Source organism: Thermus sp. CCB_US3_UF1 (assembly GCF_000236585.1).
In the GTDB taxonomy this organism is placed as follows: Bacteria; Deinococcota; Deinococci; order Deinococcales; family Thermaceae; genus Thermus.
On record NC_017278.1, the window covers coordinates 1,234,853 to 1,341,936 of the forward strand.

Annotated in this window: 106 protein-coding genes, 1 pseudogene and 1 CRISPR repeat array (1 of these 108 cut by a window edge); of the genes and pseudogenes, 54 read left to right on the forward strand and 53 right to left on the reverse strand. The window is 68.8% G+C overall.

Features of this window, described 5'->3' with window-relative positions:
• The 8 genes from TCCBUS3UF1_RS06105 to hpaI form a co-directional block, all read right to left on the reverse strand.
• Nucleotides 1-877, reverse strand: the 5' portion of a protein-coding gene (locus TCCBUS3UF1_RS06105) for a branched-chain amino acid ABC transporter permease (RefSeq protein WP_014515639.1). It extends 101 nt beyond the left edge of the window; only the first 877 of its 978 coding nucleotides appear in the window; its start codon is at nt 875-877; its stop codon lies off the left edge, out of view.
• 3 nt (nt 878-880) lie between these two features.
• Nucleotides 881-2,053, reverse strand: coding sequence for an ABC transporter substrate-binding protein (locus TCCBUS3UF1_RS06110; RefSeq protein ID WP_014515640.1), 1,173 nt, complete (start codon nt 2,051-2,053; stop codon nt 881-883).
• 101 nt (nt 2,054-2,154) lie between these two features.
• The gene (gene hpaD / locus TCCBUS3UF1_RS06115; protein ID WP_014515641.1) at nt 2,155-3,114 is read right to left on the reverse strand and encodes a 3,4-dihydroxyphenylacetate 2,3-dioxygenase; all 960 of its coding nucleotides are present in this window, start codon (nt 3,112-3,114) and stop codon (nt 2,155-2,157) included.
• A complete protein-coding gene (hpaC, locus tag TCCBUS3UF1_RS06120) occupies nt 3,096-3,551 on the reverse strand; it encodes a 4-hydroxyphenylacetate 3-monooxygenase reductase subunit (RefSeq protein WP_155983320.1) in 456 nt (151 codons plus the stop codon). Before hpaC ends, hpaD begins: the two co-directional genes overlap by 19 nt.
• 45 nt (nt 3,552-3,596) lie before the next feature.
• Nucleotides 3,597-5,048 (reverse strand): 4-hydroxyphenylacetate 3-monooxygenase, oxygenase component, encoded by a 1,452-nt coding sequence (gene hpaB, locus TCCBUS3UF1_RS06125; protein ID WP_014515643.1) that lies wholly within the window; start codon nt 5,046-5,048, stop codon nt 3,597-3,599.
• Between the two features lies 1 nt (nt 5,049).
• A complete protein-coding gene (gene hpaE / locus TCCBUS3UF1_RS06130) occupies nt 5,050-6,600 on the reverse strand; it encodes a 5-carboxymethyl-2-hydroxymuconate semialdehyde dehydrogenase (protein WP_014515644.1) in 1,551 nt (516 codons plus the stop codon).
• The gene (locus tag TCCBUS3UF1_RS06135; RefSeq protein WP_014515645.1) at nt 6,597-7,337 is read right to left on the reverse strand and encodes a fumarylacetoacetate hydrolase family protein; all 741 of its coding nucleotides are present in this window, start codon (nt 7,335-7,337) and stop codon (nt 6,597-6,599) included. The genes hpaE and TCCBUS3UF1_RS06135 overlap by 4 nt, the downstream gene beginning before the upstream one ends.
• Complete coding sequence (gene hpaI, locus TCCBUS3UF1_RS06140; RefSeq protein ID WP_041433985.1) at nt 7,334-8,224, reverse strand: 2,4-dihydroxyhept-2-ene-1,7-dioic acid aldolase; 891 nt, start codon at nt 8,222-8,224, stop codon at nt 7,334-7,336. The genes TCCBUS3UF1_RS06135 and hpaI overlap by 4 nt, the downstream gene beginning before the upstream one ends.
• A gap of 145 nt (nt 8,225-8,369) precedes the next feature.
• Here hpaI and TCCBUS3UF1_RS06145 point away from each other — a divergent pair, with 145 nt between their 5' ends.
• Nucleotides 8,370-9,740, forward strand: a complete 1,371-nt coding sequence (locus TCCBUS3UF1_RS06145) for a CdaR family transcriptional regulator (protein WP_014515647.1) — start codon at nt 8,370-8,372, stop codon at nt 9,738-9,740.
• Nucleotides 9,741-9,750: 10 nt separating this feature from the next.
• A complete protein-coding gene (locus tag TCCBUS3UF1_RS06150; protein ID WP_014515648.1) occupies nt 9,751-10,179 on the forward strand; it encodes a hypothetical protein in 429 nt (142 codons plus the stop codon).
• A gap of 27 nt (nt 10,180-10,206) precedes the next feature.
• Here the strand turns inward: TCCBUS3UF1_RS06150 and TCCBUS3UF1_RS06155 are convergent, their stop codons facing one another.
• From TCCBUS3UF1_RS06155 to serA, 7 genes are all read right to left on the reverse strand, one after another.
• A complete protein-coding gene (locus tag TCCBUS3UF1_RS06155) occupies nt 10,207-10,968 on the reverse strand; it encodes a hypothetical protein (RefSeq protein WP_014515649.1) in 762 nt (253 codons plus the stop codon).
• Nucleotides 10,969-10,971: 3 nt separating this feature from the next.
• Nucleotides 10,972-11,655, reverse strand: coding sequence for an ABC transporter ATP-binding protein (locus TCCBUS3UF1_RS06160; RefSeq protein WP_014515650.1), 684 nt, complete (start codon nt 11,653-11,655; stop codon nt 10,972-10,974).
• A gap of 9 nt (nt 11,656-11,664) precedes the next feature.
• On the reverse strand, nt 11,665-12,861 hold the full coding sequence (locus TCCBUS3UF1_RS06165; protein ID WP_014515651.1) for an FtsX-like permease family protein: 1,197 nt from the start codon (nt 12,859-12,861) through the stop codon (nt 11,665-11,667).
• 2 nt (nt 12,862-12,863) lie between these two features.
• A complete protein-coding gene (locus TCCBUS3UF1_RS06170; RefSeq protein WP_041433794.1) occupies nt 12,864-13,559 on the reverse strand; it encodes an outer membrane lipoprotein-sorting protein in 696 nt (231 codons plus the stop codon).
• 3 nt (nt 13,560-13,562) lie between these two features.
• Nucleotides 13,563-14,741 (reverse strand): ABC transporter permease, encoded by a 1,179-nt coding sequence (locus TCCBUS3UF1_RS06175; RefSeq protein WP_041433795.1) that lies wholly within the window; start codon nt 14,739-14,741, stop codon nt 13,563-13,565.
• Nucleotides 14,713-15,180 carry a MarR family transcriptional regulator gene (locus tag TCCBUS3UF1_RS06180; RefSeq protein ID WP_014515654.1) on the reverse strand — a complete coding sequence of 156 codons (468 nt, stop codon included), beginning with the start codon at nt 15,178-15,180 and terminating at the stop codon, nt 14,713-14,715. The genes TCCBUS3UF1_RS06175 and TCCBUS3UF1_RS06180 overlap by 29 nt, the downstream gene beginning before the upstream one ends.
• Before the next feature lie 123 nt (nt 15,181-15,303).
• Complete coding sequence (gene serA, locus TCCBUS3UF1_RS06185; RefSeq protein WP_014515655.1) at nt 15,304-16,869, reverse strand: phosphoglycerate dehydrogenase; 1,566 nt, start codon at nt 16,867-16,869, stop codon at nt 15,304-15,306.
• Between the two features lie 100 nt (nt 16,870-16,969).
• On the opposite strand from serA, the gene TCCBUS3UF1_RS06190 reads away from it, so the two are divergent.
• From TCCBUS3UF1_RS06190 to TCCBUS3UF1_RS06205, 4 genes are all read left to right on the forward strand, one after another.
• A complete protein-coding gene (locus TCCBUS3UF1_RS06190; protein ID WP_014515656.1) occupies nt 16,970-17,812 on the forward strand; it encodes a DegV family protein in 843 nt (280 codons plus the stop codon).
• Nucleotides 17,796-18,638, forward strand: coding sequence for a DegV family protein (locus TCCBUS3UF1_RS06195; protein WP_041433796.1), 843 nt, complete (start codon nt 17,796-17,798; stop codon nt 18,636-18,638). The genes TCCBUS3UF1_RS06190 and TCCBUS3UF1_RS06195 overlap by 17 nt, the downstream gene beginning before the upstream one ends.
• Before the next feature lie 3 nt (nt 18,639-18,641).
• Nucleotides 18,642-19,100, forward strand: a complete 459-nt coding sequence (gene dtd / locus TCCBUS3UF1_RS06200; protein ID WP_014515658.1) for a D-aminoacyl-tRNA deacylase — start codon at nt 18,642-18,644, stop codon at nt 19,098-19,100.
• A gap of 107 nt (nt 19,101-19,207) precedes the next feature.
• On the forward strand, nt 19,208-20,236 hold the full coding sequence (locus TCCBUS3UF1_RS06205) for a fatty acid desaturase (RefSeq protein ID WP_014515659.1): 1,029 nt from the start codon (nt 19,208-19,210) through the stop codon (nt 20,234-20,236).
• Here the strand turns inward: TCCBUS3UF1_RS06205 and purH are convergent.
• Nucleotides 20,226-21,716 (reverse strand): bifunctional phosphoribosylaminoimidazolecarboxamide formyltransferase/IMP cyclohydrolase, encoded by a 1,491-nt coding sequence (gene purH / locus TCCBUS3UF1_RS06210; RefSeq protein WP_014515660.1) that lies wholly within the window; start codon nt 21,714-21,716, stop codon nt 20,226-20,228. The genes TCCBUS3UF1_RS06205 and purH overlap by 11 nt on opposite strands.
• A gap of 31 nt (nt 21,717-21,747) precedes the next feature.
• Here purH and TCCBUS3UF1_RS06215 point away from each other — a divergent pair, with 31 nt between their 5' ends.
• The 3 genes from TCCBUS3UF1_RS06215 to TCCBUS3UF1_RS06225 all read left to right on the forward strand — a co-directional run bounded on the left by TCCBUS3UF1_RS06215 (nt 21,748) and on the right by TCCBUS3UF1_RS06225 (nt 24,050).
• On the forward strand, nt 21,748-22,134 hold the full coding sequence (locus TCCBUS3UF1_RS06215; RefSeq protein ID WP_041433797.1) for a GatB/YqeY domain-containing protein: 387 nt from the start codon (nt 21,748-21,750) through the stop codon (nt 22,132-22,134).
• Nucleotides 22,131-22,679 carry an NUDIX domain-containing protein gene (locus TCCBUS3UF1_RS06220; protein WP_014515662.1) on the forward strand — a complete coding sequence of 183 codons (549 nt, stop codon included), beginning with the start codon at nt 22,131-22,133 and terminating at the stop codon, nt 22,677-22,679. The genes TCCBUS3UF1_RS06215 and TCCBUS3UF1_RS06220 overlap by 4 nt, the downstream gene beginning before the upstream one ends.
• 72 nt (nt 22,680-22,751) lie before the next feature.
• Complete coding sequence (locus tag TCCBUS3UF1_RS06225) at nt 22,752-24,050, forward strand: acetyl ornithine aminotransferase family protein (protein ID WP_014515663.1); 1,299 nt, start codon at nt 22,752-22,754, stop codon at nt 24,048-24,050.
• 42 nt (nt 24,051-24,092) lie between these two features.
• Here TCCBUS3UF1_RS06225 and TCCBUS3UF1_RS06230 read toward each other — a convergent pair whose 3' ends face one another.
• From TCCBUS3UF1_RS06230 to TCCBUS3UF1_RS06245, 4 genes are read right to left on the reverse strand one after another with little or no spacing between them, the layout of a single operon-like run.
• A complete protein-coding gene (locus TCCBUS3UF1_RS06230) occupies nt 24,093-25,232 on the reverse strand; it encodes a BMP family ABC transporter substrate-binding protein (protein ID WP_014515664.1) in 1,140 nt (379 codons plus the stop codon).
• Between the two features lie 3 nt (nt 25,233-25,235).
• Entirely contained in the window at nt 25,236-26,069 is an 834-nt protein-coding gene (locus tag TCCBUS3UF1_RS06235; RefSeq protein WP_014515665.1) for an ABC transporter permease, read from the reverse strand.
• Entirely contained in the window at nt 26,069-27,118 is a 1,050-nt protein-coding gene (locus tag TCCBUS3UF1_RS06240) for an ABC transporter permease (RefSeq protein WP_014515666.1), read from the reverse strand. Before TCCBUS3UF1_RS06240 ends, TCCBUS3UF1_RS06235 begins: the two co-directional genes overlap by 1 nt.
• The gene (locus tag TCCBUS3UF1_RS06245) at nt 27,115-28,584 is read right to left on the reverse strand and encodes an ABC transporter ATP-binding protein (protein ID WP_014515667.1); all 1,470 of its coding nucleotides are present in this window, start codon (nt 28,582-28,584) and stop codon (nt 27,115-27,117) included. The genes TCCBUS3UF1_RS06240 and TCCBUS3UF1_RS06245 overlap by 4 nt, the downstream gene beginning before the upstream one ends.
• A gap of 69 nt (nt 28,585-28,653) precedes the next feature.
• On the opposite strand from TCCBUS3UF1_RS06245, the gene TCCBUS3UF1_RS06250 reads away from it, so the two are divergent.
• Both TCCBUS3UF1_RS06250 and TCCBUS3UF1_RS06255 read left to right on the forward strand, forming a co-directional pair.
• On the forward strand, nt 28,654-29,349 hold the full coding sequence (locus TCCBUS3UF1_RS06250; protein ID WP_014515668.1) for a gamma-glutamyl-gamma-aminobutyrate hydrolase family protein: 696 nt from the start codon (nt 28,654-28,656) through the stop codon (nt 29,347-29,349).
• 39 nt (nt 29,350-29,388) lie between these two features.
• Complete coding sequence (locus TCCBUS3UF1_RS06255) at nt 29,389-29,859, forward strand: hypothetical protein (RefSeq protein WP_014515669.1); 471 nt, start codon at nt 29,389-29,391, stop codon at nt 29,857-29,859.
• On the opposite strand, the gene lysA is transcribed toward TCCBUS3UF1_RS06255, so the two are convergent.
• Entirely contained in the window at nt 29,856-30,992 is a 1,137-nt protein-coding gene (gene lysA, locus TCCBUS3UF1_RS06260; RefSeq protein WP_014515670.1) for a diaminopimelate decarboxylase, read from the reverse strand. The two genes, TCCBUS3UF1_RS06255 and lysA, sit on opposite strands and share 4 nt — an antisense overlap.
• Nucleotides 30,993-31,046: 54 nt before the next feature.
• On the opposite strand from lysA, the gene nagA reads away from it, so the two are divergent.
• Nucleotides 31,047-32,123: an N-acetylglucosamine-6-phosphate deacetylase gene (gene nagA / locus TCCBUS3UF1_RS06265; protein WP_014515671.1), complete on the forward strand. Its 1,077-nt coding sequence runs from the start codon at nt 31,047-31,049 to the stop codon at nt 32,121-32,123.
• Here nagA and nikC read toward each other — a convergent pair.
• The 4 genes from nikC to TCCBUS3UF1_RS06285 all read right to left on the reverse strand — a co-directional run bounded on the left by nikC (nt 32,120) and on the right by TCCBUS3UF1_RS06285 (nt 36,414).
• Nucleotides 32,120-32,944, reverse strand: a complete 825-nt coding sequence (gene nikC / locus TCCBUS3UF1_RS06270) for a nickel transporter permease (protein WP_014515672.1) — start codon at nt 32,942-32,944, stop codon at nt 32,120-32,122. The genes nagA and nikC overlap by 4 nt on opposite strands.
• Nucleotides 32,937-33,944, reverse strand: coding sequence for an ABC transporter permease (locus tag TCCBUS3UF1_RS06275; protein ID WP_041433800.1), 1,008 nt, complete (start codon nt 33,942-33,944; stop codon nt 32,937-32,939). Before TCCBUS3UF1_RS06275 ends, nikC begins: the two co-directional genes overlap by 8 nt.
• A 46-nt stretch (nt 33,945-33,990) precedes the next feature.
• Nucleotides 33,991-35,553: an ABC transporter substrate-binding protein gene (locus tag TCCBUS3UF1_RS06280; RefSeq protein WP_014515674.1), complete on the reverse strand. Its 1,563-nt coding sequence runs from the start codon at nt 35,551-35,553 to the stop codon at nt 33,991-33,993.
• A gap of 69 nt (nt 35,554-35,622) precedes the next feature.
• The gene (locus TCCBUS3UF1_RS06285) at nt 35,623-36,414 is read right to left on the reverse strand and encodes an SDR family NAD(P)-dependent oxidoreductase (protein ID WP_014515675.1); all 792 of its coding nucleotides are present in this window, start codon (nt 36,412-36,414) and stop codon (nt 35,623-35,625) included.
• A gap of 74 nt (nt 36,415-36,488) precedes the next feature.
• Here TCCBUS3UF1_RS06285 and TCCBUS3UF1_RS06290 point away from each other — a divergent pair, with 74 nt between their 5' ends.
• The 11 genes and pseudogenes from TCCBUS3UF1_RS06290 to TCCBUS3UF1_RS06340 all read left to right on the forward strand — a co-directional run bounded on the left by TCCBUS3UF1_RS06290 (nt 36,489) and on the right by TCCBUS3UF1_RS06340 (nt 47,400).
• Complete coding sequence (locus TCCBUS3UF1_RS06290; protein ID WP_041433987.1) at nt 36,489-37,913, forward strand: CoA-acylating methylmalonate-semialdehyde dehydrogenase; 1,425 nt, start codon at nt 36,489-36,491, stop codon at nt 37,911-37,913.
• Nucleotides 37,910-39,066 (forward strand): annotated as a pseudogene (locus tag TCCBUS3UF1_RS06295) (M20 family metallopeptidase). The gene TCCBUS3UF1_RS06290 and the pseudogene TCCBUS3UF1_RS06295 overlap by 4 nt, the downstream one beginning before the upstream one ends.
• A gap of 38 nt (nt 39,067-39,104) precedes the next feature.
• On the forward strand, nt 39,105-40,589 hold the full coding sequence (locus TCCBUS3UF1_RS06300; protein ID WP_014515678.1) for an ABC transporter substrate-binding protein: 1,485 nt from the start codon (nt 39,105-39,107) through the stop codon (nt 40,587-40,589).
• The gene (locus tag TCCBUS3UF1_RS06305; RefSeq protein WP_014515679.1) at nt 40,590-41,525 is read left to right on the forward strand and encodes an ABC transporter permease; all 936 of its coding nucleotides are present in this window, start codon (nt 40,590-40,592) and stop codon (nt 41,523-41,525) included. It abuts the gene before it with no gap.
• On the forward strand, nt 41,518-42,315 hold the full coding sequence (locus TCCBUS3UF1_RS06310) for an ABC transporter permease (protein WP_014515680.1): 798 nt from the start codon (nt 41,518-41,520) through the stop codon (nt 42,313-42,315). Before TCCBUS3UF1_RS06305 ends, TCCBUS3UF1_RS06310 begins: the two co-directional genes overlap by 8 nt.
• Nucleotides 42,316-42,374: 59 nt before the next feature.
• Complete coding sequence (locus tag TCCBUS3UF1_RS06315) at nt 42,375-43,184, forward strand: cyclase family protein (protein WP_014515681.1); 810 nt, start codon at nt 42,375-42,377, stop codon at nt 43,182-43,184.
• On the forward strand, nt 43,178-43,726 hold the full coding sequence (locus TCCBUS3UF1_RS06320) for a peroxidase-related enzyme (RefSeq protein WP_041433801.1): 549 nt from the start codon (nt 43,178-43,180) through the stop codon (nt 43,724-43,726). The genes TCCBUS3UF1_RS06315 and TCCBUS3UF1_RS06320 overlap by 7 nt, the downstream gene beginning before the upstream one ends.
• Before the next feature lie 80 nt (nt 43,727-43,806).
• A complete protein-coding gene (locus TCCBUS3UF1_RS06325; RefSeq protein WP_014515683.1) occupies nt 43,807-44,763 on the forward strand; it encodes a TRAP transporter substrate-binding protein in 957 nt (318 codons plus the stop codon).
• Nucleotides 44,760-45,245, forward strand: coding sequence for a TRAP transporter small permease (locus TCCBUS3UF1_RS06330; RefSeq protein WP_014515684.1), 486 nt, complete (start codon nt 44,760-44,762; stop codon nt 45,243-45,245). The genes TCCBUS3UF1_RS06325 and TCCBUS3UF1_RS06330 overlap by 4 nt, the downstream gene beginning before the upstream one ends.
• A complete protein-coding gene (locus TCCBUS3UF1_RS06335) occupies nt 45,242-46,543 on the forward strand; it encodes a TRAP transporter large permease (RefSeq protein WP_014515685.1) in 1,302 nt (433 codons plus the stop codon). Before TCCBUS3UF1_RS06330 ends, TCCBUS3UF1_RS06335 begins: the two co-directional genes overlap by 4 nt.
• Nucleotides 46,544-46,647: 104 nt before the next feature.
• Nucleotides 46,648-47,400: a LamB/YcsF family protein gene (locus TCCBUS3UF1_RS06340; RefSeq protein ID WP_041433988.1), complete on the forward strand. Its 753-nt coding sequence runs from the start codon at nt 46,648-46,650 to the stop codon at nt 47,398-47,400.
• On the opposite strand, the gene TCCBUS3UF1_RS06345 is transcribed toward TCCBUS3UF1_RS06340, so the two are convergent.
• Genes TCCBUS3UF1_RS06345 through TCCBUS3UF1_RS06380 form a run of 8 tightly spaced genes read right to left on the reverse strand, consistent with a single transcriptional unit; the run spans nt 47,397 to nt 54,329 of the window.
• The gene (locus TCCBUS3UF1_RS06345) at nt 47,397-48,542 is read right to left on the reverse strand and encodes an MFS transporter (protein ID WP_014515687.1); all 1,146 of its coding nucleotides are present in this window, start codon (nt 48,540-48,542) and stop codon (nt 47,397-47,399) included. The genes TCCBUS3UF1_RS06340 and TCCBUS3UF1_RS06345 overlap by 4 nt on opposite strands.
• 43 nt (nt 48,543-48,585) lie before the next feature.
• Complete coding sequence (locus TCCBUS3UF1_RS06350; RefSeq protein WP_014515688.1) at nt 48,586-49,587, reverse strand: Xaa-Pro peptidase family protein; 1,002 nt, start codon at nt 49,585-49,587, stop codon at nt 48,586-48,588.
• A 22-nt stretch (nt 49,588-49,609) separates the two neighbouring features.
• Nucleotides 49,610-50,398, reverse strand: coding sequence for a DUF1932 domain-containing protein (locus tag TCCBUS3UF1_RS06355; protein WP_014515689.1), 789 nt, complete (start codon nt 50,396-50,398; stop codon nt 49,610-49,612).
• Nucleotides 50,391-51,059 carry a 4-carboxy-4-hydroxy-2-oxoadipate aldolase/oxaloacetate decarboxylase gene (locus TCCBUS3UF1_RS06360; protein ID WP_014515690.1) on the reverse strand — a complete coding sequence of 223 codons (669 nt, stop codon included), beginning with the start codon at nt 51,057-51,059 and terminating at the stop codon, nt 50,391-50,393. Before TCCBUS3UF1_RS06360 ends, TCCBUS3UF1_RS06355 begins: the two co-directional genes overlap by 8 nt.
• Nucleotides 51,060-51,068: 9 nt before the next feature.
• The gene (locus tag TCCBUS3UF1_RS06365) at nt 51,069-51,779 is read right to left on the reverse strand and encodes a PIG-L deacetylase family protein (RefSeq protein ID WP_014515691.1); all 711 of its coding nucleotides are present in this window, start codon (nt 51,777-51,779) and stop codon (nt 51,069-51,071) included.
• Entirely contained in the window at nt 51,776-52,687 is a 912-nt protein-coding gene (locus TCCBUS3UF1_RS06370; protein WP_014515692.1) for a DUF6282 family protein, read from the reverse strand. The genes TCCBUS3UF1_RS06365 and TCCBUS3UF1_RS06370 overlap by 4 nt, the downstream gene beginning before the upstream one ends.
• Nucleotides 52,684-53,340 carry a GntR family transcriptional regulator gene (locus TCCBUS3UF1_RS06375; protein ID WP_014515693.1) on the reverse strand — a complete coding sequence of 219 codons (657 nt, stop codon included), beginning with the start codon at nt 53,338-53,340 and terminating at the stop codon, nt 52,684-52,686. Before TCCBUS3UF1_RS06375 ends, TCCBUS3UF1_RS06370 begins: the two co-directional genes overlap by 4 nt.
• The gene (locus TCCBUS3UF1_RS06380; protein ID WP_014515694.1) at nt 53,340-54,329 is read right to left on the reverse strand and encodes a catechol 2,3-dioxygenase; all 990 of its coding nucleotides are present in this window, start codon (nt 54,327-54,329) and stop codon (nt 53,340-53,342) included. The genes TCCBUS3UF1_RS06375 and TCCBUS3UF1_RS06380 overlap by 1 nt, the downstream gene beginning before the upstream one ends.
• A gap of 146 nt (nt 54,330-54,475) precedes the next feature.
• On the opposite strand from TCCBUS3UF1_RS06380, the gene TCCBUS3UF1_RS06385 reads away from it, so the two are divergent.
• From TCCBUS3UF1_RS06385 to TCCBUS3UF1_RS06405, 5 genes are read left to right on the forward strand one after another with little or no spacing between them, the layout of a single operon-like run.
• A complete protein-coding gene (locus TCCBUS3UF1_RS06385; RefSeq protein ID WP_014515695.1) occupies nt 54,476-55,939 on the forward strand; it encodes an aldehyde dehydrogenase in 1,464 nt (487 codons plus the stop codon).
• Between the two features lie 12 nt (nt 55,940-55,951).
• Nucleotides 55,952-57,151 carry an amino acid ABC transporter substrate-binding protein gene (locus TCCBUS3UF1_RS06390; protein ID WP_014515696.1) on the forward strand — a complete coding sequence of 400 codons (1,200 nt, stop codon included), beginning with the start codon at nt 55,952-55,954 and terminating at the stop codon, nt 57,149-57,151.
• 4 nt (nt 57,152-57,155) lie between these two features.
• Complete coding sequence (locus TCCBUS3UF1_RS06395; protein WP_014515697.1) at nt 57,156-58,031, forward strand: branched-chain amino acid ABC transporter permease; 876 nt, start codon at nt 57,156-57,158, stop codon at nt 58,029-58,031.
• Nucleotides 58,028-59,680 carry an ATP-binding cassette domain-containing protein gene (locus tag TCCBUS3UF1_RS12345; protein WP_014515698.1) on the forward strand — a complete coding sequence of 551 codons (1,653 nt, stop codon included), beginning with the start codon at nt 58,028-58,030 and terminating at the stop codon, nt 59,678-59,680. Before TCCBUS3UF1_RS06395 ends, TCCBUS3UF1_RS12345 begins: the two co-directional genes overlap by 4 nt.
• On the forward strand, nt 59,673-60,371 hold the full coding sequence (locus TCCBUS3UF1_RS06405; protein WP_014515699.1) for an ABC transporter ATP-binding protein: 699 nt from the start codon (nt 59,673-59,675) through the stop codon (nt 60,369-60,371). The genes TCCBUS3UF1_RS12345 and TCCBUS3UF1_RS06405 overlap by 8 nt, the downstream gene beginning before the upstream one ends.
• Here the strand turns inward: TCCBUS3UF1_RS06405 and TCCBUS3UF1_RS11800 are convergent.
• From TCCBUS3UF1_RS11800 to TCCBUS3UF1_RS12350, 8 genes are read right to left on the reverse strand one after another with little or no spacing between them, the layout of a single operon-like run.
• Nucleotides 60,356-60,532 carry a hypothetical protein gene (locus TCCBUS3UF1_RS11800; RefSeq protein WP_014515700.1) on the reverse strand — a complete coding sequence of 59 codons (177 nt, stop codon included), beginning with the start codon at nt 60,530-60,532 and terminating at the stop codon, nt 60,356-60,358. The two genes, TCCBUS3UF1_RS06405 and TCCBUS3UF1_RS11800, sit on opposite strands and share 16 nt — an antisense overlap.
• 10 nt (nt 60,533-60,542) lie before the next feature.
• Nucleotides 60,543-61,319: a 2-keto-4-pentenoate hydratase gene (locus TCCBUS3UF1_RS06410; RefSeq protein WP_014515701.1), complete on the reverse strand. Its 777-nt coding sequence runs from the start codon at nt 61,317-61,319 to the stop codon at nt 60,543-60,545.
• 6 nt (nt 61,320-61,325) lie between these two features.
• Entirely contained in the window at nt 61,326-62,834 is a 1,509-nt protein-coding gene (locus tag TCCBUS3UF1_RS06415; RefSeq protein ID WP_014515702.1) for an aldehyde dehydrogenase, read from the reverse strand.
• A gap of 11 nt (nt 62,835-62,845) precedes the next feature.
• Nucleotides 62,846-63,556 carry a 2-keto-4-pentenoate hydratase gene (locus tag TCCBUS3UF1_RS06420; RefSeq protein WP_014515703.1) on the reverse strand — a complete coding sequence of 237 codons (711 nt, stop codon included), beginning with the start codon at nt 63,554-63,556 and terminating at the stop codon, nt 62,846-62,848.
• Nucleotides 63,553-63,747, reverse strand: a complete 195-nt coding sequence (locus TCCBUS3UF1_RS06425) for a 2-hydroxymuconate tautomerase family protein (protein ID WP_014515704.1) — start codon at nt 63,745-63,747, stop codon at nt 63,553-63,555. Before TCCBUS3UF1_RS06425 ends, TCCBUS3UF1_RS06420 begins: the two co-directional genes overlap by 4 nt.
• Before the next feature lie 8 nt (nt 63,748-63,755).
• The gene (dmpG, locus tag TCCBUS3UF1_RS06430) at nt 63,756-64,799 is read right to left on the reverse strand and encodes a 4-hydroxy-2-oxovalerate aldolase (RefSeq protein ID WP_014515705.1); all 1,044 of its coding nucleotides are present in this window, start codon (nt 64,797-64,799) and stop codon (nt 63,756-63,758) included.
• Nucleotides 64,796-65,716, reverse strand: coding sequence for an acetaldehyde dehydrogenase (acetylating) (locus TCCBUS3UF1_RS06435; RefSeq protein ID WP_041433802.1), 921 nt, complete (start codon nt 65,714-65,716; stop codon nt 64,796-64,798). The genes dmpG and TCCBUS3UF1_RS06435 overlap by 4 nt, the downstream gene beginning before the upstream one ends.
• Nucleotides 65,689-66,471: an IclR family transcriptional regulator gene (locus TCCBUS3UF1_RS12350; protein WP_014515707.1), complete on the reverse strand. Its 783-nt coding sequence runs from the start codon at nt 66,469-66,471 to the stop codon at nt 65,689-65,691. The genes TCCBUS3UF1_RS06435 and TCCBUS3UF1_RS12350 overlap by 28 nt, the downstream gene beginning before the upstream one ends.
• 175 nt (nt 66,472-66,646) lie before the next feature.
• On the opposite strand from TCCBUS3UF1_RS12350, the gene TCCBUS3UF1_RS06445 reads away from it, so the two are divergent.
• The 16 genes from TCCBUS3UF1_RS06445 to TCCBUS3UF1_RS06520 all read left to right on the forward strand — a co-directional run bounded on the left by TCCBUS3UF1_RS06445 (nt 66,647) and on the right by TCCBUS3UF1_RS06520 (nt 82,248).
• On the forward strand, nt 66,647-67,054 hold the full coding sequence (locus tag TCCBUS3UF1_RS06445) for a carboxymuconolactone decarboxylase family protein (protein WP_014515708.1): 408 nt from the start codon (nt 66,647-66,649) through the stop codon (nt 67,052-67,054).
• Complete coding sequence (locus TCCBUS3UF1_RS06450; RefSeq protein WP_014515709.1) at nt 67,055-68,026, forward strand: catechol 2,3-dioxygenase; 972 nt, start codon at nt 67,055-67,057, stop codon at nt 68,024-68,026.
• 105 nt (nt 68,027-68,131) lie between these two features.
• On the forward strand, nt 68,132-69,322 hold the full coding sequence (locus TCCBUS3UF1_RS06455; RefSeq protein WP_014515710.1) for an ABC transporter substrate-binding protein: 1,191 nt from the start codon (nt 68,132-68,134) through the stop codon (nt 69,320-69,322).
• A 4-nt stretch (nt 69,323-69,326) separates the two neighbouring features.
• Nucleotides 69,327-70,190 carry a branched-chain amino acid ABC transporter permease gene (locus TCCBUS3UF1_RS06460; RefSeq protein WP_014515711.1) on the forward strand — a complete coding sequence of 288 codons (864 nt, stop codon included), beginning with the start codon at nt 69,327-69,329 and terminating at the stop codon, nt 70,188-70,190.
• Nucleotides 70,187-71,140: a branched-chain amino acid ABC transporter permease gene (locus tag TCCBUS3UF1_RS06465; protein WP_014515712.1), complete on the forward strand. Its 954-nt coding sequence runs from the start codon at nt 70,187-70,189 to the stop codon at nt 71,138-71,140. The genes TCCBUS3UF1_RS06460 and TCCBUS3UF1_RS06465 overlap by 4 nt, the downstream gene beginning before the upstream one ends.
• On the forward strand, nt 71,127-72,581 hold the full coding sequence (locus TCCBUS3UF1_RS06470) for an ATP-binding cassette domain-containing protein (RefSeq protein WP_014515713.1): 1,455 nt from the start codon (nt 71,127-71,129) through the stop codon (nt 72,579-72,581). Before TCCBUS3UF1_RS06465 ends, TCCBUS3UF1_RS06470 begins: the two co-directional genes overlap by 14 nt.
• A gap of 11 nt (nt 72,582-72,592) precedes the next feature.
• Nucleotides 72,593-73,930, forward strand: coding sequence for an aromatic ring-hydroxylating dioxygenase subunit alpha (locus TCCBUS3UF1_RS06475; protein WP_014515714.1), 1,338 nt, complete (start codon nt 72,593-72,595; stop codon nt 73,928-73,930).
• A 9-nt stretch (nt 73,931-73,939) separates the two neighbouring features.
• Entirely contained in the window at nt 73,940-74,452 is a 513-nt protein-coding gene (locus TCCBUS3UF1_RS06480) for an aromatic-ring-hydroxylating dioxygenase subunit beta (protein ID WP_014515715.1), read from the forward strand.
• Nucleotides 74,453-74,460: 8 nt separating this feature from the next.
• Nucleotides 74,461-74,715: a hypothetical protein gene (locus tag TCCBUS3UF1_RS06485; protein ID WP_014515716.1), complete on the forward strand. Its 255-nt coding sequence runs from the start codon at nt 74,461-74,463 to the stop codon at nt 74,713-74,715.
• The gene (locus tag TCCBUS3UF1_RS06490) at nt 74,708-75,892 is read left to right on the forward strand and encodes a 4-hydroxybenzoate 3-monooxygenase (RefSeq protein WP_014515717.1); all 1,185 of its coding nucleotides are present in this window, start codon (nt 74,708-74,710) and stop codon (nt 75,890-75,892) included. The genes TCCBUS3UF1_RS06485 and TCCBUS3UF1_RS06490 overlap by 8 nt, the downstream gene beginning before the upstream one ends.
• 113 nt (nt 75,893-76,005) lie before the next feature.
• The gene (locus tag TCCBUS3UF1_RS06495) at nt 76,006-76,980 is read left to right on the forward strand and encodes a tripartite tricarboxylate transporter substrate binding protein (RefSeq protein WP_014515718.1); all 975 of its coding nucleotides are present in this window, start codon (nt 76,006-76,008) and stop codon (nt 76,978-76,980) included.
• Nucleotides 76,981-76,988: 8 nt separating this feature from the next.
• Nucleotides 76,989-77,393 carry a tripartite tricarboxylate transporter TctB family protein gene (locus TCCBUS3UF1_RS06500; protein ID WP_014515719.1) on the forward strand — a complete coding sequence of 135 codons (405 nt, stop codon included), beginning with the start codon at nt 76,989-76,991 and terminating at the stop codon, nt 77,391-77,393.
• On the forward strand, nt 77,390-78,880 hold the full coding sequence (locus TCCBUS3UF1_RS06505; protein ID WP_014515720.1) for a tripartite tricarboxylate transporter permease: 1,491 nt from the start codon (nt 77,390-77,392) through the stop codon (nt 78,878-78,880). The genes TCCBUS3UF1_RS06500 and TCCBUS3UF1_RS06505 overlap by 4 nt, the downstream gene beginning before the upstream one ends.
• Complete coding sequence (locus TCCBUS3UF1_RS06510) at nt 78,877-79,848, forward strand: zinc-binding dehydrogenase (RefSeq protein WP_014515721.1); 972 nt, start codon at nt 78,877-78,879, stop codon at nt 79,846-79,848. Before TCCBUS3UF1_RS06505 ends, TCCBUS3UF1_RS06510 begins: the two co-directional genes overlap by 4 nt.
• A gap of 3 nt (nt 79,849-79,851) precedes the next feature.
• Nucleotides 79,852-81,672, forward strand: coding sequence for a sugar phosphate isomerase/epimerase and 4-hydroxyphenylpyruvate domain-containing protein (locus TCCBUS3UF1_RS06515; protein WP_014515722.1), 1,821 nt, complete (start codon nt 79,852-79,854; stop codon nt 81,670-81,672).
• Nucleotides 81,673-81,732: 60 nt separating this feature from the next.
• Nucleotides 81,733-82,248, forward strand: a complete 516-nt coding sequence (locus tag TCCBUS3UF1_RS06520; RefSeq protein WP_041433803.1) for a DUF421 domain-containing protein — start codon at nt 81,733-81,735, stop codon at nt 82,246-82,248.
• Here TCCBUS3UF1_RS06520 and TCCBUS3UF1_RS06525 read toward each other — a convergent pair.
• On the reverse strand, nt 82,245-83,198 hold the full coding sequence (locus TCCBUS3UF1_RS06525; protein ID WP_041433804.1) for a PIG-L deacetylase family protein: 954 nt from the start codon (nt 83,196-83,198) through the stop codon (nt 82,245-82,247). The genes TCCBUS3UF1_RS06520 and TCCBUS3UF1_RS06525 overlap by 4 nt on opposite strands.
• A gap of 78 nt (nt 83,199-83,276) precedes the next feature.
• Here TCCBUS3UF1_RS06525 and TCCBUS3UF1_RS06530 point away from each other — a divergent pair, with 78 nt between their 5' ends.
• The 3 genes from TCCBUS3UF1_RS06530 to TCCBUS3UF1_RS06540 all read left to right on the forward strand — a co-directional run bounded on the left by TCCBUS3UF1_RS06530 (nt 83,277) and on the right by TCCBUS3UF1_RS06540 (nt 88,130).
• A complete protein-coding gene (locus TCCBUS3UF1_RS06530; protein ID WP_041433805.1) occupies nt 83,277-84,944 on the forward strand; it encodes an ABC transporter permease subunit in 1,668 nt (555 codons plus the stop codon).
• 9 nt (nt 84,945-84,953) lie between these two features.
• Entirely contained in the window at nt 84,954-86,210 is a 1,257-nt protein-coding gene (locus tag TCCBUS3UF1_RS06535) for a nitrate/sulfonate/bicarbonate ABC transporter ATP-binding protein (RefSeq protein WP_041433806.1), read from the forward strand.
• Nucleotides 86,211-86,273: 63 nt separating this feature from the next.
• Complete coding sequence (locus TCCBUS3UF1_RS06540; protein ID WP_014515727.1) at nt 86,274-88,130, forward strand: amino acid transporter; 1,857 nt, start codon at nt 86,274-86,276, stop codon at nt 88,128-88,130.
• Nucleotides 88,131-88,141: 11 nt separating this feature from the next.
• On the opposite strand, the gene cas6 is transcribed toward TCCBUS3UF1_RS06540, so the two are convergent.
• Nucleotides 88,142-88,855: a CRISPR-associated endoribonuclease Cas6 gene (gene cas6, locus TCCBUS3UF1_RS06545; RefSeq protein ID WP_041433807.1), complete on the reverse strand. Its 714-nt coding sequence runs from the start codon at nt 88,853-88,855 to the stop codon at nt 88,142-88,144.
• 78 nt (nt 88,856-88,933) lie between these two features.
• On the opposite strand from cas6, the gene cas10 reads away from it, so the two are divergent.
• From cas10 to csx2, 6 genes are read left to right on the forward strand one after another with little or no spacing between them, the layout of a single operon-like run.
• Nucleotides 88,934-91,363: a type III-A CRISPR-associated protein Cas10/Csm1 gene (gene cas10 / locus TCCBUS3UF1_RS06550; RefSeq protein ID WP_014515729.1), complete on the forward strand. Its 2,430-nt coding sequence runs from the start codon at nt 88,934-88,936 to the stop codon at nt 91,361-91,363.
• Nucleotides 91,364-91,768: a type III-A CRISPR-associated protein Csm2 gene (gene csm2 / locus TCCBUS3UF1_RS06555; protein WP_014515730.1), complete on the forward strand. Its 405-nt coding sequence runs from the start codon at nt 91,364-91,366 to the stop codon at nt 91,766-91,768.
• Between the two features lie 11 nt (nt 91,769-91,779).
• Complete coding sequence (gene csm3 / locus TCCBUS3UF1_RS06560) at nt 91,780-92,520, forward strand: type III-A CRISPR-associated RAMP protein Csm3 (protein ID WP_041433808.1); 741 nt, start codon at nt 91,780-91,782, stop codon at nt 92,518-92,520.
• On the forward strand, nt 92,510-93,376 hold the full coding sequence (locus TCCBUS3UF1_RS06565) for a hypothetical protein (protein WP_014515732.1): 867 nt from the start codon (nt 92,510-92,512) through the stop codon (nt 93,374-93,376). The genes csm3 and TCCBUS3UF1_RS06565 overlap by 11 nt, the downstream gene beginning before the upstream one ends.
• Nucleotides 93,373-94,500: a type III-A CRISPR-associated RAMP protein Csm5 gene (csm5, locus tag TCCBUS3UF1_RS06570; protein ID WP_014515733.1), complete on the forward strand. Its 1,128-nt coding sequence runs from the start codon at nt 93,373-93,375 to the stop codon at nt 94,498-94,500. Before TCCBUS3UF1_RS06565 ends, csm5 begins: the two co-directional genes overlap by 4 nt.
• A gap of 2 nt (nt 94,501-94,502) precedes the next feature.
• On the forward strand, nt 94,503-95,651 hold the full coding sequence (gene csx2 / locus TCCBUS3UF1_RS06575; RefSeq protein ID WP_014515734.1) for a TIGR02221 family CRISPR-associated protein: 1,149 nt from the start codon (nt 94,503-94,505) through the stop codon (nt 95,649-95,651).
• Here csx2 and cas2 read toward each other — a convergent pair.
• The 3 genes from cas2 to TCCBUS3UF1_RS06595 all read right to left on the reverse strand — a co-directional run bounded on the left by cas2 (nt 95,648) and on the right by TCCBUS3UF1_RS06595 (nt 99,775).
• The gene (cas2, locus tag TCCBUS3UF1_RS06580; protein ID WP_014515735.1) at nt 95,648-95,917 is read right to left on the reverse strand and encodes a CRISPR-associated endonuclease Cas2; all 270 of its coding nucleotides are present in this window, start codon (nt 95,915-95,917) and stop codon (nt 95,648-95,650) included. The genes csx2 and cas2 overlap by 4 nt on opposite strands.
• 557 nt (nt 95,918-96,474) lie before the next feature.
• Nucleotides 96,475-97,264: a CRISPR direct-repeat array (repeat unit 33 nt; unit sequence GCAATCCCCTTACGGGGAAGCCACTTTTGCAAC).
• Nucleotides 97,265-97,622: 358 nt separating this feature from the next.
• Nucleotides 97,623-98,570 carry a CRISPR-associated endonuclease Cas1 gene (gene cas1 / locus TCCBUS3UF1_RS06590; RefSeq protein ID WP_014515737.1) on the reverse strand — a complete coding sequence of 316 codons (948 nt, stop codon included), beginning with the start codon at nt 98,568-98,570 and terminating at the stop codon, nt 97,623-97,625.
• Nucleotides 98,570-99,775: a TIGR02710 family CRISPR-associated CARF protein gene (locus tag TCCBUS3UF1_RS06595; protein ID WP_014515738.1), complete on the reverse strand. Its 1,206-nt coding sequence runs from the start codon at nt 99,773-99,775 to the stop codon at nt 98,570-98,572. The genes cas1 and TCCBUS3UF1_RS06595 overlap by 1 nt, the downstream gene beginning before the upstream one ends.
• 61 nt (nt 99,776-99,836) lie before the next feature.
• Between TCCBUS3UF1_RS06595 and TCCBUS3UF1_RS06600 the strand changes: the two genes are divergently transcribed.
• The gene (locus tag TCCBUS3UF1_RS06600; RefSeq protein ID WP_155983273.1) at nt 99,837-100,844 is read left to right on the forward strand and encodes a histidinol-phosphate transaminase; all 1,008 of its coding nucleotides are present in this window, start codon (nt 99,837-99,839) and stop codon (nt 100,842-100,844) included.
• 34 nt (nt 100,845-100,878) lie between these two features.
• Here TCCBUS3UF1_RS06600 and TCCBUS3UF1_RS06605 read toward each other — a convergent pair whose 3' ends face one another.
• The 7 genes from TCCBUS3UF1_RS06605 to thiE are packed head-to-tail and all read right to left on the reverse strand — an operon-like array spanning nt 100,879 to nt 107,036.
• Entirely contained in the window at nt 100,879-102,384 is a 1,506-nt protein-coding gene (locus TCCBUS3UF1_RS06605; RefSeq protein ID WP_041433991.1) for an alkaline phosphatase, read from the reverse strand.
• Between the two features lie 47 nt (nt 102,385-102,431).
• On the reverse strand, nt 102,432-103,214 hold the full coding sequence (thiD, locus tag TCCBUS3UF1_RS06610; protein ID WP_014515741.1) for a bifunctional hydroxymethylpyrimidine kinase/phosphomethylpyrimidine kinase: 783 nt from the start codon (nt 103,212-103,214) through the stop codon (nt 102,432-102,434).
• A 10-nt stretch (nt 103,215-103,224) separates the two neighbouring features.
• Complete coding sequence (gene thiC, locus TCCBUS3UF1_RS06615) at nt 103,225-104,529, reverse strand: phosphomethylpyrimidine synthase ThiC (protein ID WP_014515742.1); 1,305 nt, start codon at nt 104,527-104,529, stop codon at nt 103,225-103,227.
• Nucleotides 104,526-105,455: an FAD-binding oxidoreductase gene (locus TCCBUS3UF1_RS06620; protein WP_014515743.1), complete on the reverse strand. Its 930-nt coding sequence runs from the start codon at nt 105,453-105,455 to the stop codon at nt 104,526-104,528. Before TCCBUS3UF1_RS06620 ends, thiC begins: the two co-directional genes overlap by 4 nt.
• Entirely contained in the window at nt 105,452-106,234 is a 783-nt protein-coding gene (locus tag TCCBUS3UF1_RS06625; RefSeq protein ID WP_014515744.1) for a thiazole synthase, read from the reverse strand. Before TCCBUS3UF1_RS06625 ends, TCCBUS3UF1_RS06620 begins: the two co-directional genes overlap by 4 nt.
• Complete coding sequence (thiS, locus tag TCCBUS3UF1_RS06630) at nt 106,235-106,429, reverse strand: sulfur carrier protein ThiS (protein ID WP_014515745.1); 195 nt, start codon at nt 106,427-106,429, stop codon at nt 106,235-106,237.
• On the reverse strand, nt 106,416-107,036 hold the full coding sequence (gene thiE / locus TCCBUS3UF1_RS06635) for a thiamine phosphate synthase (RefSeq protein ID WP_014515746.1): 621 nt from the start codon (nt 107,034-107,036) through the stop codon (nt 106,416-106,418). The genes thiS and thiE overlap by 14 nt, the downstream gene beginning before the upstream one ends.
• Nucleotides 107,037-107,084: the final 48 nt, after the last annotated feature.

The following is a 107,084-nucleotide window of genomic DNA, read 5'->3' on the forward strand; positions in this document are numbered from 1 at the left end:
TAAAGCTCTCAAAGAAGCCCACCAAAAGGGCCCCCAGGAAGGCCACGGGGTAGCTCATGAGCCCCCCCAGGATGGCGGCCACAAACCCCTTGAGGCCCAGCATGAAGCCCATGAAGTAGGCGGCGTTGATGAGGGGGGCCAGGAGAAGGCCGGAAAGGGCGGAAAGCAGGCTGGCGATGGCAAAGGCCACCATCCCCGCCTCCTGGGGGGAGATCCCGGAAAGCCTGGCCCCAAGCCGGTTCTCCGCCGCGGCCAGGAGGGCCTTGCCGAAAAGGCTTTGCCGGAAGAAGAGGTAGAGTCCCACCACGGCCAGGAGGGCAAAGAGGAGGACCAACCCGCCTTGGCGGGAGAGGCCCACCAGGATCTCCCCCTCCAGGAGGGGCCGGGGGCGGAACTGCTCCGGACCGAAGAAGACCAGGCCCAGGCCCATGTAGGCCACGTGGAGCCCCACGGCCATGATGAGGAGGGAGAGGACGGTGGCCTCCCGCATGGGCTGGAAGAAGACCCGGTAGGTGGCGGCCCCCAGGTAGACCACCAGGGCCACGGCGGCGGGGTAGGCCAGGGCCGGGACCCGGAGGGCCAGGAGGAGCAGGAGGGCTACCCCCAGGCCGCCCCCCACGGGGAGGAGGGCCTCCCGCCCCCGGGCGAGGAAGGCCCAGGCCCCGCCCAGGGCCAGGGCCAGCCACAGGGTCCCGGGGAGCTTCCCCTCCAGGAGCCAGACCAAGGAAAGGGGGGCAAACATGAGGAGCTCCCCGATGGGCACCAGGATCACCCGGGTCACGGCGAAGACCAGGACCAGGGAAAGGGCCAGGAGGCCGTAGACCACCCCGTTCTGCAGCCCGTCCAAGAGGAGGAAGCCGAGGATGGTGGCGTCCATGGCCTAACGGAAGGTGCGCTCCAGCTTCCAGCGGCCGCCTTCCACCCGTACCATCACCGCGCTGTCCTCAAAGCGCAGGCCCAGGTGGTCCTCCCGGGAGAAGGTGAAGACCCCATGGGTGGCCACCAGGCCCCGGGTGGCCTCGATCTCGTCCCGCAAGGCCGCGCGGAAGCCGGCCAGGTCCTTGGCCGGGTCGGCCCGCTTCAGGGCCCGCTCCAGGGCCGGCTTCAGGATCAGCCAGGCATCCCAGGCGTGGGCCCCGAAGGTGGAGTAGCTGCCGATGCCGTAGCGGGCCTCGTAGCGCTGGATGTAATCCAGGGAAGGCCGCTTGGTGGGGTAGCCCGAAGGGAGCTGCTCCGCCACCAGGATGGGGCCCGCGGGCAGGAGGGTACCCTCCACGTCCGCCCCGCCCACCCGGAGGAAGTCGGGGTTGGCCACCCCGTGGGTCTGGTAGATGAGGCCGGCGTAGCCCCGCTCCTTCAGGGTGCGCTGGGGCAGGACCGCCGGGGTGCCGCTGGCCCCGATGAGGACCGCGTCGGGCCGCCGGGCCAGGATGCGGAGCACCTGCCCGGTCACCGAGGTGTCCGTGCGGGCGTAGCGCTCGCTCGCCACCACCTGGAGGCCCTTGGCCCGGGCCTCGGCCTCAAAGAAGCGGGCCCAGCCCTCCCCGTAGGCGTCGTTGAAGCCGATGTAGCCCACGGTCTTCACCCCCCGGGCCACCATGTCCGCCACGATGGCCCGGGCCATGAGCTCCTCCGTCTGGGGGGTCTTGAAGACCCACAGGCGCTGGGCGTCCACGGGGTGGATGATGTCCTTGCTGGCCGCCAGGGAGATGGTGGGCACCCGGGCCTCGGCCACCACGGGGATCATGCCCAAGGAGGCCGGGGTGGTGGTGGTGCCCACGATGGCCACTACGCCCTCCTCCACCAGCCGCCTGGTGTTGCGCACCGCCTGGGTGGTGTCCGAGGCGTCGTCCAGGATGACGAACTGCACCTTCCGTCCCGCCACGCCCCCCGTGCGCTCCAGGAGGTCCTGGAGCATGAGGAAGGTGTTGCGCTCGGGGATGCCCAGGGAGGCGGCGGGGCCCGTGGCGGAGACCACCACCCCCACCTTCAGGGCCTCCTGGGCCAGGGCCGGAAGGGCCAGGACCAACGCGAGGGCCAACCAACGCTTCATGCTCTTCCTCCTTTTTCCCACCGGGTAGGACCCGGATAGGGTCTAACTAACGACCGTTCGGCTTACCTCCTAGTCTACGAAGGGACATCTGTCCCGTCAAGCTAGGTCACGTGCTCGGGGATGCCGGCCAGGGGGGAAGGACGGGTGGGGAGGGGCTTGTCCTCGAGGTCCAAGAGGAGGCTTCCCTCCAGGAACCAGCTCCTTGGGGTCCTGTGCCCCCAGAGGGTCTGGCGCCTGGGGTCATCCAGGCTCCAGCGCACCGGGGGCAGGTCGGGGTCCACGGTGAGGTAATCCGAGGTGTAAAGCTCCAGGCGGTGGCCGTCGGGGTCGCGCAGGTAGAGGAACATGGCGTTGGAGATCCCGTGCCGCCCAGGGCCCCGCTCGATCTGCTCCGTCCGCCTGGCCCCGGCCAGGATGTCCGCCGCCTTGAGGATGGCCAGGGGGTCGGGAAGCCAGTAGGCGAAGTGGTGGAGCCTGGGGCCCTCCCCGTTGGTGAAGGCCACGTCGTGCACGTTCCCCTTGCGGTGGAGCCAGCTGGCCCAAAGCCGCCCCGCCTCGTCCTCGGTGTACTCCGTGAGGCGGAAGCCCAGGGCTTCCTGGTAGTAGCGGGTGGCCCGGTCCACCTCCGGGGAGAAGAGGTTCAGGTGGTCGATGCGCAAGACCCCAGGGCCCCGGTGGAGGTGGTACTCCTGCAGCATGCGGGGCAGCTTCTCCGACCGGAAGTAGAAGGCCAGGGGATAGCCGAAGGGGTCCTGCACCCTTAGGATGCGCGGCTTCCCCCAGTCGGCCTCCTCCCGGTGGGGAAGGCCCTGGTCCCGGGCCCAGGCCAGGAGGCCTTCCAGGGCCTCCTCCCCGTCCACCTTGAAGCCCAAGGCCCGCACCGCGGGGAATGGAGCCTGGGTGAGCTTCAGGCTCCACTCCCGCTCCTCGTAGCCCCGGAGGTAGGCGGTTTCCCCTTCCCGCCTCTCCAACCGGAAGCCCAAAAGCCCCTCGTAAAACTCCAGGCTCCGCTCCAGATCCCTCACCCAAAGCTCCAAAAACCCTACCCTGACGATGGCCATACCAGCCTCCTGTAGCCCCTGGCGTAGTAGACCAAGGGGGGACCCATCTCCCCCAGCTCCACGGCCTCCACCCGGCCCACCACCAGCCGGTGGTCCCCCCCGGGGTAGAGGGCCTCCAGCCGGCAATGGAGGACGGCCAAGGCCCCCGCCACCCGGCCCTCCGCCAGGCCCACCCCCTCCTTGGGCTTGCCGGCGAAGTGCTCGGAAACCCCTTCCTGCCCCTCGCGGAGGAGGCTCACCCAAAAGGCCCCGCTTGCCTCTAGGAGGGGAAGGACCTTGGCCCCATGCCAGATCCCCAGGGCCACCAGGGGGGGCTCCAGGCTCAAGGACATGAAGGCCGTGGCCGTCATGCCCCGCTCCTCCTCCCCCAGCCGGGCGGAAACCACGGTAACCCCGGCGGCGAAGCGGCTTAGGGCCTCCTTGAAGCGGGCTTGCAGTTCCTGGGTGGCGCTTTCCATACCCTCACCTCCGCCCGGAGGGTATCACGCCCCCACCTCGGCGAAGACCGCCAGGCTCCCCTTCAAGAAGGTGCGGATCCGCTCCTTGTAGGGCTCCTTGTCGTAGACCCCGTAAAGGGTCTGGTGCATGCGCACCGGGTCGCCGAAGAAGAAGCGCTCGTAAAGCTCCTGCCGGGCCCCGAAGCCGGAGAGGGTCATGTCCCAGGCCAGGCGGAAGAGGGCCACCCGCTCCCGCGCCTCCAGGGTTGCCCCCTGGAGGTACTTCTCCAAAAGGGGGGCCAGGGGTCCCCGGAAGTCCCGCTCCGAGGGCAGGGTGATGAGGCCCGAGGCCCCGATCTGCTCCAGGATCTCCCGCATCCTGGGGTAGAGCCTGGGGTAGAGGTTGCGGGCCCCGTCCAAGGCCCCCCGGTCCGGGACCAGGAGGCCGAAGGCGTTCTCCTTGGCCTCCTCCTCCGCCCGGGTCCAGAAGGCCCGCATGGCCTCGAGGTAGACGATGATCTCGGCGATCTTCTCCTGCACGTGGCCGTAGGCGTCGGCCCCGATCCCCTCGGCCATGAGGGCCGCCACCCCCAGGAGGGCCTCGGTCTTGGCCGTCTTCAGCACCACCACCTGGTGGGCCATGTGGTGGAGGGCCCCGGTGGCCGCGTAGGCCTGGTTGCACCGCTCCACATCCCCCAGGATGAAGACCCGCTCCCAGGGGACCAGGACGTCGTCAAAGACCACCAGGCAGTCCATCTCCTCCAGGCGGCTGGAAAGGGGGTGGTCAAAGGGGCTATCCCCCCCCACCAGGCCCTCACGGCAGACGAAGTGGAGCCCGGGGGTGGCGGTAGGCAGGGCGAAGGCGATGGCGTACTTCTCGCTTCCCGGCCCCTCCTTGAGGAGGGTGGAGGGGAAGATGAGGACCTCGTCCGCCAGGGGGAAGGTGGCCGTCATCCGCGCCCCCCGCACCACGATCCCCCGCTCCGTCTGTTTCACCACCCCCACGGGGATATAGGGGTCGGGCTGGGCCGAAGGGGGCTTGGCCCGGTTCACCTGGGGGTTGGTGAGGGCGTGGGTGGTGGCCAGGTCCTTGTCCCTAAGGAGGCGGTAGTAGGCGCGGACGTTCTCGGCAAACTCCCCAAAGTAGGGGGCGCTGGCGGCGTAGGCCATGACCACGGCGTTCAGGTAGTCGGGGCTTCGGCCCATCATCCCCAGGTTCTGGTCGGCCCAAAGCTTGTAGGCCCGCCCCCTGCGCTTCAGGTCCTCCTTGCTCTTGGGGATGAGGAAGCTCATCCCGTGCCGCTTCCCCTCCTCCTCGTAGGTGAGGGCCTCCCGGTACCGGGGGTCGTGCTGCAGGTCGTAAAGGGCGGCCATGGTGCGGGCGATCCCCCGGAAGACGGGGTGGGTGGTGGGGTCCTCCACCTTCTCCCCCTTGTACCAGAGGTTGGGGGGACGCTCCCGTAGGGCCTCGAGGTACTCCGCTCCGGTCCTTGCCATACTACCTCCTGCCGAACTTGGGCACATGGGGGGGCTTCAGGGGAAGCCCCACGCTCTTGAGGTCGGTGTAAAACTCCAGGGCGTAAACGCCCCCTTCCCGCCGGTCCCCGCTCCCCTTGACCCCGCCGAAGGGGGTGGGGAGGTGGCGGACGTTGTGGCTGTTGAGGTAGACCATCCCCGCCTCCAGCTCCAGGGCCAGGCGGTGGGCCCGCTCCAGGTCCCGGGTGAAGACGTAGGCCGCCAGGCCATAAGGGGTGTCGTTGGCCTTCCTCAGGGCCTCCTCCTCATCCCGGAAGGGGATGGCCACCAGCACGGGGCCGAAGATCTCCTCCTGGGCGATTTTCATGTGGTTTTCCCCCACGAAGAGGGTGGGCTCCAGGTAGTTCCCCCGGGACAGGTCCTCCCCGCGGAAGGAGGTGGAGGCCCTTTTCCCGCCCACCAGGAGCCTTGCCCCCTCCTCCAACCCGGCCTGGACGTAGCCCAGGACCCGCTCCAGGTGCTCGGGGTGGATGAGGGGCCCCACCTCCGTCTCCGGGTCCAGGGGGTGGCCCACGCGGATGGCCCGGGTGCGCTCCGCCACCTGGGCCACGAAGTCCTCAAAGATGGAGGCCTCTAGGAGGAGCCTGGAGCTTGCCGTGCACCTCTCCCCGTTGAAGGAGTAGATCTGGAAGACCACGGCGTCCAGGGCCCGCTCCAGGTCGGCGTCGGCGAAGACCAGGGCCGGGCTCTTGCCCCCAAGCTCCAAGGAGAGCCGCTTGAGGTGGCGGGCGGCGTTGGCCATCACGATCCGCCCCGTCTCCGTCTCCCCCGTAAGGGTGAGGAGGGGCACCAGGGGATGGGCCACCAAGGCCGCCCCCGCCTCCTCCCCAAAGCCCTGGACCAGGTTGAAGACCCCGGGGGGCAGGTCCGCCTCCTGCAGGATCTCCGCCAGGAGGCTGGCGGTGAAGGGGCTCCACTCCGCCGGCTTCAGCACCACGGTGTCCCCGAAGGCCAGGGCGGGGGCGATGCGCCAGGTGGAGAGCATCAGGGGGGCGTTCCAGGGGGTGATGATGCCCACCGGCCCCGCGGGGACCCTAAGGGCGTAGTAGAGCCACTCCCCGTCCACGGGGTAGGTGCGGTCCTCCATGGCGTGCTCGGCGTACTCCGCGTAGAAGGCGAAGTTCTCCGCCGCCCGGGCCACCTGGGCCCGGACGATCCTCAGGACCTGCCCCGCGTCCAGGCACTCCGTAACCGCCAGCTCGTCGGCCCGTTTCTCTATGAGCTCGGCGATCCGCAGGAGGTAGCGCTTCCGTTCCCGGGCCGGGGTGCGCCGCCAGCGGGAAAAGGCCTCATGGGCCGCCCGGGCCGCCCGGTCCACCTCCTTCTCCCCTCCCCTGGCCGCCTCCCCCAGGACCTCCCCCGTGGCCGGGTCCAGGGAGGGGAAGGTGGCCCCGTCCTCCGAGGGTAAAAACCTCCCCCCGATGAAGTGCAGGGCAGGCTTTTCCTTGAGGCGCCTCCGCACCCCCTCAATGGTCTCCCAGGGGATGCCCGCCACCTGGTCCGCGTACCTCATGCTTCCTCCTCTATGGGGTTTTCCAGGGCCCCCAGGCCCTCCACCTCCAGGCGCATCACGTCCCCGGGGAAGACCTGGCTGATCCCCTTGGGCGTGCCGGTGAGGAGGACGTCGTAGGGCTCCAGGGTCATGAACTCCGAGACGAACTCCAGGAGCTCGGCCACGGAGTAGAGCATCCTCGAGGTGTGCCCCTCCTGCCGCAAGGCCCCGTTCACGTAGGCCCTTAGGGCCAGGTTCTGCGGGTCCGCCACCTCCCCCACCACCAAAAAGGGCCCCAAGGGGAGGAAGGTGTCCCGCCCCTTGGCCCGGATGGGGGGGCGGAAGGTGTCCCGCACGTAGTCCCGGGCCACCAGGTCGTTGGCGATGGTGTAGCCCAGGACGTAGTCCAGGGCCTCCCGCGCCCTCACCCGCTTCATGGGCCGGCCCACCACCACGGCCAGTTCCACCTCGTAGTGGACGAACCGGGCCCCCTTGGGGTAGCGCACCACCCCCAGGTGGGGGAGGAGGGTGTTGGGGGGTTTCCAGAAGAGAGCGGGCTCCTCGGGGCGGGCCAGGCCCAGCTCCTCCGCGTGGTCGGCGTAGTTCAGGGCCACCCCGATCACCTTCCCTGGGGTAAAGGGGAGGAGCCAGGTGACGGCCTTGGGGTCGTGCCCCTCCCCGGCCTCGTCCAGGAGGAGGCCGTCCTTGTATACCCCCTGGTGGACCCTCCCCTTGGCGAGGAAGCGGGCCAGCTTCATGCCCCCTCCGGGATAAGGCCGTAGCGCCGGGCCATGCGGCGAAGCCTCTCCTCCACCTCCGGGGTGGTGGGCCCCAGGGGGAGCCGCCATTCCTTTTCCAAAAGGCCCATCCAGGCCAGGACCGTCTTCAGGGGGATGGGGTTGGTGTCCCAGAAGATGGCCTCGTTGGCCTCCAGGAGGTGGTCGTGGAGCTCCCGGGCCCCGGCGTAGTCCCCGGCCAGGGCCCGCTCGCAGAGGAGGGCCACCTCTTTGGGCAGCCAGTTGGCGGTGGCGGCGATGGTGCCCACCGCCCCCAGGCTCATCATGGGCAGGGTGAGGCTTTCCAGGCCGCAGAAGACCAGGAAGTCCCGCCCCGCCTCCAAAAAGAGGTGGGAGAGGTACTCCAGGTCCTTGGAGGAGTGCTTGAGGCCCACGATGTTGGGGAAGTCCCGCCGCAGCCGGGCCACGGTCTTGGGGGCGATCTCCACCCCGGCCCGGCCAGGGATGTTGTAGAGGAGGAGGGGGAAGTCGGGCACCGCCCTGGCCACCTCAGCGAAGTAGCGGTAAAGGCCTTCCTGGTTGGGCTTCACGTAGTAAGGGACGATGACCAACGCCCCCTGGGCTCCCGCCTCCTGGGCGAAGCGGGTGAGCTCCAGGGTTTCCTCCAGGCGCAAGGCCCCGGTCCCGGGGATGACGGGCACCCGGCCCGCCGCCTGCTCCAGGACCACTTCTATGGCGCGCTTGCGCTCCTCTAGGGTCTGGGTGCCGGGTTCACCGGTGGTGCCCCCCACGCTCAGGCCGTGGGAGCCGCCCCGGATGGCCCGTTCCACCAGGTTCCTCAGGGCTTCCTCGTCCAGGCGGCCCTGGCGGAAAGGGGTGGGTAGGGGAGGTATGGACCCGCGGAACATCTGGCTCCTTTCCCCCTCACCATCCCGGGGAAGGGGCAGGAAGGGCAATGGTTTAGGGGGACAAAAAATGACATATTTTTGTGATTTTTGCCAAGGACTTCCCTCTCACCTGGGCCCGCATGGGGGTGTATTGTGAAAAGCAACAATGAAAGAGCAAACGTTTGGTCATGGCGCCATCGGCTTCCGTCACCTGGCCCAGGAGCTGGGCCTGGGCCTGCAGGTGGCCTCGGAGCGGCCCGTCCTCTACCTGCTTCCCGAGCCTCGGCCCCTCCTTTCCCCTGAAGGGGCCCTCCTCCTCTTCCGCCCGGAGCACCTTTGGCGCTACCGGGGGGCAAGCGGCCTCCTCCTGCCCGCCCCGGACCCCGAGGTGGAGGCCTTCGCCCGGAAGGAGGGCCTGGGCCTGGCCCTTTACCCTCCCTGGCTGGCCCGGGAGGAGCTGGAACGGGCCATCGCCCTCCGCCTCTTCCAGCGGGCCCCAGGCATGGCCCTGGCAAGCCTCTTGGACCTCCTCCTCAAGCTGCCGGACCGCCCCTTTTTGGAGGTGCTGCACCAGGCCACGGGCCTAGCCCTGGCCCGGGTGGCCCCCTGGGGGGAGGTGCTGGGCTTTGCCGGGAGCGTGCCCCCGGAGCACCCCAAGGAGCCCGGGGAGGGTCGGGGATGGCTGGCCCTCGAGGCCGGCGAGGGCCTTCTCGTGGCCTACGGGGAGGAGGAGGCCCTGGGGCGGGCCCGGGGGGTTTTGGAGGTGGCGGCCCGCCTCCTCAAGGTGCGGGCCCTGGAGCGGAGCCTGGAACGCATGCGGGAGGAGTCCTTGGGCGGGGCCCTCCTGGAGGGGCTCATCCTGGGGGAGGCCGATCCCAGCCGGCTTTTCGCCTTCGGCTTCGCCGAGGGGGTGGAGTGGGTCCTGGCCCTGGTGGAGCCCCCCGGGGTGCCAGGCCGCCACCGCCTGGCCGAGGAGCGACGGCGCGAGGCTACCCTGGAGCTCCGCCGCCGGGCCGGGGACTTCCTGGACCGGCTCGGGGTCCCCTACCTCCTGGCGGTGCGGGGGAACCGGGTGGTGGCCATGTGGCAGGTCCATAGCCCCAAAAAGGAGGCCGAGGCCCTCCTGAAGGCCCTGCCCTTAGGGAGCCGCCTGGGGTACTCCGCGGTCCACGGGGACCAGGGGGTGCAGGAAGCCTACCGCGAGGCCCTCATCGCCCTCAAGGCCGCCCGCCCCGGGGAAGCCCTCTCCTTTAGCGGCCTGGACCCCGTGGCCTTTGTCCTCCTGCAGCAGTCCCCGGAGGACCTGAAGGCCCTGGTGGAGCGCTACCTTCCCCTCTCCCCCAAGCTTCTCAAGACCCTCGAGGCCTACATGGCCTCGGGCAGCGCCGAGGAGGCTGCCGCCGCCCTCCACGTCCACCCCAACACCCTCCGCTACCGCCTGAAGCGCATCGAGGCCCTCTTGGGGCCCCTCTCCCACCCCGAGGTCCTGGCCCAGGTCCACCTGGCCCTGCGGGCCCGCAGCCTGCTTTTGGGCTAAGATGGGGTCCATGGAAAAGTGGAAGGCCATGCTCGTTGCCCTCCTTTTGGGCGGCCTGGGACTGGGGCAAACCCTGGTGGAGGTCACGGCGGTAGCCGCCTTGGCCTCTAGCCTGGACCCGGCGGTGCGCCTCCCCTCGGGCACCTACAAGGCCAGGAGCCCAGAGCCCCTCTTGCAGCGCTTTCCCGAGGCCCGGGGCTACACCCTGGAGGCCTTTGCCGCCAAGGGCATCGCCAGCCGGCTGCATGCGGCTTTTGTGCAGCAGGTGCTTACGGGCTTCGCCGCCGCTGGGTACTTTCTGGAGAGCCAGGAGGAGAAGGTGGTGGCCGGGGAGGTGCGCACCAAATACGTGCTGAAGGATAGCCTGGGCCGTCCGGCCTTGCTCTTAGTGGTGCGGAAGGGGGAGGAGTTGGTGTACGGGTTTGGCAAGGCTAAGTGAGTTTCTTCACGATAAAACCCGCTCGTGCTAAAAATCTCCCCTAAAAGACACCCGCCACCCCAAGCCGGGCCAGGCCACCCCGAAGCCCCAACCCTCCCACTCCCCCTCCAAAGCGGCAAACCAGCCGCCCCGGTACCCAGCCAGGAGGCCTAGCCTCCAGCCCTCCAGGCTGCCCCACCATGCCCCAGCCCAGGCCCAAGGGTAGGTGGCCTCGAGGGTCAAAACCCCCTCCTCCAAGGGCAGGCTCACCCCCAAAAGCCCCACCCCTTGCCCCGCCTCCCAGCGGGCCTCCCCGTAGGCTACCCCGGGGCCTGCCCTCAGGCTCCAGCCCAGGCCCCCACCCCCAGGGAAGGCATAAGCCCGAAGCTCGGGAAGGGCCACCTCCAGAAAAGGTCCCCGTTCCATGACCCAGCCCAGGCGGAGGCGGGCCTCCCCGTACCCCGTGAGGTAGCCCCCCCAAACCCCTTCCTCCCCGCCCGCGGGGCTTGGGCGGTTCCAGGTGTAGGGGAAAAGCCGCCCCTCCCCTAGGGTGAGGGGAAGCCGGCCCAGGGCCAGGGCCCACTCCCCCTCCTCCCCCACCAGGACCAGGCGCTCCAGGGCCAGCCCCACCTCCCCCGGCGCGCGCCCGTAGGGGGCCAGGGCGAAGCCCAGCCGCCCCCCAGGGAGGGCCAGCTCCCCCTGAAGGCGGAGGTAGGCACCCCCTAGGCCGCCCAGACCCCAAAGCCCTACCTCGTACCCCTGGGCCAGGGCGGGAAGGAAAAGGGCCAGGAGGGCCAAGCCGCGAACCATGGCCTAGGCGTGCTCCTCCCCCACCACCCGCCCGTCCTCCAGGCGGACGATGCGCTTCACGTGCTCCAGAAGCCTGGGGTCGTGGGTGGAGAAGAGGAAGGTCACGCCCCGGGCCTCGTTCAGGGCCTTCATCCGCTCGATCAGGGCCAGGCCGTTGCGGGAGTCCAGGTTGGCGGTGGGCTCGTCGGCCAGGACGATCAGGGGTTCCGCCGCCAGGGCCCGGGCCACCGCCACCCGCTGCTGCTCTCCCCCGGAAAGCTGGCGGGGAAACCGCCCCGCCTTGTCGGCCAGGCCCAAGGCCGCCAGGGCCTCCCAGGCCCGCCGTTCCCGCTCGGCCCGGGGAAGACCCCGGAGCTCCAGGACAAAGGCGGCGTTCTCCAAGGCGGTGAGCACGGGAAGGAGGTTGTAGGCCTGGAAGACCAACCCCACCTTCTCCAAGCGGAAGCGGGCCCTTTGGGAGCGGCTGAGGCGGTCCAGCCGCACCCCTCCCACCCAAACCTCCCCCTCCGTGGGCAGGTCCAGGCCCGCCAGAAGGTGGAGCAGGGTGCTCTTGCCGCTCCCCGAGGGGCCCACCAGGGCGGTGAACTCCCCGGCCTCCACCGCCAGGCTCACCCCCCGCAGGGCCTCCGTCTCCACCCCGTCCCCCCGGTAAACCTTGCGCACGTTCCTGGCTTCCAAAATGGGCATACCTTCCCCCTAAGGCGTGTAGCGCATGGCCTCCACCGGCTCCAGCCTCGAGGCCAGATACCCTGGCCAAAGGGCGGCCAACACCGCGACCCCCACGGAGTACCCCAAGGTGAGGAGGACCTCCCCTACCCCTAGCCTCCCATAGAGCACCTCCGGCAGGCCAAACTCCCGGTACTGCTCCAGGATCCACCGGGGTAGGGGGAGGCGGAAACCATCGGCCAGCTCCAGGTGCACAAGAAGCCCCACCCCCACCCCCACCAGGGCCGCCACCCCCACCAGGAGGAGGCTTTCCCAGAAGACCAAGGCCAAAAGCCTCCGCCCCGTAAGGCCCAGGGCGGCCAATAGGCCAAACTCCCGCACCCGCTCCACCAGGGAAAGGTAGAGGGCGTTGAGGAGGATCAGCCCTCCCAAGAGGAAAAAGATACCCACGTAAAGGGCCATCACCGTGTCGTAGAAGGGAAGGATGGCCGCATAAAGGGGGTTGGCCTCCAGCCAGGTTTCCGCCACCAGCCCCTTAAGATGGGGTTGCAGGGCGGCCTTCAGCGCCTCTAGGGGCTTGAGGTCATACAGGCCTATCCCCGCAAGGCGGATCTCCAGCCGGGTGACGCGCCCCGGGGCCAGCAGGGCCTGGGCGTCCGCCAGGGGCACCAGGGCGGTGCGGGCTTCCAGGTGCGTTTCCGGCAGGTCTAAAAGCCCCACCACCCGGAAGGCGTAAACCCCAAGGCCCATCCCCCCGGGGGCGTAGGCCGCCACCTCGTCCCCGAGCCGCACCTTCAGGGCCTGAGCCAGGGCCTCGCCCAGAAGGGCCTCCCCGGGGCCCTGGGGCAGGCGCCCCGCCACGAGCAGGTTTGCCTGACGGGCGAACCCCTGGGCCTCGAGGCCGGTGAAGGCCACCGCCCGGCTCCGCTCCCCGGCGATGAGGAGGCCACCCCCCTCCAAAACCCCCTCCACCTCCGCCCCCTCCGGCAGGGGCAGGCGGGGCGGAAAGAAGGCCAGGCGCTCCAGGTCCTCCCCTTCCCGGTACCCCTCGGCCCGCACCACCAGGTGGCCGGTCCGCTCCAGCACCAGGCGGAAAAAGGCGTCAAAGGCCCCAGCGTAGACGGAGAGAAACACCAGGGAGAGGAAGACCACCAAGGCCACCACCCCCCCGGTGGTGAGGCTCCGGCCTGGGGTGCGGAGGAGGTTGCGCCAGGCCAGCCGCAGCACCCCTAACACCCCCTTTCCAGGTACAGGGGGTTGAAGCAGCGCTCCGGCACCGGGCCCACCCGCACCTCACCGATCTCCACCCGGGTACGGTACCCGGAACGCAGAAGGTCCCTAAGCTCCATCTCCCGGGGAAGGTAGGCCTCCTGGAAACGTTGGTAGCCTGCAAGGAGGAGTTCCCGCACCCCCTGGCCCCGCTGGTCGTAGTAGAGCACCCGCTCCACGAGCCCCCCCTTGAGGTAGACCTCTACCCGGCCGTAGGGGGTGGCGGCCCCAGGCCTGGGGGTCAGGACCAGGACCCCCTTTTCCTCCGCCACGGAAAAAAGCGCCTCCAGGTCCCGGCCCATCAGGTCCTGGTAGGTGAGGTCCGAGCCCAGGAAGCGCTCGCTCCGCCCCGTGGGGGGAAGGCGGAGGGTGCGGCCCAGCCGGGGATCGTAGAGGTATAGGTCCTGGCCCAAGGAGAGAAAGGCCTGCCCCGCCTCGCTCCTTGGTTCCAGAACCCGGATATGGGCCCGCTCCCCGTCGGTGTAGACCTGAAGCCGGTAGGTGCGCATCGAGCCTGGCCGCTCCACCAGGAGGGTGTAGACCGCCTGGTGGGCGGGTCCCCGCAGGCGGTCCAGGGCCGCGCGCAGCTTTTCCTCAGGGCTTTGGCCCAGGGCCATCAGGCCGAGCCACAGGAACAAGAAGGCCCAGCGTCGCATCCTTCACTCCCCTTTCAGGTACTGCGGCACCCCCATCCGGAGGAGCAAACGGCCCGGGAAGAGAAGGGCCAAGAGGGCGGAAAGGGCCACTACGCCCCCAGCGTACAGGGCGTACTGGGGCCTAAGGGCGGTGTAAAGGTGCTCGGAAAGGCCGGATTCGGGCAGGAGCTCCACGCTCAGGCGCATAAGGGGACCGAAGACATCGTGGGTGGCGGTGTAGTAGAGGAGGGCGTAGCCCAGGAGGAGGCCCAGGACCAGGCCCAGGCCGCTGGCCAGGGCGGCCTCGAGGGCCACCTGCCCCGCCAGGCGGAAGGGGGCAAGCCCCAGGCTCTCCGCCACGGCGAACTCCCGGAGGCGCTCCCGCACGCTCACGTAGACGGTGCTGGTCACGGCGATGGCCGCCAGGAGCATGAAAAGGCCAAGGAGGGGGATGTATAGGAGGCGGCTCCCCTCGTAGTCGGCCCGGATGGGCCCCATAAGGTCCCACACCCCCTTGGCCACCAGGCCCTGGGGCAGGGTATGGTTCAGGGTACGGGCCAGGGCCTCCTCCCGGCCCCGGGGGGCCGCCACCGCCAGGTGGGTGGCCAAGACCCCCCTCCCCACCAGGCGCCGGGCATCCTCCAGGTGGAGGTAGACCCCGGCGAAGTCCACGTTGCCCACCCCGGCGCGCACCAGGCCCACCACCTGCAGGCCCAGGGCCTCCCGGCCGGTTTCCAGTACCAGCCGCTCCCCTAGCCGCACGTCCAGCCGCTCGGCCAGGCGGTGGCCGAGCACCACCTCCCCTGGCCCCTGGAGCCAGCGCCCGGTGGCCACCTTGAAGGGCACCCGGGAAAGGACCTTTTCCCCTTCCGGATCCACCCCCAGGGCCACCCCTCCCTCCGTACGGTAGGGGGAACGGAAGAGGGCGTAGAGGGCCAGGCGGGGGGTATGGGGTTCGCGGATGGGGGGAAGGGCCCTAAGGCCGTGTTCCGGATCGGGGTCCTGCCACCACTCGCCCTTGGCCACCGCCACCGGGGCTTCCACGTAGCGGGCGTAGGCCTCCACCAGGCTTTCCCCATATCCGTCCAGGAAGCCGAGGAGAAAGAGAACGGCCACGGTGACGTAGATCACCACCAGGGAAAGCAGGGCTGTGCGCCTTCGTTGCCGCAGCACGTTACGCCAAGCCAGCCTCAAAAGGCTCATGCCTCCTCCTGAAAGCGCGCCAGGAGCCTGGGGGGCTCCTCCTCCAAAAGGCGTATAGGTCCCGCATCTCCCCAAGCCGCTCCCCGCCTTGCCCCTCCAGGAGGGCCAGCCCCTTCTCCGCTTGCGCGCGGTAGAGGGAAGGGGTGCAGGCCTTTTGCAGAAGGAGGCGCCGCCAGGCCCCTGGGCGGATGGCGTAGCGGTCGGCCCGCTCCTGTGGACGGCGCAGGCGCTCCACCAGCCGGAGGCGGGCAAGCAGGCGGAGGGCCGGGCCCAGGGCCCCCTTGCTGGCCCCTAGGGCCTGGGCCATCTCCTTGGCCGTCTGCTCAGGCGGTTCGGCCACCAGGAGCCAGGCCAGCACCCGGCCCGCCACTCGGGGGAGCCCTACCCCCTCAAAGGGGAGGACGGTCTCCTCCACCCAGGCCTTGAGGAGGGAGTCCACGGGTTGAGTCTAAATCAATGCCCTGTCGGGGGTGAGCTTTGCTAAACCAGCAAGGCTGGGGGCCATTAAGTGCTACTTTTCACGATTTTGCCAGTTCGTGAACTTCTTCTCCTCAAAAGGAGGCTAAAGCTCCGCCAGGTCCACCCGCTCCAGCACGGGCAAGGCCCGCAGGGCCTCCAAAACCTCCGGAGCGGGCTTCTGGTCCACGGCCAAGACGAAAAGGGCCCGCCCTCCGGGCACATCCCGCCCAAGCTGCATCCCGGCGATGTTCACCCCGGCCTCGCCGAGGAGGGTACCCACCTGCCCCACTACCCCCGGGCGGTCGTAGTTGACGCAGACCAGCATGTACCCCTCGGGGACCACCTCCAGGGCGTAGTCGTCCACGCCCACCAGGCGGGGCCTTCCCCCCATCACCACCCCCCGGGCGCGGCGCTCCTCCTGGTCGGTGACCAGGCGCACCTCCACCAGACGGGTATACCCCTGGGCCTCCTCCGCCCGCCGGGTGACCAGGCGGATGCCCCGATCCTTGAGGAGGGGCCGGGCGGAAACCAGGTTCACCGCCTCGCTTCCCAGGACACGGGAGAGGAAGCCCTTGGCCACGGCGCTGGCCACAGGCTCGGGATCCTTTTCAAACTGCCCCAGGAAGCTCACCTCCAAGACCTCGGGCCGGCCCCGGGTGATCTGGGCCAGGAGCTTGCCCAAGGCCTCCCCCAGGGGCAGGAAGCCCTTCAGGGCCTCCAGGGCCTCGGGGTCAAACCCGGTGTTGAGGGCGTAGGAGAGGTCCCCCTCCAGGGTCCGCACCACCCGCTCCAAAACCGCCTCCCCCACCCGCTCCTGGGCCTCGAGGGTGTTGGCCCCCAGGTGGGCGGTGAGGACCACCCGGGGATGGGAAAGGAGGGGGTGCTCCTTGGGCGGGGGCTCCTGCACGAAGACATCCAGGCCAGCGGCGAAGAGGTGCCCTTCCTCCAACACCTCCAAAAGGGCCTTCTCGTCAATGATCCCCCCGCGGGCGGCGTTGACCACCACCGCCCCCCGGGGCAGGAGGTAAAGCTCCCGCCGGCCGATCATGCCCCGGGTCTCCTCGGTGAGGGGGGTGTGCACGGTGAGGAAGTGGCTTTGGCGGAGGAGGTCGGCCAGGTCCTCCAAAAGCTCCACCCCCAGGCTCTCCGCCCGGGTGCGGGGGATGTAGGGGTCGTAGGCCAGGACCCGCATCTCAAAGCCCTTGGCGAAGCGGGCCACCTGGCCCCCGATGCGGCCCAGGCCCACGATGCCCAGGGTCTTCCCCTTGAGCTCCAGGCCCAAAAACTTCCGGTCCCATTCTCCCTGGCGGATCTTGCGGTCGGAAAGGGCGATGCCCCGGGCGGCGGCCAGGAGGAGGCCAAAGGCCAGCTCGGCTGCCGAACGGGTGTTGGCCTCGGGGACGTTGACCACCAGGATGCCCAGGCGGCTGGCGGCCTCGAGGTCCACGTTGTCCACCCCCACCCCCCCCCGGCCCACCACCTTGAGCCGCCTTCCCCGGGCCAGGAGCTCGGCGTCCACCTGGGTTCGGCTCCGGGTGATGAGGGCATCGTAGGCGGGGATGACCTCCAGCAACTCCTCCCGGCCAATCCCGGGGCGGTAGTCCAGGATCACCCCCGGGTACTTCACGTCCCCCAAACGCATGTCGTCCGACACCAGAACCCGCCACATATACCCTTGACCCTAGCAGAAGCGGCCCCGAGGAGCAACGGGACGGCTACACTACACCGCCCCCCTGTGGTATCCTGTCCGGGACCACAAGGAGGCCTGTATGAAGGTAGCCTTGGTAACCGACTCCACCGCCGACCTACCCAAACCCCTGCGGGAACGCCTAGGGGTAAGGGTGGTACCCCTGTACGTGAACCTGGGGGGCCGGGTCTACCGGGACTGGGAGGAGATCACCCCGGAGGAGATCTTCCAAAAGGTACGGGAGGGAACGGCCTTCCCCACCACCAGCCAGCCTTCCCCCGAGGACTTCCTAAGGGCCTACCAAAGCGCCCTGGAGGAAGCGGACCACGTGCTCTCGGTCCACATCTCCAGCAAGCTCTCCGGCACGGTGCAGTCGGCGGAGCTGGCGGCGCAGAACTTCCCAGGCCGGGTCAGCGTCTTTGACACCCAGGCCGCCTCCTTGGGGATCGGCATGATGGTCCTGCGGGCCCACGAGCTCCTGGCGGAGGGCAAGTCCCTGGAGGAGGTCCTGGGGGAACTGAAGCGCCTGCGGCAGGACCACTTCGTCCGCTTCAGCGTGGCCACCCTGGAGTTCCTCAAGCGGGGCGGGCGCATCGGCGGGGCCCAGGCCCTTTTGGGCACCCTTCTCGGCATCAAGCCCATCCTGACCCTGAAGGAAGGCCGGGTGGAGGCGGCGGGCCGGGCCCGGGGGGAAAGGAAGGCCCGGGAGGAAATCGTGCGGGACTTCCGCGCCTGGGCGGAGGGGCGGGCCCGGATCCGCGCCTTCTTCCTCTACAGCGCCGAAGAGGGGGCGGTGAAGGAGCTCAAGGAAATGGTCCTGGCCTCGGGGCTTCCGGTGGAGGAGGCCCTGGTGAGCGAGCTGGGGGCGGTGATCGCCAGCCACACCGGCCCCGGCACCTACGGGTTCTATGCCTACAGCCTCTAGCGTGGCCTTCGTGGCCGACTCCACCCTGGGCCTAAGCCCCGCCGAGGCCCTGGCCCAGGGCATCCACCTGGTACCCCAGCAGGTGATCTGGGGGGAGAAGACCTTCCGAGACCTGGTGGAGATCCACCCCGAGGAGGTCCTGGCCCTTCTCGCCCGGGGGGAAAGGCTCTCCACCAGCCAGGTGGCCCCCGAGGACCTGCGGCAAACCTACGAAACCCTCCTGGCGCGGTACGACCGGGTGCTCTCCGTCCACGTTTCCGGGCAGCTTTCCGGCACCGTGGCCACCGCGGAAGGGGTAGCCCGGGCCTACGGGGGCCGGGTCAAGGTCCTGGACTCCTGGTCCCTCAACGGCGGGCTCTGGCTGGTTCTGGAAGAAGCCCGCCGCCTCCTCCGGGCCGGGGTGGCCTGGGAGAGGCTGGAGGCGGCGGTGGCCCCGTACCGGGAGCGGGTCCGGGGGTACGTCCTGCCCAGCGCCCTCACCTACCTTCACCGCTCCGGGCGCATCTCGGGCCTGCAGAGCCTGGTGGGGGGGCTTCTGCGCATCCTCCCCGTCTTGGAGGTCAAGGGAGGCCGGGTCCTGCCCGGCCCCCGGGTGCGGGGCTTCGCCGAGGGGTTGCGCCGGATGGCCGAGCTTTTCCGCCGGGACTTCCCCCATGGAGCCCTGGTCCACCTGGCCCACGCGGGGAACCCCGAAGGGGCCAAGGCCCTGGGGGAGGCCGTGCGGGCGGAGGGGGTGGAGATCCTAAGCACCCTGCAGGCCGGGGCGGCGGTAAGCGTCCACACCGGCCCCGGCACCGTGGCCCTCTTCGCTGGGCCCAGGGGGTAGGGCGTGCGGGCGGTGGTGCAGCGGGTAGCCCAAGCCTCCGTGGAGGTGGAGGGGGAGGTGGTGGGCCGCATCGGCCTGGGCCTCCTCGTCCTCCTGGGGGTGGGGCAGCGGGATGCCCTCGAGGACGCCCTCTACCTGGCGCGGAAGATCACCGCCTTGCGCATCTTCCCCGACGAGGAGGGGAAGATGAACCTCTCCCTGAAGGAGGTGGGCGGGGAGGTTCTCCTGGTGAGCCAGTTCACCCTCTACGCCGACACCCGCAAGGGCAACCGCCCCTCCTTCGTTAAGGCCGCACCCCCGGACCTGGGCAGGCGGCTTTACGAGGCCGCGGTGGAGGCCTTTTTGGCCGAGGGGGTGCACGTGGAAACCGGGGTTTACGGGGCCCACATGCGGGTGCACCTGGTGAACGATGGCCCGGTAACCCTTTTCCTGGACTCGGAGGAGAGGTTCAAGCCCCGCTGAGAAAGGCCTGGGGCCCTGGGCCACGTGAAAGGCCATGGCCGGCCCTCTCTCACGGGCCTCATCCTCTCCAGGCGTACCCTGAGGCACGCCCCGAAAGAGGAGCGCCTATGCAGAAAGTAGAACCCAAGGACTGGATCCCCCTCATCAAGCCCTACACCAAGCCCCACGTGCTCCGCAGCCTCCGCCAGGTGGCCGATACCCTCCTGCCCCTCCTCCTCCTCTTTTACCTGGCCCATAAGGCCCTTTCCGTTTCCCTCCTCCTCACCCTGCTCCTGGACTTTCTGGCCGCCCTCTTCCTGGTGCGGCTTTTCATCCTGCAGCACGATGCCGGACACGGCTCCTTCTTCCCGCAAAAGTGGGCCAACGACCTCCTAGGCTTTTTCACCGGGGTCCTGACCCTGGTGCCCTACCACCACTGGCAGCTTTCCCACGCCCGCCACCACGCCACCAGCGGCAACCTGGACAAGCGGGGGGTGGGGGACATCTACACCATGACCCTGGCGGAGTACCTGGCCGCCACCCCCTGGCAGCGGCTGCAGTACCGCCTGTACCGCAACCCCTGGGTCATGTTCCTCCTGGGGCCCATTTACGTCTTCATGCTCTCCTACCGCCTGCCCTTGGGCTACGGCTCGGATAGGCCTTCCGTGCGCAACTCCGTGGCCCTGACCAACCTGTTTCTCGCCCTGCTCCTGGCGGGCCTCGTGGCCTTCCTGGGGCCCAAGACCCTCCTCCTCGTCTACCTGCCCATCCAGTACCTGGCGGGCATGCTGGGCATCTTCCTCTTCTACGTGCAGCACCAGTTTGAGGACGCCTACTGGGAGCACGACCCCCGCTGGGAGCACCTGAAGGCGGCCATGGAGGGGAGCACCTACCTGAAGCTCCCCCCGGTGCTCCAGTGGCTCACGGGGAACATCGGCTTCCACCACATCCACCACCTGGCCCCCAAGATCCCCAACTACCTCCTGCCCAAGGTGCAGGAGGAGGTGGACCTGGTCAAGGTGGCCCCCACGGTGACCCTGAAGGATGCCTTCAAGATAGCCTTCGCCGACATGCACCTGCACGACGAGGAAAGCCGGAAGCTGGTGGGCTTCAAGGAAGCCCACCGCCGGCTTAGGGCCGCCCGGGCTAGTGCTTGAAGTGCCGCACCCCGGTAAAGACCATGGCCAGGCCCAGGGCATCGGCGGCCCGGATGGACTCCTCGTCCCGCACGCTCCCCCCGGGCTGGATGAGGGCGGCGACACCGAAGTCGGCCGCCAAGCGGACCACGTCGTCAAAGGGGAAGAAGGCATCCGAGGCCAGGACCGCCCCCTGGGCCTTCTCCCCGGCGCTCTTTAGGGCGTGCTTGGCCGCGGCGTAGCGGTTGGTCTGGCCCACGCCGATGCCCAGGGTCTGGCCCCCCTTGGCCACCACGATGGCGTTGGAGCGCACGTGCTTGACCACCCGCCAGGCGAAGCGGAGGTCGGCCCACTCGGCCTCGGTGGGGGCTTTCTGCGTCACCACCTTGAGGTCCACGGGGTCTTCCGTGTCCGCCTCCTGCAACAAGACCCCGCCCCGGAGGCGGCGCAGGTCCAGGTAGGGGCCCGCGGCGGGGAAAGGTACCCGGATGAGGCGCAGGTTCTTCTTCCGCCCCAAAAGGGCCAGGGCCTCCTGGGTGAAGTCCGGGGCCAGGATCACCTCCAGGAAGACCTCCCCCATGGCCTCGGCCGTGGGGCCATCCAGAGGACGGTTGAGGGCCACGATGCCGCCGAAGATGGAAACGGGATCGGCCTCATGGGCCTTCCGGTAGGCCTCCAAGGGGGTTTCCCCCAGGGCCACCCCACAGGGGTTCTGGTGCTTTACGGCCACGCAGGCGGGCTCGGCGAACTCCGAAACCAGGTTCCAGGCGGCCTCGGCGTCCAGGTAGTTGTTGAAGCTCATGGCCTTGCCCTGGAGGATCTCCGCCTCCAAGAGGGGCCCCTTCTCCCCCGCCACCCGGTAAAGGGCGGCTTTCTGGTGGGGGTTCTCCCCGTAGCGCAAGGGGGCTTCCCGCTTCAGGACCAAGAACTTCTCCGGCGGGAACTCCTCTTGGGAAAGCCACTCGGCGATGGCGGCGTCGTAGGCGGCGGTGTGGGCGAAGGCCTTGCGGGCCAGCTCCCGGCGGAACTCTGGGGTGGGGCCGGCCTTTAGGGCCTCGAGGACCCGGGGATAGTCCTCGGGGTCGCAGACGGGGAGGACGGCCAGGTGGTTCTTGGCCGCTGCCCGGAGCATGGCCGGGCCCCCGATATCGATCTGCTCCAGGGCCTCGGCGAAGGAGGCCCCCTGGGCCACGGTCTTTTGGAAGGGGTAGAGGTTGACCGCGAGCACGGCGATCCGCTCCAGGCCTAGGGCCTTCAGCTCCCCCTCCTGGTCCGGCCGGGCCAGGAGGCCGGCGTGCACCTTGGGATGGAGGGTCTTGACCCGGCCCTCCAGGATCTCTGGGAAGCCGGTGAAGTCGGAGATGTAGGTGACGGGAAGGCCGGCTTCCGCCAGGGCCCTATGGGTGCCCCCGGTGGCCAGAAGGCGGAAGCCCAGGTCCAGAAGACCTTGGGCGAAGGGCAGAAGCCCCCGCTTGTCCCAAACGGAAAGAAGGGCCCACATGAAGGGCATTTTACCCGCTAGACTAAGGGGGATGAGCATCTACGAGGCCCTGAAGGAGACCATCAAGGAGGCCATGAAAGCCCGGGACCAGAAGACCCTGGACTTCGCCCGGGTGGTGAAGGCGGAGCTGGACCGCAAGGGGGACGGCAAGCCCCTACCCGACCTCGAGGCGGTGAAGGTGCTCAAGGCCCTCCGGGAGATCGCCCTGGAGCAGGGCAACGCCTTTGAGGTGGAGTTTTTGGATCGTTTCCTGCCCAAGGAGATGAGCGAGGAGGAGATCGAGGCCTGGATCAAGGAGAACCTTGACCTTTCCCAGTTCAAAACCCCCCTGGCGGCCATCGGGGTGGTAACCAAGGCCCTAGGGCCCAGGGCCCCCGGGGAAAAGGTACGCCGGGTGATCGAGCGCCTCGCCCCATGAGCCCTTGGGAACGCCTCTTCATTGAGGAAGTCCTCTCCGAGCCCGTGCGGGTGGTGCGGGAACGGGTGCGCACCCACACGGGCAAGGAGATCACCTACATCTACCGCCCCGGGCCCGTGGCGGCCAGCTTCGTCCTCCCCATCACCCCCAGGGCCACCGCCCTCCTGGTCCGCCAGTACCGCCACCCCACGGGCAAGTTCCTCTTGGAGATCCCCGCGGGCAAGGTGGACCCCGGGGAAACCCCGGAGGAGGCCGCCCGGCGGGAACTCCTGGAGGAGGTGGGGGCCAGGGCCGCCGAGGTCCTCCCCTTACCCCCCTTCCACCCCCAGCCCTCCTTCACCGCCGTGGTCTTCCACCCCTTTTTGGCCCTGGGGGCCGAGGTGGTGGCCAAGCCCGCCCTGGAGGACGGGGAGCTTTTGGAAACCCTGGAGCTCCCCCTCGTGGAGCTCTACGCTCTCTTGGAAAGGGGCCAGGTGGAGGACGCCTCCACCGCCCTAACCCTCTTCTACGCCCGGCCCCACCTGCGGGAGCGGGGCCTCCTCTAACGCAACTCCCTGCAGGAAAGCGCATAAAGTAGGCCTGGGAAAGGCTTTCCCGGACTGGTAGACTGGCCGCGTATGAAACCCATGGTGCGAACCCCCCTTCCCGGGCCCAAGGCCCGGGAGCTTTTGGAGAGGGGCCAGGCGGTCCTCTCCCCTTCCTACGTACGGCCTTACCCCTTCGTCCCCGCCCGGGGCCAGGGGGCGTACCTGGAGGACGTGGACGGCAACGTCTTCCTGGACTTCATGGCGGGGATCGCGGTGAACACCACCGGGTACGCCCACCCCCGGGTGCTGGAGGCGGTGCGGGCCCAGGCGGAACGCTTCGCCCACGTCTGCTTCTCCGACTTCACCCACGAACCCACCCTTTCCCTGGCTGAGCGCCTGGTGGCCAGGCTGGGCGGGGGGTACCGGGTCTTCTTCGGCAACTCCGGCACCGAGGGGATCGAGGCCGCCATCAAGCTGGTGCGCCACCACACGGGCAGGCCGTACCTCCTGGCCTTCACCGGGGCCTTCCACGGGAGGAGCCTGGGGGCGCTTTCCCTCACGGCCAGCAAAAGCGCCTACCGCAAGGGCTTCTCCCCCCTGCTGCCCGGGGTGGTCCACATCCCCTTCCCCAACCCCTTCCGCCCGCCCCTGGGGGCTAGGCCGGAGGGGGTAGGGGAAGCGGTCTTGGAATACCTGGAGCACCTTTTCCGCACCGTCTTGCCCCCCGAGGAGGTGGCCGCCTTCTTCTTGGAGCCCATCCAAGGTGAAGGCGGGTACCTGGTGCCCCCTCCGGGCTTCATCCCCCGGCTCAAGGCCCTGCTGGAACGCCACGGCATCCTCCTGGTGGCGGACGAGGTGCAAAGCGGGGCCGGGCGCACGGGGCGCTTCCTGGCCCTGGAGCACGAGGGGGTGCAGGCGGACGTCTACGTGCTGGCCAAGGGGCTGGCCTCGGGCTACCCCCTAAGCGCCGTCCTCTTCCGGGAGGAGCTGGCCAGCTGGCGCCCGGGGGCCCACGGCACCACCTTTGGCGGCCAGGCGGTGGCGGCGGCGGCGGCCCACGCCACCTTGGACCTCCTGGAGGAGGGGCTCATGGAAAACGCCCAGCGGGTGGGGGCCTACCTCCTGGAGGAGCTGAGGGGCCTCAAGCGGCGCTTCCCCTTCCTGGGGGACGTGCGGGGCCGGGGGCTCATGATCGGCCTGGACTTCGGCAGCCCCGAGGAGGAGCGGCCCGACCTACGGGACAAGGTGGTGGAACTGGCCTTCCAAAAGGGCCTCCTCCTCCTGCAGGCGGGGCCCTCCGCCGTCCGCATCGCCCCGCCCCTGGTCCTCTCCCAGGAGGAGGCCGCCCAGGGGCTTGCCATCCTCGAGGCGGTCTTCCAAAGCCTCTAAGGAGGAGGCCGGGTGTTTCCGGCCTCCTCCTTGGCCCTAAGCCTACTTGGGCTCCCCCGGCCAGTCCCCCACCACCCCGGGGGCGGCCCACTCCAGGGTGAGGAGCTCCTGCAGGGTGGCCTTCCGCCCGGCCGGCACCCGCACCACCCCGTTCCGGTCGCGAATGGGGCCGGTGAAGGGGTCAAAGGTGGGCTTGGGGCTTTGCATGTCCTTGAGGAGGGCCAGGATGCGGTCGTAGACGGAAACCTTCTTCCCGTCCACGGTCATCTGGGCCTTCTGCAAGAGGGAAACATGCTTGGGGTTGATGGGCACGCCGTAGTCCGCTCCCATCTCCACCGCCTTCTGCTGCAGGAGCCAGAAGTAGTCCACGTTCTGCAGGTTCTTGGCGGTGTAGACCCCTTCCTTCACCTTTTTGAGGAAGTCAATGTAGATGACATCCCAGTGGACGATCTGCCCCGAGACCACGTGGTCGGGGGCGAACTTGAGCATGGGGGTGTAGTGGCCGAAGGAATAAGCCCCCTTCTTGGCAGCGGCCTGGATGACCGTGGGGGTATCCTCGGTGAAGGCGAAGACATCGGCCCCCTGGGCCAGAAGGGCCTCCGTGGCCTCCCGGGCCTTGGCCGGGTCGTACCAGGCGTTGATCCAGCGCACCAGGACCTGGGCCTTGGGGTTCACCGCCCGCACCCCCAGGGCGAAGGCGTTGATGTGCCGCTTCACCTCGGGGATGGGGAAGGCGGCCACGTAGCCCACCTTGCCGCTTTTGCTGAGGGCGCCGGCGGCCAGGCCGTTCAGGTAGTAGACCTGATAGAAGTCGGCCATGTAGGTGGCCACGTTGGGGGCCCGCTTGATGCCGGTGGCGTGGGCGAAGAGGACGTTGGGGTACTTCTTGGCCCCCTCGAGGACCGCCTCCATGTAGCCGAAGCTGGTGGCGAAGATCACCTGGCACCCTTCCCGCACAAAGCGGTCAATGGTGGGCAAGGCCTGGGCCTCGGGCACGCTTTCCACGTAGCGGGTTTCCAGCCAGGGAAGGGCGGCCTCCGCCTTCTTCCGCCCCAGGTCGTGGGCGTAGGTCCAGCCGGCATCCCCGATGGGCCCCACGTAGATGAAGCAGGCCTTCAGCTTCTCCCCTTGCCCCAGGGCCAACCCCAGGACCAGTACCAGTAGCCCCAAGAGTCTTTTCATGCGCTACCTCCCCCGCTCAAAGGGCACGCCCAGGGCCCGAGGGGCCCGGGCGCGGCCCGAGAGGGCCAGGACCAGGATAACCAAGAGGTAAGGCATGGCGGCAAAGGCCTCGGACGGTATAGGTACACTGCCCTGGAGGCGGAACTGGAGGAAGAAGAGCAGGCCGAAGAGGTAGGCCCCAAAGGGGGCCCGCAAGGGCTGCCAAGCGGCCAGGATCACCAGGGCCACGGCCACCCAGCCGAGGCCCGCGGTCATGCCGTCCGTCCAGGAGGGGCGGTAGGCCAGGGAAAGGTAAGCCCCGGCCAGGCCGATCAGCCCACCCCCCAGGGCCAGGGCCCCGTAGCGCACCCCCTCCACACTTACGCCGAAGAGGTCCGCCGCCTTGGGGTTTTCCCCCACGCTCCGCAGGTAGAGGCCAAAGCGGCTGCCATAGAGGAGGAAGTGGAGGAGGAGGGCCAGGAAAAAGGCCGCCAGGGCCATCCCCCCCTCGGGGAGGGGGGCCTCGAGGGGCAGGCCTTCATAGCGCTTGCCCAAAAGCCCCGAGGCCCCAAGGCCCAAGGCGGAAAGGGCGAGCCCCGCCACAAACTGGTTGGCCCGGAGGGATACGGCGAACACCCCCAGGACCAGGCTCAGGAGAACCCCGGTTCCCACCCCGGCCAAGACCCCAGGCCCTGGGCCTGCCTTTAGGGCCGTGGCGAAGGCGGCCAGGGCGCTTAGGGCCATGATCCCCTCCACCCCCAGGTTCACCACCCCGCTCCGCTCGGCCAGAAGGGCCCCCAAAGCGGCCAGGAGGATGGGGGTGCCGAAAAGGACCGCGCGCAACAACGCCTCTTCCATCAGCGCCTCCAGATCAGCCTATGCCGGCTCCAAGCCTCGGCCCCGATGAGGGCCAAAAGGAGAAGGCCCGCCACCACGTCCACCACCCGGAAGGGCATGGAAAGGGCCATCTTCAAGGCATCCCCCCCCGCCAGGATGAGGCCCAAGAGGGGAGCAGTAACCAGGACCAGGAGGGGCCTACCCCGGGCCAGCCAGGCCACCAGGATGGCGGTGAAGCCGTAGCCCAGGGAGATCTGGGCAGGCTCCAAAAGCCTCAGGTGGATCCCCGCCACCTCCCCCACCCCGGCGAGCCCCGAGAGGAAGCCCGAGAGGAGGGCGGCCAGGGCCAGAAGGGGCCCCCCCCGCAGGCCCAGGTAACGGGCCGCCTGGGGGTTTTCCCCCAGGACCCGCCAGGCGAAGCCCAAAGGGGTACGGAAGAGGAGCAGCTGGAGGGCCAAGGCGGCCAGCACCCCCAGGAGGAGGGTGGGCCAGTGGACCAGGGTATCCCCAAGCCTGGGGAGCTGGGCCTCCTGGGGGAAGCGGTCGGTGTAGAGGAAGCCGAAGACGAACTGCCCCTTCCAAGGCCCCGCCACCAGGTAGACCACCAGGTAGTAGGCCAGGTAGTTCTGCATCAGGGTGGTGAGGATCTCGCTGGCGCCAAAGCGCACCCGCAGCCAGGCCGCCAGGCCCACCCAAAGGGCCCCCAGGCCCCCGCCCAGGAGGAACATGAGGGGAAGGGTCCAGGGCCCAGGGGGGAGGAAGAGGGCCACGTAGGCCGCCCCCACCGCCCCCAGAAGGAGCTGCCCCTCCGCCCCGATGTTGAAGAAGCCCACCCGGAAGGCCAGGGCCAGCCCCGCCCCGATGAGAAGCAGGGGGATGGCCCGCCGCCCCACCTCGGCCAGGCCCAAGGGGTCGGTCAAGGGGGAAAGGAGGAGGCCATAGGCCCGCCAGGGGGACACGCCGTAGGCCAGGAAGACCAGGCCCAAGGCGGCCAGGGCCAGGAGGAGGAAGGCGGCGTAGGCCAAGGCCACCTTGCGGGGGGTGGGGCTGGGGTCCAGTTCCCACCTCATGCCCGCCCCTCCGTCATCATCCGCCCCAGGCGCTCCCGGTCCGCCTCCTCCCGGGGGATGGGCCCCACCAGGCGGCCATGGTACAGGGCGGCCACGCGGTGGGAAAGGGAAAGGATTTCGTCCAGGTCCTCGCTCACCAGGAGAACCGCTGCGCCTTGGCGCACTAGGTCCAGGATGCGCCCGTGCACCTCCTCCGCCGCCCCCACGTCCACCCCGTAGGTGGGGTGCATGGCCAAGAGGAGCTTGGGCTTATGGCGCAACTCCCGAGCCAGGATCACCTTCTGCACGTTCCCCCCGGAGAGGAAGCGCACCGGGGTCTTAGGGGAAGGGGTCTTGATCCCGTACTGGGCGATGAGGCGTTCGGCGTCCTGTTCCATGGCCCGGTAGTCCAGAAGCCCCCGGCGGGCGTAGGCCGGGTAGGTGCGGAGGGCCAGGTTTTCCGCCACGCTCATCCCCCCCACCACGCCCGCGGCCCGCTCCTCGGGGATGTGGGCCACGCCCAAGGGGTAAAGCCGGGCGGGATCCCTGGGAAGGGGCTCGCCCAGGTAGCGGACCTCCCCCCGGTAGGGCCTCTGCCCCGCCAGGGCCTCCAGGAGCTCCGTCTGCCCGCTTCCCGCCACCCCGGCGATGCCCAAAACCTCCCCGGCCCGCAGGGTGAAGCTCACCCCCTGCACGGGGAAGCCGTGCCGGGGGACCAGGAGGTTTTGCACCTCCAGGACCACCTCCTCCCGGGGCGGGGGTACCCGGGCGGGAGGGGCCACGCTCCGGCCCACCATGAGCCGGACCAGGAGGTCCCTGTCCGCCTCCTCCCGGGGCACCTCCCCCACCTTCTCCCCCGCCCGGAGGACGGCGATGCGGTCGGCGATGGACAAGACCTCCTCCAGCTTGTGGCTGATGAAGATGACCGCGAGGCCCAAGGCCTTCAGGCGGCGCACCTCCTGGAAGAGGTCCTCGGCCTCCTTGGGGGTGAGGACGCTGGTGGGCTCGTCCAGGATGAGGACCTTGGGACGGGAGAGGAGGGCCCGCAGGAGCTCCACCCGTTGCTTCTCCCCGGCGGAAAGCCGGGCTATGGGGGCCTCGAGGTCCACCTTCAGGGGATGGTCCTGAAGGAGCCCCTTGAGGCGCTCCAAGAGGCGGGGGCGGGAGAAAAAGGGGGGAAGGTCCAGGCCCAGGGCCAGGTTCTCCGCCACGGTGTGGGCCTGGATGAGCTCGGGGTGCTGGGGCACCAAGGCGATGCCCAGGCGCTGCGCCTCCCGCGGGGAAGGGATGCGCACCTCCTGGCCCTCCAGGAGGATCCGCCCCTCGTCGGGGGCATAAAGGCCGTACAGGAGGCTCACCAGGGTGGTCTTCCCCGCCCCGTTCTCCCCCAACAGGGCCAGGACCTCCCCCCGGCCCACCTCCAAGGTGATCCCGCGGTTGGCCACCACGGGCCCAAAGCGCTTGGTGATCCCTTCCAGTCGCAGCATGGGACGGGCCCAGGGCCCGGCCTAGAGGATACCACGGGGGAAAAGCCCCCAAGGGATTAGGATGGCCCCATGCGCCTCATCGGGATCGCCACCCAGTACCGCGCCGGGGAAGGGCCCATGGCCAGGAGGTTCTTGGGCCTTCTGGAGCCCTACCTGGAGGCCCTGCGCAGCCAAGGCCTGGCCTATGTCCTGCTGCCGCCCCAGCCCCAGGAGGCCCTGGAGCGCATCCTCCCCCATCTGGACGGCCTTCTCCTCCCAGGGGGTGGGGACGTAGACCCCGCCCTCTACGGGGAAGAGCCCCATCCCCGCCTGGGGGAGGTGAGCCCGGAGCGGGACGCCCACGAGGTCTTCCTGGCCCGCCACGCCGCGGAAAGGGGCCTTCCCACCCTGGGGGTCTGCCGCGGGGTGCAGGTGATGAACGTGGCCCTGGGGGGGACGCTTTACCAGGACCTCGAGGCCCAAGGCCTGGGAAGGGTGCAGCACCACCAGAAAAGCCCCCCTCCAGCCCTGGGCCACGGGGTACGCTTGGTGGGGGAAAGTCCCCTAAGGGGCCTTTTTCCCGAGCGGTTTCGCGTGAACTCCTACCATCACCAGGGCCTCAAGGCCTTGGGCCGGGGCCTGCGCCCCGCGGCCCTGGCCCCCGACGGGCTGGTGGAGGCGGTGGTCCTGGAAGGCCACCCCCTCTTCCTGGGGGTGCAGTGGCACCCGGAACTCCTACCGGAGCAATGGCCCCTTTTCGGCCTCCTCCAGGCCCCCCACGGCTAACCCGATCCCGGTAGGCTGGAAGGGCCAAGGGAGGTCAAGATGCGGGAGATGCTGCAAAAACGGTTCCCCGACCTGGTGGTGCTCTTCGTGGTCCTGGGGTGCTTCGCCACCCTGGCCGAGCTCCTCCTCATGGGGCACACGGAGGGCATCCAGCTCCTCGCCCCGGTGGCCGCCAGTCTAGGGGCCATGGCCGCAGGTCTTGGGCTCCTCCTTCCCCTGAGCGAGCCCCTGGCCGTGGGCGTGCTCCTCCTGGTCAGCTTGGCGGGCCTAGTGGGCACGGCGGAGCATTGGGCCGAAAGCCTCGCGTCCCGCCCGGCCATGGTCCAGCTGGTGGACCAGGAGGGGGAAGCCTACCCCGCCCTGCCCCAAGGGGAAGGGGCCACCCAGGAAGGAGGTAAAGGAAGCGGCCAGGAAGGGGGCGAGGCCACGCCTCCCCCCTTGGCCCCCCTAAGCCTCTCGGGCCTGGGGTTCCTGGGGGCCCTGGCCCTTCTGGCCTGCAGACCCTCCTAGCCCTCCTCGAGGTCCCAAAGCCGCTCCAAGGGCTCCCGCGCCCGCAACACCTCCCAGCCTTCCCCGGTCCAGAGGAGTTCCAGGGGCCTCGGCGTGTCCAGGTAGTTCAAGGCCATGCTCCCCCCATAAGCCCCCGCGTGCAGGATGGCCAGGGCCTCCCCTTCCCGGGGCAAGGGCAGCCGCACCCCCCGGGCCAGGACGTCCCCCGCCTCGCAGGCCGGCCCCGCCAGGTCCACCTCCACCTCCTCCCCTCCCTCGTAGAGGGGGAGGACCGGGTGCCGAGCCCCGTAGAGGGCAGGCCGCAGGAGGCTGGTCATGCCGGCATCCAGGAGGAGGTAGGGCCGGCGGGTCCGCTTCCACCCCACCACCCGGGCCACCAGCACCCCGGCTTCGGCCACCAGGTACCGGCCCGGCTCCAACCAGACCTGGGCCCCGTACCGCCCTGCCAGGGCTTGCATGGGCTCCGCCAGGGCCTCCAGGTCCAGGTCCAGGCCAAACCCGCCCCCCAGGTCCAAAACCGCCACCGGGCCCACCGCGGGGAAGAGGTCGTGCAAAACCCGGTAGCCCTGAAGGAAGTCCTCGGGGGCCTCGAGGGCCGAGCCTAGGTGGAGGTGGAGGCCCAGGAAGGACAAACCTGCCCCAAGAACCTCCCGCACCAGCCGGGGCACGTCCTCCGGCAAAACGCCGAACTGGCTCTCCCCCCGTCCGGTGGCCAGGTGGCCATGGGTGCGCACGGGAAGGTCGGGGTTGACCCGGAGAAGGACCCGGGCCCCAGGCAGGGCCTTGGCCACCCGTCCCAGCTCTCCCTCGGAGTCCAAGACCACCACGGGAGGGGCTCCCTCGAGGGCGTGAAGCGCCTCCCAGGTCTTCACGGGGCCGTTCCAAACCACCCTTTCCGGGGGAAAACCCGCCCGGTAAGCCCGGAGCACCTCCCCCAAGGACACCGCCTCCGCCCCAAAGCCCAAGGCCACAAGGCGCCGCAAAAGCCCCAGCCGGGGGTTGGCCTTGAGGGCGTAAAAGAGGCGGGCAAAGGGAAAGGCCCTTTGGAGGCGCTGGGCCTGGCGCTGGATCCGGCTCCAGTCGTAGGCGTAAAAGGGGGTGGGGTAGCGGGCCAAGGCCTCCCGCAAGGCCATCAAGAAGGGTGTATCCACCCTTCTAGATTAAGGGCCTAAGCTAAACCTGGAGCCATGGACCAGGTCCTGACAGGACGCATCCTCGGCCCAGGGGGCTGGGTGCAGGGCCGGGTGTGGTTCACCCACCGTATCGAGGCCCTGGAGGAAGCCCCCGTGGAAGGCCCCTACATCCTCCCGGGCTTTTTGGACCTCCACGTCCACGGCGGGGGAGGGTTTGAGGTCATGGCCGGCCCCGAGGGGGTGGAGGGCACCCTGCGCTTCCACCTCCGCCACGGCACCACCGGCCTCCTGGCCACCACCCTCACCGCACCCCTCCCCGAGCTGGAACGGGCCCTGAAGGGCATCGCCCAGGCCATGGCCGGCCCCTGGGGGGAGGCCCTCCTCGGGGTCCACCTGGAAGGCCCCTTCCTCTCCCCAGAGCGCCTCGGGGCCCAGCCCCCCTTCCCCCTCCCCCCGGACCCCGGGGTGGCCCAGGCCCTCCTGGCCTTGGCCCCGGTGCGGGTCCTCACCCTGGCCCCCGAGCTTCCCGGGGCCCTGGGGCTGGTGCGCCTCCTGGCCCAAAGGGGGGTGCGGGTCCAGCTGGGCCACACGGGGGCGGGCTACGTTGAGGCCCTGGCCGCCCTGGAGGCCGGGGCCTCGGGCTTCACCCACCTCTACAACGCCATGACCCCCCTGCACCACCGGGAGCCCGGGACCGTGGGCCTGGCCCTGGAGCGGGGGAGGTGGGCCGAGCTGATCCCCGACGGGCTCCATGTGCACCCTGCGGCCCTGCGCCTGGCCCTCAAGGCCATCCCCGGCCTTTACTTCGTCAGCGACGCCGTGGCCGCGGCGGGGATGCCCGACGGGCCCTACCCCCTGGGGGCCCACCGGGTGGAGAAGCGGGGGGAGGGGGTGTGGCTGGGGGAGGGCCTGGCGGGGAGCACCCTCACCCTGGACCGGGCCCTGAGGAACCTGGTGGCCTGGGGGGTACCCCTGGAGGAGGCGGCCAGGCGGCTTTCGGCCCTCCCTGCCCGGTACCTGGGCCTTGCGGACCGGGGGGAGATCGCTCCCGGCAAGCGGGCCGACCTGGTGGTGCTGGACGAGGGGCTCAGGGTCCAGGCCGTCTACCTAGGGGGGAGGCGGGTGGCCTAGCGCCCCCTAGGGTCCAACACGTCCCTGAGGCCATCCCCCAAGAGGTTGAAGGCCAAGACGGTAAGGAGGATGCCCAAGGCGGGGGCTGTGGCCGCCCAGGGCGCCTCGGCCATGTAGTTTCGGGTCTCCGCCACCATGGCCCCCCACTCTGGGGTAGGCGGCTGGGCCCCGAAGCCGATGAAGGAAAGCCCCGCCGCGGTGAGAATGGCCGCCCCTACCTCGTAGCTGGCCTGGACCAGTACAGGGGCAAGGGCATTGGGCAGGAGGTGGCGGAAGAGGATCCGCCCCTGGCTCGCCCCTAGGGCCCTAGCCGCCTCCACAAACTCCCGCTCCCGCAGGGCCAGCACCTGGGCCCGCACCAGGCGGGCGTAAATGGGCCAGGTGACCAGGGCTACAGCCAGGACGGTATTCACCAGGTTGGGACCCAGGGCGGCGGCGATGGCCATGGCCAGGATGAGGGAGGGGAAGGCGAAAAAGATATCGGTAAGGCGCATGAGGAGGCTATCCCAGCGCCCCCCAAGCCCCCCCGCCAGGAGGCCCACCGCTGTGCCCAAGAGGGAGGCCAAGAGGACCACGCCAAAGCCCACCCCTAGGCTGATGCGGGCCCCGTGGACCACGCGCGCCCAGACATCCCGGCCTAGCTGATCGGTGCCCAAGGGATACTCAGGGGAAGGAGGCCTGAGGCGCTGGAGGAGATTCTGCTCCAAGGGATCCCTGGCAAAAAGGGGCCCAAGAAGGGCCAAGAGGACCAGGCCAAGGAGGAGGAAAAGTCCCAAAAGGGCTCCTGGATTGCGAAGGAAACGCCGTAAGAGCTTAGGCATACCGGATCCTCGGGTCCAAGAGGGCATACAAGAGGTCCACCACCAGGTTCAGGAGGGAATAGACCAGTCCCACCAGCAGGGTTACCCCCATGACCGCGGGGAAATCCAGGCTGGTGGCGGACTGGGTGACATAGCGGCCCAGCCCAGGCCAGGAGAAGATGGTTTCCGTCAGGACGGCTCCCGAAAGTAACCCTCCCATGAGCCCGCCTAAAAGGGTGAGGATGGGCAAGGCCGCGTTCTTCAGGGCATGGCCCAGCACCACGCGGCGTTCCGAAAGCCCCTTGGCCCAGGCGGTGCGCACGTAGTCCTGGCTCAAAACCTCCAACATGGCCGCCCGGGTCATGCGGGCCAGGAGGGCGGCAGAGGCTGAACCCAGAACAAAAGCAGGCAGGAGGAGGTGGAGGAGGGCGTCGCGAAAGGCCACCCAGTCCCGGACCAGAAAAGCGTCCAAGGTGACCATACCCGTGATCCGGGGAGGGGGGATGAGGTAGGGATCCAACCGGCCCGGTCCAGGGAGAAGCCCCATTTGCCGGTGGAGGAGGTCCAGGAGGAAGATGGCCAGGAAGAAGACCGGGGTGGAACCCAGGAGCAGGGCGAAAAGGCGCACCAAAAGATCGGGAGGGCGGTTTTGGCGCAAGGCCGCCCAGATCCCCGCAGGAAGCCCCAGAAGCACCGCCACCAAAAAGGCAGCCAGGGATAGCTCCAAGGTGGCGGGGAAAAACTCCTTTAGATCCTCGGCTACGGGTCTACCCGTGCGCAGGGAGCGGCCCAGGTCAAGGCTCAGGAGCCTTTGCAGGTAGATGCCGTACTGTACCAGGAGGGGCTTATCCAGGCCGTAACGCTGGCGGAACTCCTGGATCTGCTCCTCTCGGGCATTTTCCCCCAAAGCGGCCACCGCAGGATCAATGGGGATCACCTGGGCGATGAAAAAGGTGACAAAGGTAACACCCAGCCCCACGAAAAGAACCATGAAAAGCCTTCTTAAAAGATAGGCACCCATGGAAAAAACCCGCGACCCCAGGTCGCGGGCCTCACTATACCAAGATCTAGGGTTGCTTGCCCACCTGCCAAAGGGGCACGGACATCATGGGGTTCTTCAAGAAGCCCTCTACCTTGGCCGAGAGGCCTATGGGCAAAAGGGGCTGGTACAGGACGACGTAGGGACCTTCCCGGAGAACCTTTTCCGTGAGAAGCCTGTACAGGGCCTTGCGCTTCTCAGCCTCCACCTCGAGGGCCGCCTGGCGGGCCAGCTTGGCGGCCACCTCGTCCTCGTAGCTGTTGCGCCAGGCCAGGGAGCGCGCCGCGTAGTCCGACCAAGGCGTGGCGTTGCCATCGGGGTCAGGGAAATCGGGGCTCCAGGCCACCAGGACCATCTGGTGGTTCTGGGCCCGATAGGTGGCGAGGAGCTCCGCGTTGGGGATGGTGCGGATGCGAGCCCGAAGGCCAGCCTTGGCCATATCGGCCTGCAACTTGGCGGCCACATCGGGGCAGGGCACGCCTCCGCCGCAGATGCCCGTATTGGCCAAGAGCTCAAACTCCAAACCCTGGGGATAACCCGCTTCAGCCAGGAGGCGCTTGGCCCGCTCGGGATCGTACTTGTAGGGAGCAGTGGGGTTATGGCCCAGAAGACCTTTGGGGATAAGGGTTTGCACCTTCAGGGCGTTCCCCTGGAGAAGCCCCTGGATGAGTTCATCCTGGTTTACCGCCCAGCGCACCGCCTCCCGGACCTTGGGGTTGGCGAAGGGGCTTCCCGCCTTCATGTTCATGGCCAAGTACTGGAGGCGCAGGGTTTCGGCCCGCACCACCTTGAAGCGGGGGTTAGCGGCCAGAGCCCTCACGGCCTCGGGGGTGAGCCCCTCGGCGATGTCGATCTCCCCAGACTCCAGGGCGGTGCGGAGCACAGCCGGTTCCTGAATGTAGCGCAGCACCACCCGTGGCACCTTGGGCTTGATGCGGGCGTGGGGATTGGCCTCGAGGATCACCTGGTTCCCCCGCTCCCAGCGCACCAGACGGTAGGGGCCGGAGCCGGCGGAGTTATTGGTGAGGAAGTCCTTGCCGAAGTCACCTCCCTTGGCGTTCCTTTGTGCCTCCTCCGAGTCCACGATGCCCCCGATGGTGAAGGTGAGGATGGCGAGGAAGGACTGAGGGGAAGCGGCTTTGGGAATGCGCACCTCCACGGTGTAGGGATCCAGGGCCTTGGTGGCCCCCGGTTTGAGCTGGGCGATGTTGGTGAAGAGGAAGGAACCCGGTCCCTTGAGGGCCAGGGCCCGCTCAAAGCTAAAGACCACGTCCTTGGCCGTCACCTCCCGGCCGGTGGAAAACTTGCTCCCCCGGCGGAGCTTGAAGGTAAGGATCCAGTCCGTGGTACCCCGCTCCACCTTCCAGCTCTCCGCCAGGCCAGGCCGCAGGGTGGAGAGGTCATTCCCTTCAAAACGCACCAGGGTTTCGTAGAGGTTATCGGCGATCATCACCCCGCTGAACTCGTAGACCACCTGGGGATCCAGGGTGATGAGGTCCGTCCAGTCCCCGCCATAAACCAGGATCTGGGTCCGATCCTGGGCCCAGGCCAAACCCAAGGCCACCACCAACCACCATAGCCAGCGCCTCATACACCCTCCTCCGGGCTTTAGACCCTTATGAGCCATCCTAGCCAGGCCCTTTCCCTGGGTCAAGGCCCTTCACAGAGGAGGCGTAAACCGCCCGTCCACCGCCGTCCAGCCCCCATCCACCAGGAAGAGGGTGCCCGTCACGTAGCTGGCCGCCGGGGAGGCCAGGTAGACCACGGCCATGGCCACCTCCTCGGGCCTGCCCCAGCGCAAAAGGGCCGTCTTCTCCGCGTAGGCCCGGTACCATTCCGGCCGCGCCCGGATGGGGGCGGTGAGGGGGGTCTCGATGGGGCCAGGGGCGATGGCGTTGGCCCGCACGCCGTAGGGCCCAAGCTCCGCGGCCAGGGTGCGGACAAGCTGCAGGATCCCCGCCTTGGTGGCGGCGTAGACCCCTTGCCCCGGCTCCACCACCAAGGCCCGGATGGAGGCGAAGGCGATGAGGCTCCCCGAACCCCTTTCCCGCATGGCCCGCCCCCCAGCCCGCAGGAGGCGGAGGGTGGCCTTGAGGTTCAGGTCCACCACCCGATCGATCTCCTCGTCGGTGTAGTCCAGAAGGGGCTTGCGCACGTTGATGGCCGGGGTGGAGACCAGGGTGTCCAGGCGGCCCAACCGCTCCAGAACCCTCGCCACCAGCCCCTCCCCTGCCCCGGGCTCCCCCAGGTCCAGGGGGTAGGCCAAAGCCTCCCCACCCCCCTGGCGGATGGCCTCCTGGGCAGCCTCGAGGCCCTCCCGGTCCTTGTCGGCCAGGACCACCCGGGCCCCGAAGGCCGCCAGGGCCTCCGCCGAAGCCCGCCCGATCCCCGAAGCCGCCCCCACCACCAGGGCCACCTGCCCCGTCAGGTCCAGAAGCTTGCGGTAGTCCATAGGCTTTGGCCCCATCCTACCACCCTTGCGAAGCCTCCTCCCGGGGAAGAAGAATGGAGCCCAAGGAGGAAAGGATGCTCAAGAACCTGATTGGCGGCCGTTGGCGGGAGGTGGACCGCCCCACCCTCCCCGTCCTCAACCCGGCCACGGAGGAGGTCCTGGAGGAGGTCCCCCTCTCGGGCCCCGAGGAGGTGGACCAGGCGGTGCAAGCCGCGGAAAAGGCTTTCGCCACCTGGAGCCAGACCCCGCTTCTGGAACGCCTCCGCCTCCTTTTCCGCTTCAAAGGGCTTTTGGAGGAGCACGCCGAGGACCTGGCCCGCCTCGTGACCCTCCACCACGGCAAGACCCTGGAGGAGGCCCGGGGGGAGGTGCGCCGGGGGATCGAGGTGGTGGACTTCGCCCTCTCCGCCGCCACCCTCCTCCAGGGAAGGACCCTGCGGGAGGTCACCCCCGGGGTGGACCAGAACCTCTTCCACTACCCCCTGGGCGTGGTGGCGGGCATCCCCCCCTTCAACTTCCCCGTCATGATCCCCTTGTGGATGCTCCCCATCGCCGTGGTGGCGGGGAACACCTTCGTCCTCAAGCCCTCCGAACGCACCCCCTTGGGGGCGGTGCGCCTGGCCGAGCTCTTCCTGGAGGCCGGCTTCCCCGAAGGGGTCCTCAACCTGGTCCACGGGGGCCGGGAGGCCGCCGAGGCCCTGGCGGCCCATCCCGGGGTGCGGGCGGTCCAGTTCGTGGGCTCCGAGGCGGTGGCCCGCCGGGTCTACGCCCTGGCCGCCGCCCACGGCAAGCGGGTCTCCGCCGCCGGGGGGGCCAAGAACCACCTGGTGGTCCTGCCCGACGCGGATCTGGACCTGGCCGTCCCCGCCATCCTCAACTCCGCCTTCGGCAACGCCGGGGAGCGGTGCCTGGCGGGGAGCGTGGCCGTGGGGGTGGGCGGGGTCGGGCCGGAGCTTTTGGAGCGGGTGGTGGAGGCCGCCCAGAGGCTCAAGGTGGGCCCAGGCTGGGAGGAAGGGGTGCAGGTGGGCCCCCTGATCCGGGAGGAGCACCGCCAGCGGGTGGTGGGCTACATCCAAAGGGGCCTGGAGGAAGGGGCCAGCCTGGCCCTGGACGGCCGGGGGGTGGAGGGGCGGGGCTTCTTCCTCGGGCCCACCGTCCTCGCCGGGGTCTCCCCCCGGATGGCCGTGGGGCGGGAGGAGATCTTCGGCCCCGTCCTCTCCGTGGCCTTCGCGGCCAGCCTGGAGGAGGCCATCGCCCAGGCCAACGCCGTAGCCTACGGCAACATGGCCTGCGTCTTCACCCAAAGCGGCCGGGCGGCCCGGGCGTTCCGGGAAAGGGTCCAGGCGGGCATGGTGGGGGTGAACGTGGGCGTGGCCCAGCCCTTCGCCTTCTACCCCTTCTCCGGCTGGAAGGCCTCCTTCTTCGGCGACCTCCACCCCCACGGGCCCGACGCCTTCCTCTTCTACACCCAAAGAAAGGTGGTGGTGGAACGGTGGTGAGGAAGGCCCTCCTGGCGGCGGAAGCGGTGGAGGAAGGGGAGGTGGTGGAGCTCCTCAAGGCCCTGGTGCGCCTGCCCAGCCACTACCCGGGCCCGGGGGAGGAAGGGGTGGTGGCCTTCCTCGAGGCCTACCTCCAGGAACGGGGGCTAAAGCCCTTCCGCCAAGAGGCGGCCCCGGGAAGGCCCAACCTGGTGGCGGACCTGGGGGAGGGGGAGGGGGGCCTCATCCTGGAGGGGCACACCGACGTGGTGACCCCAGGGGAGGAGGCCCTTTGGACCTACCCCCCCTACGGGGCCGTGGTGGAGGGGGGCGGCTTTATGGCCGGGGGGCCTGCGACATGAAGGGGGGGCTGGCCGCCCTGGTGGGGGCCCTCTTGGCAGTGAAGCGGGTCCTGGGGAAGCCCAAGCGCCCCCTGCGCCTGGCGGCCCTGGCGGACGAGGAGGGGATGATGCGGGGGGTGAAGGCCTTCCTCGAGGCCGGCCTGGCCCGAGGCTTCCGGGGGGCCTTGGTGGCCGAGCCCGAGGCCATGGAGGTCTGCCTCTGGCAGAAGGGGGCCCTGCGCCTCCGCCTCCTCTTCCCAGGGCGGATGGCCCACGGGGCCATGCCCTACGCGGGGGATAACCCCATCCCCAAGGCGGCCCGCTTCGTCGTATCCCTAAAGGAGCTGGAGGGGAAACTCCAGGCCGCCTTCCCCCACCCCCACCTGGGACCGCCCTACCTCACCCCCACCCGGTTCCTGGCCAGCGCCGGGGAGGGGCAGCTGAACGTCATTCCCCCTATGGCCGAGGTGGCCCTGGACGTGCGCACCGTACCCGGGATGGACCACGGGGAGCTTTTGGCCCGGATCGGGGAGCTGGCGGGGGTAGGGGTGGAGGTCCTCGAGGACCGCCCCCCCGTGGAAACCCCCAGGGAGGACCCCCTGGTCCAGGCCGCCGAGGAGGCCCTCAGGCTCCTTGGCCTCCCCGTCCGCCTGGGCGGGGTGCCCGGGGCCACGGACGGCACCTTCCTGAGGGCCTGGGCCGGGCTTCCCGTGGTGGTCATGGGCCCCGGGGAGAAGACCCTCCCCCACCAGGTGGACGAGTGGGTGGACCTGGAGGAGGTGGTCCTGGCGGCCCGGGTCTACGCCGCCTTGGCGGTGCTCTACCTGGACTGACCCCTGCCCGTGGTAAGGTAAGGGCCAAGGAGGTTCCCATGCGCACGCGGCTCCTTTGGCCCTTGCTGGTGCTATTTGGCCTGGCCCTGGCCCAGACCCGAGGGGGCGAGCTCCGGGTGGCCATCCTGGCCGAGCCCCCGGTCCTGGACCCCACGGCCTCCACCAGCCAGGAAATCCCCCGGATGCTTTACGATAACGTCCTCCAGGGCCTGGTGAAGTTCAACGAGAAGGGGGAGATCGTCCCTGCCCTGGCGGAGCGCTGGCAGGGAAGCCCCTCCAGCCTCACCTGGACCTTCTACCTGAGGCGGGGGGTGCGCTTCCACAACGGCAGCCCCTTCACCGCCGAGGACGTGGTCTTCAAGTTCAACCGGGCCCGGGACCCCCGGTCCGGCCACACCCACCCCGAGTACTACCGGGACATCCAGGCGGTGGAGGCCAAGGACCCCTACACGGTGGTCTTCCGCCTGCGCCAGCCCAACCAGGACTTCCTCTTCAACCTGGCCCGGCCCGACTCGGTCATCGGCCCCAAGGGGCGGGTGGAGGAGCAGAGGACCCAGCCCATCGGCACCGGGCCCTTCCGCTTCGTGGCCTGGGAGCGGGGGGTAGGGGTGCGGCTGGAGCGGTTTGAGGGCTACTACGAGCCGGGCCTCCCCTACCTGGACCGGGTCTTCTTCCGCTTCCTCCCCGATCCCAACGCCCAGATCGCCGCCCTCAGGGCCGGGGACATCCAGGTGATCGGCCTGGGGGTGAGCCCGGAAAACGCCCTGGTGTTGGGCCGGGACCCCAACTTCAAGGTGGTCACGGGCTTCACCACCACGGAGATCACCGTGGGCATGAACAACGCCCGTCCCCCCTTCAACGACCCCAGGGTGCGCCGGGCCATCCAGCACGCCGTGGACAAGAAGGCCCTGGTGGAGGGGGTGATGCTGGGCTACGGCACCCCCATCGGCAGCCACCGCTCCCCCGGGGAGAGCTGCTACGAGGACCTCTCGGGCCTCTACCCCCACGACCCCGCCCGGGCCCGGGCCCTCCTGCAGGAGGCAGGGTACGGGCCCGCCAACCCCTTGCGCTTCACCTTCACCCTGGCCGCCCCCTATCCCTACGAGCGGCGCCTGGGGGAGGCCATCGCCGCCCAGCTTTCCCAGATCGGGGTCCAGGCGCGGCTGGAGGTGGTGGAGTGGGCCACCTGGCTCTCCCGGATCTTCCGCGGGGCGGACTACCAGATGACCATCATTGGCCACTCCGAGCCCCACGACATCGGGGTCTACGCCAACCCCAACTACTACTTCCGCTACGACTCCCCCCGCTTCCGGGAGCTCTACGCCCAGTACCTGAGGACCCCCGACCCCAAGCGGGCCTGCGAGCTCATGAAGGAGATGCAGCGCCTCCTGGCCCAGGACGCGGTGAACCTTTGGGTGATGAATAGCCCCTACCTGGCGGCCATGCGCAAGGAGGTCATGGGCTGGTGGGGCAACCAGCCCACCCCGAGCCTCAACGTGACCCGGGTGTACCTGAGCCGGTAGATGCGGGGCTTCCTCCTCCGGCGGGTCCTCCTGGCCCTCCTCACCCTCTGGCTTGCCGCCAGCCTGGTCTTCGCCTTCCTCCTCCTCCTCCCCGGGGACCCGGTGCAGGCCATCCTGGGCCTCGAGGCCTCGGAGGAGGCCCGGCTGGCCCTGGAACGGGCCCTAGGCCTGGACAAGCCCCCTTTGGAGCGCTACCTGGGCTGGCTCCTGGGCCTTGGGCGGCTGGACCTGGGGGAGTCCATCCGCTACGCCAAGCCCGTGGCCGAGCTCCTTGGGGAGAGGCTTCCCCTCACCCTGGCCCTGGTCCTCCTGGGCCTAGGGGGGGCCCTCCTCCTGGCCCTACCCCTGGCCCTGCTGGCGGTGCGCCTTCCCCCCTTGGACCTCACCCTAAGCGGCCTTATGGGCCTCTTGCAGTCCGTGCCCACCTTTTTCCTGGGGGTGGTCCTCCTTTACGCCCTGGCGGTCCACCTCCCCCTCCTTCCCGCCAGCGGCTTCCCCGGCTGGGAACGCCCTGGGGAAGCCCTCCGCCACCTCCTCCTCCCCGCCCTGACCCTGGCCCTTTCCCGGGCGGCCATCCTCTTCCGCATGGCCCGGGCCAGCCTCCTGGAGGTCCTGGGCCAGGACTACGTCCGCACCGCCCGGGCCAAGGGGGTGCCCGAGGCCCGGGTCCTCCTGAAGCACGCCCTCAGGCCCGCAAGCCTCCCCCTGGTCACCCTATTGGGCCTGGAAGGGGGCTTCCTCCTCACGGGGGCGGTGGTGGTGGAGGCGGTCTTCGCCCTGCCCGGGATGGGGAGCCTGGCCCTCACGGCCCTCGAGGCCCGCGACTACCCCCTCCTCCAGGGCCTGGTCCTGGCCATGGCCGCCCTCATCGTCCTCCTCAACCTAGTGGTGGACCTCCTCTACGGCCTCCTGGACCCGCGGGTGGAGTATGCGTAGCCCAAGCCTCCTCCTGGGAAGCCTCCTGGTGGGGTTCTTCCTCCTCCTGGCCCTGGCCTCCTCCCTCTACCCCGTGGACCCCAACGCCCCGGACTTCCTCCGCCGCCTCGCCCCCCCTTCCCCCGAACACCCCCTGGGGACGGACCACCTGGGCCGCGACCTCCTGGCCCGGGTCCTCCACGGGGCCAAAAACGCCCTCTGGGTGGGCGGGGTGGCCGTGGCCCTGGGCTTTGGCCTGGGGGTGGCCCTGGGGCTTCTGGCGGGCTACCTGGGCCGGGGATGGGACGGGGTCCTAAGCCTCCTCATGGAGGCCCTCTACGCCCTGCCGGGCCTCCTTCTCGCCCTCCTCCTGGCCGCCCTCCTAGGCCCAGGGGGCCTGAGCAGCACCCTGGCCATAGGGGTTTCCATGGTGCCCGCCTTCTTCCGCGTGGCCCGGGCCGGGGCCTTGGGCCTAAAGGGCGCCCCCTTCGTGGAAGCCGCCTTAGCCCTGGGGGCGGGGCCGGGACGGATCCTCCTCCGCCACCTCCTGCCCAACCTGCTGGGGCCCCTCCTGGTCCAGGCCAGCCTGGCCTTCGCCGCCGCCCTCTTGGCCGAGGCGGCGCTCTCCTACCTGGGCCTTGGGGTCCAACCCCCAGCCCCCAGCCTGGGCCGGATGCTCCGGGAGGCGCAAGGCTTCCTCCCCCTTTCCCCCTACCCTGCCCTGGTGCCGGGGCTGGCCCTCTCCCTGGGGGTGCTGGGCTTTAACCTCCTGGGAGATGGCCTTAGGGACCGGCTGGACCCCAGGCGCTAGGGACTTGCATACCTTTGCGGGGTCGTAGTAGTTTTTCCCCATAAGGAAAGGAGGCCAGCATGTGCGCCCCTTTGGTGATGGAACAGGTGGCCCGTAGCCTTTCCCGTAGGGCCTTCCTGGGGGCTGGGCTTGGGCTTTTGGCCGGGCAGGCCCTGGCCCAAGCCCCCGTGCCGGGCAAGGCCTTCCGCCAGGCGGTGGACCTGACCCACGAGCTTTCCCCCGAGATCCCCCTCTTCCCCGGGGCGGAACCCATGCGCATCACCACCCTGGTCACCGTGCGCAAGGACGGCTACTACGGCAACCGCCTGGACCTCTGGGAGCACTCGGGCACCCACATGGACGCCCCCGCCCACTTCGTGGAGGGTGGGCTGACCGCGGAGAAACTCCCCCTAGGAAGCCTCATCGCCCCCCTAGCGGTGGTGGACATCCGGGAAAAGGCGGCCCGCAACCCCGACGCCCAGGTCACCGTGGACGACCTCCTGGCCTACGAAAGGCGCCATGGCCGCTTGCCCCGGGGGGCCTTCGTGGCCATGCACTCGGGCTGGGAGGCGCGCTGGCGCGACCCCAAGGCCTTCTTGAACCAAGACGCGGGGGGCACCCTGCACTTCCCTGGCTTCTCCCCCGAGGCGGCGGAGTTCCTGGTGCGGGAGCGGGAGATCGTGGGGGTGGGGGTGGACACCCTCTCCCTGGACTTCGGCCCCTCCAAGGACTTCAAGGCCCACCTCGTCTTCCTGGGGGCGGGGAAGTACGGCCTGGAGAACCTGGCGGGCCTGGCCCAGGTACCGCCCTCGGGGGCCCTCCTCTTCGTGGGCGCCCCCAAGCACCGGGGGGCCTCGGGTGGGCCGGTGCGGGCGGTGGCGGTATGGTGATCTCCTGGCTGCGGGTGCCCGAGGAGGCCGAGCTTTCCGAGGAGGTGCGGGAGCTTTTTGCCCGCCTTCGCGAGAAGACGGGGTTTGTGCCCAACGTGGCCCGGGCCTTCGCCTTGAGCCCCCGCTTTCTCCTCTGGTTCCGGTACTACGACCACCTCATGCGAGGGGAGGGCCTCCTGACCCGGGAGGAAAAGGAGGCCATGGCCATCGCCATAAGCGGGGAGAACCGCTGCGAGTACTGCGTGGCCAGCCACAAGCGCTACCTCAAAGACCTCACCGGAGACCCCATCCTCCCCGAGGTCCTGGCCGCCAACCCCCGCCGGGCGGACCTTCCCCCTAGAACCCGGGCCCTGGTGGACTTTGCCCTAAAGGTAACCCACCGCCACCACGAGATGACCGAGGGGGACCTAAGGCCCCTGAGGGAGGTGGGGCTTTCCGATGAGGCCATTCTCGAGGCCGCCGAGGTAGCGGCCATGTTCAACTTCACCAACCGCCTCCTCAACGCCTTGGGCTTCAAGCCCAATCCTGAGTACTACGCTTAGTCCACCTCCTCTTCTTTACAAAGAAAGGGTTGCCAGCCATGCCCAAGAACGGCTAAAGTATTAGTCGGAGGTGCATGATTATGCAAAAAGCCTTAGTGGCCCTAGCCCTCCTTTTGGCCACCGTCCAGGCCCAGACCTGGAACATGGCCACCCCCTACCCCCCGGCCAACTTCCACACCCAGAACATCCTGCAGTTCGCCAAGGAGGTGGAGGAGGCCACGGGGGGCCGGGTGAGGATCACCGTCCACCCGGGGGGCTCCCTCTTCCCCCACCCCCAGATCCTACCGGCGGTGCGCAATGGCCAGGTGCAGCTGGGGGAGGTCCTCATGTCCCTCCTGGCCAACGAGAACCCCCTCTTCAACCTGGACTCCATCCCCTTCGTGGCCACCAGCTACGAGGAGGCGAGAAGGCTCTACCAGGCCCAGCGGCCTGAGGTGGAGAGGTGGCTTGCCCAGCGGGGGGTGGTCTTCCTCTATGCCGTACCCTGGCCGCCCCAGGGGCTTTACACCAAGCGCCCGGTGGCCTCGGCCCAGGACCTCAAGGGGATCCGCTTCCGCGCCTACAACCCCGCCACCGCCCGCCTGGCCGAGCTCCTGGGCATGAGCCCCGTCCAGGTGGAAGCCGCCGACATCCCCCAGGCCTTCGCCACCGGGATCGTGGAGGCCATGATCACCTCCCCCGTGACCGGGGTGGACAGCCAGGCCTGGGACTTCTCCCGCTACTTCTACGACCTCAAGGCCTGGATCCCCAAGAACATGGTGGTCATGGGCCGCCGGGCCTTTGAGGGCCTCTCCCCCCAGGACCGGGAGGCCCTCCTGCAGGCGGCCCGCCGGGCCGAGGAACGGGGCTGGCGCCTAAGCCAGGAGCAGGAAGAGCGGGCCCTCCAGACCCTGGCCAGCCGGGGCATGCAGGTGGTAAAGCCCTCCCCCGCCCTCATGGCGGATCTGAAGAAAGCCGGCCAGACCATGATCCTGGACTGGCAGAGGCAGGTGGGGGCCACGGGGGTCCAGATCTACCGGCGCTACCTGGGCCGATGAGCCTCTGGGAAAGGACCCTGGCAGGCCTCTTCCGCCTGGCGGAGGCCTTGGCCCTCCTCATGGGCCTCTTCATCCTCCTGGTCATCCTGGCCCAGGTCCTGGGACGGTACCTGGGCTTCGTGGTGCCCTCAGCCTTGGAGGTGGCGGGCTTCGCTACCGCCGGGCTCATCTTCCTGGGCCTTGCCCCCACCCTGCGGGCAGGGGGGCACATCCGGGTGGGCCTCCTCCTGGGGCGCCTCCCTCCGGGGGCTAGGCGGGTGGCCGAGGCGGTGGCCCTGGGGCTTGGCCTCCTCGGAAGCCTTTACGCCACCTGGCAGAGCTGGCTTAGGGTGGTGGAGAGCTACCACTTTGGCGACCTGGCCCCGGGGCTTCTGCCCCTGCCCCTATGGCTTCCCCAAAGCTTCCTGGCCCTGGGGCTTTCCTTTTTCACCCTGGCCCTCCTCGAGGCCGGGTGGAAAGCCCTGAAGGGAGGCAAGGGATGAACCCTTTGGAAGCCGGGGCCATCCTGGTCCTCCTCCTTTTCCTCCTTCTGGGCCTTGGGGTCCACGTGGGGCTTTCCCTCCTCTGGGTGGGGCTTGCGGGCCTGGCCCTTTTCACCTCTGCTCCCCCAGGGCCCAACCTGGCCACGGCCCTCTGGACGGCCACCTCGGGCTGGAGCCTGGCCGCCCTCCCCCTCTTCGTCTGGATGGGGGAGGTCCTCTACCGCTCCCGCCTGGCCCAGGGGCTTTTCCAGGGCCTAAGCCCCCTCCTCGCCCGCCTCCCCGGGGGGCTCCTCCACGTGAACGTGGTGGCCAGCGCCCTTTTTGCCGCCGTCATCGGCTCCTCCGCCGCCACCACCGCCACCGTGGGCCGCTTCACCCTGCCCGAACTCCTCAGGCGGGGCTACCCCAGGCCCCTGGCCCTGGGCTCCCTGGCGGGGGCGGGAACCTTGGGCTTCCTCATCCCCCCCAGCGTGATCATGATCGTCTACGGGGTGATGGCCGAGGTCTCCGTGGCCCGGCTCTTCATGGCGGGGGTGGTGCCGGGGGTGGTCCTGACCCTCCTCTTCATGCTCCTCCTGGTCCTCCTGGCCTTCCGCCACCGCCGGGCCCTGCCCCAGGAGCCCCCCACCGGCCTGGGACAGGCCCTACGGAGCCTGCTGGGGGTCTTCCCCATCCTCTTCCTCATCCTCCTGGTCCTGGGCTCCATCTACCTGGGGGTGGCGACCCCCACGGAGGCCGCGGCCATCGGGGTGGCAGGGGCGCTCCTGCTTGCCGCCCTGAACGGGGAGCTTTCCGGGAGGTTGTTCTGGGAAAGCCTCCAGGGGGCGGTGCGCACCACCAGCATGATTGGCCTCATCCTGGCGGGGGCTGGGGTCCTCACCCTGGCCATGGGCTTCACCGGCATCCCCCGGGCCCTGGCCGCCTGGGCGGTGGAGGCGGGCATCACCCCTACCCTCCTCATCCTCTTCCTCAGCCTGGTCTACATCGTGCTGGGCTGGTTTCTGGACGGGATTTCCATCGTGGTCCTCACCATCAGCGTCATCCTGCCGGTGGTAAAGGCCATCGGCGTGGACCCCTTGTGGTTTGGCATTTACCTGGTCATTATGGTGGAGTTGGCCCAGATCACGCCCCCCGTGGGCTTCAACCTCTTCGTCATCCAGTCCCTCACGGGGGAAGACCTTTTCCGCATCGCCCGCTACGCCCTGCCCTTCATGGGGGTGCTCCTTTTCATGGTGGTCCTCCTGGTCCTTTTCCCCGGCATGGCCACCTGGCTCCCCCGAACCATGACGGGGGGATGAGACGAGGCTCATCCCTAGAAGGCTTTTATACCTGACGGCAAGGCGGAACTGGGCATCCTTTTAGGCGAAGGGGAAACTTGGCTTACCCTATGAGGGAGGAGATGATACGCATAGACCTCAACGCCGACGCGGGGGAGTCCTACGGGGCCTTTGCCTATGGCCACGACCGGGAGCTTTTTCCCCTGGTGACCTCGGTCAACCTGGCCTGCGGCTTCCACGGGGGAAGCCCCGGGCGCATGCGGGAAGCGGTGGCCCTGGCCAAGGCCCACGGGGTGGCCGTGGGGGCCCATCCTGGTTTCCCCGACCTGGTGGGGTTTGGCCGGCGGGAGATGGCCCTAAGCCCCGAGGAGGTCTACGCCGATGTCCTCTACCAGATAGGGGCCCTCTACGCCTTCTTGAGGGCTGAAGGCCTAGGCCTCCACCACGTGAAGCCCCACGGGGCCCTTTACCTCAAGGCCTGCCGGGACCGGGAGACCGCCCGGGCCATCGCGGAGGCGGTGCGGGCCTTCGATCCGGAACTCCCCCTGGTGGTCCTCCCCGGAACCGTCTACGAGGAGGAGGCCAGGAAGGCGGGGCTTAGGGTGATGCGGGAGGCCTTTCCCGAACGGGCCTACCTGCGAAACGGCCAGCTTGCCCCCCGCTCCCTGCCCGGAAGCTGGATCACCGACCCCGAGGAGGCCGCCCGGCGGGCGCTAAGGATGGTCCTCGAGGGCAAGGTGGAAGCCCTGGACGGGGGCGAGGTGGCGGTGCAGGCGGAAACCCTCTGCATCCACGGGGATAACCCCAAGGCCCCTGAGGTGGCCCAGGCGGTACGCCAGGCCCTGGAAGGGGCGGGCGTGGCGGTGAAGGCCTTCTAAGCCCCCTCCCCCCTGCCCTGCACCAGCCAGGCCGAGGAGGCCATGAGCAGGGAGAAGAGGAGCACCGTGAGGGCGAAGGCGGGGGCGTGGCCATAGGGGCGGTCTAGGAACGCGTAGACCAGACCCCCCAAGGCGCTTCCCAGGGCCTGCCCCAGGGTCCGGGCCACGGAAAGGGCCCCTGAGGCCAGGCCCTCCAAGCCCTTGGGGGCCAGGGAGAGCACCTGGGCGTTGTTGGCCGCCTGGAAGAGGGCCCGCCCCGTGCCCAGGAGCACAAGCCCCAGGCCTGCTCCCCACAAGGGGTGGAGGAGGGGCAAAAGGGCAAAGGCCACCCCCGCCCCCACCAAGAGGTAGGCCCCCCGCAAGGCCACCGGGGCGTAGCCCCGCCGGTCAGCGGCCCGCCCCGCCCAGGGCCCTAGGAGGAGAAGCTGCAAGGGACCAAGGAGGAGCAAGCCCCCTATGGCCGCCGGGGAAACCCCCTCCTCGGAGAGGAAAAAGGCCAGGACCACGGTGGTCCCTAGGGTGTGGAGGAAGTAGAGAGCCGTGGCCAAAAGGGCCGCCATAAAGCCTGGGGCCCGCAAAAGCGCCCTAAGATCCGCCCGCTGGGGGGGCAGGCCGGGCAGGTGGCGGGCCAGGGCCAAGGCCAGAAGGGCAAAGGGCAGGGGGAGAAGGAAGACGTAGCGGGCCTCGAGGGAAGCCGCCATGCCCCCCAAGGCCGGCCCCAGCAGCGTGCCCGCGGCCACGGTGCCCGCCACCATGCCCATGGCGTAGCCCCGGGCCTGGGGGAAGCTGCTGGTGGCCAGTCCCGGCACCAAGCCCACCACCATGGCCGTGGCCACCCCCTGGAGGAAGCGCAGAGCATAGACCTGGCCCAAAGAAGAGGCCGAAAAGAGGAGAAGGGCAAGGAGGGAGTGAAGGAGGAGGCCCAGGCGGAAGAGCCGCGCCGCCCCCACCCTTCCCCCAAACCAGGCCAAGGGCAAGTAGGCCAAGGCCGCCCCCAAAAGCCCCGCCGAGGCCACCCCCTGGGCCGCCTCAGGCCCCACCCCGAACGCCCGGGCCAGGAAGGGGAGCACCGGGGCCAGGCTGCTTTCGCTGACCGTTCCCAAGAGGACGCCGGAAAGAAGGGCCAGCAGCCTAGCCTTCACACCCGGCACCTTACCCCTCGGCCCCAAGGCGCAGGTTCCCCCCTCACCCCCCTGCCCGCCAAAGGTCCGGACGCCTGCGCCCCCCCACCTCCACCCCCGGCCAGAGGGGATCCTCGGTGAGGTTCTCCAATCCCCCCTCGGTCAGGAGGAAGGTGTCCTCCACCTTGGCCCCCGGGAGGCTCGGGTTCCAGGCCAAGGCCATCCCGGGTTGCAGGCGCAAGGGGTGCCCGGGCGTGGCCACGGCCTCGCGGGGACGGTACCCCCCCACCCCCCCTTGGTGGTGCTCCTCCCAGGCCCCCGGAAAACCCACCGCCCCGTAGGCCGCCTGAAGGCTCGCCAAGACCGCCCCCAAGGAGGTTCCCGGGCGGGAATGGTCCAAGGCCACCCCCTCCACCCGCAAGACCTTGCGGTAACGGGCCTCCACCTCCCTATCCCCAAGGTGGGCCATCCGCGTCAGGTTGGCCACCAAACCCCGCCGCTCGGCGCAGACCACGGCCATGAAGGCCCGCCCCAAGGGGTAGTCCTTGGGCAGGGGGTGGCGGTGGCGGAAGACCCGCTCCTCCCCGGCCACCAGAAGGAGCAGGGGACGTATCCCCAAGGCCCATAGGGCCTCGGATAGGGCCCCGGCCAACTCCCTCTCCCGCCAGCCGGGCCTTGCCGCCCGCACCACCTCCCCCACCGCATGAGCGGCCTCCCTCCCCAGACGGCGGAAGGTGGCTTGGGCTTCCTGGGAGAGGCGCAGGCGCAAGGGGGTGAGGTCGTGTTCCAGGTCGTTGGGGCTTCCCGGTGGAGGGAAGGCGTACCACGGATGGACCCGCACGGGCAGGCCCGGCACCTCCTCCTCCAGCATGCGGGGGTGCTCGATGCGGGTGGTGTGGAGGACGATCTCCTCCCCCACCTCCAGGTAGGCCACGCCCTCCCCCAAGCCCAGGGTGTTGCTCCCCCCCGTGAGCCAGGCGAAGTTTTCCGGTTGGGAGACGAAAAAGCGGGAAAAACCCCGCTCCCTCATGAAGGCTTGCAGCCGTCCCCAGTGCTCCTGGTCCATGGCGCGCTTCCCCTCCCCCAGGCTATTCCGCCAGGGGCAGGGCCGCCAACTCCCGAAGCTGCGCCGCCGCGGCCTGGGCCACCCTGGGCTCCACCCCCAGTTCCCGGAGGAGTTCGGCCGCCGCCAGCATCTCCTCGTGCCGCCTTAGGGCGTGGCGCAGGCTCCCCTCCACCAGGCGGTCCACCAGCCCCTCGTCCGCTTCCTTGAAGCTTTGGGCGATGTTGGCCCGGATCTCCCCCTCCAGTCCCAGCCGCCTGGCCGCCTCCAGGGCCTCCACCACCGCCGCGGCCATGCCCTTGAAGAAGACGCTCCTCAGGAGCTTCCGGGTGGCGGCCTCTCCCGGGCCTTCCCCCACCACCTCCACCCGGGCCCCTAAGGGGACCAGGGCCCGGGCGTAGGCCTCAGCACCGGGGCCGGAAACCAGGGAAGGGGTCTTGAGCCCCCGGCCCGGTACGGGGCTCATCAGGGCCACGTCGGCGAAAAGGGCCCCCGTGGAGGCCACCGCCGCGGCCAGGGTCCGCTTGAGCCCGGGGGAGGCGGTGTTCAGGTCGGCGAAAACCTGGCCCGGCCGCAGCACCGGGGCCACCCGCTGGACCACCTCCAGGGCCACCCGGGCCCAGTTCACGGAAAGGACCAGGTCCACGCCCTCCGCGGCCTCCGCCTCGCTGCCCGTCCGCCAGATCCCCAGGACGCCCTTCTCGGGCAAGGGGTCGTAGCCCACCACCTCCGCCCCAGCCTGGAGAAGGTCCTTAGCGATCTCCGACCCCGCCTCCCCCAGGCCCAGCACCCCTACCCGCAACCTCCTAGCCATCCCCCGCCTCCCGAGCCCGCTCCACCTGGGCCAGGGCCTCCTTTAGCCCCTCCCGCAGGCCGTAAAGGTCCAGGGAGAGCTCCCCCCGGGCAAACCGCTCCCGCAAGGCAGCCTCGCGGCCAGCCCGTTCCCTAGCCCTCTGCAAAACCTCCCGGGCCCGCTCCCGCCGCACCACCACCACCCCGTCCCCGTCCAGGACCAGGTAGTCCCCCAGCCGCACCTCCACCCCCCCTACCCGCACGGGCACCCCCAGGCCCAAAACCCTCTCCCGCCTGGCCCCCCGGGGGCTCACCCAGCGGGCCCAAACAGGGAGGCCCAGGGAAACGAGCTCGTCCCGGTCCCGCACCGCCCCATCCACCAGGAGGGCCGCCGCCCCCTGGGCCTTGGCCTGGGTGGCCAGCAGCTCCCCCACCAGGGCCACCGGTTCCGGCTCGGGCATGCCTAGGACCAGGACCTCCCCCGGCCTCAAGGCTGCCATGGCCGCATGGGCCCCCAGGTTGTCTCCTTGGGCGCAGAGGACCGGCAGGGCCGGCCCCGCCGCCTTGGCCCCCTCGGGAATCCGCAGGAAACCCGCCTGTACCAGGCCCTCCCTTCCCGAGGCCTCGTACAGGGTGGCGCTCCCCAAGGCCGCCAGCTCCCGCACCTCCTCCGGGCTCAGCATCCTCCCCTCCTAAAGGCTGCGGACCACCTGGGGCAAGACCCTCTGGAAGGCCTCGGCCCGCGCAATCTCCTTCTGGCCGGAGATCCGCCGGGCGTGGTTGGCCCGGTGCTCGGCCCGTTCGGCGTAGTAGCGCTGCAGGTACCGCTGCGAAGCGAAGGCCTCCATGGCGGCTACCTTCTTCTCCCACACCGGGGTGATGTCCAGGAAAAGGTTGGGCACAAACCCGCAAAGCTCCGGCTGGTGGGGCTCAAAGAGGAGAAACTCGGGAGGGTTTATGGTCCTGAAGGCGCTGGCCACCCCCGCGCCCGAGGCCAGCTGCCGGGCCAGCTCCGTGGCCTCGTAGGCCACGGGGTGGTCGGGGTTGAAGGGATCCTGGGGGGTGTGGGTGATGAGAACCTGGGGGGCGAAGTCCACCAGGATGCCCACCAGCCGCTCCAAGGCCTCCTCCCCCACCCGCAAGGGGTAGTCCCCCAGGTCCAAGGGGAGGAAGTCCGCCCCCAGGATGGCCGCCGCCTGGCTAGCCTCCTGGTGGCGGATGGCCTTCACCCTTTCCAAGGTCTGTCCGGGCTCCTTCCAGAGCTCCCCCGACTCCCCCCGCTCCCCGTAGCTCAGGGCCACCACCAGGGCCTTTCCCCCCTGGGCCACGGTCAGGGCGATGGCTCCCCCCGCCCGCCAGACAAAGTCCGCGGCATGGGCGCTAACCACCAGGAGCCGCTTCATCCCCCACCTCCTCGCGCCAAAAGGCTGGGCACCTCCACGGCCATATGCCGCACCTCTGCCTCGGAAAAACCCGCCCCCAGGAGCCGGTCGGCGAAGAGGGCCAAGCCCTCTTCCACCGGGGGGTTTTTGGGCTGGCCCAGGTCCGTGGAGAGGAAGCTCCGCTCCACCCCTGCCCCCCGTATGGCGGCAAACAGCCTTTCCCAAGGGACTTTCCCCGTCCATGAGGGAGCCAGGCAGCGCTCCAAGTAGGCCCCTTGCCCCGCCAGGTACCTCTGCTCCTCTATGGAAAGGTTCTGGGTGGGATAGTCGGGATGGGTGACCACCACCTGCCGGACGCCTTCCTCGAGGGCAGCCTCCACCACCTTTAAAACCTCCTCCCGGGAAAGGTGGCCCGTGGCCAGGACCAGGCCGTGGCGGGCCACCACCCGGAGCACGGCCCGCGCCTCGGGCCGTACCCGGCCCGTCCCGTCCAGGACGGCGATGGGCGGCGGGAGGAGCCCCTGCCCGGCAAACTCCCCCTGCAGCCTGGCCCATTGGGGCCGCTTCTCCGCAGGAAGCCCCTCCACCTCCCCGGCCTCGTTGGCCGCGTCCACGGTGGGCATCCAGACAAAGCGAGCCCCAGCCCGGGCCGCCACCTCCACGGCCAAAGGGTTCAGGCCCCCCACGGCGTGGTTCAGCACCACCGCCCCCAGAACCTCCACCCCGGGTACCGCCTTGCGCACCACCTGGGCCCGCTCCGCCGTGGGGGCGTAGTGGGATTTGAGGAGGAAACCCCTAAGCCCCAGTTCCCGAAAGCGCCAGGCCAGGGTGAGGTCATCGGTCTTGCGGGGAAGGATGTCGGGCTCCACGTGGACGTGGAGATCGTAAGCCCCCTGCACCAGGGCCAGGGCCCGCTCGCTTGGCCTCACGCCCCACCCCCCTTGGCCTGGCGCAAGGCGGCGATGACCCCCTGGAGGTGGGCCTTCATGGCCCTTTCCGCCGCCTCCTCATCGTGGGCGGCCACCGCCTCCAGGATAAGGCGGTGCTCCTCCAAGGAGCGCTGCGAGCGCCCCGGCACCAAAACCGTGCGGAACTGGTGCCGCACCCCTTGGGCCCGCAGGGCCTCGATGAGCCTCCTGGCCGCTCCATGGCCGGAGATCTCCACCAGGGTGCGGTGGAAAAGGCTATTGAGCTCGGACATGCCCAAAAGGTCCCCCTCCCGGAAACGGGCCTCCATCTGGGCGTGGATCTGGCGCAACCGGGCGATCGCCTCCGGCGTGGCCTTGCGGGCCGCGTGGCGCACCGCCAGGCATTCCAGGGCCATGCGGGCCTCGAGGATCTCCACCGCCTCCTCCTCGGTAATGACCCGCACCCAGGCCCCCCGGTAGGGCTCGCTCTCCACCAGACCGTCCTGTTCCAGCTTGGCCAAGGCGGTGCGGATGGCCGCCCGCCCCAGGCCGAAACGCTCGGAAAGCTCCTTCTCCACCAGGCGCTGCCCGGGAAGGAGCTCCCCCTGCAGGATGGCCTCCCGCAACCGTTGGTAGGCCTGCTGCACCTCGGTGGCCTTCTCTAGAGCCGGCATCACGCCTCCTCCACCGGGGGAACCCCGTAGGTGTGGAAGCTCTCCACGGTTTTAAGCCCCCAAGCCTGGCCCTTCTTCCGCTCCTCCTCGTCCCAAACGATGGGCTTCCAGTCGGGGGCCAAAAGAAGCCGGGCTCCCGGGCAAGCCACCTCAAAACGGCACCCCCCCGGCTCGTAGACGTAGAGGAAAAAGGTCTGCTGGATGGCGTGCTTGTGGGGGCCGGTCTCGATGAAGACCCCGTGCTCCAAGCAGACGTCCGCCGCCCGCAAAACCTCCTCTCGGCTGTCCACGGCGTAGGTGAAATGGTGCAGCCGCCCCTTGGCCCCTAGGTGGTCCTTGGTGATGGCCACGTCGTAGGTTTTGTTGGTGCAGGTGAGCCAGGCCCCTTGCTCGCTGCCGTCGCGGAAGAGGATCTGCTCCGTCACCTTCATGCCCAGGAAATGTTCCATGAAAGCCCGCACCGCCCCCACATCGGAGGCCAAGAGGTTCACGTGGTCCAGCCGCCTCAGGTTGGCCCCCCTTCCGGGAAAGCGGGAGGCCTGGTTCTTCAAGGCGGGCCGGGTGGCCTCCGTGGGGGTGTACCAGCGGGTTTCGTAGTAGAGCTCCATCGGGTGCCCATCCGGGGTGCGGAAGCGGTAGGCGGGGCCGTGCCCCAGGTCGCCTTCCGTCCACCCTTCCCCCAGACCCAAGGCCTCCAGGGCCCGGACCCGCCGCAGAAGCCCCTCGGGGCTCTTGGCGCGGAAGGCCAGGTGGCCGAGGCCGGGCCTTTTGTCCGCGGTGAGCTTCAGGGTGTGGAACTCGTAATCGTCCCAGCCCCGCAGGTAGTAGGAGTCCCCTTCGTGCCCGCTCACCTCCATCCCCATGACCTGGGTAAAAAAGCGCAGGCTTTCCTCCAGCTTCGGGGTGAGGAGTTCCAGGTGGGCCAGGTGGGCCAGGTCCCCGTAGGGCCAACGCCCCCAGGCATCTTGGGTAAAAGCGTGCGCTTCCATAGCCTTCCCCCTCACCCTACGCCAACGTCAACGAAATTGTCAACAATCTTGTTCGCCCATGGACCGCGGCGGGTTCGGCATAACGGAACCACCCGGTAGCCCAAGGCCGTGGGCCTAGCCTACCTTGAACCTCGGAGGCCACAACCATGACCCAAACGGCAAAGCACGTGGGCTTGTACATCGCCGGCGCATGGCGCCCGGCCCAGGAAGGCCGACGCTTCCAGCGGCGAAGCCCCCTGGACGGGCAGGCGGTAAGCGAAGCGGAAGCGGCAGGCCTCGAGGACGCCCACCAAGCGGTGGAAGCGGCCTTGGAAGCCTTCCCCGCATGGTCGGAAACCCCGCCCAGCCAGCGGCGAGACCTCCTCTGGAAGGCGGCGGAGGCCCTCGAGGCCCGGCTGGAAGCCTTTGTAGAAGCCATGGTGGAGGAAACGGGGGCTACCCCCGGCTGGGCCCACCTCAACGTGCACCTGGCGGCGGGCATGCTGAAGGAAGCCGCCGCCCTCACCACCCAGATCACCGGGGAGGTCATCCCCTCAGACCGGCCGGGCACCCTGGCCTTTGCCGTCCGCCAGCCCGTGGGCGTGATCCTCAGCCTGGCCCCCTGGAACGCCCCCGTGATCCTGGGGGTGCGGGCCCTGGCCACCCCCTTGGCTTGCGGCAACACCGTGGTCTTCAAGGGCTCCGAGCTCTCCCCTCGCACCCACGCCCTCATCGTGGAGGCCTTGGCCGAGGCAGGCCTACCCCCGGGGGTGGTCAACTTCCTCACCACCGCCCCCGAGGACGCCCCCCGGGTGGTGGAGGCCCTCATCGCCCATCCCGGGGTACGCCGGGTCAACTTCACCGGCTCCACCCGCACCGGCCGCATCATCGCTGAGCTGGCTGGACGGCACCTGAAGCCCGTGTTGTTGGAACTAGGGGGAAAGGCCCCGGCCATCGTCCTCAAGGACGCCGACCTGGAAGCGGCCGCCCGGGCCATCGCCTTCGGCGCCTTCGCCAACCAAGGGCAGATCTGCATGTCCACGGAAAGGGTGGTGGTGGAGGAGGCCGTGGCCGACGCCCTGGTGGAGCGATTGGCCCAAAGGGCCGCTAGCCTCCCTGTGGGCGACCCGCGCACGGGGCAGGCGGCCTTGGGCTGCCTGGTGGAGCCCAAGGCCGCCGAACGGGTGGCCTCCTTGGTGGAAGAGGCCCTGGCCCAGGGAGCCAGGCTGGTGGCGGGTGGGCGGAAGCAGGGCCCCTTCTTCTGGCCCACGGTGCTGGACCGGGTAACCCCTAAAATGCGCATCTACCACGAGGAGTCCTTCGGCCCTGTGGCGGTGGTGGTCCGGGTGGCCGACGAAGAGGAGGCGGTGCGGGTAGCCAACGACACCGAGTACGGGCTCTCCGCCGCCATCTTCACCCGGGACATCGCCAAGGGGCTCAAGCTGGCCAAGCGGGTGCAGTCGGGGATCTGCCACATCAACGGCCCCACGGTCCACGACGAGCCCCAGATGCCCTTTGGGGGCGTCAAGGCCTCCGGGTACGGCCGCTTTGGCGGCAGGGCCGGCATCCACGAGTTCACCGAGCTCCGCTGGATCACGGTGCAAACGGAACCCCTGCAGTTCCCCTTCTAAGGGAGGAAAGCCATGAAAGAGAGCCGGAGGAGGTTTCTCGCCCAAGGACTGGCCGCCGCTGCCCTGCTGGCCGGGGCCAAGGCCCAGGGCCGTACGGTGCGCATCGGCTACTCCATCTCCAAGACCGGCCCCTACGCTACGGGCGCCGGGATCACCACCCTGCCCAACTACCGCCTCTGGGTGGAGGAGGTGAACGCCGCCGGCGGGCTTAAGCTGGCCTCCGGGCCGGCCCGCATCGCCGTGGTGGAGTACGACGACCGCTCCAGCCCCGAGGAGGCCATCCGCAACATCGAGCGCCTCATCACCCAGGACAAGGTGGACTTCGTCCTGCCCCCCTGGGGCACGGCCATGAACCTGGCGGTGGCCCCGGTCTTCGCCCGCCATGGCTACCCCCAGGTGGCGGTGACCAACCTGAGCGAGAAGACCCCGGAGTTGGTCCGCCGCTGGCCCAGCTACTTCTCCTTCCTCGGCCTTCCCTCCCAGTACGCCGAGGCCCTGGCCCTCCTCCTGCGCAACCTGGCCGCCGCGGGGAAAGGAGGGCGCCGGGTAGCCGTGGTGCACACGGACGACGAGTTCGGCTTGGAGCTCTCGGGCGCCTTCCGCCGGGCGGCGCAAAAGGAAGGGTTGGAACTGGTCTATTTCCAGAGCTACCCCCAGGGCTTTAGCGACTTCCAGTCCCTCTTAAACGCGGTTAAGGGCCGCAACCCCGATGCCTTCGTGGCCTTCAGCTACCCGGCGGAAACCCTAGCCCTGCCGGAGGCCGCGGCGGTGGTAGGGTTCAACCCCGCCGTCTTCTTCCTGGGGGTAGGCACGGCCTTCCCCGTGTTCCGGCAGCGCTACGGCGCCCGGGCCGAGGGGATCATGGGCTTGGGCGGCGTGGCCCCCAACCAGGCCTGGCGGGGTTACCTGGAACGGCACCAGGCGGTCACGGGCCAGGAGCCCGATCGCTGGGCCAGCCAGGCCACCTACGCCTCCCTCCAGGCCCTCAAGGCGGCCATCGAAACCGCGGGCAAGGTGGACCGCTTCCAGATCGTTCGCCTTCTGCGCCAGGAAACCTTTGACACCATCCTGGGGCCCTTGAGGCTAGAGGGCAACATCTTCCGGGGCAACTGGCTTATCGGCCAGTGGCAGGACGGGGAGTTCGTGGCCCTGATGCCGGAAAGGCCCGGGGCCCAGGCCCCCCGGGTGCCCAAACCCGCCTGGAGCCGGTAGGCCCATGGCCCTCCTGGATGCCATGATCACCGGGGCCATCGCCGGAGGGGTTTACGGCCTTTTGGCCCTGGGGCTGGCCCTTCAGTACGGGGTGGCCCGCATCCTCAACCTGGCCTATGGGGAAGCCGTGGCCCTGGGGGGTATCCTGACCGCCTTGCTCTACCAGGGGGCAGGGATGAGCCCCCTCCTTTGCCTCCTCCTCCTGCCCCCCCTGTTTACCCTGGGCCACCTCTTCCTCCACCGCTGGCTCTTCCTGCCCCTGCTGGGCCGGCGGCTGGCCGTGGACGGGGAGAAGGAGGGTCGGGTCATCCTGCTTACCTTTGGCCTTTCCTTCTTGGTCCAAGGGCTACTGGCGGCGGAACTGGGAGGACGGCTTTTTAGCTACAGCTTCCTGGGCCAGGGGGTGGCCCTGGGGCCCAGCGCCGTGGCCCTCAACCGTCTCCTGGCCTTCGCCTTGGGGCTCGTCTTGGTGGTTGCGGTGCACCTCTTCCTGAACCGCACCCGGCTGGGGACCGCGGTGCGGGCCCTAAGCCGGGAACCGGAGGAGGCCCTCCTGGTAGGGGTTCCCGCCCCCAGGCTCAGCGCCTGGGTCTTCGCCTTAGGGGGTGGGGTGGCCGCGGCCACGGGGGTGCTCCTCAGCATGTTCCAGGCCCTAGCCCCCTCCTCGGGGCCCGAGCTCACCCTGAAGGCCTTGGTGGTGGTCATCTTAGGCGGCCTGGGCGGGGCCCCGGGGGCCTTGGCGGGCGGGATGGTCCTGGGGATGGCCGAGGGGCTGGTAGCCCGATTCCTCAACCCGGGGCTCAGCTTGGCCGCGGTGTACGGCCTCTTCGTCCTGGCCGTCTGGTACCTGCGGGGCAAGAGGGAGGAGGCGCGGCAGTGAAGGCCTATTTGGCCCTTTTCTTCCTCCTGGCCTTTTCCCTGCCCCTTTGGGGAAGCGAATACCTCCTCTCCGCCGGGCTTTCCGTCCTCCTCTACGCCACCTTAGGGGCGGCGTGGGCCACCTTCACCGGCCCCGCCCGCCACCTGAGCCTAGCCACTTCCGCCTTCTTCGGCATCGGGGTCTACGCCGTGGCCCTGGGGCACCAAAGCCTTCCCTGGCCTCTTCTTTGGGCTTTGGGCTTCCTGGGTAGCGGCCTTCTGGCCCTTCTGGTGGGCCTAGCCACCCTGAGGCTCCAGGGGATCTACTTCACCGTCTTCACCTACGGCCTGGCGGAGCTGGTGCGCCAGCTGGTCACCTGGACCCAGCGCAACCTAGGGGGCTCGGTGGGCAGCTACGTCTTCGTGGAGGTAAGCCCGGAAACCCTTTACTACATCCTGGCAAGCCTGGCCCTGCTGACCTGGGGGCTAGGGAGCTGGTTCCTGCAAAGCCGGTACGGCCTAGCCCTATGGGCTGTAGGGGACGACGAAACCGCAGCCCGCCACGCCGGGGTGAGGGCCTTTGGCCTTAGGGTCTTGGCCTTTGCCCTCACCGCAGGGGCCATGGGGGTGGTGGGGGCGGTGGTGGCGCCCCGCTGGGTCTACGTGGACCCTGGCCTGGCCTTCAACCCCTCCCTCTCCTTCCTCACGGCCATCGCGGCCCTCTTGGGGGGCTTGCGCAACCCGGCGGGGGCTTTTTTGGGTGCCCCACCCCTGGTCCTTCTCCACGACCTCCTGAGCGGGCGTTTCCCCCACCACGCCACCGCCCTCATGGGCCTGGCCTTCATCCTGTTGGTGTACTTCCTGCCTCGAGGCCTCCTGGGCCTCTTCCCCGAGAGCGCTCGGAAGAACCCCGCCCCTGCCAGGGCCCGGAGGCTGAGCCGAGGAGACCCTCCCCCAAAGGGGCTCCTCGAGGCCCAAGGCCTGCGCAAGGCCTTTGGCGGGCTGGTGGCCGTGGCGGAGTTGGGCCTCGAGGTACGCCCCGGGGAAGCAGTGGGCCTGATCGGGCCCAACGGCTCCGGAAAAACCACGGCCCTGGGGCTTTTGGCGGGAACCCTCCGGCCTGACCGGGGGCGTGTGGTCTTCCTGGGGCAGGAAACCACCGGCCTACCCCCCGAACGCCTGGCCCGCATGGGCCTGGCCCGGACCTTCCAGCAGGTGCGCCTGTTTCCCTCCCTGGACGTCTACCAGCATGTTTACCTTCCTCTAAGCCTTCTGCGGCCCCGAGAGGCACGGGAAACCGCCTGGGGGATCCTCTCCCGCTTGGGGCTTGAGGAAAAAGCCCACCTCTACCCCGCCTCCCTCCCCTACCTGGACCAGAAGCGCCTGGAACTGGCCCGGGCCCTGGCCCTCTCCCCCCGGCTCCTCCTCCTGGACGAGTGGCTGGCGGGCCTAAACCCCTCGGAACTCCAGGAAGCCCTGGACCTGCTCCACTCCCTGAAGGAGGAGGGGATAAGCCTCCTGCTGGTGGAACACCTGATGGCCGCCATCAGGGCCCTTTGCGACCGGGTTTACGTCCTCTCCTTCGGGGAGCTCCTGGCCCACGGCCCCCCCGAGGCCGTCCTCCGGGATCCTCGGGTGGTGGAGGTCTACCTGGGGGTGGAACATGCTTGAGGTGGAAGGGTTTACGGTAACCTACGGCGCTCACCGCGCGGTGCGGGGGGTGGGGCTCACCCTGGAACCTGGGGAGGTGGTGGCCGTTTTGGGAGCCAACGGCGCGGGCAAGAGTTCCCTGCTGCGGGGGCTCTTGGGCCTGGCCCCCGCCGAAGGACGGGTGAGCCTGGACGGGAAAGACCTAAGCCGCTGGGTGCGGCGTGGGGAGACGGAGGCCTTGGCCGCCCAGGGCCTGGCCTTGGTGCCGGAGCGGGGCGGGGTGTTCCGCAGCCTAAGCGTGCGGGAAAACCTCCTCCTGGGAAGCTTCCTTCGGGAAGCACCCCCTTGGGAGGAGGTTTTGGACCTCTTCCCCCACCTCCGGGAACGCCTGGAGCAGAAGGTGGGCTCCATGAGCGGGGGGGAGCAGCGCATGGTGGCCCTGGCCCGGGCCTTAGCGCAACGGCCCCGCTACCTCCTCCTGGATGAACCCACCTTGGGCCTGGCCCCCATCCTAGCCCGCCGCCTCCTGGCCACCCTCACCGCTTTCGCGGCAAAAGGGGTGGGGGTGCTGCTGGTGGAGCAAAACGCGGGCCTGGCCCTCCAGGTGGCCCGCCGGGCCTACCTCCTGGAGGAGGGGCGGGTGGTGGGGGAGGGGCCGGCGGAGGCCCTGCTCCGCTCCCCCAGCGTGCGCCGGGCCTACCTGGGGGGCTGAGCCCCCTCGTGGGGAGCTTCTTCCCAGACGAATACCCGCAGGCGCCCCTTGGGGGTTCCCAGGACCTCTTGGAAAAGAACCTCAGCCTCGGCCTTCAGGGCCTCCCTTTCTTCCTGGGAAAGCGACCTTTCCCGGGAAACGAGCACTTCCAGCAAGGGCATCCCCCACCCCCTAGACGAAGCGCAGGCTCAGGGCCCTACCCCCGGTGCCCACCAGGGTGAAGAGGTCTCCCCGCCCCGCCGGCTGCACCGGGGCCCAGGCCCCAGACATGACGATCTCCCCCGGCTCCAGGGCCACGCCAAAAGCCGCCAAGGCGTTGGCCAGCCAGGCCACCGCCCGGGCCGGGTGGCCTAAGCAGGCCGCCCCCATCCCCTGGGCCAGGGGCTCCCCGTTGCGGTACAAGACGAAGCCCAAGGTGGAAAGATCCTCCTCCAGAAGGGATTTCTCCCAAGGCCCCACGAAGAAGGCCCCAAAGGAGGCGTTATCGGCGATGGTGTCCTCAATGCGGATGCGCCAGTCGGCGATGCGGGAGTCCACGATCTCTAGGGCAAAGGCCACAGCCTCGGTGGCGGCCAGGACCTCGGCGGGGGTCACGTGGGGACCCTTAAGGCGCCTCCCCAGGAGAAAGGCCAGCTCTCCCTCCACCCGGGGCTGGAGGAAAAGGCCATGGTCCACCTCGGCCCTTTCCCCCACCCCCAGGAAGCGGCTCTGCCACAGCTGGCCGAAGTCGGGCTGGTCCACCCCCAGCTGGGCCTGCACCGCCTTGGAGGTGAGGCCGATCTTGCGCCCCACCACCTTGTCCCCCCGGGCCAGGCGCAGGGCGTTCCAGGCCTCCTGCACCCGGTAGGCGGCCTCTACCCCTCGTAGGCCCCGCTCGGAAAAGGGGGGGATGGGCTTACGGGTTTCCCAGGCCACTTCCAGCTCGCGCGCCAAGATCTCAGGATCCATAGGGGTTCACCGGTTGGCCAGGCACACGTTCTTGGTCTCGTAGTAGAACTCGTAGCCGTAGTGGCCGCCTTCGCGGCCAATCCCCGACTGCTTGGCCCCGCCAAAGGGCACGCGGAGGTCGCGGACAAACCAGTCGTTCACCCAGACCGTGCCCACCTCCAGGGCCTCGGACACCCGCACCGCCTGGCCCAGGTCCCGGGTCTGGACGATGGCGTTGAGGCCGTAGGGGGTGTTGTTGGCCAGGGCGATGGCCTCCTCCTCCGTGTCAAAGGGCAGGACCACCACCATGGGCCCGAAGATCTCCTCCTGGCAGACCTTGTCCGAAGGCTTCACGTCCACCACCACCGTGGGCTCCAGGAAGTAGCCCTTGTCAAAGGGGTGGGGGAGGTCGGGCCGCTTCCCCCCCGTGAGGAGGGTGGCCGTCTCCCTGGCGATCTCCACGTAGGCCATCACCTTCTGAAGGTGCTCCTCGGCGATCAGGGCCCCCATGCGGGTCTCGGGATCCAAGGGATCCCCCACCTTGAGGGCGCGGGCCGCGGCCACCAACCTTTCCAGGAAGGGCTCGTAGATGGAGCGCTGCACCAAAAGCCGGGAGCCCGCCAGGCAGACCTCCCCCTGGTTGAAGAAGCTGGCCCTGAGGGTCACCTCCACCGCCCGGTCCAGGTCAGCGCTTTCAAAGATCAGGTTGGGGGCTTTGCCGCCCAGCTCCATGGAAAGCCGCTTCAGACCATCGGCGGCGTTTTTCATGATGATCTTGCCCGTGGTGGTCTCCCCGGTGAAGGAGATGAGGCGCACCTGGGGGTGGCGGGTGAGGAGCTCCCCAGCGGAGCCGGGCCCAAAGCCGTGGACCACGTTGAAGACCCCGGGGGGAAGTCCAGCCTCGTGGGCGCAGCGGGCCAGGAGCCAGGCCCCCAAGGGGGTGAACTCGGCGGGCTTCAGGACGGCGGTGTTGCCGAAGGCCAGGGTGGGGCCGATCTTCCAGGTGGCCAACATGGAGGGCATGTTCCAGGGGGTGATGAGGGCCGCCACCCCCACGGGGAAGCGCAGCACGTAGTTGACGTAGCCGTTCTCCATGGGGTAGGCCTCGGAGCCGTGGGTCACGGCAAAATCGGCGAAGAACTCGATGTTGTTGGCCATGCGCTCCACATACCCCAGGCGGTTCTCGTGGATGGGCCGGCCCACGTCCAGGCTTTCCAGCACCTCAAAAACCGGCTTGTACTCCCGGATCTTCTCGGCGAAGCGGCGCAGGTAGGGCCGCCTCTGGCTGGGCGGGAGCTTGCTCCATCGGGAAAAAGCCTCCCAGGCCGCGGCCACCGCCGCTTCCACCTCCTTTTCCCGCCCCTCGGGGGCGGTGGCGATGACCTCCCCCGTGGCCGGGTAGACCACGGGGAAAAGGTTCTCCCCGCGCACGAACTCCCCGCCAATGTAGTGGGTGACCTCGAGGGGCAGGTCAAAGGGAAACCCCAAGGCCCGCACCCGTTCCAGCGTTTCCCGGTACAGCTTGGCGTCTACCATCCCCACACCTCCTACACCACCTGGGCCAGGAGCACCCCCCCCTCGGCCCAGACTTCCAAGACCCCCCTTTCCAGGGGCACCGCCGGGGCCGGGGAGCCCAGGAAGACCACCTGCCCCGCCCTAAGCCCCCCCACCCGCTCCGCCAGCCAAGAAAGCCTCTCTCCCGGATCCCCCAGGGCCTCTACGGGCCCCTCCGCCACCCTTTCCCCGTTGAGGTAGAGGCGAAGGTGGCCTCGAGGGAGGCGGGCCCAGGGCCTAAGCCCGAGGAGGAACCCCCCTCCGGAGGCGTTGTCCGCCACCACCTCGGAAGCGGTGAAGCGGTACCCCTCCCAAACAGAGTCCAGGAGGTCCACCGCCAGGAAGAAACCCGCCACGGCCCCATAAGCCCGCCCCGGGGTAGCCCCTGGGGGCAGGTCCTCCTTCAAGAAAACCGCCACCTCCGGCTCGGCGCGGGGCTGGAGGAAGCGGGAAAGCTCCACCCCTTCCCGAAGCATCCCCGGGGAAACCCGGCCAAAGATGGGTTCCCGCACGCCCATCTGGGCTTGCTTGGCCGGGGAGACCAGGCCCAGCTTAAACCCCTTCCAGGGCCCAGGGCAGAGGGCCTCCTGCACCCGGTAAGCCCCTTCCAGGCCCACCCCCCAGTCCCGCCCCCCAAGGAGGCGGTGGCCCTGGGCCCGGGCCTGCCGGATGGCTTCCAGAAGGGCCTTCTCCTCTTCCCTCATGCCCCCTCCCGGTCCGCCATCAACCGGCCCCCCACCGCCCAGTGAGCGCGGGGTACCTCGTAGAGGATCACCCGCACCTCCTCCGGGTCCTCCCCCAGGAGGCGGGCGGCCATCTCTGTAAGCCTCTGGACCAGCTCCCGCTTCTTTTCCAGGGAACGGCCCTCCAGCAGGGTCACCTTGAGCACCACCATACACCCCCCTAGTCCGCCAGGGCCCCGGACTCCTTCTCCTTCAGCTCTAGGGCCACCCGGAGGATCCAGTCCTCCTGGCCCGCCACCGCCTGCCGGCGGCCCAGCTCCAGGAGGATGGCCAAGGGGTCCACCCCCAGCTCCTTGCCGATGCGCTTGGCGTGGAGGAGGAAGGTGGAGTAGACCCCGGCGTAGCCGATGGCCACGGAGTCCCGGTCCGGGTAGGGCTGGAAGTGCAGGATGGGGCCCAGCACGTACTCCGCCGCCTCCAGGAGCTTGAAGACATCCAGGCCCGGGTTCAGCCCCGCCTTGTCCAGCACCGCCGCCAGGACCTCCGTGGCCGCGTTCCCCGCCCCCGCCCCGTACCCCCGCAGGGTGCCGTCCACCCAGTCGGCCCCCGCGGCCAGGGCCGCCAGGGTGTTGCCTATGGCCAGGCCCAGGTTGTTGTGGGCGTGGAAGCCCACCTGGGCCCGGCCCAAGGCCTCCTTCAAGGCCTTCACCCGCGCGTAAGCGTCCTGGGGCAGCATGGCCCCGGCGGAGTCCACGACGTAGACCACATCCGCCCCGTAACCCTCCATCAGCCGGGCCTGCTCCGCCAGAAACTCCGGGGGGCGCATGTGGCTCATCATGAGGAAACCCACGGCCAGGAGACCCATCTCCTTGGCCATGCCGAAGTGCTGCTCGGAGATATCCGCCTCGGTGCACTGGGTGGCGATGCGCACCACCTGGATCCCCGCCTCCACCGCCTCCTTGAGCTCCTTGCGGGTGCCGATACCGGGCAGGAGAAGGGCCGCCACCTTGGCCCGCCTCACGCCCTCCCGTACCGCCCGGATGAGCTCCAGCTCGTCCACCCGGGAAAAGCCGTACTGCAAGGAGCTCCCCCCAAGCCCATCCCCGTGGGACACCTCGATGGCGTACACCCCGGCCTGGTCCAGGGCCTGGGCGATGGCCCGGGCCTCCTCGGGGGTGTACTGGTGGCGGTGGGCGTGGGAGCCGTCGCGGAGGGTGGTGTCCACCACCACCGGGGGCTTGGCCGCAGCCAGGTCCCAGCTCACGCCACCACCTCCTCGGGCCGCTTGCCCAAAAGGTGCTGGGCGAAGACCTCCCCCACCCTCCGGGCCGAGGCGGTCATGATGTCCAGATTCCCCGCGTACTTGGGCAGGTAGTCCCCCGCTCCTTCCACCTCTAGGAGCATGGAAACCACCGTCCGCTCCCCCCAGGGGGTGGGCAGGCGCTCAAAGACCGGGTCGGCCTTCAGGCGGTAGCCGGGCACGTAGGCCTGCACCTCCGCCTCCATGGCCCGGATGCTTTGCACGATGGCCTCCCGGTCCACCTCCTCCGCCTCGGGAATGACCCGCACGGTGTTGGTCATGAGGATGGGCGGGTCCGCCGGATTCAGGATGATGATGGCCTTCCCCCGCCCAGCCCCCCCGATGGCCTCCAGGCCCCGGGCGGTGGTAAAGGTGAACTCGTCGATGTTCTGCCGGGTGCCGGGCCCCGCCGAACGGGAGGCCACCGTAGAAACCATCTCCGCGTAGCGCACCGGGGCCACCCGGTGCACCGCGTAGACCAGGGGGATGGTGGCCTGGCCGCCGCAGGTGATGAGGTTGACGTTGTCCTTGTCCAGGTGGGCCTTCAGGTTCACCGGGGGGACCACGTAGGGCCCCCGGGCCGCAGGGGTGAGGTCGATGGCGATCTTCCCCGCCTCCTTGAGGAGCTTGGCGTGGCGCACGTGGGCCTTGGCGCTAGTGGCGTCAAAGACGATGCGGATCTCCGGCCTTTCCAGGATGTAGGCAATCCCCTCGTGGCTGGCCTCTAGACCCAGGGCCCGGGCCCGGGCCAACCCCTCGGAGGCGGGGTCTATCCCCACCACCGCCACCAGCTCCATGTGCCCCGGGTGCTTGAGGAGCTTGTACATCAGGTCCGTGCCGATGTTCCCGGAGCCTAGGACCGCCACCTTGACCTTGTCCATGCCTCCTCCCCCATGTAGCCCAGGCGCTCGGAAACGGTGCGGGTGGCCTCGAGGATGGCCTTCCGGTACTCCTCCTTTAGTTGCTGGAAGCGGTAGAAGGGCACGGAGAGGCTCATGGCGGCCACCACCTCCCCGGTATGGTCCCGGATGGGCGCGGCCACGCAGCAGAGCTCGGGCACCACCTCCTCGATGTCGTAGGCGTACCCCCGCTCCCGCACCGCCTGGAGCTCGGTCCTGAGCTCATCCAGGGTGGTGATGGTGTTGGGGGTGAAGGCGGGCATACCCCGCTCGGCCACGATCCTTTCCACCTCCTCCCAGGGACGGAAGGCCAAAAGGACCTTCCCCACCCCGCTGCAGTGGGCGGGAAGCTCCACCCCCACCCCGGTGTTCACCACCCGCACCGCCCGGGTGCCCTCCAGCTTCTCCACGTAGACCACCCGCCCGCACTCCAGCACCGCCAGGTGGGTGGTCTCCCCAAAGCGGGCCACCAGCTCCTCCATAGCCCGCCTGGCCTCCTGCCGCCAGGAGCTGGTGGAGAGAAGGACCTGGGAAAGGGCCAGGATGCGCCAGCCGAGGCGGTAACGCCCCTCCCGGCTCCGCTTGAGGAGCCCGATCTGGCTCAGGGTGGCCAAAAGGGCGTGGGCGCTGGACTTGGGAAGGCCCAGGGCCTTGGCCACCTCGCTCACCCCCCACTCCGGGTGCTCCCGGGTGAAGAGCTCCAGAACCTCGCCGACCTTCTGCACCGTTCCTAGCATGGGCCTCACCTCCGAGGGTAGTGGGATGGAGGGCCTTGGCCGATGGGTTCTTCCAGGATAGCCGAACGTTTCGTTCTGTATAGGCGAACACCCGGCTTGTGGCCCGGGGAAACCGGGGCCTATGGTGAGGGACAAACGTCCAAGCTGCCCCCAAGCGGCGGAAGAGGGTGGAAACGTGGCCAACCTAGACCTGCGAATGCCCGAGGAAGAGCTGGAGCGTCTGCGCGACCGTTACCGGGAGCTCATCGGCTTCGTGCCCCCCAGGATCCAGGCCCGCACCGACCTCCTGGCGCGGCTGGATCCCGAAACCTTGCGCCTGCAGGAGGAGCTTAGAGCTAGGCTCATGTACCCCTCCTGTTTTGACGTGAAGACGGCCCAGCTCATGCTCTTCGGCATGCTCCTCATGGACCTTTCCGACGCAGCCCGGCTCCACGCCATCGCCGCCCGAAGGGCGGGGGCCACCTACGAGGAGCTCAACGCGGTGGTGGGGCTGGCCTTCCTTTTCCGAGGCCTGCCCGCCGCCAACCGCGGAGCGGAGGTGATCCAGGAGATCCGGCGCATGGAGGAGGAAGGGAGGCTTTAGATGGAAGGATTTGACGTGGTCCAGCTGGCACACGCGGAGATCTACACCCCCAACCCCGAAGGCACCCTATGGTTCTTCACCGAGCTCTTGGGCCTGGAGGTCACCGCCCGGGAAGGGCAGTCCGTCTACCTGCGGGCCTACGAGGACTGGTACCACCACTCCCTGAAGGTGACCGAGGCCAAGGAAGCGGGCCTGGGGCATATCGCCTGGCGCACCGCTTCCCCCGAGGCCCTGGCGCGAAGGGTGAAGGCCCTGGAGGCCGCGGGCCTGGGGGAGGGATGGACGGAAGGGGACCTGGGGCACGGCCCCGCCTACCGCTTCCGCACCCCGGACGGGCACCGCATGGAACTTCTCTTTGAGGTGGAGTACTACCAGGCCCCTCCGGAGAAGCGGAGCAAGCTGAAAAACCGCCCTTCCAAGCGCCCCTTGAGGGGGGTACCGGTGCGGCGGCTGGACCACGTGAACTGCCTCTGCGCCGAGGTGACCCCCAACCGGCGCTTCTTTGAAGAGGTTTTGGGCTTCAGGCTTCGGGAACAAAAGGTGCGGGGAGAAGGCGAAGAGCTTGGGGCCTGGCTTTCCGTGAGCCCCTTGGTGCACGAGATCGGCCTCATGCGGGACGCCACGGGCTCCAAAGGCCGCTTCCATCACATCGCCTTCTGGTACGGCTACCCCCAGCACCTGATGGACCTGGCCGACCTCTGCATGGACTACGAGGTCCGCATCGAGGCCGGTCCCGGCAAGCACGGCACCACCCAGGCCTACTTCATGTACGTCTTCGAGCCCGGGGGGACGCGGGTGGAACTCTTCGGGGACACCGGCTACCTCATCTTCGACCCCACCTGGAAGACGGTGGTCTGGGACGTAACCAACGTGAACGACCTGGAGAAGAGCACCATCTGGTTCGGGGGGCAGCTCCCGGAAACCTTCTACACCTACGGGACCCCTCCCGTGCGGGAGAGGGCGGGGGTGTGAAGGTTCCCAGGAGGTCCCCGGGGCTTTATAGTAGACAAAATTGTTGACAATCTCGGCGGCCATCAGGTACCCTAAGACCCAATAAACCCAAAGGAGGCATCAAGGATGAGCAAGGTCAACCGCAGGCAGGTGGTCAAGGCTGGGCTAGGCATGCTGGGGCTGGCGGCTTCCTCCCGCTTTTCCTTTGGCTTGGCGCAACGGGATGAGCCCATCCGCATCGGGGTGGTCCTCTCCTACTCCGGCCCTTACGCCCGACTGGGGCAGGAGATCACCCGGGGAATGGAGCTCTACCTGGAGAAGGTAGGGTACCAGGCGGGCGGGCGGCGCATCCAGCTCCTGAAGGAGGACGAGGAGGCCGATCCCGCGGTGGCGGTACGCAAGGTGCGCAAGCTGGTGGAGCAGGACCGGGTCCATCTTCTTTCCGGCATCATCCTCTCCTCCTCCGCCTACGGCATCCGCGACTACGTCCACGAGCGGCAAATCCCCCTGGTGGTGGCCAACGCCGCCGCCAACGGCATCACCCGGGAGCGCCGGAGCCCCTACATCTTCCGCACCTCCATCAGCGCCTGGCAGCAGCACTACCCCATGGGGCCCTGGGTGGCCAGGAACGTGGGCAAAAAGGTTTTCCTCCTGGCCCTGGACTACGCCTTCGGCAAGGAAGCCACGGCGGCCTTCAAGGAAGGGTTCCTGGCCGCGGGGGGCGAGGTGGTGGCCGAGGTCTACACCCCCTTGGGCAGCACCGACTACAGCGCGGTCATCTCCCGCATCGCCGCCGCCCGGCCCGAGGCGGTGCACGCCGTGCTCTCCGGCAGCGATGCGGTGATCTTCATGCGCCAGTTCGTCCAGTTCGGCCTGAACCGCACGGTGCAGCTAGCGGTGAGCGGGGAGGTTACCGACGAAAACGTCCTGGAGGCCATCGGGGATGCGGCCATCGGGGCTAAGAGCGGGGACCACTGGGTCTACACCCTGAACAACTCCGCCAACCGGGAGTTCATCCGGGCCTACCGGCAGAAGTACGGGGGGGTGCCCAACCACTTCGCCGTCCGGGGCTACGACGCCATGCAGTTCATCGTGGACGCCCTCAACGTGGCCCAAGGGGACGTGAGCAACAAGACCCGGCTCCTCAACGCCTTCAAGGGGGCCAAGATCATCAGCCCTCGAGGCTTTGTGGAAATAGACCCGGAAACCAACAACGCCACCCAGCACGTCTACGCCCGGGAGGTGGCCAGGATTGACGGGGTTCTCACCAACCGCCTGATCGCCGACCTGGGGATCATCCGCGACCCCGGCAAGTAGCGCCATGGTCCTCCTCCTCCTGACCCAGCTTCTCAACAGCCTGGCCTTCGCCATGCTCCTCTTCCTCCTGGCCCTGGGGCTTTCCCTCATCTTCGGCGTGGCCCGGGTGGTGAACCTGGCCCACGGGGCCTTTTACATGCTGGGGGCCTACCTGGGGATGGCCCTGAGCGGGGCCTTGGGCAGCTTCTGGCTGGCCCTCCTCCTGGTGCCCCTGGGGGTGGGCCTCCTAGGGGTCTTGGTGGAGCGGTTTCTCCTCCGTGGCCTTCACGGCCGGGAGCTGGAGCAGGTGCTCCTCACCATCGGCCTGGGCTTCGTCATCGCCGACCTCCTGCGGGCCCTGTTCGGGGCGGCCATCCGCTCGGTACCCCCGCCCCCGGAGCTGGCGGGGCCCCTTTTCCTGGGCCCCCTGCTCTACCCCAAATACCCCCTTTTCGTCCTGGCCCTGGGCCTCCTGCTCTTCCTGGGGGTGCGGCTTATCCTGGCCAAAACCCCCTTTGGCATCCAGGTGCGGGCGGTGACCGCGGACCCGGGGATGGCCAGCGCCCTGGCCATCCCCCCGGCCCGGGTAAGCCTCCTCACCTTCGGGGTGGGCACGGCCCTGGCCGGGCTTGGCGGGGTGGTGGGCGCCCCCCTGATCGCCCTGGCCCCGGGTCTGGACGCCCAAATGACCCTGTTCGCCCTCATTGTGGTGGTCATCGGGGGGCTAGGGAGGATTGAGGGGGCCTTTTGGGGTGCCCTCCTGGTGGGCCTGGTAGAGGGGTTTGGCCGCCTCTTCCTCCCCCAGGCGGCCATGTTCCTGATCTTCGGCCTTATGGCCCTGGTCCTGGCCCTGAAGCCCGAGGGCCTTCTGGGTAGGAGGGCGGCATGATGGCCTGGCTTCCCAAAATTCACCTGCGCGAAGGAAGGGCCTGGGCTCCCTACCTCCTGCGGGCGGCTTTGCTGGGGGCGTTCTTTCTGCCCGCGCTCTTCCAGGGCTACGCCCTTTACCTGGCCACGGAGGCCGCCCTGCTGGGCCTGGCCGCCGTGGCCCTCAGCTTCCTCTTGGGCCACGGCGGCATCCCCTCCTTGGGCCAGGCGGCCTTCCTGGGCCTGGGGGCCTACGCCTTGGGCCTGGCCCTCAAGGCGGGCCTTCCCTTGGCCCTGGCCCTGGCCCTAGCCCCCTTGGTGGCCGCCGCCTTCGCCCTCCTCACGGGGCTTCTCCTCTTCCGCACCCACGGGATCTTCGTCCTGATGCTCACCCTAGCCTTTGGCCAGATGGTGTACTCCGTAGCCCATAAGTGGAACGCCCTTACCGGCGGGGACGATGGCCTAAGCCTCTCCGGGGTGGCCGTGAACCCCTTGGCCCTGCACCTGGGGGCCCTTCTGGCCCTTTTCCTGAGCGTGGCCGGGCTCCGCCACCTCCTCGTCACCCCTTACGGCAAGGCCCTCGAGGCCCTGCGACAAAACGAGGAAAAGGCCCGCTCCCTGGGCTTGGCCGCCTTTGCCTTCAAGCTCTGGGCCTACGTGCTGGCTGGGGCCCTCACGGGGCTGGCGGGGGCAGGGCTGGCCCTCCACCGCACCTTCGTCAGCCCCCACGACCTCTTCTGGCTCACCTCGGCCACCCTGATGGTCATGGTCCTCCTGGGGGGAAGCCGGGGCCTCTTTGGCGCCGCCTTTGGCGCCCTGCTCTACACCTTCGTCCAGGCCTGGGTGAGCTCCTTCACCGAGCTGTGGGGGCTTTTCGTGGGTACCCTTCTCATCTTGACCGTGCTCTTCGCCCGGGAAGGCCTCTGGCCCCTCCTGGAGCGCAAGCTGGGAGGCAAGCATGGAAGCCCTTAGGGTGGAAAAGGTCAGCAAGGCCTTCGGGGGCCTCCTGGCCCTGGCCGGCGTCCAGCTCAGCGTGGCCCAAGGGGAGAGGCGGGCGGTGATCGGACCCAACGGGGCGGGGAAAAGCACCCTCTTCAAGGTGATCGCCGGGGAGATCCGGCCCAGCCAGGGGGAGGTCTTCCTCCTGGGCCGCAAGGTCACGGGCCAACCCCTGGAGCAGGTGGCCCGCCTGGGCCTGGGGCGCACCTTCCAGCGCTCCAGCGTCTTCCCCGAGCTCAAGGTCTGGGAAAACGTGGCCTTGGCCCGCCAGGCCGCCCGGGGGCGAGGGGGGGATTTCCGCCAGGCCCTGCGCCGGGAAGGGGAGGTGAACGAGGTCCTGGAGCAGGTGGGCCTGGGCCTCCGGGCGGAAGACCCGGCAGGAAGCCTCTCCCACGGGGAAAAGCGCCAGCTGGAGATCGCCATGGCCCTGGCCCAAAAGCCCCAGGTCCTCCTCCTGGACGAACCCCTGGCGGGCCTGGCCGGGGCCGAGCGGGAGCGCATCGGCCAGCTCATCCAGGGGCTGGACCCCAGCATCACCGTTCTCCTGGTGGAGCACGACCTGGAATACGCCCTCCGCTTTGCCCACAAGGTTACGGTGCTCCACTACGGCCAGGTGGTGGCCGAAGGCACCCCGGAAGCCGTGCGGGAGGACCCCCAGGTGCAGGAGATCTACGTGGGCCGGGGCTGGGAAACCCTGCCCACCCCCCCGGATCCTGGCGGGGAGGCGGTGCTGGTGGCCCGGGGGCTATCCGCGGGCTATGGGGCCATGCGGGTGCTGAACGGGGTGGGCCTCGAGGTCCGCCAGGGGGAGGTGGTGGCCTTGTTGGGGCGGAACGGCATGGGCAAGACCACCCTTCTCTCTGCCCTCATGGGCCTCCTGCCCCTTCAGGGAGGGGAGGTGCGCCTGGGGAAGGAGGCCATCGGGCACCTTCCCGCCCACCGCCGGGCGGAGCTTGGCCTGGCCCTGGTGCCCCAGGGCCGGCGCATGTTTGACGGGCTCAACGTGGAGGAGGAGCTCCGCCTGGCGGCCTGGGGAAGCCAGGGGAGCTGGACCGTGGAGCGGGTCCTGGAGGTCTTCCCCCGGTTGGCCGAGCGGCGCAAAAACCCCTCCCGGGCCCTCTCCGGGGGGGAGCAGCAGATGGTGGCCATCGCCCGCGCCCTCTTGCGCAACCCCCGCCTGGTCCTCATGGACGAGCCCACCGAGGGCCTTTCCCCCCTGATGGTGCGGCAGGTGGCGGAGGTGGTGCGTACCCTAAAAGCGGAAGGGGAAACCGTCCTTCTGGCCGAGCAGAACGTGCAGATGGCCCTCTCCGTGGCCGACCGGGTCTACATCCTGGAACACGGGGAGATCGTGTGGGAAGGCCGAGCCGCAGAAGTCAGCCCAGGGGTCCTCCACCGGTACCTGGGCGTGTAGGGGTGTGGACTATGGCCAAGGGCAAGACAGCAACGGGAGCCAAAGAGGTGCCCCGGGCCCTCCAGGAGTTGGCCCAGGGCCTCGAGGAGGGACTGGTACCCGCAGGGATCCTCAACGATCCCGAGGTGTTTGCCTGGGAACAGGAGCGGATCTTCGCCCGGTCCTGGATCTACCTGGGGCACGCCTCGGAGATCCCCAGCCCGGGGGATTACGTGCTCCGCTACATCCTCAACAACGCCTTCATCCTGGTGCGGGGCGAGGACGGGCGGGTGCGGGCCCTCCTGGACATGTGCCGCCACCGGGGGATGCGGGTCTGCCGGGCGGAGGCCGGCAACGCCAGCCACTTCCGCTGCCCCTTCCACGGCTGGACCTACCGCAACGACGGGACCCTGGTGGGGGTACCGGCGGAGCGGGAGGCCTTTGGGGAGGGGTTCCGTAAGGAAGAATGGGGTCTTCTGCCCATCCCCAGGCTGGAGGAGGTGGATGGCCTCCTCTTCGGCAACCTGGACCCGGAGGCCCCTTCCCTGGAGGAGTGGCTGGGAGGGGCCAAGTGGTACCTGGAGCTGGTCACCAAGCGGAGCCCGGAGGGCCTCGAGGTCCTGGGCCCCCCTCAGCGCTTCGTGGTGCCCACGGACTGGAAGCTGGCCCTGGAAACCTTCATCAGCGACAGCTACCACACCCTCATGACCCACCGCTCCATGATCGAGCTGGGGATCGCCCCCCGGGACGCCAAGTACGCCATGTACGGGGAGCAGATCCACATCCCCGGCAAAGGCCACGGGGCTATGGTGGTGGGCGGCCCCCCAGGGGCCAAGCTGCCCCCCTTCTGGGGTTACCCCGCGGAGATGATGGAACGGGCCCAGGCCTCCTATCCCACCCGGGAGCAGTGGGAGGTGGCCAAGGAAACCCGCATCTTCCTCCTCACCCTCTTCCCCAACTTCTCCCTGCACAACCCCATCCGTAAGCCCGACCACCTCTACCCCACCCCGGTCCCCATGCTCACCTTCCGCGTCTGGCACCCCTTGGGCCCGGGGCGGATCGAGGTGATCTCCTGGGGCATGGTGGAAAAGGACGCCCCTGAGTGGTTCAAGGAGAAGGCCCGCCACTCCTACCTGCGCTTCTTCGGCTCCTCGGGCACCTTTGAGCAGGATGACACCGAGATCTGGAGCCACGTGGCGCAAAACGCCGGCAGCACCCTGGGAAGGCGGCTTCGCTTCAACTACCAGATGGGGCGGAACGTACCCCAGGACCCCAACTGGCCGGGGCCCGGGGTGGCCTACCCCATCAACTTCACCGACGAGAACCTGCGCAACTTCTACCGCCGCTATCTGGAGCTCATGTTGGGCTAGGGGGTGACTATGGACCCAACCCGGGAGATCCTGGAGGTTCTCTACCGCGAAGCGGAGCTCTTGGACGAAGGCCGTTACCGGGAATGGCTTGCCCTGACCACGGAGGACGTGGTCTACCAGGTGCCGGTGCGCCTGACCCGGGAGCGTCCCCCCGAAGGGGGATACGGGGGGGTAAGCCCCAGCATGTACCACCTGGACGAGGACCGCACCTCCTTGGAGATGCGGGTGGCCCGGCTGGAGACGGGCTTTGCCTGGGCCGAAGACCCCCCCTCCCGCCTGCGCCATTTCGTGAGCAACGTGCGGGTGGGCCTCCCCCAGGAAACCGCCCGGGGGACGGAGGTGGAGGTCCGCTCCAACCTCCTCCTCTTCCGCAGCCGTTGGGACCGGCCGGAGTTCACCCTCCTTTCCGCCGAGCGGCGGGACCTTTGGCGCCGGCAGGAGGACGGGTGGAGGCTGGCCCGCAGGCTGGTCATCCTGGACCACAGCACCCTGCCCACCCACAACCTGAGCTTTTTCCTCTAGGAGGGACCGTGATCACCCTGAGCAACGAGTTCACCAGCGTAACCATAGAGAAGGTGCAGACGGGAAACGGGGAGCGCCTACGTATCTCCGCTCCGCGGCTCGGGTACAGCATTGATCTGGACCCCTTGGAGCTGGAGGCCCTTACCTGGCAGACCGTGGAAACCTTCTCCCGGCTCCTCCAGACCCCCTATGGCCCGGAGGAGGAAGGGGTGGAGGTGCGCCCCTTCTCCGACCTGGTCCTCTTTGGAGGGGAGGATGCGTAGGGTACAGGTGGCCATCTTCGGCGCCGGGCCTGCCGGGCTCCTCCTCGCCCACCTCCTGCGCCAGGCGGGGGTGGAAACCGTGGTCCTCGAGGCCAAAAGCCGGGAGTACCTGGAAACCAGCCCCCACCGCATCCGGGCCGGGGTTCTGGAGTGGGGTACCAAGGAGATGGCTAAGCAAGCCGGGGTGGGGGAACGCATGCTCAGGGAAGGGCTGGAACACGGGGGCATCTACCTGGCCTTTGACGGAGGGCTGCTCCACCTGGACTTCCGCGCCCTGGCCGGACGGAGCATCTGGGTTTACGGACAGCAGTACCTGGTCCGGGACATAATCCAGCGCCACCTGGAGGCCGGGGGGGAGATCCTCTTTGAGCACGAGGTGGTGGGCCTGGAAAACCTGGGAGAGGCTCCGGTCCTGGTCTTCCGCACCCCTCAAGGAAAGGAAGAGAGGCTGGCCGCGGAGTTCGCCGTGGGGGCCGATGGCTCCCACAGCCTGGCCCGCAGGTACATCCCCGGGGCCCGGATCCACCAAAAAACCTATCCCTTCGCCTGGCTAGGGATCCTGGCGGAAACCCGCCCCGCCGCCGAGGAGCTGATCTACGCCAGCTCGGAAAGGGGGTTCGCCCTCTATAGCATGCGCTCCCCCAGCCTCTCCCGGAACTACCTGCAGGTGAGCCCCGAGGAGCGGCTCGAGGCCTGGCCGGAGGAGCGGATCTGGGAGGAGCTAAACCGGCGGCTGGAGGGGGTGGCCGAGGTAAGGCCGGGCCCCATTCTGGAAAAGAGCCTCACCCCCATGCGCTCCCTAGTGGTGGAGCCCATGCAGTACGGACGCTTCTTCCTGGTGGGAGACGCCGCCCACGTGGTGCCCCCCACGGGGGCCAAGGGGATGAACCTAGCCTTTTGCGACGTGGCCGTGCTCCACCGAGCCCTTCTGGCCTACTACCGGAACGGGGACACAGGACCCCTTACCCGCTACAGCCAAGAAGCCCTTCGCCACGTATGGCAGGCGGAACTCTTCTCCTACTGGATGACCACCCTGCTGCACACCCTGCCCGACCCCTTTGAGGAGGAGCTTCGCCGGGCCAAGCTCCGCCACCTGGGGGAAAGCCTCCCCCTGCAACGCTTCCTGGCGGAAAACTACGTGGGCCTCCACACCACCGGGCGGTACGTGGAGGGCTAATCCCTCTCCCAAGGGGGCAGGACAAGGCCCTTTCACCCTTTTTCAACACCCTGCTAGACAGCTGGGGAATAACGTGATAGCGTGGAACCACCTACAAGAAAGGAGGAAAAATTATGCGCAAGGAAAGGCGGTATGTCATCCAGTGGCTAGGGACGAGCCTGGGAGCCGCCCTGCTTCCCTGGGGGAAAGCCCAGCGCTACCCCTCGAGGCCCATCACCCTCATCGTGCCCTGGTCGCCCGGCGGCAGCACCGACCTCACGGCCCGGGCCCTGGCCCCGGTCTTGGAGCGGATCCTCAAGGTACCCGTGCAGGTGGTCAACCGCACGGGGGGCGGCGGGGCCGTGGGGCATGGGGCGATTGCCCAGGCCCGACCCGATGGCTACACCATCGGCATCATCACCTTGGAAGTGGTCCTCCCTCCCTGGGTAGCCCAGACCAAGATCAGCGCCGACATGTTCTCCCCCATCTCCCTCCTGGTCCTCAACCCGGTGGCGGTGGTGGTGCGGCAGGATGCCCCATGGAGGACCATCCAGGAACTCATCCAAGACATCCGGCAAAACCCAGGCAAGTACAAGGCTTCCGGAACCGCCAAGTGGGGCTCCTACGACTTCGCCCGCTTGGGCTTCCTGAAGGAGCTCGGCCTTAAGGACGAGGCCCTGCCCTGGGTCCCCACCCAAGGGGCGGCGGCAGCCCTGCAGGAGCTGGTGGCCGGGGGGGTCCAGGTGGCCTTCGTGGCCATCGGGGAAGCCGCCAACCTGGTCCGTTCCGGCCAAGCCCGCTACCTGGCCTTCATGACCGACAGCCGCTTCCCCGCCTTCCCCGAGATCCCCACCCTGAAAGAGCTGGGGGTGGACTGGACCTTCGCCTCCTTCCTCATGGCCGCAGGGCCCAAGTTCACCCTGCCCTCGGTGATCGACGTTCTGGACAAGGCCTTCGCCCAGGCGGTACAGGAAGCGGAGTTCGTGCGCTTCATGCAAAACGCCAACCTGGTGATCCGCCACCTGGACCGCAAAAACAGCCTGGCGTTCCTCCAGGAAAGAACCCAGGCCATGAACCGGATCGTACAGGAACTGGGCCTGAAGTTTTAGAAAACGGCATGGCCTGGGAACGCTGGGTAGGAGGGTTGGCCGCAGGGCTAGGGCTGCTGACCTGGAGCTTGAGCTTTAGCCTGCCCAAGGCGGAAGGACCCGGCCCCGAGCTCTTCCCCCGGGTGTTGGGTACGGTCCTGGTCCTGGGAGGCTTCTACATGGTCTGGGCAAGGCCCCAGGCCCACCCGCGGATCCCCAAGAGGGCCTGGCCTCGGGTGGCCCTTTTCCTCCTCCTCTTCGTCCTCGCTCCCCTTCTGCTTCCCCGCCTGGGCGTGGTATCCACCACCGCCTTGGTGGCAGGAACCGGGGCTTTTCTGGCCGGGGAGGGCTGGCTCAAGGCCCTGTTGGTGGCCCTGAGCCTGGGGCTTCTCACCCAGTGGGTTTTCGTCCGCCTTCTGGGGGTGCCGGCATGAACCTGCTTTCCCCGGAAATCCTACTAGCGATGTTCTTGGGGGGGCTGTACGGAGCCGTCTTCGGTGCCCTTCCAGGGCTTACCGCAACCTTGGCCCTGAGCCTCTTCATCCCCTTCGCCCTTTTTTTGCCCCCGGAGGTGGGCTTGGCCGCCATCGTGAGCCTGTGCGCCACGGCCATCTTCGCCGGGGATATCGGGGCGGTGATGGCCCGGATCCCCGGCACCCCCGCCTCGGCGGCCTACACGGAGGAAATCCACGACCTTGCCCAGGAGCGGGGCCCCGCTTTGGCCCTAGGCCTTTCCGCCTTGGCCAGCGCCTTGGGCAGCCTGGTGGGTACCGGGCTTTTGGTGGTGGGCTCCTTGGGTATGGCCGCCATCGCCCGCCAGTTCTCCTCCTTTGAGTACTTTTGGCTGGTGCTCCTGGGGGTGACGAGCGGGGTTCTGGCCTCCCCCCACATCGTCAAGGGCCTGGTGGCCTTTGCCCTCGGCATGCTCCTGGCCACCGTGGGCTACGACCCTGCCCTGGGCAACCCCCGTTTCACCTTCGGCAACGTGAACCTCCTGGGGGGCATCAACTTCATCGTGGCCTTGATCGGGCTCTTCGGCCTAAGCGAGGTCCTCTTCCAGCTCCTCAAGGGCAGCCCAGTCAAGGTCCAGGCTGCTCCTTTAGCCTTGGGGCGTTCCCTTTCCCTGTTTTTTCTACACCCTTTTCGCATAATCCTGCGCCAGGGCAGCCTTTTCGTGCGTTCCTCCCTCCTGGGAACCTTCATCGGCTTCCTCCCCGGGGCAGGCTCCGACTTCGCCGCCTGGATCGCCAGCAACTTCCAGCGCCTGACCAAAGGCTCCAAGGAAACGGTGGTCCTGGCGGGGACCTCGGCCAACAACGCCGCCGTGGCCGGCACCTGGATCCCCGCCCTCTCCCTAGGGCTTCCCGGGGACACCCTGACCGCCATCGTATTGGGCCTCTTCCTCACGCTGGGCATCCGCCCCGGACCTGAACTTTTCCGCCAGAACCTTTCCCTGGTGGTGGAAATCTACCTGGTCTTCCTGGTGGCCAGCGTGGTCATCATGCCCCTGGTGGGGTATCTGGGGTCTTTCCTGGTGAGCTTGGCCACCCGTCTGCCTCGAGGGGTCCTGCTGGGAGGCATCGCCGGCCTCAGCCTTCTCGGGGCCTACGCCATCAACAACAACCCCTTTGACCTCTATGTGCTGGCCGCCCTGGGGGTTTTAGGCCTCCTGTTGCGCTTGGGGGATTTTCCCCTGGGCCAGGTGGTGCTGGGAATGGTCCTTGGGCCCCTTTTGGAACAGCACCTGATGGTGAGCATGATCAAGACCCATTGGGACCTCTTCAGCTTCTTTGAGCGCCCCGTGGCCGTGGCCCTGGCCTTGGTCAACCTAGCCTTTCTGCTGGGCATCTCTTGGTTTAGGCTCAAGCAGGCCCGCAGGCTACGGGCCCTGCAGGCCCTAGCCGCCAAGGAGGAGCCGTGAGGGCCTGGGTCCTGCGGGACTACGGCCACCTGGCCCTGGAGGAGCAGCCCCTTCCCCAGGGGGAAGGCCTTCTCCTCAAGGTGGCCGCGGTGGGCATCTGCGGCAGCGACCTCAGCGTCTACAAGGGTGCCCCCGCCATGCGGGCCCGTTGGCGCCCCCCCCTGGTCCTGGGCCACGAGGTGGCGGGGGTGGTGGAGGAGGGTCCGGAGGACCTCCTGGGCCGAGGGGTGGCCCTCTACCCGGCCCTGGTCTGCGGTACCTGCCCCCACTGCCGAAGCGGCAAGCCCCACCTCTGCCCCCGGCGGGTCCACCTGGGCTTCCACCTCCCCGGTGGGCTTGCCGAGCGCATCCGGGTACCGGCCTCCCTGGCCTACCCCCTGCCCCCAGGCCTTCCCCCATGGAAAGGGGCCTTGGCCGAGCCTTTGGCCGTGGCCCTGCACGCAGTGCGCCGGGCCAGGCCCGCAACCGGGGAAACCGCCTTGGTGGTGGGGGGCGGGGCCATGGGGGCTTTGGCCGCCTGGCTCCTTGGGCAACAAGGGGTGGAGGTGCACCTGGTGGAACCCCGCAAGGAACGGGGGGAGCTCCTCCGCGCCCTGGGCTTGGTGGCGGCCACGGGAGAGACCCTAGAGGCCCTCCCCCCTACCCCCTACCCGCTGGCGCTGGAGACCGTGGGCCTCGAGGCCACCTTGGCCCAGACCCTCAAGGCGTTGGCCCCGGGCGGGCGGGCGGTGGTGGTGGGGCTTTCCGGGACGGCGGCAGGTCTAGACTTGCAAAGCTTGGTCTTGCAAGAAAAAACCCTCTTGGGCAGCTACCTTTTCACCCCCCAGGAGTTCCAAGAAACCCTCGCCCTCCTATCCCGCTTGCCCGAGCGGCTGGTGCGGCTCTGGCCCGCCCAGCAAGCCGACCAGGCCTTCCTCGCCTTGCTGGAGGGTAGGTTGGCCGAACCGAAGCTCGTCCTCGTTTGGTGAACCATGGAGTGGTCCATCGCCACCTGCGCCCTTGGAGGCACCCTGGAGGAAAAACTGCTGGCCATCGCCAAGGCGGGTTTCCAGGCGGTGGAGATCTTTGAAGAGGACCTGGCTGGCTTCCCGGGAAGCCCCAGGGAGCTCCGGGCCCTGACCGAAGACCTGGGGCTGAGGATCGTGGCCCTTCAGCCCCTCCGCGACTACGAAGCCATGCCGGAACCCCATCGGACCCGCAACCGGGACCGTGCCCAGCGGTGGTTTGACCTGATGGCGGAGCTCAAGGTGGAGCTCACCTACGTCTGCTCCAACACCTCCCCCCTGGCCCTGGACGATCCCGAGCGGGCGGCGGCTGACCTGTACCAGCTGGCCGAGGAAGCGGGTAAGCGGGGTCTGCGGGTAGGGTACGAGGCCCTGGCCTGGGGGCGGCACGTACGGGACTGGCCCCAGGCCTGGGACGTAGTGCGCCGGGCAGACCACCCCCGGCTGGGCCTAGTCCTGGATAGCTTTCACTGCCTGGTGCGGCAGAACCCCCTTGAACCCATCGCCCAGCTGCCTGGGGAGAAAATCTTTCTGGTCCAGCTCTCCGACGCCCCCAATCTCCTCATGGACCCCCTGGCTCTAAGCCGTCACCACCGGGCCATGCCCGGCCAGGGGGACTGGCCTATGGAAGACTTCTTGCGCCAGGTACTGGCCACGGGCTACGGGGGGCCGGTATCCCTGGAGATCTTCAACGAGTGGTTCCGCACCGCCCCCCCAGAGGAGGTGGCCCAGGATGGAATGCGGGCCCTCAAATACCTCTTCGACCGCTTGGGCCTCCTTCTGCCTCCCCTGCCGCCCGGGGCCAGGGTGCAAGGGGTGGGGTTCGTGGAGATGGCCGCAGAGGAGGAGGACCTGGAGGGCTTGCGGGACCTCCTTCACGCGCTGGGCTTCCGCCCGGAAGCCCGCCACCCGGACCTACCCCTGGAACTCCATGGGGCGGGCCCGGCCAAGGTCCTCCTCCTCAGTCCCCAGCCGGGGGAGGCCAACCCCAGGGAGCTTCCCGCCGTGCGCGGGGTAGGCCTCCAGGTGGCCCAGGCTGCCTCGGTGGCCGCCCGGGCCCGGGCGCTCGGCCTATCCCTTCTCCCCCGGCCCGCGGAAAAGCTTGGGTATCCCGCGCTCCAAGGGGTGGGCCACACGCGCATCTACCTGGCCGATACCCCCCTCCTGGAGGGGTACGGCCTTTCCCCGCTCCCAGGTGAAGAGGGTGTTTGTTTATTGGAAGTAGATCATTTTACCAATGTGGTACCGCGATGGGAACTCTACAGTTGGCTCTTGGTGTACAAGGCCCTCTTCGGGTTCCTGGTGGACCCCACCGTGGAGGTGTTTGACCCCTACGGGATGTTCTACAGCCGCTCTGTGCGGAGCCCAGACGGCCAGGTGCGCATTCCCCTCAACACCGCCGAGGGCCTAGGAACTGGGGTTTCCCGCTTCCTGCGCTCCTTGGGGCATGCGGGTATCCAGCACGTGGCCTTCCGCACGGAGAACTTACTGCGCTTCGCCCAGGCCGCTAGGGCCCGGGGGCTTTCCCCCTTGCGCATCCCCACCGCCTACTACCGGGTGCTGGCGGCCCGGTACGGGCTTCGCCCGGAGGAAGCGGAAACCCTCGAGGCCCACCGCCTCCTCTACGAGCGTTCCCCTAACGGCGCCGAGTTCCTTCACCTCTACACCCCCACCTTCCGGGGGCGGTTCTTCTTTGAGGTGGTGGAGCGTAGGGGGGGCTACGACGCCTACGGGGCCACCAACACGGGAGTCCGCCTTCAGGCCCAGGCTTACGCCCTGGAAGGCTAAGTTGGGGACAGTCCCCTCCATCGGCAAGCCCTAGCCCCAAACTAGGGCAACATGGAGGGTATGCAAGCCTTGGGAAACGTTCTGGGGGATCCCGCCGCCTGGCTCCTCACCCTGGTACGGGTGGGGGTTGTCTACCTGGTCCTGCTCCTGTTCCTGCGCTGGAGCGGCAAGAGGGTGCTGGGGCAGATGACCCCCTTGGACCTCCTCACCCTCCTCCTCCTAGCCAACGCGGTGCAGAACGCCATGGTCGGCCCTGACCAAAGCCTGGTGGGGGGCTTGCTGGGAGCGGGGCTTCTTCTCCTTCTTGACCGCCTTTTCTCCCAGCGCCCCTTGCGCAGGGCCTTCCTGGGGGAACCCACCCTCCTGGTCCACGAGGGAAAACCCCTCTGGGAGAACCTACGCCGGGAAGGGGTAGACCTGGACGAGCTGCAGGCAGCCCTACGGGAACACGGGGTAGCACGCCTGGAGGAGGTCCTCACGGCCGTTTTGGAGGTGGACGGCACCATCAGCGTGGTACCCAGGAACCACCAAACCCCCAAGCGGGTGCGCCACGTGCGCTCCAGCCGCAACCGCTAGCGGTCCCCCCCTAGGCCCAGGGCAGGGGCAAAAAGCTCATTCTTGCGCACAAAGGCCTCCATGAAGCGGCCCAGAATCTCCATCTGGCTGCGGTGGGCCTCCAGGGCCTGGAGCTTGACCCGGGTTTCCTCAGGGGTGAGATCTAGGCGCTGCCAGGCCAGGTGGCGGCCGCGAGGTGGGGGCTCGAGGTAGAGCCCTGGGTGCAACCCCTTGGGCAGGGGCCACTCCAGCCCCCCATGCACCACGTAGAAGCGGAGACGGTCCAACCATCCCCGCTCCCCCAAGAGCCGCAGGGCCAGGTAGGCGGTGGCCCGATGGTCCACGTGGGCGTCCTCTGGGGCTGGAGCCAGGACCAGCCCGGGCTGTACCCGGTCCAGAACCCGCCCCAGGTCTTCCTCCCAAGCCCTGCCCGTGTAGGGAGCCCCAGGGGTGAGGGTCCCCGGGTAGGCCACCCGGTCCAAGCCGGTGGCCGGGGAGCGGTAGGGGGTGTAAAAGTTCTCCAGGAAGAGGTGCAAAAGCCCCCGGTCCGGATAGCCCAGGAAGTAAAGGTGGTCCTCCGGTACCCCCAGGGTGCGGGCCGCGGCCTTGGCCTCCTCCCGGCGGCGGATCGCCAGCCGCCGCAGATCTTCGGGCCTCGGCCGTAGGGTGCGGTCCAGCAGGGCCGCGTCCCACTGGAACCCATCCCCCAGGGTCATCCAGGCGATGTAGACCGCCCCGCCTGCCGCCAAAACCCGCTGGATGAGCCCGCCCGCCGCCAGCGCCTCATCGTCCGGATGAGGGGCCAGCACCAAAAGGCGCACCTTCAGGGGACCCGGGTAGGCGGGCAACGACCCCACCTTCCCCCGGTAATACCAGGCGTAGGCGTGCTGGAAAAGCCCGGGGGCATTCAAAAGGATGGCCCCGGCACCAAGGAGCAGGAATACCCCCCAAAGGAGCCCTCGCCAAGCCACCTCTCCATCCTACGCCCCCGGCGGCACCTGGTAGAATGCGCCTGGGGCTTTGACAGCCTTCCCCAAGGGAAATCCTCTATGACCTTCCCCCGGATGGCAGGGTTCAACCGCTACGACCTCCTGGCCTTGGTCTTGACCTTGGCCCTGCTGGCCCTGCTTCTCCGGGCCTCGGCGGAGGTGGCCGGGCCTTTTGCCCCTGCCGCCATCTCCCTAGACCCAGCCCAGCTGCCCGAGTACGCCCTGCGCACCGCCTTCCGCATGGGGCTGGCCCTCCTCCTCTCCTTGGCCTTTACCCTGGCCTACGCCCCCCTGGCGGCCAAGACCCGGCTGGAACCCTTTCTGGTATCCCTCCTGGACATCCTGCAGTCCGTCCCCATCCTGGGCTTTTTGGCGGCCACCGCGGGCGCTTTCGCCGGCCTTTTTCCCGGTCGGGCCCTGGGCTATGAGCTGGCCGCGGTCTTCGCCGTCTTCACCTCCCAGGCCTGGAACATGGCCTTTAGCTTCTACCAGTCCCTGAAGACCCTGCCCAAGGAGCTGGTGGAGGTGGCCGTCGCCTTCCGCCTTACCCCCTGGCAACGCTTTTTGCGCCTAGAACTCCCCTACGCCCTGCCCGGCCTGGTGTGGAACGCCATGATGTCCATGTCCGGGGGGTGGTTCTTTGTGGTGGCCGCGGAGGCCATCGCCGTGGGCAAGACCCAGGTGGCCCTCCCAGGCATCGGCTCCTACATGGCCGCGGCCATCGCCCAGGGGGACGGGCGAGCTCTCCTGTACGCCACCTTGAGCATGCTCCTGGTGATCCTCCTCTACGACCAGCTCCTCTTCCGTCCCCTGGTGGCCTGGAGCGAGCGCTTCAAGTACGAGGAGCGCCCAGGCCAGGAGGTGCCCCGGAGCCCTGTTCTAGACCTGCTGCGGCGGACCCGCTTCCTGAAAGGGGCCACCGAGCGCCTCTTTTCCCACCTCCTCGAGGCCCTCCTGCGCAGGGAACGCCGCCCCCAGAGGCCCCTCCGCCTTCCCCTTTGGCCGTTTCTCCTCCCCCTTTTCCTCCTTGGGGGTGCGGGCCTGGCCAGCCTCCTGGCCCAGGTGGCCGCCTTGGGCCTGGGGGAGGTGTTGCGGGTCTTCCTCCTTGGCCTATGGACCCTTTTGCGGGTCCTGGGGGTGCTGGCCCTGGCGGCCTTGGTCTGGGTGCCCGTGGGCATCCTCCTGGGCCTGAGGCCCAGGCTGGCCCAGCGGACCCAGGCCTTCCTCCAGTTCCTGGCCGCCTTTCCCGCCAACCTCCTCTACCCCTTCTTCGCCCTCCTCCTCCTCCGCCACCACCTCTCCCTGGAGGTCTTCGCCGCCTTCCTCATGGTCCTCGGCACCCAGTGGTACATCCTCTTCAACGCCATCGCCGGAAGCCTGGCCCTGCCCGAGGAGCTCAAGGAGGCGGCCCGCAGCCTCGGCCTGAGGGGCTGGGCCCTTTGGCGGCGCCTGCTTCTGCCCGGCACCTTCCCCTACCTGGTCACGGGGCTCGTCACCGCTAGCGGCGGGACGTGGAACGCTTCCATCGTGGCCGAGGTGGTCCAGTGGGGGTCCACCACCCTGGAGGCCACGGGCCTGGGGAGCTACATCGCCCGCTGGACCCTGGAGGAGGGAAGTGGGCCCCACCTCCTCCTGGGCCTTGCCGTCATGAGCCTCTACGTGGTGGCCATGAACCGCCTCCTCTGGCGGCGGCTCTACCGGCTGGCGGAAGGGCGGTTCCGGCTTTAGGGGGTGAGGATGTTTCTGGAAGCCCAGGGCGTGGCCAAGGCCTACCGCGCAGGGGATAAGCCCTTTCCCGTCCTGGAGGGGGTGAACCTAGAGGTGCGGGAGGGGGAGATCGTGGCCCTCCTCGGCCGCTCGGGAGGGGGGAAGAGCACCCTTTTGCGCATCCTGGCCGGGCTCATCCCCCCGGACGCGGGGGAGGTGCGCTTCCGCGGGAAGCGGGTGGAGGGGCCGGCGGAGGGGATGGCCATGGTCTTCCAGACCTTTGCCCTTTTCCCCTGGCTCACGGTGTGGGAGAACGTGGCCCTGGGCCTCGAGGCCCGGGGGGTTCCCCTGGAAGAAAGGCGGCGCCGGGCCCGGGAGGCCATCGCCCTCATCGGGCTAAGGGGGTTTGAGGAAGCCCTGCCCAAGGAGCTCTCCGGGGGCATGAAGCAGCGGGTGGGCTTCGCCCGGGCCCTGGTGGTGGACCCCGAAATCCTCCTGCTGGACGAGGCCTTCTCCGCCCTGGACCCCTTGACCGCCGAGGGGCTCAAGGGGGACCTCCTGGACCTCTGGCAGGGGGGCCAGCTCCGCACCCGGGCCATGGTCCTGGTGACCCACAACATGGAGGAGGCCGTGGCCCTGGCCGACCGGGCCCTGGTCCTCCAGGGAAGCCCCGCCCGCATCGGCCGGGAGATCCCCATCCCCTTGCCCCACCCCCGGGACCCGGGGGACCCTCGGTTCCGCGCCCTGGTGGACGAGCTCTACGAGGCCCTAACCCAAAGGGAGGAGGTGGAGCGGCGCCTGGAGGAGGACCTCCTCCGCCTGCCCCAGGCCTCCGTGGGCACCCTCCTCAGCCTGGCCGAAACCCTTGCCCGCCTGGGAGGGCGGGTGGACCTCCCCCTCCTGGCCGAAGAGGGGGGGCTGGAGGTGGACGACCTCTTCCCCCTCCTGGAAGCCTTGGAGCTTCTGGGCTTCGCCCGGGTGGAGCGGGGGGATGTGGAGCTGACCCCGGCCGGGCTGGCCTGGGCCCAGGCCAGCCCCGAGGAGCAGAAGGTGATGTTCGCCGAGCACCTCCTGCGCCAGGTTCCCCTTTTCGCCCGCCTACACCAGGCCCTCCTCCAGCAGGGCCGGCTCCCCGAGGAACGTATCCTCCTCCGGCTCCAGGACCACCTCCCCGAACCCGAGGCCCGCAGGGTCCTCCAGGTGGTCCGGGAATGGGGGCGGTACGCCGGGCTCTTGGTCTACGAAGAAGGCCCCAGGGCCTTCCGCCTGCCGGCAGGACCCGCCTAAGGCCGCGCCCTCCCCTGGCGTATACTCTTTACCCGTGGTCCGCGGCCCCCACCTGGAGAACCCATGAAACCCAACGCCCACCCTGAGGAAGGCCGCTACCCCTGGTGGCAGGTGCTCTGCCTCACCGGGGTGGACCTCTTCTCCTCCCTGGGCTACCAGCCGGGCATCGCCCTCCTGGCCGCCGGGGCCCTCTCCCCCCTGGCCAACCTGGCCCTGGTCCTCTTCGCCTTCTTGGGGGTCTACCCCGTCTACCGCCGGGTGGCCGAGGAGAGCCCCCACGGGGAAGGCTCCATCGGCCTCCTCACCCGCCTCATCCCCGGCTGGCGGGGAAAGCTTTTGGTCCTGGTGGTCCTGGGCTTCATGGCCACGGACTTCATGCTGACCATTACCCTCTCCGCCGCGGATGCCGCCGTGCACTTCCTGGGAAACCCCTTGGCCCCCATCTGGCTCCAAGGGCATCAGCTGGGCCTCACCCTCTTCCTGGTGGGGCTTTTGGGCTTCGTCTTCTACCTGGGCTTCCGCGAGGCCATCGGCCTGGCCGTGCCCATCACCTTAGGGTATCTGGGCCTCAACGCCCTGGTCCTCCTGGCCGCCCTGCCCCACGTGGAGGGGGAACACCTGGAGGGCTGGTGGCAAAGGCTTCTCGCCAGCCATCCCGACCCTTCCGCCCTAGTCCTGGCCACCCTCCTGGTCTTCCCCAAGCTGGCCCTAGGCCTTTCCGGCTACGAAACCGGGGTGGCGGTGATGCCCCTCATCCGGGGCAGGCAGGAAGACCCTCCGGAGAAGCCCTGGGGCCGCATTCGGAGAACCCACCGCCTCCTCCTGGCCGCCGCCCTCATCATGGGCTTCTTCCTGGTGGGGGCCGGCCTGGCCACCGCCCTCCTCATCCCCCCGGAGCTTTGGGGCAGCGAGGAGGTTTCCGGAAGGGCCCTGAGCTTCCTGGCCCACCGCTACCTGGGGGAAGGGTTCGGCAGCCTCTACGACCTTTTCTCCATCGTCATCCTCTGGTTTGCCGGGGCCAGCGCCATGGCCGGTCTCCTCACCATCGTCCCCCGGTACCTGCCCCGCTTCGGCATGGCCCCGGAGTGGGCCCGGAGGCAGCGGCCCATGGTCCTCTTCTTCACCGGTGTGGCCCTGGCCCTTACCCTGCTCTTCCGCGCCGAGGTGGAGGCCCAGGCCGCCGCCTACGCCACCGGGGTACTGGTGGTCATGTCCTCCGCGGCCTTGGCGGCGGTCCTCCTGGAGGCCCAAGGGGAACGGAAGAAAGGCGCTTACTTCTGGGCCCTCCTCCCCCTTTTCCTCTACGTGCTGGTGGCCAACATCGTGGAACGCCCCGATGGGGTGAGGATCGCCTCCTTCTTCATCGCCGCCACCCTCTTCCTCTCCCTGCTCTCCCGGGCCTTCCGCTCCTTTGAGCTGCGGGTGGAGCGCTTCCAGCTGGACGAGATGGCCGAAAGCTTCCTGGAGGAGATGAGGGCGCTGGAGGCCCCCATCCGCCTGGTGGCCCACCGGCCGGAGCGGGGAGGGCGCGGGGTGTATTGGGAAAAGGAACGCCGCATCCGCGAGGCCACCCACATCCCCCCCGAGGACCCCATCTACTTCGTGGAGGTCTTCGTGCAGGACCCTTCGGAGTTCGCCGCCGAGGCCCGGGTCTGGGGGGTGGAACACCCCGACGCACGGATCTTCCGCATCCTGGGCACCGCCGCCCCCAACACCCTGGCCGCCTTCCTCCTCTACCTGCGGGACCGCCTGGGTCGCCGGCCCCACATCTACTTTGAGTGGTCGGAGGAAAGCCCCCTGCAGGCGGCCTTGGATTTCCTCCTTTTTGGAGAGGGGGACGTGCCCACCCTCACCCACGAGGTCCTGAGGCGGGCGGAGCCTAACCCCCTCAGGCGCCCTTTGGTCCACGTGGGGGGGTAGTCGCCGCCCCCCTAGCCCACCCTGGCCCGCCCATAGCCCAGGCCCGTCTTGGCCCCCACGCCGGAGTAGAAGGCGAAGCGCCCCAAGGCCTGCAGCCACCGGGCCTCCTCCTCGGTGGCCCTGGGCAGGTGGTAGACCACCTTGCCCACAAACCCCACCGCTTCCACCTCCGTTTCCGCCTTTAGGGTCTTCCCCTCAAACCAGCGCACGGTGGTCCGCTCCAAAAGGGCCTCCCGCACCCCTTCCGGGGCCTTCAGGGGACCGAAGGCCTCGAGGCGCCTCAGGAGGCTTTCCACCACCAGCCGGGGCTCGGGAAGGGGGTAGTGCACCCCCTTGCGGCGGAAGAAGGTGGGGCTGGCGAAGCGCAAGGGGAGGTCGGGCAGGGCTTCCCCTTGGAAAAGCCGGGCGTAGGTGGAAACCCCAGCCCAAGGATGCCCCTCCTGCAGCACCCCCCGCACCCGGAAGGGCTTTCCCAGGCGCACCTCCTTCCCCTCCAGGGCAAAGAGCCTGGGGGCTAGCCGGGCATAAAGCCCCTCCTGGAGCAAGCTGAACCGGGCCCAGTAAGCCCCCTCTTTGCCGCCAAACCCCAAGGCGAAGGGGTTTTCCCCCTGGTCGTGCACCTCGGGGGCCACTTCCTGGAGGAGCCCATAGAAAAACCCCCGCAACCCCCTGGGCTCCGGGGGCGCCTCCCCCTCCAGGGTCAGGACCAAGGCCGCCAGCACCATGCCTCCAGCATGGGGGAAGAAAGCCCGATGTGCAAACCGCACAAGGGGCCTCGAGGGGCGTGGTATAGTCTGGTGGACATGACAAGCGGGCTGCACGTTGCCTTGGCGGCCCTGGTCCACGATCTGGGCAAGCTCCTCTCCCGCGCCCGCTGGGGCGAGCGGGATGAAGGGGTACCCGACCGCACCCACACCGCCTACACCGCCTTCTTCGTGCGAAGCCACGCCGGGCTTTTCCGGAAAGCGGGCGTGGACCCCGCCTGGCTGGAGGAAACGGCAAGCCGCCACCACGAGGGTTGGCAGAAGCGACCCCAGTACCAGCCCCACACCCCCGAGGCCTGGTGCGTGGCCCTGGCGGACACCTACGCCTCCCAGGAGCGGGAAGAAGGGGAAGGCGGGGGTAGCCCCCCCGAGGTCCCCCTCCTGCCCGCCACCGCCCAGCTCCGCCTCATGGGCCAGGAAGGGAGGAAGGACCTGGGCCTGAGCCCGGTGCACGCCCTGGGGGAGGGGCTGGTGCCAGGGGGCCCCTACCCGGAAGCCCAGCCCAACGTGCGCAAGGAGGCCTACAGGCGGATCTGGGAGCGCCTCGAGGCCCGCCTGCAGACCCTTGACGCCCTCCCCCACCTGGACCCAGAGGCCCTCCTCCTTTCCCTGGCCGCCCTCTTCCAGGAAGGCCTCTCCCTGGTCCCGGCGGACACCCAGTCCGAGCCCGACGTTTCCCTTTACGACCACCTGCGCCTCACGGCGGCCATCGCCCACGCCCTGTGGCTTTACCACGGGCAAAGCCCCCGGGTGGAGGAGCTGCGCCAGGACGGGGAGAAGTTCCTCCTGGCGGTGGGGGACCTGGGGGGGATCCAGGGGCACATCTACCGCATCGCCGGGGCGGAAACCGGGGTGGGGGGGATCGCCAAGCGGCTGAGGGCCCGCAGCCTGGAGGTGAGCCTGGCCACCGAGGCCATGGCCTTGGGGATCCTGCGGAAGGTGGGCCTCACCCCCCTGAACCGGATCATGGGGGCGGGGGGGAAGTTCTACCTCCTCCTGCCCCACACCCAAGGGGCCTTGGAAGCCCTGGAAGGGGCCCGGGAGGCCTGGGGAAGGTGGGCCTTGGCGGACGGGGGGAGCCTGCTGCCCCATCTGGCCTACGTTCCCTTGCGGGGAGCCGACTTCCGGGACTTCGCCAAGGCCCTAAGTAGGGTGCACAGGGAACTGGCCCTGGCCAAGCTCCGGCCCTTTCCCTTCCTCGAGGAAAGCCAGGAAACCCTCCGCCAGGCCCTCCGCCCCTGCGCCGCCTGCGGCCTAAGGCCGGCCCGGGAGGATGCGCCCGGAAGCCTCTGCCCCGGGTGCGAGCGGGAGGCCGAGGTGGGCGGCCTCCTGCCCCGGCGGGACCAGGTGGGGTTTTTCCTGGAAGAGGCCCCTAGACCCTTCTTTGGCCTCCCTGGCCTAAGAGTGGCCCTGGGCCCTGCGCCAGGCCCCTGGGCGGCCTTCCACACCTACCGGGCCCGCCCGGACTTCACCCCGGACGGCACCCCCTTTGAGGTCAAGCCCCTCCTGGGCTACCTGCCCACGGTGGAGAAGGCCCTAAAGGCCACGGGCATGAACCTGGAGGCGTATCAGGCCTGGGTGCGGGAGGAGGGGCTTTGGGAGGAGGAAGGAGATGAGCACCGCCCCCTCACCTTCTCCGAGCTGGCCGCCCTGTCCGAGGGGGCCCCCTACCTGGGCGGGCTCATGCTGGACGCGGACCGCATGGGGGAAGCCTTCGCCACCGGGTTCCGGCGGGAAGAGAAGGGCAAAGACCTGGCAAGCCCTAGCCGCATGGCCGCCCTGTCCCGCAGCCTGGAGTGGTTCTTCAGCGTGGAGGTGCTGGAGCTCATCCAGCGACCTGGCACCTACGCCCAGAGGCTGGGCTGGGATGGGCTCGAGGCCCGCCGGAAGGGTCAACGCTACCCCCTCCTCTATAGCGTCTACTCCGGGGGGGATGACCTCTTCCTCCTCGGGCCCTGGGACGCCCTGCTGGACTTCGCCCTGGACCTGGAAAGGCTCTACCGCCTTTACACCCAGCACCCGGCCCTCACCCTCTCCGGGGCCTTCCTCCTTTTCGCCCCCAAGTCCCCTGTGCCCCAGATGGCCGAGGCCTTACGGGAAGGGGAGAAGCGGGCCAAGGAGGCAGGCCGGGGCCGGCTTTTCCTCTTCGGCCAGGCCGTGGCCTGGGATACCTTACGGGAACTCAGGGCCTGGCAGGAAGGGCTCAGGCTCCACCTCCAGAAGGAGCGGGTGAGCAAGGCCCAGGTCTACCGCTGGCTGGCCCTCTGGCGGCGGTTCTGGTCCGAGGGCCTAGACGAAGGGGAAAGGATGGGCTACAAGCCCCTGCTGGCCTACGCCCTGCGCCGGGTGCGGGAGAAGGACGAGGGAACCTGGAAGACCTACCTGAACCTCCTGGACCACCAGCAACCGGCCTGGCAGTACCTGCCGGTGTGGGTGCAGTGGGGGCTTTATGGGGAAAGGAGGGAGTAGATGGCCACGCTGGAATTCTACAAGGACAAGGAAAAGGGGCTTTTGGACCCAACCCTCTTTGAAAGGGCACGGGAGAAAGCCGAGGAGCTGAACCGGGAGGGCAAGCTTAAGTCCAGCCAGTTCCGCAACTACTTCGCCGAGCTCCGGGCCCTGGAAAATCGCTTCCAGAAAGAGCGCAAGGCGGACGAGGCCCTGGCCTTCGCCCGGCTGGTGCCGGAGCTGGAACTCCTCAAGGCCAAGCTGGCCTACAACACCCGCTCCCAAGGCCCCCTAAGGGAGGCCAAGGCCTTTGTGGGCTTCCTCAACGAGGCCCTGGACGCGGGCAAGCGGAGCCCCAAAGACTTTGAAGCCATGATGAAGTACGTGGAAGCGGTGCTGGCCTATTTCTACGCTTTGGGCAAGTGAGGTGAGTGAGGATGCAACTGAGAAAGGTCATGCGCATCCGGGCGGTCCTCCTGGCCAAGACCGGGATACGGATCGGCATGAGCCGGGACCAGATGGCCATCGGCGACCTGGATAACCCCGTGATCCGCAACCCCCTCACCGACGAGCCCTACATCCCGGGCTCCAGCCTGAAGGGGAAGCTCCGCTACCTCCTGGAGTGGAGCCTGGGCGGGGACTACATCCTAAAGGCCAAGGAGAAGCACGTCTACGCCTCCCCCGACCCCAACGACCCCGTGGCCCGCATCTTCGGCCTGGCCCCGGAAAACGACGAAAAAGGCCTCGAGGCCGCCCGGAAACGGGGCCCCACCCGCCTCCTGGTCCGGGACGCCTACCTGACCCCCGACTCCAAGGAGGAGCTGGAGCGGACCATCGCCCGCGGGGGGTACCTCACAGAGATCAAGCAGGAGGTCTTCATCCCCCGCCTGGGGGGGAACGCCAACCCCCGCACCACGGAGCGGGTGCCTGCCGGGGCCCGCTTCGGGGTGGAGATGGTCTACCGGGTACTGGACGAGAAAGACGAGGAAAACTTCCACAAGCACGTCCTCAAGGCCCTGGAGCTCCTGGAGCTGGACGGCCTTGGCGGGCACATCAGCCGGGGGTACGGGCAGGTGTACTTCCTGCACCCAGAAAAACCCCTGGAGGCGCAAGAAGGCCTCCCCCTAAGGGAAAGGCTCCTGATCCAAGAGGTCCCAGCGGGCCACCATGCGGGCTAGCGCCTACTACCTGCGGTTCACCGCCCCCGTAAGGGCCCTTCCCCGGGCCTCCACCCTCCTGGGCCACCTCTTCTGGTGGTACCGCTACACCCATGGCAAGGAGGCCCTGGAGGAGCTCCTGCAAAGGCTCCCCAGCCTGGACTTCCGCCTCTCCAGCGCCTACCCCGAGGGCTGGCTGCCCCGGCCCAAGCTCCCTCCCCTGCAGGTGGAGGACACCACGCTCCGCAAGCGGCTCAAGGGGCTCGCCCTCCTCTCCTTTGAGACCTTCCAAAACGTCGCCCAAAAAGGGGAAGGGGCCCTCCTCGAGGCCCCCGAGGTCACGAAGAACCACGCTCCCCCCACCCCCCGGCGCCTGCGCCGCACCCGGGTGGGGATAGACCGGGCCACGGGCGGGGCCAGAAAAGGGGTGCTCTTCACCCAGGACCTCCTTTTCCCCACGGGGCGGTATGCGGTCTACGCCCTAGGAGAGCCCCCCTTGGACCTCCTGGAAGGCTTGCGCTTCGTGGGGAGCATGGGGTACGGCGGCCTGGCCAGCGTGGGGGCCGGGGTCTTCCAGGTGGAAGGCCCCGAAGCGGTGGACCTCCCCGAGGCCCGGGAGGCCAACGCTTGGGCCACCCTGGCCCCCAGTCCCCTGGAGGGCGCCCTCTACTACGAGCCCGAGCCCTACTGGGGCCGGCTGGGCGGGGGGTACGTGGGGGCAAGGCCCTTCAAAAAGCCCTACCTGCGGGCCAAGGAGGGAAGCGTGTACCGGGACAAAAACGCCCTCCGCCTCCTAGACGTTACCCCCAGCGAACCCCCGGAGGGGGCCCGGGTGGTGGAGGTGCTGCAGGTCTTTCCCCTGGGGGTGAAGGTATGAGCTTCCTGGAAGCCTACACCCTAGAGCTGGAACTCCTCTCCCCCGTGCATGTGGGCACCGGGGAAGCCTACCCCGCCTATGCCTACGTGCCCGACTTTGAAAGGAAGCAGGTCCACCTCCTAGACCCTTCGGCCCTCCTCCTGGCCCTTAGCCCAGAGCGCCAAAAGGCCTTCCTGCGCAAGGTGGCCGAGGGCCCCAAGGGAGCCCAGGACATCCTGCGCCATCTCTACCGGGAGGGACAGATCCCCCAAGAGGCCATCCGGCGCACCCTACCCGCAAGCCAAGCCTTCCTCAGCACCATCCAGGAGGCCACGGAGGAAGCCACCCTGGAGTACCGCCCCCTCCCCTACTCCCCCTTGGGGCCGTACCTGCCCGGCTCCAGCGTCAAGGGGGCCCTGCGCACCGCCTGGCTCTACTGGAAGCTGGTGCAGGGGGGTAAGGTGTTGGAGCTCCAGGGAAAAATCTGGCGCTTCCGCCCCAAAGGCCCCCAAGACGGGCAAACCTTCATCTCCCTAAGCCCCAAGGCTAGGGTGGGGCTCCAGGAGAACCAGGCCTTCGAGGGGGAGGTATTAGGGTATGGCCGCAACCTCTACCGGGACCCCTTCCGGGCGGTGCGTCTCACGGACTCGGAGCCCGCCGAGGGTTTCCTGAACCGCATCGGCATCTTCCACCCCCGGGGGAAGATGGATGGCACCCTCCTCCTGGCGGAAACCTTCCGCATAGGAAGCCGTTTCCGCTTCCTGTTCCGCTACCAAGGAGGGCTGGCTGCCAATAAGGGGGTGGCAGGAGCTGTGCCGCCCGGGGAGCTGGTCCAGGCTTTGCGGGAATACTACGGGTACGTGGCCGAGTGGGAGGAGGACTATGCTAGGAATAGGGAGCCCAAGCTGGAGAAGGCCCTAAAGGTCTACGAACAGCTAAGGGAGAAAACCCAAGACCCCCAGACCTTCCCCATCCGCATCGGTTTCGGCTCGGGAAGGTTGGCCCTGCGCCTGGCCCTCATCCTGCCCCAGGATCATCCCGAGGCGCAAGATCCCACCACCCGCAAGACCGCCGGGGCCCGGAAGCCCAAGGACGGCTACCCCCTGGGCTGGGCTGTGGGGCGGCTGGTACCCCGTAAGGGATAGGTATGCCAAAGGTTTTGCTCTCTTTCTTGGGAACGGGAGAATACAAGGAAATCCCCTACGCCTTGGACGGCCAGGAATACCTCACCCCCTACACCCAAGAAGCCCTGGCCCGGCACTACCCGGAGCACACCCTCAAGGTCCTCCTTACCGATGCGGCCCAGAAAAAACACGGGGAGGCCCTGCGCAACCGGGTGGCCTACGAGGGCGTTTCCATCCCCGATGGCCGCACCGAGGAGGAGCTTTGGCAGATCTTCAACGCCATCGTGGAGGCGGTGCCGGAAGGGGCCAGCCTGGTGGTGGACATCTCCCACGGCTTCCGCTCCCAACCCGTGCTGGCCCTGGCCGTGGTCCACTTCCTGAACGTGGCCAAGGGGGTGCAGGTGGAGCGCATCCTTTACGGAGCCTTGCGGGAGCAGGAAGGCCGGGGGGAGTTTCTTGACCTTACCGCCTTTCTGGAGCTCTTGGCCTGGACCCAGGCCGCCCGGGACCTGGCCCAATACGGCTTCGGCAAGCCCCTGGGGAGCCTACTGCAAAACCTCCACCGCCAAAGCTGGCTTTCGGGAGGAACAGGCCCGCACCGCCTGGGCCCCTTGGGAAAGACCCTGGAAAACCTCAGCCTTTCCCTGGAGGTGCTCCGGGTGCAGGAGGCAAGCCAGCACGCCATCGGCCTTCTCAAGGCCTTAGAGGAGGTGGAAAAGGACCTGGAGCGCGCCCCCCGCTCCCGCCCCCTGGGGCTTCTCCTGCGCTTCCTGGAGGAGCGCTACGCACCCCTGGCCGTGGGAGACCCCTTGAGCCCTGGGGAGCTTCCCGCCCAGGCGGCCATGGTGGAACTCCTTTTGAACACCGGAAGCCTGGCCCAGGCCGCCGCCCTCATGCGGGAGCTGATGGTAACCTGGCTCTGCCTGCAAAGGGGCTTTGACCCCGTGGACGAACGGGAAGGGGCCGAAGGCCTACTGAATAGCTGGGCCAGGAGGGCAAAGCAAAAGGCAACGGATGAAAAGGCCCAAATCGGCCAGCTCTGGAATGACTTGGCCAACCTCCGCAACGATATCGCCCACGCCGGCATGCGCAAAGACCCCACCCCTGCCCAGACCCTGGCGGCCAACCTGAAGGACCTCTGGCAAAGGGTACGGCAGGTAATGGCGCCCTAGGCCACCACAAAAGCTTCCTCGCGCACCAGAGGCCCCACGCCCAGCACCTGCACCTCGCCCTGTATGGGGTAGATGCGCAGGGCATCCTGGCTTAGGTCCAAAAGCTTGCGGGCCCGGGCCCGGAGATCTTCTAGAAGCCTTTCGTCCAGGTAGCACTCAAACACGGAAAGCTGCACCCGCTCCCCGTAGCCTTTCAAAAGGTTGGCCAGCTTCACCCGGCGGGTATCGTCGGGGATATCGTAAGCGATGGCATAAAGGCGCTTCATGCCCCAAGGCTAGCGCCCCCTACCGGGGGGTGCAATCCTTTGGCGCCCATTTTTACCCCAATGTGGCCCTCTTATTTTGAGGGCCCCAACCCCCGCTTGCGGGGAGGAACCCAAAGCCCAAGCCACCCCCCTGGCCTCGTTTCCTCTACCTTCAGGACAAGCCTTCCCCAGTTGGGGTAAGGGGAAAGCTCCCACACGAGGGTGAGGGTATCCCCCACACGAAGGGGCTCAGGTGGTAGCCCTAGCTCCCGAAGCCCCTCCTCCAGCTCCCGGCGGCTGGCGGGGGTGGGGGGATACAGGAAAAGTTCTCCCACCACCATTCCCCAGATAAGGGGCCTGCCCATCCCCAAACGGTAGAGGGTAAGGCCTTGCAGGACAGGCAGGGCCAGCCACCACCCTTTATCCTCGTCTCGGTACACCCCCATGGGAAGCCGCTCCCGCACCACCACCCGCCAGGGGGTGGGTAAATCTGGGGGCAGAGGTAGCGGAACTAGGGAAACCTTCCTCATTCGCAACTTTCTGCGGGACCTTGCCCCAAAAGGCCAGCTTCTAGGATGGAGTTTCTTTTACAGGGAAGCCACTTGTGTCGCGGCAAAACCAAGACTAAGTATATCAAAAACCCAGCAGGATTGCAATCCCCTTACGGGGAAGCCACTTTTGCAACTGGCTACTAGGAAGCGGGGGCAGGCTCAATCTGTTCCGCCTGAGTCGCAATCCCCTTACGGGGAAGCCACTTTTGCAACCGTTGTAACTCTGCAGCTTAGAAGTTTACGGGACGAGTCGCAATCCCCTTACGGGGAAGCCACTTTTGCAACGTAGGCGCTAGCCCGCTACGCGCCCCCGGGGATATCCCCGTCGCAATCCCCTTACGGGGAAGCCACTTTTGCAACTCATAGCCTTAGCTAGGTACGAGTTCATCAGGTTGCGCCTGTCGCAATCCCCTTACGGGGAAGCCACTTTTGCAACAAATTGTATATGTCATGATTTCCATGCCGGGGTATGATATATGTCGCAATCCCCTTACGAGGAAGCCACTTTTGCAACTACGAGACCCGCCAGGTCCCCAAGGTGGCCGGGTTCAGGTGGTTGCAATCCCCTTACGGGGAAGCCACTTTTGCAACCCATGCGTGAAAAAATCCAGTTTGGGGTCAACGCCCAGCCGTCGCAATCCCCTTACGGGGAAGCCACTTTTGCAACACGCCCTCTTCAGTGAGGAGGGGGAGCCCCTCGAGGAGTTGTCGCAATCCCCTTACGGGGAAGCCACTTTTGCAACTTTACGAAAGGGTCCTCCGGGCTGTTTCGGAGGAGCTTGTCGCAATCCCCTTACGGGGAAGCCACTTTTGCAACGGTACCCCTCTCATAATCCCGTCCAGGACGGGGTTCTTAGAGGGGGGGTTTGTGAGAAAGATGAAGCTTGGAATATACACACGCCGTATAACGGGGGTTTTGCGGGGTTTAGGTTGTTGGCAAGCCGCAGGAGAAAGGGCCGATAAGAACTCTAAAGCGCATATTGCCCTTGGGTAAGGCAAAAACTGCTTGTCAAGATGCCCGCCTGGGCTTCCAGGCACCCCTATTCTACCACCTTACTGGAACGGTATACCGGGTACAAGTTTGCCCCTTCAGCCCCCTTTGGGACATCGCTTCGCTTTGGTAAAGCGAGAAAAAGGCCTAATCCGTCGGTCAAGGCGGAAAAGTATAGTTGGTTTCAACCCTTCAAGTAAAAGGGGCTGTACGCCTCCCTGCCCAGAAGGGCCCCCAGAAGGCGGCTTGCTTGCACTTCCAAAAGCTCCCCCAAAGGCTTGCGGAAACCCAAGGGGTGGGTAGCCTCCTGCAGGAAACGCTCTTCCAACAGGCCAATCAGAACCCGCCTGCCCTCCTCGTTCAGGTACACGCCCCCATCCCGCCGCTCGGCGTGGGCCAAGGCAAGTTGACCCCGGCGAAAGGCCGATACCACCACCGCATCCACCACCGGAACCCGGAACTCCTCCATGAGGTCCAAGGCCAGGGCGGGGCTCCGGCGCCCCTCGGCGTGCAGAAAGCCCACTTCCGGATGCAGCCCTGCCAGGCGCACGGAAAGCAGCGCCCGCCCCAGGAGGAGGGCGTACCCGTAGGAGAGGGCCGCGTTCACTGGGTCCTGGGGGGGCCTGCGGTTGCGCCCCTCAAAGCCAAAGGGGGAAAGAAGGCGCGCTAGCCCGGCAAAGTAGGCCCGGCTCCCTTGGCCCTCGGCCCCCCGAAGCCGGTCCAGGTCCGGGGCTGCCTCCGCCTGGGCCAAGGCCTGGGCGCAGGCCGGGGCTTCCGGCAGCTCATAGCGCTGCAAAAAGGCCAGGGCCGAGCGGAGCTTGCCCAGGACAAAGGCCCGGGCTAGGGGCAGGGGTTGGGCAGAAAACTGGGCCCGCAGGTGCTGGGGGTGGGGGTCAGGGAAAGCTCCCGCCACCCCGTGGAGGAAACCCTCCAGGGAAAGGAAAAGCACCGGGCTACCCTGGCGCAGGAGAAAAACCCAAGCTGGTGTGGAAAGGCGCACGTTTCCCCAGACCGCCACCCGGCGCACCTGCCGCGCGGGCAGGCTGAGCCAGATGGTCCCCTCTTGCTCCAAAAGGAGCCTGCCCTGCTTCAGGCGCAAAGTGGCCCCTTGACGGGTCAGGTGCAGGGTCATCAGAACTTGGGCCAGGGGGGAAGGGGCCTTAGGCGCTCGTCCAGATCTTGGAGAAAGTCCCGCAGGCGCAGGTAGTCCGCCTCCTCCACGGGCCGGGTACCATGGGCGAGGATGCTCTCGTGCCTGCGGGAAAGAAGAGCCTGCAGGCGGTTCTTCTCCCCGTAAAGGCGTTGGGCCAGGGTGCCCCGCTGGCCAAAGGCCAGATCCAGGTCAAAGGCCGCCTCCAGGAGCTCCATAAGCCCCCTGGGCCTCAGGATGCGCTCCCGCAGGGACTCGGGGAAGCCTTCTGGCCAGGTCTTGGGGTCCTTGAGGACGAAGCCCAGGCGTTCCAGGATGTCGGCCTCCACCACCAGCTCCAGGGTGCGGTAAAGGCGGGCCAGGGCGTCGTCGTAACGGCCCACCTCGGCCCGGCGCTGGGCGTTGGCCAGGAGGTCTTGCACGAGGGCGAAGGTGGGCCTACCCTGGGCGGCCACGATGGCCTCGAGGGCGGGAAGCCCCTCCTCCAGCCCCCGCAGGACCCGCACCTTGGCCCCGTGCCCCCAGGCCTCGGCCACGGCCAGGGCCACGGGGAGGTGGGGCTTGAGGAGCTCCAAGGCCCGGGGGTGGCGGAAGCGGTCCCACTCCAAAAGCCCCTCCACCACCCCGCGCATGGCCCGGTAGAAGCGCTCCTCCGAGGGGGAGAGGGGCTTTTGCAGGAGGGCCTCCAGCTCGGTCAGGGCCATGCCCAGGTTGAGGGCGTTCCAGGCCCGGGTGAAGCCTGCCCACTCCCGCAAGCCGAAGCGCACGGTGGGGTCCTCCAGGAGCCTGAGCCGCTCCGCCCCCGGGAGCACCCGGCCCGTCTCCGGGTCCCGCCGCTCCCCGCCCACGTAGCTGAAGACCACCCCCCGGCCCGTGAGGGCCAGGACCAGGCCGGCGGCCATGGGCTTGGTGCCCCCGGTGAGGTCGGCGATGAGGGCGGTGGCCTCCCATTCCAGGGCCTTGCGCAAGGCCTTGAGGGCGGCCTGGTAGCTCTCCAGGAGGCTTTCCGGGTCCTCCAGGAGAAGGGTGTGGTGGCGGAAGGAATTCCCGTAGTCCCTCTGCAGCTCGGCGGCCACAGGAAAACTCTGCTGGCTGGCCAGGAAGACCACCCCTTCCGGGGTGTGCTGGGCCAGGGCCTCCTCGAGGGGGGCGCGGGTGGTGCCCACGGTGAGGATCAGGACCTTCATGGGGGCATTATGGGCCCTCACCTTAGCCTGGGCCAAGGTCCTGCGGACGGGGGTTCTTAGAATGGAAAGAGTGATTGACGACATCCTGCGGCCCATCCATGGAGGACCCGACGGGGGCCCGGAACCCCTTTACGATTTCTCCACCAACGCCAACGCCCTGGGGCCCAACCCGGTGATCCTGGAGTACCTGCGGCAGGCTGACCCCAGCCGCTACCCTGACCCCCTTTACCGAAGGCTCCGCCGCGCCCTGGCCGAGGCCCACGGGGTGGCTCCGGAACAGGTGGCCGTGGGCACGGGCACCAGCGAGCTCATCCACCGCCTGGCCCGCTGGAGCTACCTCCGGGGCCCCATCCTCCTCCTCCCCCCCACCTTCAGCGAGTACGCCCGGGCCGCCCGGGCCCTGGACCTGCCCCTTTGGGAGGCCCGGGGGCCTGAGGAGTTCTTGGCCCTGCTGCCCAAAAGCGCCCTGGCCTTCCTCTGCGTGCCCAACAACCCCACGGGGGAGGTCTACCCCTTCCTGGAGGAGGCGGCCCAGCGGGCGGGAGGGGCCTTGGTCCTGGACCTGGCCTACCACGACCTCCTGGAAACCCCGCCTTCCCTGCCCCCGGGGGCCTGGCGGCTCTACAGCCCCAACAAGGCCCACGGCCTCACGGGGGTGCGGTCGGGGTACCTGGTGGCCCCCCTGGAGCTGGAACATTTCCAGAACCTGGCCCCTTCCTGGCCGGTCTCCGTCTACGGGGAGGCCCTCCTCCTGGGCCACCTGGACCCCGAAGCCCGGGCCTGGCTGGAGGGAAGCCGGCGGGAGCTGCACCGCCTGCGCCGCCTGCTGGCCCAGGGGCTGAGGGGGTTGGGCCTCGAGGTGCGGGAAAGCCCGGCCAACTTCCTCCTGGTGCGGGTGGGCCAGGCCACCCCCGTGGCCCGGGCCTTACGGGAAAGGGGCATCCGGGTGCGGGACGCCACCAGCTTCGGCCTTCCCGAGTGGCTCAGGCTTTCCGCGCAGGGGGAGGAGGCGCAAAAGGCCCTCCTTGAGGCCCTGGAGGAGGTTTTGGTGGGCAAAGGGGCGGCCTAGGGGCCGCCCCGGGGAAGGAGGAGCCTAAGGGGCCCTAGGCCCAGACGTCCTCAGGGTGGCGCATGCCCTGGGGACGGGCCTTGAGGATCTCCAGGGCCTCTTCCTCGCTCATCACCGGGTTCTGGTAGCGGATCCCCAAGGCCTCGCCCATAAGGCGGAAGACGTGGGTGTTGTCCACCAGGCCCAGGTTGAGGAAGCGGAGGCCCTGGCCGTAGAGGGCCAGCATCACGGGGCTTGCGGTGTGCTGGCCCGAGCTCCAGCCGATGTTGGGCCTTTCGGGCTTGTTGGCGTTCTTCTGTAGGAGGGCCCAGGACATGGTGTTGTCGGGCTGGATGCCGTAGCGGACCCCATCGGGGCGGTAGACCCGCTTGGTGATGGCCTCTACCACCATCTGGGCCTCCTCGTCGCTGAGGGTAGCCCCCTTCATGGCCCGGTAGGCCTCCTTCACCTGGTTGGCGTCGGGGTTGGCCCCAAGGACTCGGCGCATGTGCTCAAAGCTGGCCTTCTGGGGCTCCAGGAGGTCAATGCCCGCGGAGCTTTCCAGGTAGCTCCGCCCCGCCCCATAGAGGGCCCCCACCCCGGTGGCGTGGTCGGAGGTGAGGATGAGGAGGGTGTCCGGGTTGCGGTCCACGAAGGCGGTGAGGACCTCGAGGGCCTCGTCCGCCGCCAGCACGTCCCACAGGGTGGCCGCGGGGTCGTTGAGGTGGTTGGAGTGGTCAATCCGCCCCGCCTCCACCTGGAGGACGAAGCCATTCCGGTAGGAGGCCAGCCGGGGGAGGGCGGCCTGGACCATCTCCTTGAGGCTCGGCACCCTCACCCCCTGGAAGCGGCGGTCCACCTCGTAGGGGACGTGGCTATCGGAGAAGATCCCCAGGAGCTTGCTGGCCGTGGCCCGGGCGAGCTCCTCCGGGGTCTTGGCCACCCCGTAGCCGGCCTTGGCGAACTCGGCGTACATGTCCTTCTTGTCCTGGCGCTTCTCGGGGTTGAAGAACCGGTCCCCCCCGCCCAGGTAGACCTCGGCCCCGAAGGCCAGGTACTGCTCGGCGATCTGGGCCTCGGCGTTGCGGTCGGGGTTGGAGACCACGAAGCTGGCCGGGGTGGCGTGGGTGATGGTGGTGGTGGTCACCAGGCCCACCGCCTTCCCCACCTCCTTGGCCGCGGCGAAGAAGGGCTTGAGCCGGGTGCCGTCCGCGTGGATGGCCAGGCCCCCGTTCACCGTCTTGACCCCGCAGGAGAAGGCGTTCCCGGCGGCGCTGGACTCGGTGACGTAGCTGGTGAGGCTAAAGGTGTTCATGAGGCCGTTGGGGTAGCGGGCCAGGAGCCGCTCCAGGGCCAAAACCCGGCCCAGGCGCCGCCGGGCGTAGGCCTGGGCGATGGCGTAGTCCTCCCAGGAGAAGCCGTCGTAGACGAAGACGATCAGGTTGCGGTAGCGCCTTCCCAGGCTGGGTTGGTTCTGGGGGGCACCCTGAGCCCCGCCCTTGGGCAAGAGGGCCAGGGCCCCAGCTGCTAGGCCGCCTTTGAGGATATCCCTACGCTTCATGCTTTCCCTCCCGGGCCCCATCTTGCCCCCCCTTTTTCAGAGGAAGGTCAAGGGCTGGCGAAGTGGTTGAGGGGCCCGTGCCCCTGGCCTAAGGGGGGGGCGGTTTCTAGGGCCCGGGTGAGGTAGGCCTTGGCCTGGGCCACCGCCTCCTCCAGGGGCTTCCCCTGGGCCAGGAGGGCGGTGATGGCCGCAGAGAGGGTGCAGCCCGTGCCGTGGGTGTTTCGGGTCCGCACCCGGGGGGCGGAAAAGGCCCGGACCCCCTCCCGGGTGGCCAGGAGGTCCACCGCCTCCTCCCCCTCCAGATGCCCCCCCTTGAGGAGGACCGCCCGGGGGCCCAGTTCCAGGAGGGCCATGGCCGCGGCCTTGGCCTCCTCCAGGGTGCGGATGGGGCTTCCCAGGAGGGCTTCGGCCTCGAGGCTGTTGGGGGTGATGAGGTCCGCCAAGGGGAAAAGCCCCTCCTTGAGGGCGGAAACCGCCTCGGGGGCCAGCAGGGGGTCCCCGCCCTTGGCCACCATGACCGGGTCCACCACCAGGGGGGCGATGCCGAAGCGGCGCACCCCTTCGGCCACCGCCTGGACGATCCCCGCATCCCCCAGGGCCCCGGTCTTGGCCGCGTGGAGGGGGAGGTCCTGGGCCACGCTCCGGATCTGGGCGTAGACCAGCTCCGGGGGAAGCAGATGGAGGGCCTCCACCCCCAGGGTGTTCTGGGCGGTGACCAGGGTGAGGGCGCTCGCCCCGTACACCCCGAAGCGGAAGAAGGTCTTGAGGTCAGCCTGGACCCCGGCCCCGCCCCCGGAGTCCGAGCCGGCGATGGTGAGGGCCACCCGCACGGCCACCCCCCTAGGCCAGGGGAAGCCCCTGGCCCTGCCCCCGGAGAACCGCCTCCACCAGGTTCATGGGGCAGAAGGGCCCGCACATGCTGCAGGCCTTGGTCCTGGAGCCCCTCTCCTCCCTGAGCCGCCTGGCCTCCTCCGGGTAAAGGCAGAGGGCAAACTGCCCCTCCCAGTCCAGGCGGTAGCGGGCCTCGGACATCTTCCGGTTGCGCTCCAGGGCCCTCGGGTTCCCCCGGGCCACGTCGGCGGCGTGGGCGGCGATCTTGAAGGCGATGACCCCCTCCTTCACGTGCTCGGCGGTGGGCAGGCCCAGGTGCTCCGCCGGGGTCAGGTAGCAGAGCATGTCCGCTCCCCACCAGCCGGCCAGGGCCCCGCCGATGGCCCCGGCGATGTGGTCAAAGCCCGCGGCGGTGTCCACGGGGAGCATGCCCAGGATGTAGAAGGGGGCGTGGCCCGTGAGCTTTTTCTGGATCTGCACGTTGGCCGCCACCTCGCTGAGGGGGATATGCCCCGGCCCCTCCACCATGGCCTGGACCCCGGCCCGCCGGGCCCTTTCCACCAGCTCCCCGATGGTGAGGAGCTCGGCGATCTGGGCCCGGTCGGTGCTGTCGGCCAGGGAGCCCGGGCGGAGGCCGTCCCCCAAGGAAAGGGTCAGGTCGTAGGTGCGGGCGATGTCCAGGAGGTCGTCAAAGCGGGCGTAGAGGGGGTTTTCCTCCCCGCGGTGGAGCATCCAGGCGGCCATGAGTCCCCCACCCCGGCTCACGATCCCCGTGGTGCGGCGGGCCTGGCGGTAGACCTCCAGGTTCCTCAGGGTCACCCCCGCGTGGACGGTGATGTAGTCCACCCCCTCCCGCCCGTGCTCCTCTATGACCTGGAGGAGCTCGTCCGCGGACATGTCAAAGAAGTTCTTGCGCTTGGCGGCCCGGAACTCGGCCTCATAGATGGGCACGGTGCCCAAGGGAACGGTGGCCACCTCCAGGATCCGCCGCCTTATGGCCTTCAGATCCCCCCCGGTGGAGAGGTCCATGAGGGTGTCCGCCCCGTAGCGGATGGCCACCCGGGCCTTTTCCACCTCGGCCTCGAGGTCCACGTAATCGTAGGAGGTGCCCAGGTTGGCGTTCACCTTCACGGAGAGCCCCTCGCCGATGCCCTTGAAGTCCCTCAGGGTCTTGTGGTTGGGGTTCCTGGGGATCACGATCCGCCCCGCCGCCACCCCCTGGCGCACCCACTCCGGGGAAACCCCTTCCTGCTCGGCCACGTAGGCCATTTCCTCGGTGATGCGTCCCTTCTTTGCCGCCTCCAGCTGCGTCATCCTTCCACCCCCAAAAGCCCCAAAAGCCGCCTAGCCGTCCACGGGGCCAGGAGGACCCCGTTTCGCCCATGCCCCACCGCCGCCCAAACGTTTCCCTCCACCTGGCCCACGAAAACCTCCCCCAAGGGGCGGTAGCCGTAGACCACCCCCCGGAAGGGAGCCCCTTCCAGAAGGGGGAAGCGCTCGTGGGCGTAGTCCGCCAGGAAGCGCAGGCCCCAAAGGTCCACCCCGCCGCCAAACCCCTCCCGCTGGGTGGCCCCCACGTAGACCCCGCCCTCCCGGGGAAGGAGGTACCCCTCCCCGGCGAAGAGGGGCAGGGGCGGGGCCGGCCCTTCCAGGAGGAGGGCCTCCCCCTTGAGGGGCCGCACCGGCAGGCCAAACCGCCCCCCCCAGGCCCCCACGGCGAGGAGGATGGCCCGGGCCCTGGCCTCCCCTTCCCGCCAGAAGACCCGGCCCTCCGCTACCCTCTCCACCTCGGCCCAAAGGAGAGTGACCCCCATGGCCTTTAGGGCCTCCAGGAGGGCTTCCCGCAGGGCCCTAGGGTGGACGTACCCCCCAGGGAAGGCCCGGTAGCCCTGGCCTCCCCGCACGGGGTAGGGCGGGGCCCCTTCCGCCCCCCAGGCCTCCCTTTCCGCCCCGGAGAGGGCCACCACCCCCACCCCGGAGAAGCCGGCCTCCACCCGGAAGCCCCGGGCCAAAAGCTCCTCCAGGAGGGCGGGGTAATACTCCAGGGCCCAAAGCCCCGCCTGCAAAAGCTCCCCGGAAAGCCCCTCCGGGTGGGGGGCCAGCATCCCCGCGCTGGCCAGGGTGGCGGCCCCCTCCTTCCCCGCGTCCAGGAGGAGGACCTCGAGGCCCCGCTTCCTCAGCTCGTAGGCGGCCAGGGCCCCGATGATCCCCGCCCCCACCACGGCCACCTCGGCCCTCACCCTTCCCTCCCCAAGGGGACGCCGGCGGTGGGGCTCGAGGGGCTCGCCCCTTCCCTAGGCCGCATGGGCCCGGCCAGGAAGGCCTTCCGCCCCGCCTCCACCGCCAGGCGGAAGGCCTCGGCCATGGCCGGGGGGTCTTTCGCCTCGGCGATGGCCGTGTTGACCAAGACCGCGTCCAGCCCCATCTCCAGAACCTCCGCCGCATGGGAGGGAAGGCCGAGGCCCGCGTCCACCACCACCGGGGGCAGGCCCGCCCGCTCCCGGGCGAAGAGCTCCAGAAGGGCCCGGGTTCGCACCCCCCAGCCCGAGCCGATGGGGGCGGCCAGGGGCATCACCGTGGCCGTGCCCAGGGCGGCAAGCCGCCGGGCCAGGACCAGGTCCGGGCCCATGTAGGGGAGGACGGTAAAGCCCTTCTCCAGAAGCCTTTCCGCCGCCTTCAGGGTCTCCAGGGGGTCGGGGAGGAGGTAGGCGGGGTCGGGGATCACCTCCAGCTTCACCCAACCCTCCCCGGTCAGGGCCCGGCCCAGCCGGGCCAGGCGCACCGCCTCCTCGGCGGTGCGGGCCCCGGCGGTGTTGGGCAGGAGGCGCACGCCCTCCAGGGCCTCCAGAAGCCCCACGTGCCCCGGGGCCCCCACCTCCACCCGCCTTACGGAAACCGTCACCACCTCCGCCCCCGCGGCCTTAATGGCCTCCCGCATCACCCCGAAGTCCCGGAACTTCCCCGAGCCCAGGATGAGGCGGCTTCGCAGGGTTATCCCTCCCACCTGCCAGGTGTCCATCTAGCCTCCTTGCATCAGGGCCACCACCTCCACCACATCCCCCTCGCGGAGGACATGGGGGGGCAAATCCCGTCCGGGATAGGCCTCCTCGTTGAGGAGGACCGCCACCCGCCCAAGGTCCACGCCCATCTCGGCCAGGACCTCCCTCAGCTCCCTTCCCTCTAGGGGTTTGGCCTCGCCGTTAAGCCACACCATAAAGCCGCTCCCGGAAGGCCCGGGCCGCCCCTTCGGGGTCCTCGGCGTCCAGGATGGCCCGGACCACCACCACCCGCCTGGCCCCAGTCGCCAGGACCTGGTCCAGGTTGCCAAGGTCTATCCCCCCGATGGCGAACCAGGGCTTCTCCCCCAGGTGGGCCGCCGCCCAGCGCACGTACCCCAGGCCCGCCGCCGGGCGGCCCGGCTTGGTGGGGGTCTCCCACACCGGGCCCACGGAAAGGTAGTCCGCCCCCTCCTCCAGGGCCTTTAGGGCCTGCTCGGGGGCGTGGGTGGAGCGGCCCACCAGCCCCCCAAAAAAGCGCCGGGCCTCCTCCGGCCTCAGGTCCCCCTGGCCCAGGTGCACCCCGTCCGCCCCCAGGAGGGCGGCCAGGTCCGGGCGGTCGTTGAGGAAGAAGGGGACCCCGTAGCGCCGGGCCAGAAGGCCCATCCGCTCCCCCAGCTCCAGGATGGGCCGGGCCTCCCAGTCCTTGGCCCTGAGCTGCAGGACCTCCACGCCCCCCGCCAGGGCCCGCTCCGTGCGGTCCAGAACCTCCTCCCAGGTCCAGCCGGGCCTGGGGGTCACCACCAGATAGAGCCGTCCCTGCAAGCCACCACCCCCTTAGGCCGGCAGGGGGCCCCGCGCGGCCCTGGGGAT

Coding starts and splice junctions, on each gene's coding strand:
- TCCBUS3UF1_RS06110 (WP_014515640.1), bottom strand. CDS start 2,053: ATGAAGCGTTGGTTGGCCCTCGCGTTGGTCCTGGCCCTTCCGGCCCTG.
- hpaD (WP_014515641.1), bottom strand. CDS start 3,114: ATGGCCATCGTCAGGGTAGGGTTTTTGGAGCTTTGGGTGAGGGATCTG.
- hpaB (WP_014515643.1), bottom strand. CDS start 5,048: ATGGCAAGGACCGGAGCGGAGTACCTCGAGGCCCTACGGGAGCGTCCC.
- hpaE (WP_014515644.1), bottom strand. CDS start 6,600: ATGAGGTACGCGGACCAGGTGGCGGGCATCCCCTGGGAGACCATTGAG.
- TCCBUS3UF1_RS06135 (WP_014515645.1), bottom strand. CDS start 7,337: ATGAAGCTGGCCCGCTTCCTCGCCAAGGGGAGGGTCCACCAGGGGGTA.
- hpaI (WP_041433985.1), bottom strand. CDS start 8,224: ATGTTCCGCGGGTCCATACCTCCCCTACCCACCCCTTTCCGCCAGGGC.
- TCCBUS3UF1_RS06145 (WP_014515647.1), top strand. CDS start 8,370: ATGAAAGAGCAAACGTTTGGTCATGGCGCCATCGGCTTCCGTCACCTG.
- TCCBUS3UF1_RS06150 (WP_014515648.1), top strand. CDS start 9,751: ATGGAAAAGTGGAAGGCCATGCTCGTTGCCCTCCTTTTGGGCGGCCTG.
- TCCBUS3UF1_RS06155 (WP_014515649.1), bottom strand. CDS start 10,968: ATGGTTCGCGGCTTGGCCCTCCTGGCCCTTTTCCTTCCCGCCCTGGCC.
- TCCBUS3UF1_RS06160 (WP_014515650.1), bottom strand. CDS start 11,655: ATGCCCATTTTGGAAGCCAGGAACGTGCGCAAGGTTTACCGGGGGGAC.
- TCCBUS3UF1_RS06170 (WP_041433794.1), bottom strand. CDS start 13,559: ATGCGACGCTGGGCCTTCTTGTTCCTGTGGCTCGGCCTGATGGCCCTG.
- TCCBUS3UF1_RS06175 (WP_041433795.1), bottom strand. CDS start 14,741: ATGAGCCTTTTGAGGCTGGCTTGGCGTAACGTGCTGCGGCAACGAAGG.
- serA (WP_014515655.1), bottom strand. CDS start 16,869: ATGTGGCGGGTTCTGGTGTCGGACGACATGCGTTTGGGGGACGTGAAG.
- TCCBUS3UF1_RS06190 (WP_014515656.1), top strand. CDS start 16,970: ATGAAGGTAGCCTTGGTAACCGACTCCACCGCCGACCTACCCAAACCC.
- TCCBUS3UF1_RS06195 (WP_041433796.1), top strand. CDS start 17,796: ATGCCTACAGCCTCTAGCGTGGCCTTCGTGGCCGACTCCACCCTGGGC.
- TCCBUS3UF1_RS06205 (WP_014515659.1), top strand. CDS start 19,208: ATGCAGAAAGTAGAACCCAAGGACTGGATCCCCCTCATCAAGCCCTAC.
- purH (WP_014515660.1), bottom strand. CDS start 21,716: ATGTGGGCCCTTCTTTCCGTTTGGGACAAGCGGGGGCTTCTGCCCTTC.
- TCCBUS3UF1_RS06215 (WP_041433797.1), top strand. CDS start 21,748: ATGAGCATCTACGAGGCCCTGAAGGAGACCATCAAGGAGGCCATGAAA.
- TCCBUS3UF1_RS06220 (WP_014515662.1), top strand. CDS start 22,131: ATGAGCCCTTGGGAACGCCTCTTCATTGAGGAAGTCCTCTCCGAGCCC.
- TCCBUS3UF1_RS06225 (WP_014515663.1), top strand. CDS start 22,752: ATGAAACCCATGGTGCGAACCCCCCTTCCCGGGCCCAAGGCCCGGGAG.
- TCCBUS3UF1_RS06230 (WP_014515664.1), bottom strand. CDS start 25,232: ATGAAAAGACTCTTGGGGCTACTGGTACTGGTCCTGGGGTTGGCCCTG.
- TCCBUS3UF1_RS06235 (WP_014515665.1), bottom strand. CDS start 26,069: ATGGAAGAGGCGTTGTTGCGCGCGGTCCTTTTCGGCACCCCCATCCTC.
- TCCBUS3UF1_RS06240 (WP_014515666.1), bottom strand. CDS start 27,118: ATGAGGTGGGAACTGGACCCCAGCCCCACCCCCCGCAAGGTGGCCTTG.
- TCCBUS3UF1_RS06245 (WP_014515667.1), bottom strand. CDS start 28,584: ATGCTGCGACTGGAAGGGATCACCAAGCGCTTTGGGCCCGTGGTGGCC.
- TCCBUS3UF1_RS06250 (WP_014515668.1), top strand. CDS start 28,654: ATGCGCCTCATCGGGATCGCCACCCAGTACCGCGCCGGGGAAGGGCCC.
- TCCBUS3UF1_RS06255 (WP_014515669.1), top strand. CDS start 29,389: ATGCGGGAGATGCTGCAAAAACGGTTCCCCGACCTGGTGGTGCTCTTC.
- lysA (WP_014515670.1), bottom strand. CDS start 30,992: ATGGCCTTGCGGGAGGCCTTGGCCCGCTACCCCACCCCCTTTTACGCC.
- nagA (WP_014515671.1), top strand. CDS start 31,047: ATGGACCAGGTCCTGACAGGACGCATCCTCGGCCCAGGGGGCTGGGTG.
- nikC (WP_014515672.1), bottom strand. CDS start 32,944: ATGCCTAAGCTCTTACGGCGTTTCCTTCGCAATCCAGGAGCCCTTTTG.
- TCCBUS3UF1_RS06275 (WP_041433800.1), bottom strand. CDS start 33,944: ATGGGTGCCTATCTTTTAAGAAGGCTTTTCATGGTTCTTTTCGTGGGG.
- TCCBUS3UF1_RS06280 (WP_014515674.1), bottom strand. CDS start 35,553: ATGAGGCGCTGGCTATGGTGGTTGGTGGTGGCCTTGGGTTTGGCCTGG.
- TCCBUS3UF1_RS06285 (WP_014515675.1), bottom strand. CDS start 36,414: ATGGACTACCGCAAGCTTCTGGACCTGACGGGGCAGGTGGCCCTGGTG.
- TCCBUS3UF1_RS06290 (WP_041433987.1), top strand. CDS start 36,489: ATGCTCAAGAACCTGATTGGCGGCCGTTGGCGGGAGGTGGACCGCCCC.
- TCCBUS3UF1_RS06300 (WP_014515678.1), top strand. CDS start 39,105: ATGCGCACGCGGCTCCTTTGGCCCTTGCTGGTGCTATTTGGCCTGGCC.
- TCCBUS3UF1_RS06305 (WP_014515679.1), top strand. CDS start 40,590: ATGCGGGGCTTCCTCCTCCGGCGGGTCCTCCTGGCCCTCCTCACCCTC.
- TCCBUS3UF1_RS06310 (WP_014515680.1), top strand. CDS start 41,518: ATGCGTAGCCCAAGCCTCCTCCTGGGAAGCCTCCTGGTGGGGTTCTTC.
- TCCBUS3UF1_RS06315 (WP_014515681.1), top strand. CDS start 42,375: ATGTGCGCCCCTTTGGTGATGGAACAGGTGGCCCGTAGCCTTTCCCGT.
- TCCBUS3UF1_RS06320 (WP_041433801.1), top strand. CDS start 43,178: ATGGTGATCTCCTGGCTGCGGGTGCCCGAGGAGGCCGAGCTTTCCGAG.
- TCCBUS3UF1_RS06325 (WP_014515683.1), top strand. CDS start 43,807: ATGCAAAAAGCCTTAGTGGCCCTAGCCCTCCTTTTGGCCACCGTCCAG.
- TCCBUS3UF1_RS06330 (WP_014515684.1), top strand. CDS start 44,760: ATGAGCCTCTGGGAAAGGACCCTGGCAGGCCTCTTCCGCCTGGCGGAG.
- TCCBUS3UF1_RS06335 (WP_014515685.1), top strand. CDS start 45,242: ATGAACCCTTTGGAAGCCGGGGCCATCCTGGTCCTCCTCCTTTTCCTC.
- TCCBUS3UF1_RS06350 (WP_014515688.1), bottom strand. CDS start 49,587: ATGGACCAGGAGCACTGGGGACGGCTGCAAGCCTTCATGAGGGAGCGG.
- TCCBUS3UF1_RS06355 (WP_014515689.1), bottom strand. CDS start 50,398: ATGGCTAGGAGGTTGCGGGTAGGGGTGCTGGGCCTGGGGGAGGCGGGG.
- TCCBUS3UF1_RS06360 (WP_014515690.1), bottom strand. CDS start 51,059: ATGCTGAGCCCGGAGGAGGTGCGGGAGCTGGCGGCCTTGGGGAGCGCC.
- TCCBUS3UF1_RS06365 (WP_014515691.1), bottom strand. CDS start 51,779: ATGAAGCGGCTCCTGGTGGTTAGCGCCCATGCCGCGGACTTTGTCTGG.
- TCCBUS3UF1_RS06375 (WP_014515693.1), bottom strand. CDS start 53,340: ATGCCGGCTCTAGAGAAGGCCACCGAGGTGCAGCAGGCCTACCAACGG.
- TCCBUS3UF1_RS06380 (WP_014515694.1), bottom strand. CDS start 54,329: ATGGAAGCGCACGCTTTTACCCAAGATGCCTGGGGGCGTTGGCCCTAC.
- TCCBUS3UF1_RS06385 (WP_014515695.1), top strand. CDS start 54,476: ATGACCCAAACGGCAAAGCACGTGGGCTTGTACATCGCCGGCGCATGG.
- TCCBUS3UF1_RS06390 (WP_014515696.1), top strand. CDS start 55,952: ATGAAAGAGAGCCGGAGGAGGTTTCTCGCCCAAGGACTGGCCGCCGCT.
- TCCBUS3UF1_RS06395 (WP_014515697.1), top strand. CDS start 57,156: ATGGCCCTCCTGGATGCCATGATCACCGGGGCCATCGCCGGAGGGGTT.
- TCCBUS3UF1_RS06405 (WP_014515699.1), top strand. CDS start 59,673: ATGCTTGAGGTGGAAGGGTTTACGGTAACCTACGGCGCTCACCGCGCG.
- TCCBUS3UF1_RS11800 (WP_014515700.1), bottom strand. CDS start 60,532: ATGCCCTTGCTGGAAGTGCTCGTTTCCCGGGAAAGGTCGCTTTCCCAG.
- TCCBUS3UF1_RS06410 (WP_014515701.1), bottom strand. CDS start 61,319: ATGGATCCTGAGATCTTGGCGCGCGAGCTGGAAGTGGCCTGGGAAACC.
- TCCBUS3UF1_RS06415 (WP_014515702.1), bottom strand. CDS start 62,834: ATGGTAGACGCCAAGCTGTACCGGGAAACGCTGGAACGGGTGCGGGCC.
- TCCBUS3UF1_RS06420 (WP_014515703.1), bottom strand. CDS start 63,556: ATGAGGGAAGAGGAGAAGGCCCTTCTGGAAGCCATCCGGCAGGCCCGG.
- TCCBUS3UF1_RS06425 (WP_014515704.1), bottom strand. CDS start 63,747: ATGGTGGTGCTCAAGGTGACCCTGCTGGAGGGCCGTTCCCTGGAAAAG.
- TCCBUS3UF1_RS06435 (WP_041433802.1), bottom strand. CDS start 65,716: ATGGACAAGGTCAAGGTGGCGGTCCTAGGCTCCGGGAACATCGGCACG.
- TCCBUS3UF1_RS12350 (WP_014515707.1), bottom strand. CDS start 66,471: ATGCTAGGAACGGTGCAGAAGGTCGGCGAGGTTCTGGAGCTCTTCACC.
- TCCBUS3UF1_RS06450 (WP_014515709.1), top strand. CDS start 67,055: ATGGAAGGATTTGACGTGGTCCAGCTGGCACACGCGGAGATCTACACC.
- TCCBUS3UF1_RS06455 (WP_014515710.1), top strand. CDS start 68,132: ATGAGCAAGGTCAACCGCAGGCAGGTGGTCAAGGCTGGGCTAGGCATG.
- TCCBUS3UF1_RS06460 (WP_014515711.1), top strand. CDS start 69,327: ATGGTCCTCCTCCTCCTGACCCAGCTTCTCAACAGCCTGGCCTTCGCC.
- TCCBUS3UF1_RS06465 (WP_014515712.1), top strand. CDS start 70,187: ATGATGGCCTGGCTTCCCAAAATTCACCTGCGCGAAGGAAGGGCCTGG.
- TCCBUS3UF1_RS06470 (WP_014515713.1), top strand. CDS start 71,127: ATGGAAGCCCTTAGGGTGGAAAAGGTCAGCAAGGCCTTCGGGGGCCTC.
- TCCBUS3UF1_RS06475 (WP_014515714.1), top strand. CDS start 72,593: ATGGCCAAGGGCAAGACAGCAACGGGAGCCAAAGAGGTGCCCCGGGCC.
- TCCBUS3UF1_RS06480 (WP_014515715.1), top strand. CDS start 73,940: ATGGACCCAACCCGGGAGATCCTGGAGGTTCTCTACCGCGAAGCGGAG.
- TCCBUS3UF1_RS06490 (WP_014515717.1), top strand. CDS start 74,708: ATGCGTAGGGTACAGGTGGCCATCTTCGGCGCCGGGCCTGCCGGGCTC.
- TCCBUS3UF1_RS06495 (WP_014515718.1), top strand. CDS start 76,006: ATGCGCAAGGAAAGGCGGTATGTCATCCAGTGGCTAGGGACGAGCCTG.
- TCCBUS3UF1_RS06500 (WP_014515719.1), top strand. CDS start 76,989: ATGGCCTGGGAACGCTGGGTAGGAGGGTTGGCCGCAGGGCTAGGGCTG.
- TCCBUS3UF1_RS06505 (WP_014515720.1), top strand. CDS start 77,390: ATGAACCTGCTTTCCCCGGAAATCCTACTAGCGATGTTCTTGGGGGGG.
- TCCBUS3UF1_RS06515 (WP_014515722.1), top strand. CDS start 79,852: ATGGAGTGGTCCATCGCCACCTGCGCCCTTGGAGGCACCCTGGAGGAA.
- TCCBUS3UF1_RS06520 (WP_041433803.1), top strand. CDS start 81,733: ATGCAAGCCTTGGGAAACGTTCTGGGGGATCCCGCCGCCTGGCTCCTC.
- TCCBUS3UF1_RS06530 (WP_041433805.1), top strand. CDS start 83,277: ATGACCTTCCCCCGGATGGCAGGGTTCAACCGCTACGACCTCCTGGCC.
- TCCBUS3UF1_RS06535 (WP_041433806.1), top strand. CDS start 84,954: ATGTTTCTGGAAGCCCAGGGCGTGGCCAAGGCCTACCGCGCAGGGGAT.
- TCCBUS3UF1_RS06540 (WP_014515727.1), top strand. CDS start 86,274: ATGAAACCCAACGCCCACCCTGAGGAAGGCCGCTACCCCTGGTGGCAG.
- cas6 (WP_041433807.1), bottom strand. CDS start 88,855: ATGGTGCTGGCGGCCTTGGTCCTGACCCTGGAGGGGGAGGCGCCCCCG.
- cas10 (WP_014515729.1), top strand. CDS start 88,934: ATGACAAGCGGGCTGCACGTTGCCTTGGCGGCCCTGGTCCACGATCTG.
- csm2 (WP_014515730.1), top strand. CDS start 91,364: ATGGCCACGCTGGAATTCTACAAGGACAAGGAAAAGGGGCTTTTGGAC.
- csm3 (WP_041433808.1), top strand. CDS start 91,780: ATGCAACTGAGAAAGGTCATGCGCATCCGGGCGGTCCTCCTGGCCAAG.
- TCCBUS3UF1_RS06565 (WP_014515732.1), top strand. CDS start 92,510: ATGCGGGCTAGCGCCTACTACCTGCGGTTCACCGCCCCCGTAAGGGCC.
- csm5 (WP_014515733.1), top strand. CDS start 93,373: ATGAGCTTCCTGGAAGCCTACACCCTAGAGCTGGAACTCCTCTCCCCC.
- csx2 (WP_014515734.1), top strand. CDS start 94,503: ATGCCAAAGGTTTTGCTCTCTTTCTTGGGAACGGGAGAATACAAGGAA.
- cas2 (WP_014515735.1), bottom strand. CDS start 95,917: ATGAAGCGCCTTTATGCCATCGCTTACGATATCCCCGACGATACCCGC.
- cas1 (WP_014515737.1), bottom strand. CDS start 98,570: ATGACCCTGCACCTGACCCGTCAAGGGGCCACTTTGCGCCTGAAGCAG.
- TCCBUS3UF1_RS06595 (WP_014515738.1), bottom strand. CDS start 99,775: ATGAAGGTCCTGATCCTCACCGTGGGCACCACCCGCGCCCCCCTCGAG.
- TCCBUS3UF1_RS06600 (WP_155983273.1), top strand. CDS start 99,837: ATGGAAAGAGTGATTGACGACATCCTGCGGCCCATCCATGGAGGACCC.
- TCCBUS3UF1_RS06605 (WP_041433991.1), bottom strand. CDS start 102,384: ATGAAGCGTAGGGATATCCTCAAAGGCGGCCTAGCAGCTGGGGCCCTG.
- thiC (WP_014515742.1), bottom strand. CDS start 104,529: ATGACGCAGCTGGAGGCGGCAAAGAAGGGACGCATCACCGAGGAAATG.
- TCCBUS3UF1_RS06625 (WP_014515744.1), bottom strand. CDS start 106,234: ATGGACACCTGGCAGGTGGGAGGGATAACCCTGCGAAGCCGCCTCATC.
- thiS (WP_014515745.1), bottom strand. CDS start 106,429: ATGGTGTGGCTTAACGGCGAGGCCAAACCCCTAGAGGGAAGGGAGCTG.